This is a genomic window from Pseudomonas sp. P135, assembly GCF_020312125.1.
Classification (GTDB): domain Bacteria; phylum Pseudomonadota; class Gammaproteobacteria; order Pseudomonadales; family Pseudomonadaceae; genus Aquipseudomonas; species Aquipseudomonas fragariae.
In genome coordinates this window covers 1-107132 of record NZ_JAGPYR010000020.1, presented here as the reverse complement: position 1 = coordinate 107132, position 107132 = coordinate 1, and the positions used below count along the sequence as shown (strand labels likewise).

The following is a 107132-nucleotide window of genomic DNA, read 5'->3' as shown; positions in this document are numbered from 1 at the left end:
ACTATTGATCTACAAGGCTTTTTCGTTTCCGTCTGCGCCGGAAGTGGGGCGAATTATAGACACCTCAGCGAGGGCGTCAACCGTTAATTTGAACTTTCTTCAGAAACCAGCGTAACGCGCCCAAAAGCCTTCTTGCCGGCCTGGCAAACATGGGTCGCACCCAGCTTGAATACAAAGCTGCGATCCACCACCTCACCATCTATACGTACACCGCCAGAAGCCAGCAGATCACGAGCGACTGCTGCGTTCTTTACCAGGCCAGCTTTATTAAGGACCGCAGAGATCGGCATGTCCTCGGCAGCAGCCACCGATAGCTCCGGCAGATCATCCGGCAGCTCGCCTTCCTTCATACGGTTACCCGCAGAGCGATGCGCATTGGCCGCAGCTTCCTCGCCATGGAAACGCGCGACCAGCTCTTCGGCCAGCTTGATCTTGATGTCGCGAGGGTTGGCACCCGCTTCGCAATCAGCCTTCAAGCCGTCGATCTCTTCCATCGAGCGGAAGCTCAGCAGCTCGAAGTAGCGCCACATCAGGGAATCAGGAATCGACACCAGCTTGCTATACATAATGCCCGGCGCTTCTTGAATGCCAACGTAGTTGCCCAGTGACTTGGACATCTTCTTCACGCCATCCAGACCTTCCAGCAACGGCATGGTCAGGATGCATTGCGGCTCCTGCCCATAAACGCGCTGAAGCTCGCGCCCCATCAGCAGATTGAATTTCTGATCGGTACCGCCCAGCTCGACGTCGGCCTTCAAGGCCACGGAGTCATAGCCCTGCACCAGCGGGTACAGGAATTCGTGAATGGCAATGGACTGATTGCTTTTATAGCGCTTGTCGAAATCATCACGCTCGAGCATCCGCGCGACCGTGTACTGCGAAGACAAGCGAATGAAGTCAGCCGGACTCAACTGATCTATCCAGGTCGAGTTGAACGCGACTTCGGTCTTGGCCGGATCGAGAATCTTGAAGACCTGAGACTTGTAGGTTTCGGCGTAGTCGAGAACCTGCTCACGGGTGAGCGGCGGACGCGTGGCGCTTTTACCGCTCGGGTCGCCGATCATGCCGGTGAAATCACCGATGAGGAAGATGATCTGATGCCCCAGATCCTGGAACTGCCGCAGCTTGTTAATAAGCACGGTGTGCCCAAGGTGCAGATCGGGCGCCGTCGGATCGAAACCAGCCTTGATACGCAGTGGCTGGCCACGCTTCAGCTTCTCGACCAGCTCGGCCTCGACCAGGAGTTCATCTGCACCGCGCTTGATCAGCGCCAGCTGCTCTTCAACCGACTTCATTACAGCCCCTAATTCAAAGGGAACCAACCTTACAAGATCAGAGCCCAATTACAAGTTTTGCCCAGCGTTTGCCTGCGAATCAGTGACTGATACGCGGGAAGGGTTGCTTCGAGCAGGTTTTGGTTATATTTTATACAGTTATTTAATCTTCATCATGTCATTCATCTTTTCCATTTCACCTTTTTCAAAGTCAAATTACCTATGAAAGACACACCGCCTAAAGCGCCCCCGCTTTATCCGAAGAGTCACCTGCTCGCTGCAAGCGGCATCGCCGCGTTGTTGAGCCTGGCTCTCCTGGTTTTTCCATCCAGCGATGTCGAAGCCAAACGAACGAACATTCCCCTCGATCTGGAGGCACCGGATCAGGACGTACAAGACCAAGACGCTCAACAAGCCACTCAAGCCACACCTGAAACCACCGAATCGCCATTTGCCCAGATCGACAACGCCGACGATCAGGCTCAGGACACCGCCAACGCACAGCCTCAGGCAGAGACTACCGCGCCAGCCGCTGCGAAAGATCCTGCCCACAGGGAGGTCACCGTCAGCAAGGGCGACACGCTGTCGACCCTGTTCGAAAAAGTCGGGCTACCCGCCGCCACCGTTCATGAAGTACTGGCCAGCGACAAGCAGGCCAAGCAGTTCAGCAAGCTGCAGAACGGACAGACCCTGCAGTTCGAGCTGACGCCGGATGGCCAGCTCAAGCAATTGCACACAAAACTCAGCGAAGTCGAGTCCATCAGCCTGTCGAAGACAGCAACTGGTGGTTACGCATTCAATCGCGAGATCAGCAAGCCCAACGTGCGTAACGCCTACGTACACGGGGTGATCAACAGCTCCCTGTCGCAGTCCGCGCAACGTGCCGGCCTGACTCATAGCATGACGATGGACATGGCCAACATCTTTGGCTACGACATCGACTTCGCGCAGGACATCCGCAAGGGTGACGAATTCGATGTGGTATACGAACAGAAAGTGGTCAACGGCAAGAGCGTAGGCACAGGGAATATCCTGTCCGCCCGCTTCACTAACCGGGGCAAGACCTACACCGCCGTTCGCTACACCAACAAGCAGGGCAATACCAATTACTACACGGCTGACGGCAACAGCATGCGCAAGGCCTTCATCCGTACCCCGGTCGACTTCGCCCGCATCAGCTCGATGTTCTCGATGGGCCGCAAGCACCCGATCCTCAACAAGATCCGCGCCCACAAAGGTGTGGACTATGCAGCGCCACGCGGTACGCCGATCAAGGCCACCGGCGACGGCAAGGTCCTGCTCGCCGGCCGCCGTGGCGGATACGGCAATACCGTCATCATTCAGCACGGCGACACCTACCGTACGCTGTATGGTCACATGCAGGGCTTCGCCAAAGGCATACAGACCGGCGGCACTGTCAAGCAAGGTCAGGTTATCGGCTATATTGGAACTACCGGGCTGTCCACAGGCCCGCACTTGCACTACGAGTTCCAGGTCAATGGCGTTCACGTAGACCCATTGGGCCAAAAGCTTCCGATGGCGGATCCGATCGCCAAATCCGAAAAACAGCGGTTCATGCAGCAAAGCCAGCCGTTGATGGCCCGCATGGATCAGGAAAAAGCCACCACGCTGGCCTCGAATAAAAGGTAATCCATGGACTTCTTCTATATAGGTGTGATGTCCGGCAGCAGTCTCGATGGGATTGATATCGCCCTTTTGAAGCAGGATGACCGATCAAGGCTTCTGGCTACTCACTACATCCCCATGCCGGAAGACCTGCATGCCGAGCTGCTGGGGCTTTGCTCCAGCGGCGCGGATGAGCTTGCGCGTGCGGCCATTGCGGAGCAAAAGTGGTGCAGGCTGGTCGCACAGGGCGTACAGACCTTGCTGCAAGATCAAAACATGGTGCCCGCTCAGATTCGCGCCATTGGCAGCCACGGCCAGACTATTCGTCATGAGCCATCGCGCGGCTACAGCATTCAGATCGGCAACCCTGCGCTGCTGGCAGAGCTGACTGAAATTACCGTGGTCAGCGACTTCCGCCGCCGCGACATCGCAGCAGGCGGCCAGGGCGCCCCCCTGGTGCCGGCTTTCCACGAAGCGTTGTTCGACGACAACAAGGATCATCGCGCCGTGTTGAACATCGGCGGGTTCAGTAACCTGAGCCTGATCGAGTCGGATCGTCCGGTCGAAGGCTTCGACTGCGGCCCCGGTAACGTACTGCTCGATGCGTGGATATCTTCACAGCTCCATGAAAGCTACGACAAGGATGGCGCATGGTCGGCGAGCGGCAAGGTTGATTCTGCGCTGCTCGAGAAACTGCTCAGCGATCAGTTTTTCCTCACCAAGGGCCCCAAGAGTACAGGCCGGGAAGTGTTCAACCTGGGCTGGGTTAAACACCATCTGTTCCAGTCGAAAACACTGGCTCCAGAAGATGTGCAGGCCACTCTGCTGGAACTGACAGCATTGACGATCACCGATTCCCTGAAATCTGCACAACCGATTACCCGGGAGCTTCTGGTCTGTGGTGGCGGTGCGCATAACAAGGCGCTGATGAAACGCCTTGCAGAGCTGTTGCCCGATACAGAGGTCAGCAGTACCGAGAAGTTCGGCGTAAACCCTGACTGGGTTGAGGCAATGGCGTTTGCCTGGCTGGCCCATTGCTGCCTCGAAGGCGTTCCGGCCAATCGTCCGACGGTGACCGGCGCCAAAGGCAGGCGCGTTCTGGGCGCGATCTACCCCGCCTGACGCGATGCCGCAATGCAAAACGCCGCTCAATGAGCGGCGTTTTTGTTTACAGCAAGCTTCGATCAGATCGAGAACGAGGAGCCACAGCCACAGGTTGTGGAGGCATTCGGGTTCTTGATCACGAATCGCGACCCTTCAAGCCCTTCCTGATAATCGACTTCTGCGCCGGCCAGGTACTGAAAGCTCATCGGATCGACAACCAGGCTTACGCCCTCGCGCTCGACGATGGTGTCATCGTCTGCCACATCTTCATCGAAAGTAAAACCGTACTGAAAACCTGAGCAACCGCCACCTGTAACGAATACACGCAGTTTGAGACGATCATTGCCCTCTTCGTCGACCAGGGTTTTCACCTTGTGCGCAGCATTTGGAGTGAACTCCAAAGCGGTAGGCGTGAAGGATTCGACACTCATGTCTGATATCTCCCGGCGTTAGCCGTCGTAATGCGTAATGACGGCATTATCCGCTTCTCCTAGAAAATCGGTCAACTATTTGATCGGGAGCGGCTACAAGCTACAAGCTACAAGCTACAAGCTACAAGCTACAAGCTACAAGCTACAAGCTACAAGCTACAAGCTACAAGCTACAAGAGCGTGGTCGGCCCGCCTTTGCCTTGCAACTTGAAGCTTGCCGCTTGAAGCTCAAAGCTGCCTCCCTCAGGGCATCATCCCCGCATGAGACAACCCGGCGCGCTCATCGAGGCCAAACAGGATGTTCATGTTCTGCACCGCCTGACCCGACGCACCTTTGACCAGGTTGTCGATCACCGAAAGCACGACGACCAGATCGCCGCCCTGCGGACGATGCACCGCGATGCGGCACACGTTGGCGCCACGCACACTGCGGGTTTCGGGATGGCTGCCCGCTGGCATCACATCCACGAATGGCTCGTCGGCGTAGCGTTTCTCGAACAGTGCCTGCAGGTCCACCGAGCGATCAGCGACCGTTGCATAGAGCGTGGAGTGAATGCCACGAATCATCGGCACCAGGTGTGGCACGAACGTCAGGCCGATGTCGCCACCGGCAGCGCGACGCAGCCCCTGGGTGATTTCAGGCAGGTGGCGGTGGCCCTTCACAGCGTAGGCCTTGAAGCTTTCATTGGCTTCCGAGTACAGCGAACCGATATTCAGACCACGGCCCGCACCGCTCACGCCGGATTTGCAGTCGGCAATCAGACGAGTGTTATCGGCAATACCGGCTTCAAGCAGCGGCAGGAAACCCAACTGGGTAGCGGTGGGATAGCAACCCGGTACGGCGATGAGTCGCGCGTTCCTGATCTGTTCGCGGTTGACTTCCGGCAGCCCGTACACCGCATCCTCCAACAACTGAGGAGCACCATGAGGCTGGCCGTACCACTTGGCCCACTCGACCGGATCCTGCAGACGGAAGTCGGCAGACAGGTCGATCACTTTGGTGCCTGCCGCGAGCAATTCACCAGCCAGGGCATGGGCTACACCGTGCGGCGTGGCGAAGAACACCACATCACAGGCGCCCAGGGTTTTCACGTCAGGCACGCTGAACGCGAGGCCGTCGTAGTGCCCGCGCAGGTTCGGATACATGTCGGCGACTGGCATGCCGGCCTCCGAGCGCGAGGTAATGACCACTACTTCTGCCTGCGGATGCTGTGCCAACAGACGCAGCAGCTCGACCCCGGTGTAACCCGTGCCGCCGACGATACCGACCTTGACCATAACCTGCCCTCAACGAAACAACTGGAAAGCGGTCGATAATAGGAGCCTATCGCCTCTGCGACAACCGACAACGTGACGTATGGGCGCACAAGACACTACTATTCGGCCACCGTGAACCTGGGAATAATCAAAAATGCTCTATCTATGGATAAAGGCGCTTCATGTCATTTCAATGGTCTGCTGGTTTGCAGCCCTGTTCTATCTGCCAAGACTGTTCGTCTATCACTCGATGAGTGAGGACACGGTCAGCCGCGAGCGTTTCATCGTCATGGAGCGCAAGCTGTACCGTGGCATCATGACCCCGGCAATGATCGCAACGCTGGTCTTCGGCGGCTGGCTGATCAGCTTCGACCCCAGCGGTTATTTCAGTCAGGGCTGGATGCACGCCAAGCTCGCACTGGTTGTCCTGCTGATCGGCTATCACCACGTCTGCGGTGCACAGGTCAAACGCTTTGCCCGTGGCGAAAATGGCCGCAGCCACGTGTTTTATCGATGGTTCAATGAAATCCCGGTACTGATCCTGATCGCTATCGTCATTCTGGTTATCGTCAAACCCTTCTGACTTCAATCATCAGTAACGCGACAGGGCGCCCTGTCTCAGACAGGCGCCCGGCATTGTTTTCCATTTAAAGACAAGGAAGCCCCGTATGGCCGATTCACACTTCAAGATTGTATTTGAAGGGCAGGTGCGTGAAGGCGTCGAGCTCGACACCGCAAAGGCCAACCTGGCGGGGCTGTTCAAAAGCGAACCGTCTGCAGTGCAGAAGCTGTTCAGCGGTCAACCCGTCGCGCTCAAGCGCGGGATCACTTATCAGGATGCGGAACGCTACCTGAAGGCGCTGGACGATGCGGGCGTCGAAGCACGTATCGAACCTGACGTTGAAATCAGCCTGAGTCTGGATGAAGTCGTCAGCCAGCCCTCCCCCAAACCCGCGCATCTGGAAATATCGCCCTACGCACCGCCCAAGGCACAGGTCGGCGCTGATCAGCCCGGTCATTCGACGCTGAAGGTCTTGAGTATCCATGGGCGTATCGGGCGCTTGCGCTATCTGGCGTGGAGCATGGTCCTGAGTGCCGCGACGCTGGTGCTGGTAGGTGTGTGCCTGCTGGTCATGAACGGTTCGCTGGTCGCCGGCGGCCTGCTGATGGCGGTGGTGCTCGTCGTGTTCGCTGTCATAGGTGCGCAGATCGGCGTTCAGCGGCTGCACGATCTGGGTTGGTCGGGCTGGCTTCTGCTGCTGACCATGGTGCCGTTCGTAGGCAGCGTCTTCCCGTTTCTGATGATCCTGCTGCCTGGAACGAAAGGCCCCAACGCTTTCGGCCCGCCGCCGCCACCGAATTCCCGAGGCGTGAAGACCCTGGCCATTCTGTGGGTGTTACTGATCCCGATTGTCCTGATCGGACTCACCGCCGGCGGCGCAGGCATGCTGCGTGATGAGCTGGAATTGCAGACCGACGAATACGAGCAATCGCTCCCTTACGACGACGAAGAAAGCCGTGACAGTGCCTTGACCGCGCCAGCGGATGTCAACATAGAGCCCGAAGAACAAAGCGACAAGTAATAGACTGCTCACGGTTCGGCAGACTGCCGGTCGCAACACGCTCAATGGAGAAATGCATGACCCGTTACGCCCTGATCACCGGCGCGTCCAGCGGCATAGGCCTGGCGATGGCCGAAGCGCTGGCACGTCGCGGTCGCAACCTGATCCTGGTCGCCCGCCAGCGCGACCTGCTGGAAACAATTGCACTGGAATTGACTCAGCGTTTTGGCGTGGAAGTGCTGTTTCGAGCCTGCGATCTGGGCGAGCCGCTGAGACTCTCGGGCTTTCTGCTGGAACTGGAAGACGGCGCCCATCAGATCGATCTGCTGGTCAACGCTGCGGGCATCGGCACCTGCGGACCTTTTCTGGCTCAGGACTGGAGTGCAGAGCAGGACCTGATCGATCTGAACATTCTGGCCCTCACGCGCCTGTGCCACACGGTCGGCAACCTGATGGCCATTCAGGGCGGCGGCCAGATACTCAACATCGCCTCGGTGGCGGCATTCCAGCCCGGGCCATGGATGAGCACCTACTATGCAAGCAAGGCGTATGTGCTGCATTTTTCCGAAGGGCTGCGCGAGGAAGTGAAGAAAGCCGGCGTAAAGGTCTCGGTGCTGTGCCCCGGCCCGACCAGGACGGCTTTTTTTCGCACCGCGCAGTTGCAGGTCAATGTGGATAACCTGATGAGCCCCGAAGAAGTGGCGCTGTATACCGTTCGCGCGCTGACAAAAAACCGCGCAGTGATCACTCCCGGTTTCGGTAACCGGCTGTGGACGCTTAGCCCGCGCCTGGTTTCACGCTGGCTGGCCCGCCAGATCAGCGGCTACATCAACAAGAAATACTGCCCGCGCTGACCGACAAACGGCTGGGCGAGCCGCGTCTTGCTCAGTACACTCGGACGCGCTGAAGCACAGCGATACCCTGTGACGACCATCAACCGACAAGGAGCAAACGGCTGTGGACACTTTGTTTACCAAGATCATCAATCGGGAAATCCCGGCGAAGATCATCTATGAAGATGATCAGGTACTGGCCTTTCACGACATCGCCCCACAGGCACCCGTGCATTTTCTGGTTATCCCGAAAAAGCCCATTCGCACCCTGAACGATCTGACCGAGGAAGACAAAGGCCTGGCCGGACATATTCTGTTCACGGCGCAGCGTCTGGCCCTCGAGCTGGGCTGCGAAGAAGGCTTCCGCGTGGTGATGAACTGCAATGAGCTGGGCGGGCAGACCGTCTACCACATTCACATGCATGTACTTGGTCAGCGCCAGATGAACTGGCCACCGGGCTGAGCCAGCGTTTTCGGGCTTCCCGGCCGACCAGCGTGTGTGATCAGCGCTGGTCGGACGACACAAGCCCTGCCCGCTCCGGCCGATTGGGGTAAACTGCCCGCATGATCTTCCGGAGGTGCCCATGGCTACCGAACGTCAATACTCCCCCCTCGACCGTCTGTTACTGCAAGCCGACAGCGCGATGCGCACATTGCTACCGTCCAGCGCGCACTCGCAGCGCCCTTCCCCCGCCGTTGTTCAGCCCGAGCACAAGATGAGCGAAGCCGACACGCGCCACGTCGCGGGCCTGATGCGCATCAACCATACCGGCGAAGTCTGCGCCCAGGCGCTTTATCAGGGCCAGGCGCTGACGGCAAAGCTGCCCAAGGTGCGCAAGGCGATGGAGCGTGCGGCTGAAGAAGAAATCGATCATCTGGTCTGGTGCGAACAGCGCATTCATCAGCTTGGCAGCCATACCAGTGTGCTGAACCCGCTGTTCTACAGCCTGTCCTTCGGGATGGGCGCAGTAGCCGGCGTTATCAGCGACCGGGTCAGCCTGGGGTTCGTCGCGGCGACCGAAGATCAGGTCTGCAAGCACCTGGCTGAACATCTGGAGCAACTGCCGACCGAAGACGGCAAGTCCCGGGCTATCCTGCAACAGATGCTCAGCGATGAAGAGCACCACGCTGAATCCGCACTGGAGGCAGGCGGTTTTCGCTTCCCGGCACCGGTCAAGTTCGGCATGAGTGTGCTGGCCAAGGTCATGACCAAGTCGACTTATCGCATCTGACAACACGTATACAACACCCATAAAAAAGGCGCCTGCATCAGGCGCCTTTTTAATGTCCGGAATCCGGGTTTATACGGCGACGTTGCGGCCGTAGAAGATTTCCAGCATTTCGTGTTTGACCTTGGCGGTCACTTGCTCGCGCTGCTCGGGAGACAAGTTGCTGGTGGCGTCGCCAAACAGGTAGTTGTCCAGTTCGAACTGCTTGAGCAGCATCTTGGTGTGGAACAGGTTTTCCTGATACACGTTCACGTCGGTCATCTGGTAACCGTTGCGCGTGTCTTCGGACAGGTAGTTCTGGATCGAGTTGATCTCGTGGTCGATGAAGTGCTTCTTGCCTTCCACGTCACGGGTAAAGCCGCGCACGCGATAATCGACGGTCACGATATCCGACTCGAATTTATGAATCAGGTAGTTCAACGCCTTGAGCGGTGAAATAACGCCACAGGTCGACACATCGATATCCACGCGGAACGTGGCAATACCGTCAACCGGGTGAATTTCCGGGTAGGTGTGGACCGTGATATGGCTCTTGTCCAGGTGCGCCAGGATGGTTTCCGGCAGTGGACCTGGCGACTCTTCGATCTGGCTTTCGGTAGGCGTCACCGGCTGCTCCGAGATCAGAATGGTCACACTGGCACCTTGTGGATCGTAATCCTGACGCGCAATGTTCAGGATGTTGGCACCAATGATATCGACAACATCAGTCAGAATCCGCGTCAGGCGTTCTGCGTCGTACACACTGTTGATGTACTCGACATACGCCTGCTGGTCCTGCGGGGTTTCCGCATAGCAGATGTCATAAATGTTGAAGCTCAAGGTCTTTGTCAGGTTATTGAACCCGTGGAGCTTGAGTTTGCTTTTCACCGTTAAAAACTCTCTATATGGGTGCGGCGCCAGCCGCGTGATCAAGCATGCCCGTCAGGTGAGCCCGGCTCATCTGCGTAGGACGGTTAACACCTCTTCGCGTTGGCGATTTTGGTTGTCTGTTCGGACCGGCAGCAGAAAACCAATACATGCTGCGCCCGTAAAAAGTGGCGCATTATGCAGACGTCCGAAGCCGTCTGCCAGAGTGTGCGCCGTTTTTATGATCGTTGGATGTCTGGCGTTCAGCCCAGTTCGACAATTTCATAATCGTGAGTGATCTTCACACCCGCGTTGCCGAGCATGATCGAGGCCGAGCAATACTTCTCTGCGGACAGTTCGATCGCCCGCTTGACCTGCGCCTCTTTCAACCCTCGTCCCTTGACGACGAAGTGCAGATGGATCTTGGTGAACACTTTCGGGTCTTCATCGGCACGTTCGGCTTCCAGAAACGCCTCGCAGCTTTCCACGGGTTGGCGCGACTTCTTCAAAATGCTCACAACGTCAAAGTTGCTGCAGCCACCCAGCCCGATCAAGACCATTTCCATCGGGCGTACACCCAGGTTGCGACCACCGCTTTCCGGCGGACCATCCATTACCACCACATGACCACTGCCGGATTCGCCGAGGAACATGGCTTCGCCAGCCCATTGGATGCGTGCCTTCATCGCCAAGACTCCACTGTAAAAAAGGGGTCGCCAGCTTAGCACAGGGCCAAAAGCCGCCCGGAAGAAATGCCTTTTGTAGGAAATGCGTAGGAATGTTCGCAAATAGCTTCCTACACGTCTGGAAAAGCTGGCGAGAATAAAGGCGCAGCCGATACCTATAGGTATGCCATTTGGCCATACACCTTATTTCGGAAGCCTCGCATGGTCGCAATAACCTTTACGCCCAAAGCAAACAGTCTGGACAAGCTGCTGCCCCATGCAGAACGCCGCCGCTGCCCCGCGAAAACCAACATCATCAATGCTGGTGAGCGTTCCGAGTCGTTGTTTCTGATCCTCAAGGGATCAGTCACGGTTTTGATCGAAGACGACGAGCGCCGGGAGATGATCGTCGCCTATCTCAACAGCGGGGACTTCTTCGGCGAACTGGGTCTGTTCGAGCAAGCGGGAAAGGAGTCCGTACGCAGCGCCTGGGTGCGGGCCAAGACCGAATGCGAAGTGGCCGAGATTTCATATGACTCGTTCCGCGAGCTGACCAGGCAAGAGCCGGAAATTCTGTATGCGCTCGGCAGCCAGATGGCCGAGCGCCTGCGCAATACAACGCGCAAGGTCGGTGATCTGGCGTTTCTCGATGTCACCGGGCGAGTGGCTCGCACGTTGCTCGAGTTGTGCAAGCAGCCGGATGCAATGACTCACCCGGACGGCATGCAGATCAAGATTACCCGCCAGGAAATCGGACGCATCGTCGGCTGTTCGAGGGAAATGGTCGGACGCGTGCTCAAGGCCCTTGAAGAACAGAGCCTGGTCAACGTCAAAGGCAAGACCATGGTGGTCTTCGGGACACGCTGAGCCCTTGGTATTCAGAGCCCGGCGAGCAGCTTGCGGTAAGCCTGCGCCAGACGCTCCAGGACGTCAGCACCCGGAAACGCTTCGTACAAGGCAATGTGGCTGCCTGCCTGGACACGCGGCTCAAGCTCGCACAGCTCATTGAAACGGTTTACCGCGGCCGCCATCTGAACGCGCTCGTTATCCAGCAGCAAGGCACCATGCGCCAGCACTACGGGACGCCTTCCGCCCTGGCTCTGACGCCAGCGCTGAGCCGTTCCAACCATTTTGCGACCATTGAGGTTGACGTTGAAGCGACCGTCGCAGAATGCGCCTGCCACCTCACCCAGTGAGGCTTGGCCACCCAGGTCGGTCATCAGATCGAGAATCGGCTGACATAATCGCAGGTAGGCGGTTTCTATACGGTCACGATCCACGTCAGTGGGCGGTTGCGCGTAGACCAGTGCGATGTTCAGCGTGGCAGAGGACTGCGGCACTGGCTCGCCGCCGGTTTCACGCAAGAGGACGGGCCATGCGTTGTCCGACAGGGTCTCGCTGGCTTCGGCAAAACCCGCTAACCGGCTCATCCGCCGTGGCATGACCAGCGCGCGATCATTGGGCCGCCAGAACAGCAGCCCGTGATCTGCAGCACCTGCACATACCGACGCCAGAAGATCCTGCTCGGCCTGCAGGCCTTGTTCGACACATATGTCGATGATCGAGTCTTGCATGCCGGCCCTCGCAAAGATGTTCAGCTCAATACGCTCAGTCGCTGGACGAAGCGCTTACTGCAATCTTGCGCTCCGGGAAGAACAACCGCTGCAACTCGGCGCCCGGGTGTTCGGCACGCATGAAGGCCTCACCCACCAGAAACGAGTAGACATCGCTGATTTCCATCAGCTCGACATCCGCACGATTGAGAATGCCGCTTTCGGTAACGACCAGGCGATCACGCGGGATGCGCGGGAGCAAGTCCAGCGTGGTTTCCAGGCTCACCTCAAAGGTATGAAGGTTGCGGTTGTTGATGCCCACCAGCGGTGTATCGAGCGTTTTGAGTGCGCGCTCCAGTTCGTCGCCGTCGTGCACCTCGACCAGTACATCCAGCTTCAGGCCCTTGGCAACGGCAGCCAGTTCAGCCATTTGCACGTCATCCAGTGCCGACACGATCAACAGAATGCAGTCAGCGCCCAAAGCACGTGCTTCGACCACCTGATAAGGGTCGATCATGAAATCCTTGCGGATCACTGGCAGGTTGCACGCCGCACGTGCCTCCTGCAGATAGGCATCGGCGCCCTGAAAGAAGTCCACATCGGTCAGCACTGACAGACAGGTCGCGCCACCGGCCTGATAACTTCTGGCGATCTCGCCCGGCAGGAAGTGTTCGCGGATGACGCCCTTGCTCGGCGATGCCTTCTTGATCTCGGCGATAACGGCAGGCTGCTTTGCCTTGGCCTGAGTGATCAACGCCTTGGCAAAGCCACGTGGCGCGTCGGCCCGGGCGGCCTGTTGTTCAAGCTCGGTCAGGCCCACAATCGCACGACGAGCCGCAACTTCCTCGGCCTTTCGGGCAAGGATCTTTTCCAGTACGGTTGGCACACTCATGCTTCGTTCTCCTGCTTGAATACCGCCGTGAAGGCACCCAGTTCTTCCAGTTTTTCCCGCGCCAGGCCAGTGTGCAGCGCATCGTGCGCCAGGGCCACGCCTTCTTTCAGGCTTGTCGCGTGATCAGCAGCATAAAGCGCGGCGCCGGCATTGAGCACGATCATCTCCGCAGCTTTCTGCCCGTTCTCGGTTTTGCGGCGTCCCAGCGCATCGCGGATCAGCTCCAGCGAAGCCGCCGGGCTTTCCACGGCAAGGCCGTACAGGCTCTGACTTTTGATGCCCAGGTCTTCGGGCTGTACCCAGTATTCGGTGACTTCGCCGTTTTTCAGCTCGGCCACGAAGGTCGGTGCGGCCAGACTGAATTCGTCCAGGCCGTCCTGCGAGTGGACCACCAGCACATGCTTGCTGCCCAGACGCAGCAGCACCTCGGCCAGCGGGCGGCACAGCGCCTGGTTGAACACGCCGACGATCTGATGACGAACGCCGGCCGGATTGGTCAGCGGGCCGAGCATATTGAACAGTGTGCGCAGACCCAGTTCGCGGCGCGGCCCGGCCGTGTGCTTCATGGCGGTGTGATGAGACTGGGCGAACATGAAGCCGATACCCACGCTGTCGATGCAACGCGCTACCTGAACAGGCGTGAGGTTCAGATAAACCCCGGCAGCCTCGAGCAGATCGGCACTGCCGCTTTTGCCCGAGACGGCACGATTACCATGCTTGGCCACGGTGCAACCCGCGGCGGCGATGACGAAAGCGGAAGCTGTCGACACGTTGAAAATATTCGCGCCATCGCCGCCCGTGCCAACGATGTCGACCACGCCGTCCAGGGTTTTCAGTTCGACCTTGCCAGCCAGCTCGCGCATGACCGACACCGCACCGACGATTTCATCGATGGTTTCGCTCTTCATGCGCATACCCATCAGAAACGAACCGATCTGCGCTTCAGTGCATTGGCCGGTCATGATTTCGCGCATGACATCGCTCATCTCTTCAGTGGTCAGGTCCAGCTGGTTGACCACGCGATTGAGCGCGCTTTTGATATCCATGGGGGTACTCATAAAAAATCCTTAGCCCTGACGATGACCGCCACTCTGCTTGAGAAAATTGGCGAACAGCTCGTGGCCCTGCTCGGTCAGGATCGACTCGGGGTGAAACTGCACCCCTTCGACGTTCAATGTCTTGTGGCGCAGGCCCATGATCTCATCGACCGAACCGTCTTCCAGCGCAGTCCAGGCCGTCACTTCCAGGCAATCGGGCAGCGTATCCTGTTTGACCACCAGCGAGTGGTAGCGGGTGACCACCAACGGATGATTCAAGCCATCGAACACCCCGCCGTCCTCGTGAATGACCGGGCTGGTTTTGCCATGCATGACCTGACGCGCGCGGACCACGTCGCCGCCAAAGGCCTGACCGATGGACTGATGCCCGAGACAGACGCCCAGAATCGGCAGTTTGCCCGCGAAGTGCTTGATCACATCCAGCGAGACACCGGCTTCATTGGGCGTGCACGGGCCAGGCGAAACGACGATGTGCTCCGGGTTCAGGGCTTCGATCTCGGCGATGCTCAGTTCGTCATTGCGAATGACTTTGACGTCTGCCCCCAGCTCACCGAGGTACTGCACGACGTTGTAGGTAAACGAATCGTAGTTATCGATCATCAGCAGCATTTTGCTATCAACCTTTTGATTTACTGACTTGATTCAGGCCTTCCGGATTCTGCTTCACTCATGCATCCCCTCGTCAGCCACAAGGCCGGGGGACGGAGAAAAACATCACAAAATCGAAGGCATACAGGTACGGGACCGGCAGGGCCGGCAAGGAAATAGTCAGGCGCGCCAACGCCAACGGGCGTGAGCCTTGATAACGCGCATCAAAAGCTTGCTGACTGTCGTCACGGAAGGGGTCTCATCGGTACGTTTCAGGACATTAGCGTACCGAATCGGCCGGTGCAATATGAATGTACCGGGCCGCGCCGATTGAAAAGCAGTTAAAGGCTGAAAAGAGGGCCGCGCCTCCTTGCGGAGGCGGGATTGAGGCAGGGGCACGATGGCCTGGGAGGTGGGGAGCCGAGAGGAACATCAGTGCGCAATCTCGCGCACATAGGCTTGGCAGGCCTTCAAAGCGATCAATCCCTGATCGCCGTAGTCGGTGATGGCGACAATTCGTCCAGCAGCCGCTGGGTCAAGTTCGCCTCGCGGGCTTCCATGAACCACGCCGCCGGTGTCGGTGCCGGCTGGCATGCCATCGCGCTTGGCGGGGCTGTTGGCGAGGAGGACTGACAAGCGCAAATCAGCGGTAGCCAGGCGATCACGCAAACGAGCCTGAGCAGTCTGTGCATCGCTCAACTCCTTGTGGATGGTTGTATCGTTGGTGTGCAAACGGACTTCCAGCGCCCGTCGTTGTGCCTGCTCGGCGTTCTGCCAGTCGACGACCGCCAGCGCCGCCTGCTCGCGCTCGCGCTGCCACGTCAGCGCTTGCGTGGACAGTTGCAGGCCATAGCGGGCCGCCTGCCATTTCCAGGCGGCCCAGGTACCCAGCCCTGACCCCAGCACGAATGCGAGGATCAGGCATCGCAGATCCGGCATTTTCACGGCAGCACCTCCAATGCCCGCTGGTAAAGCGCCTGCCGGTCCGCCAGGCCGTTGGTACCGCCATTGATGCGGCGGGTGATCATCAGAAAATCACCCTGGTCTGCCAGCACGTTGAGGTTGGCCCGGTCCCAGAACCACGCCGCCGACATGGCGGCGTGGTCGGGTTGTTCGAGCAGTTGTGGCTGGGCAAGCAAGTCCAGCCCGAGCGCCTCCCCGCACGCCTCATAGTTGGTCCGCCCCGTCACCTGAATCAGCCCACGGCCCCGATACAACTGACCGTCGCCATCTGCTTCTGGCGTGTTGCCCAAACGCAGCGCCAACTGGCCCGTGTCGTACTTGGCCAGATAGCTGTCGCTACCCAGCTCGCGCACATAACGAAGCTGCCCGGACTCATGCCCTATCTGAGCGATGAACGCGGCGATACGCAGGCGAGTGTTGATGGCGTAGCGGGCCATGGCGATGTTGAGAGCAGGAACGAAAACGCCGGCTTTAGAGCCGGCGTTGGGGAGGATTTGCAGTAGTTGTTGCTGGTTGATAGGCATTTAACCTCCTGAGGCTTATGCCGTCAGATATCCCATTTGGTCGTGCTGAGCCAAAAATTGGCACAGCCTATATCGCCTCGAAGTCAGTGATTCGAGTTATAGACACAACGTTAAAAATGAAGCGCTATTAAGTGCCCGTATTTTGAACAGTCGAGTCCGAAGGAACCGAGTAGATGAAAGGTTCCGCAGGCGGCTCAGGCCACTCGACCGAGAGCGGAAAACCGGATTGCGACTCGATCTGAGCAAGACGCACTCGGTAAGTCCTCCACGCCTTGAACTCTGCCTTCAGTGCTGGAATTCTGTCAGTTTTCTCACTGGTCGCTCCTTCCAACTCCGCTGTATCCTCGATAATTTCCAAAGACGTTTGCAGCGAATTTATTTTCGCCGTTGCCAGCGACGATGCTGCGTCACGCTTAAGCATGACTGATGCAAGCACCTCTATTTCTACCGGCTCTGCAATATCGCCAAACTCCCCGGCATACGCTCTCTCATAGATATCACGCCCATAAGCAGCGCTGTCGTTTGGAGAAGAGGAAAACGGGATCTCGCCCAATGTCTCCTGTGTTTCAACAAAAACCACATCCAGTGTGATCATCGTGTGTTCAGTATTCCAACGCGGATTACGCGCACTCTTCAAAGTGGCCATCAAGAAACCCTCAGGCAAATAGTAACGGAATTGGTTGCGTCCAGATTTCTGTCCTGGACATATCCCATAAGACGCCATGTACCAGTGGGTGCACCAGCCGCATGGGAAGAAGCGGCAGAAAACAAACAAGAACTGCCTTGTACAATATCTCCAGGATTTGAAGGAACATTCGTTGCACCTCCTCCTACTAAAAGAAGTGCATATGTACCTACCCCTCCCGCCGGTTGAGTACCCAGAACCGGCATAAGGTTCCTTTCATGCATAATCCAGCCGAAGTCAGTCGCGTCTACCGTGATTCGGGGATTAGTACCGTCATAGCCGATTTTTATGAGGTTATTACCCTGACCGGCACCTGTGCCCTGCTGCACGGGAGCAAAGCCTAGTCTCGGTTGGAGATAGTAAACTGTGTTGTCGCTGGCCCGTCGCATGTATGGCAGATCGGGATTATTGGAAGACATCCCAACGGTACTAACCCAGTCAGCGAGCGGGCGCTGAGAATCGCGCAGATCTATCTCAGCCTTTGTATAGCCATCCGTGATTCCATAGCCAGATAATGTAGAAGCCTTATCAGCCTTGTCAGAGGGTTTAAAATTAGACGACGCCCATAGCGTGCCAAGATCTGTTTCATCAACGGTTGCTTTCAGCCCCGATGAAGACCAACCAATTTTTACAGGGTTGCCCAACTGCCCTATACCAGTACCTTGCTGAATCGGGGTATAGCTCAACTTGGTTTGCAGATAATACACCACGCCATCCGACTCACGACGCATATACGGTGCATCGGGCTGGTTGGACGCCAGGCCAACTGCCGTAATGGAGTCCCTTGTGGGGTAACGGGCATCTCGTAGATCAACCTCTGCCTTAGTATAAGCATCGGCAATTCTATACGCAGCGAGCGTTGTGCCCCAATCGGCCTTGTCAGTGGGCTTGAAGTTATTGGAATACCAAAGATTGCCAAGGTCAGTATTATCGACCATCGCCTTGAGGCCGTTATTCGACCAGCCGATCTTCACCTTGTTGTCGAGCTGACCGGTACCCCCTCCTTGTTGTACCGGGGTAAACCCCAGGCTTGGTTGCAGGGCAACCAGAGCGCCATCGGACTCACGGCGCATATAAGGCGCATCAGGCTTGTTATTGGCCAGACCCACATAGGTAATGGAATCGCGCAGCGGCCGCTGAAGATCGCGCAGATCGGCCTCGGCCTTGGTATACGCATCCGAAATACCATTACCGCTAAGTGTTGTCGGATTACTCCCCTCTTCCACCTGCCCATATTTATTGACCTTGACCCGAGTGTAATCACCCGCGGCCACACCACTGCGTCCCAGCAAACGCTCGAACGCAAGGTCAGTTGTACCCAGCACCGGCACCGTCGTATTGACCAGTTGCCATACGGTGCCCGCGTTTTTCGTGCCGGCCTGCACCGGCACCATATGACCCGGCGTGCATTCGGTGCTTTCGTTCGCATCCTGCGCACGTGCCCAGGCGCCTGCCGCGGCGACATAAATCCAGTTCTGCGACGCGGTGTCCTGATTCTTGACCAGCACCCGATCGCCAGCCGCCAGCGTGACGTCATCAATGGTCTGCAAACCGCTCAGCCCAATGGAGACTGTCGTGGCGCAACGCACCGATTTTTTGTAATCGGATGCTGCCAGGCCAAGAATGGCTCGATGCAACTGGGTGACATCCTCCTCGTTGGGCACCAGACCGGCGCCCAGGATCACGTTCAAGATCTCCTGCGTGACCGAGTTGCCCCACTGCGCCGGGATCAGCGAACCAGGGGTGCCGGTCGCCGGGTTTTCATCTACAAACTTGCCGCTTGCCAAGCCTACGCCCGGCACACTCTTGGGATAATCCACATTGTGTTCCTCAGTTGAAGTTTACGAATTCGACGCTGTGCGCCGGTGCTGCTCGACGGATCAAACATTCGATTGCGAGCCCGGGGTTGACCCCGAACCGCTCGCCCCAGTAGCTGGCCCCGAAGCGTCTGCCCAGGCGCTGGCGCCCGCCGGTGTTCAGGGTCCACATGAATTGCGCGTTCCAGGTGCCGAAGTGCGCCTGGCCAAAACGCGAACGCCCCATACGGGGCGCTCGGTGTTCGGTCACGGTGGCATCGGGGTAGCCCTGGCTGATGGCAATGTCGATGTAGAACGCCGCGTTTTGCCCTCCTGTTGCCACGAGCCGCTGGCGCACCGACAGACGCCGGTCAGCGAACAACGGTTTGAGCCCCAGGCACGGGTCGGGCAGATTCATCACCCGCTCCCAGTCCGGGACCAGCTCACTGACGGTGGCGGGGTCCATCTCGTTGAGCAGGTCGAACGCGCGGCCATCGATGCGCGCGAACTCGCGGGACAGCCCGGTAATCACCTGCTGCAATTCCGGCACCCGCTCCGGATCCCACGCTGGGCCGGGGGGCAACAGCGCCTGCAGTTGCCCGGCGTAGTGTTCGGCAGTTCTTATGACGACCATTGAATACCCCCGAACGTGAGCAGCTGGTTGGCCGCCGCAGTAACATTGGCCACTGGCGAAATCAGCACATGATCGGTTTCGCCCGTCGCGCGACTGATGGCCTCGGCGATGTGCGTGAGCAACAGCGTTTCGCCCAGTCCGCCCTCACGGTTGTGCAGGTCCAGCAGCTGCGCCTCGACCGCCGCCCGCACGGCGGAGGTGTCCGGTGTGAGCCGGATCGTGTAGACCACCGGTTTCTGCACCGGCGCCAGCACATACACATCCGCCGTAACCGGACGCAGCGGCTCGATATACGCCGCGACCGCAGCGAGCTGCTCGGCGTCAGGAATGGGATCGGCCTGGTCGTCACGCATGAAGAACACCGCCACCGTCCCTGGCCCCATGAACCGGCGCACACACCAGGCGCGCGTCACGCCCGGCACTTCCAGCGCCCAGGTCACGTAATCATCCTGATTGCCGCCATGCGGGATGACCCGGTAGGAGCGCACGACACGCGCACGCAACGACTCGATACTTTCCTGCGAGATGCCGCCGGACAGACCGTCGGCAATGACGGTGAAGGTGCTGTCGATGCCTTCGACCGGTTGCACGGCAGTCATCACCAGACCGGCGTCCGCATTACCCAGAACACCGGCATCCACCGCTTCGACCGTGGTTGTGTTATTGCCCGCAACCGTGGTGACGCCTTTGGTGACGCGGTAGAAGCGTCCATCACTGAACTGCAGCACAGTGTCCGCATCCAGCACCGCGCCGGCTGCAGCGCTGAAGCGCACCGTGCCAGTAGCGGCCTGTGCCACCTTGCGCGGTTGCCTCAGGCGCAGGATGGCTTGCCGCTCGAGGGTCTCCTCGTCGGCGGTGTCCGGCAGAATCTGGTCGGCGATCCAGTCCTGATAGCCGTACAGCCCGTAGGCCGCACCGCTGTGCGCGCGGGACAATACCCGGGCATCGGACTGACGCAGCGCTTCGTCGGCAAGGTCGACCTGGGTTCGGTTGATCAGCGCCGGTAACGTAGGTGTTTCAAACGGCATAAATCACCTGCCACTGTTCAGAAGGGTTGAAACGCACGATCTGACCGTCAGAGACGACCAGCTCGACGCCCAGGTTCAGGCGGTTGCTCTGAACCTGTTCGGTAAGGATGTTGATGTGCGTGACCTGGCCATCTTCGATCAGCCAGTCGAGCGCTTCGCGGGCATAGAACTCGGCATCGCGCTGGGTCTGGGCAGTCAGCCTGACCCGGCGCAGCAGCCACAGCCTGGAACCGATGCGGTCATTGGCCTGTGCCGGGTAGGTGTCGCCCCACCAGCCATAGCGCTCGGCATCGTCGAACGGGTCGTCCGCTTCGGCACGTCGCCAAGTGAACAGGCTGATGACCACCGAGCGCAGCAGAGACGCCTGCAGAGAGCCTTCGATGATCATCCGGCACCTCCAACGGGCGGCCCGCTCTGGCCATTCCCGCCCTGCACGTTGCCGTGCAGATGGCTGATCTGGCTGATACCCGCGGCGAGCTGGTCGCCCTGGGAGACGATCTTTCCGGTCTGGGTGATCTGCGGTGTGTCGAAGTTCACGGCCACCGTCGCCTTGATGTTCAAGGTGTCGGTTTCAATGTCGATGACCTTGCCGCGCTTGAGGTGAATCTTGTCGCCCTCGTCGGTGTAGATCGCCACTTCGCCCGACTCCAGCCCTTTGAGCCGATAGCGCCGGTCGGCCACCACCAGCAGCAGACCGTGCGACCGGTCGCCACCAATGAACGCGGCGATACCTTCAGCGCCGGCCAGTGGATTGCTGGTGAAACCGTAGGGTTCGAAGTGCTCCATGTCGTCCTTGACCTCTCCGGCGGTGAGGCGCATTTGCAGCGCCTGCATTTTGCTGCTGGCCCTGGCGAGCACCACGGTGCCGCGCACCAGCATGCGATTGAGTAAGCTCATGAGGTTGTTTCCTCGTCGATGGGCAGCAGCCAGGAGTAAGCATCCTGATTGACCTGCACCTTGCTGCGCTTGTTGGGGTCACCCGGCTCGGCCTGGAAACCTTCAGGCGGACCGACCACCAGTGTGGTGATCGTGCCTTGGTCACTCAGCGAATAGGTCACGGCTGAAATCAGCATGTTGCGGCTCGTAAAACCGATGACCGGATCGATCACCCGGACCATGGTGTTATGCCGCCAGAGCGCCCCGTTGGACTGCCGCCAGCCCTGGACCTTGTAGGTGGTGAGCAGCGCCTTGCCAGCCCGCTGACCACGCTCCCAATTGGCGCGACTCAGGGCGAGTTTGGGTGTGATCGGCGCATCCTCATGAACGACCAGTACGCGAAGCCGCTTTTTATGCGCGGGATCGTCATGCCGGTTATCCGTGACCTCGGCCGAGACCTCCGACGACTCCTTGCCGAACGTCTGGTCATTACCGGTTTGTTGACCGATGACCCGGTACTCGGAAAAAAGCCCGGAAAAGTCCCGCGCGATGACGGCGCTCAACACGTTCTTGCCAAGTTCGAGCGCGTCTGCGCTCTGCCCGCGACTACCCGGCCTGGCCAGCACCACATTGCCGTATTCGTCATCGGTGGAAAAAATCCGGAACAGGGTCAGCAGCCGGTCAATGGACTTGAACACGGTTTCGGCAGGCTCGATGGTGTGATCGGCCATCTTCGAGGTTTCCGGTATTTCGCTGATCACCGACAAACCATAGGGAGCAGCCAGCGCTTCAACGATCTTCAGCACCCCCACCTCCTTCCACTGACTCGGCTTGTTGATGGCCGAGCAGTCGATGAGGTCGGCGGTTTTCGAGCGTCCGGAAATCTTTAGCGTGACTTGCTTGCCGTCATAGCTGATCGGCGCGGCAAACACCCAACCGGTCAGAATCAACTCGCCGCCGATACGCACTTCGCACGCGGCGCCAGGCGTGATCGGATGCGAGATTTCAGTGCCCGGCCACTGCCAGGTAATGCTCACGTCAAAGCTGCGCGCCTGACGCTCGATCCCGGCAGAGATTTCCACCGACTTCCAGCCGGCGTAGTCGTGCTCGTCAACCGTCAGGGTGACAACGTTAGGGTCGATCATGGGTCACTCCTGAGCGATCTTCAGCGTGCCGGGCGGCACGAAACCCGGATGGGCCAGCCGATTGCGCTGCACCATTTCCTGCGCCCGGCTGGCGTCACCGAATCGGCGATAGGCCAGCACCAGCGCGGGCAACGGCTCGGACACCTTCAGGTCCACCAGACGCACGCCAGAGGCCGCCACCGCGTTGAGGTGCCGGATCAACGCCTGACGCAACGTGTTGAGCGCCAGGTAATGTTCAGGGTCGGCTTTCAACGACGCTTCCCAGATGGCTGAACTCAGCGTGTCGCGCAGTTCGATGACGTCATCGGCAACCGGCACATCCACGCGTTGCAGCGCTTGCGTCACTTGCTGATCCAGCGACGGCACCACCGTGAGCGGCGTGACGGTCGTCGCAACCGGCATGCTCGCGACGATTTTCGCCACCTTGACCAACAAGGCATCCTGGACCAGATTGGCCGCGGCCTGCGCCGTCACGCCGGTATCCAGCCCGCTGCTCTGGCTGACCAGATTGATGCCGGACACTGCCTCCGCCTGTTGCGTGGCCTCGGAAATCACCGACCGGTAATCGACCGTTTCAACAGAGGACACCCCGCCATTGCTGCCGGACCTAGCTGCCGCGCTGCTCGCAGCGGTGCCGTTACTGCCACTCGCGGAACCATTGCCTGAACCGCCCCCTGTCGAGCTGCCGGAACCTGCTCCCGTACTCGCCCCGCCAATACTGCTGGTGCCATTCGCTCTTCTGGCTCGACGGCTGTCACCGTCGAAACTGGCGAAGAACGTGCTAAACAGCGTGCTGACCGTCAACGGCGCATTGACCAGCGAATGCACCAGCGCGGTGACATCCGAATAAATCGTCATGAACGGTGTGAACTGCCGCTGAATGGTCGCGAATACACCCGACAGGGCGCTGCGCAGCGCCTGAATATTGATACGCACCGCGTCCACTGTGGCCATCACCGAGCGGTAGCGCCTGAGCGCCGAGTCCAGCAGGCTCTCGGATGCGCCCAGCAACTGCCGTCGCGTATTGAGCGTCGACACGGGAAACTTGAGCGGGTTGGCCGGATAGAATTTCAGGTCCAGCCGGACGAGTCCGCCTTCGCTCAGGTTGTGTGTAACACCACATTCGCCAACCTGGACCTGCACGCGACCCAGCCAGGGATGCACCAGCTCGCCGGCACCTTCCTGCTCCAGTGCCTGCAGCAATTTGTCTCGCTGTTCGAAACAGTCGGGACCGACAATGAACCCCGTCAGCGTATGCACTTTCGACTGTTTGCCCAGCGACTCGAAATAAGGCTCGTCGCGTTGTGGAAACTCATGCAACTGCCCCTTGCGGCCTGCCGGGACGACGGCTTTTTCAATGAAAAAACCGACGCCCCGGAAAGACGCTGGCAGCAGGCTGTCACGCCATGTACTCATGATCCGGCTCCTGCGCCGAGGGTTCGATAACCGACGTTTGGCGATATCGTCAAACCCGGCTGGTTGGTTTGCACTTGCCCGGCACGCATGCCCGGCGGCGCGTTTTCAAAGCGAATGTTGAGCTCGCCTTCAAGTCGCGGGCCGGCCCCGGCTGCGCCCTGTTGCAACAACAGGCTGCCGGGGGCCAGCGGGATGGGTACGCCGAGCAATTGGCTGGTCGGCGGCACGCCAGTGGCCTGATTGAGCAACTGTTGATTTGTGCGAACGTTCTCGACGGCACCGGCCGCCAGAAACGCTCCAGTCCCGCCGCCTGGCCCTGCGTTGCGTATCCGCTGTTCTTCCGCGAACTGATTGGCCTTCTCGGTCGCCCGCTGCAGGACGGTCTTATTCGTGTCGCCACCAAACCAGCTCATGATCGGCTCGATGAATGGCTTGATGTCCGCCCACAGACCTGCGAACCAGGTTTTGATCGGCTGCCAGTTCTCGATGACCATGCCCAGCGGCGAAAAACTGAACAGCGTTGCCAGCACATCGGTAAACGGTTGTGCCTCGGCCTTGATGGTTTCCCACAGGCCGGCCAGGTACTCGGACAGCGGCTGCCAGTTGGCCACGACCATGCCCAATGGCGACCATGCAAACAGCGTCTGCAGAAAATCGAAGACCGGCGTGGCCAGCGCTTTGATCACGTCCGACAGCGCAGCAAAGAATTCGCTCAGTGGCTGCCAGTTGGCTGCGATCATGCCCAGCGGCGTCCAGGCGAACACCGCCTTGAGCACGTCCCACAGCGCCATCACCGGTCCGCGAATCGCCTCCCAGACCGCTTGGAAATAAGGTGCGACGGTAGACCAGTTGGCGATCAGAAAACCTGCCGCCAGCGCGAGGCCGCGCACGATCAGGCCCAACGGTGACATGCCCATGACCGCAGCCAGCAGCCCGGCGGCACTCGTCGCAGCGAGAACGGCGACTTGCAGTACGCCGAAAGCAATCGCGGCGCCCACGACGCCCTTGATCACCTCTGGATGTTCGGCCGCCAGCGCGGCGACCTGAGAAATCATCGGCCCGATCACGGCCATCGCTTCGTTCATCGCCGGCAGAAACATACTGCCGATATTGATGCCCAGACGATCGACACGGTTGGTCATCTCTTTGATGGCAGTGGCCGTGGTCTGGGAGTTGTCTGCGAACTCCTTCTCGATGGAGCCGCTGTTTTGCACGCCCTCCCCGACCTTGGCCAGGTTGGACCTGAGCACATCGAGGTGGGCCAGCAGCGGCGTGATCGCGCCCAGCGATTCGGCACCGAACAGCTGCGTGATGACGTCCGACTGTTTGCCGGGATCAACACTGGAAACCGCCGTCAGGACCTTTTCAATGGTCCCGGACGGGTCACTCTGCATGCCTTGGGTCAGCTGGTTGACGTCGAGCTGCAACGCCTCGAACGCCCCGGCTTTCGCCGCGCCCCCTTCGGTCAACGACTGCATGAACCGCTTCATGCCGCTGGCGGCCACATCGGCCGGCACATCGACGCTGGCCAGGGTCGCGCCCATTGCCGCCAGTTGCCCGGAGGCCATCCCCGCAACCGGCCCGAGCGGGCCCATTGCAGTCACCATGGTGGCGACTTTCTTTTCCAGGTTGTTGCCGCCGAGCACGTTGATCTTCTCGGACAACGCCGCGACCTGCGGCTGAGTCATCTGAAACGATGACCGCCACGAGGCCATCATGTCGCCCGACTCGGCCGCCGTCTGATCGAATGCGACGCCCATTTTCACGGCGTCGCTGGCAAACCCGGTCAGTTCTTCGCGCGGTACGTTGGCCTTGGCACCTGCGGCGACAATCGCCGCGATACCGTTGGCGCTTTCCGGCAGTCGTTCACTGAGGTCCAGAATGTCGGAACTCATCTGCTGGAACTGTTGCGGTGTTTCAAAGGTGACCGATCGTTTCACGCCGGCCATGCTGGTCTCGAAACCGATCGCTGCCTTTACCCCGGCAATCAAGGGCTCTGCCAAAGCATTGCTCTTGATCATCTCGCCCACTTCGACGTTCCCAAGACCAGAGCCTTTAAGCCTGGTCTCGAAGCCTTCAACGTTGTTGCGGATGGTTGCCAGCGTTGGAGACAGCTTGTCGACGCCGGTAATCAGCGTCTTGATAGTGTCTGCCATCACTCCCCCTGCAGGATCTGGTTGATGCGTTGCGTCTGCAAGATCGACTCGGTGATGATGTCCAGCTCCCTGGACATCATCAGTTCGGGATCGGTCTTCCAGAAGTACGCGAGGTCGTAAACGACGGCGATCAGTCCTTCGAGGTCGCTGATGCCGCTGCCATGAAAAAACTCGCAACCTTCCAGCTCAGCGTGTTGATGTCGCACAGGTCCATCTGATTGACCGACGAGGGCGGGATGCCAGCGCAGACGGCGATGTATTTCGCCGCCACGTCCAGATCCAGGGAGACTTCCTCGTTCTTGTCAATTCTGTACGGCAGGGCCTTGATGGCCCGCGCTTCCTGCGCTGTAGGGCGCCGGAAGGTCAGTTGCCAAAGGGTTTCGCCGTGCGCTTCGATCGGGCTGGCCAGGTCGATGACTTCACTCATTGCCAGCTCCCCTGATTGCCGTCGAATTGCAGTTCGATGGTGCCGTCGTCAGCCTTGCTGCTCGGCTCATCGACCAGGTAGGCGCCGGACAGGACGTAGGTCTTGCCGTTCTTGAACTCACAGGTGATAGTCATGTCCACACCGGTGGTGAGCAGCTTGAGCGGCAGATCCGCGGTATGCACGGCGGTGAATTTCAACCAGGCAGCCTTTTCGGTTTCCTTGTAGTAACCAGGCACGACCGTCTCGCGCTTGATGTTCATCAGAGGCGCTTCGCCGCCGCCGCTGATGGTCAATTGGGTGCCATCCACTTTGATGTAGCAGGTACCCGCAACTTTCTGACCCATGTTGTTTATCTCCAGAATGAAAAAACCCGCACGAGGCGGGCTTGAAAGGGTTGGTTAGGCTTATGCCGCTTCGTCGTACTGCAAGCGGAACTGGTTGAGCAGCGCGAACACGCGCAGGCCGTTGATGTAGTCAGGCGGGAACATCACGTTCACGCGGCTTGGGTCATTGCCGTCACGCTCGACGATCAGGTGCTGGGCGAACGTTTCGGCGTTCTCCACATGACCCTCTTCCTCAAGACGTGCGTATTGCGCAATCAACTCGCCACGGATGGTGCTCGGCGTGATGATCGGCTGGCCGGCACCGAAGCGCGTGCCATCGTTGGCCAGCTTGTGGCGGCCGTACTTGCTGGTGATGATGCCTTGCAGGCGACGGATGATGAACGCCGACTGGTGCATGGTTTCGCTGTCCAGGTACGAGTTGTCAGCCTGGCCATAAGCGTTCTTCTGATAGGTGGTGATCGAACGCTGAATGCGCACGTAACCGCCTTCGTAGTACGCCGTGGCGATGCCGTAACGCAGCAGCGACTCACGCTCGGTCAGGGTGAAACGCTGACTGGCCGGAGCCGGATCGATGCCAGGCATGGTGCCGCTCTGGGTCGGACGGCTGGCGTCGGCAGAGATGAACACCGCCGTGCGCGCAGCCAGTGCAGCGGCTTGCAGCCAGACCGGTTGCGGAACACCGTTTTCCACACCCTGCAGGGTGATGTGCTGATCGTTGCGCAGTTGACCTGCGGCCACCAGCGTACCGACCGTGCCGCGCTTGGCGCTGTAAACGTGACCGTACAACTGACGCGCCCAGCTCCAGCGACCGGTGCTGTCGTCCATTGCCGCTTTCCAGGCATCCAGCGTAGCGGTGTCGGTCCAGGGCATGCAGATGAACTCGAACGGCTCATCGCCCAGCGCAGCCAGTGCCTTGAGCTGATCAGGCGTACCCACGCCGCCGGTCATGGCTGATACTGCCGCCGTCAGGCCAGCCGGAATGACTTCGCCATTGGTCTTGCCCTGGCGATTGAATTCCAGCTGGATGTCATTGCCGCTTGCCCCGCTCCATTTGCAGGAAAGGGTCAGCACACCCGCTTCGACAGCCGCGGTGATCGGCAGGTCAGGCGTGGCATTGATCTTCACCGACAGTGCCGTGGCCGCCTGGGCAGCGGTTGCACCGTTAACGACAGTGGCCTGCACTCGCATGCCGCCGACATACAGGTTCAGCAGACCGGCTTCGGTCGCCGCCCCGGTGAGGGTAACTTTCGCACCGGCCTTGGCGCCTTCGGTATTGAGCAGCGGCAGGCACCAGACTTCGCCGGTGGGGTCCGCCTTGCGCCAGGTTTCATACATGGAGGCCAGCATGGAACCCTGACCGCCGATGTTTTTCGCCAGCGCCACACTCGGCACCAGCACCAGAGAACCCAGTTCGGGGCCGGACACGTCGTCGTTGACCTGCGCAACGATCAGGCGACGCATGCTAGCCGACGCGCTGTTGGCGGCAGAGTTGTCCATCTCCGCATAAAACAGCGGCACGCGGACATCGGATGGAATGTTGTTAAAGCTGATAGCCATTGTTTGGCTTCCTCTTGGTTAAGCCGTGAAGGCTTGATGGGTGGTGGTGGATTGCTCGGTTTTAAGGGTGATGTCGCCGTCGTTCTGACGACGCTGCCACCAGGCGTTGAAGGTCACCTGCCGGCCTTCGACGGGCAGCAAATCGCCCGCCTCCGGATCCGGCACAGTGCGGCCCTCGGCCGGTATTACAGTGATGCGTTGAGTCATGGGGTTACCTCTGCTGTGAACTTCGCTTCGATACGGCCATCAGGGCCGGGGGATTTCAGATTCGGATCTGCGGGGTCAACGCAGTCCATCTCGAGGGTGGCGCCGGTAAAACCGGGCAAACCATCCAGATACGCTTCGTGCCAGGTCTCGGCAGGCTGATCGGCGGTGTTGCGGCCCAACTGGAACTGCGCGGCAAAGCCGAAGCGATACGTCACCCGGTCGCCGCTGATCTGCACCAGCGCACCACCGGTGTATTGCATCGCGTCGTAATCGTGATCCGGGTTCCAGCCCACCAGTGCACGCCACAGTTCGGCGCGCAGGGCATGCAGTTGCTCACTGGCTTCCTGCCCGCGCTTGTCACCGCCATCGAGCACCACCACGACATCGATCGTGTCGGTGATGTTCTGGCGAATGACGTTCTGCAAATCGTTGGCCGTGGACTGATCGCCAGTGGCAATCACGTACGCCGACGGGTGAGCGAGCTGATCGCCGAGGGCGACCGCAGCCCAGTCGATACCGGCACTGATTCGCCCGGCAAAGCTCGGGCAGGTCGCCTGCAAATGGGCAACTATCGGGGTTATCTTCATAAGGGGTTCCGCGTGTGTTGGAGTGATCTGACGTGATGAATGCGCCTACTGGCTTACCTTGCCCAGCGCCTCATCCGCCTTGTCCGCCGCGCGACTGGCCGCATGCGCAGCCTGGCTGGCGATGGAGGCAGCCGTCTCGACCTTGTCCGCCGCCTGCGTTGTGGTTTCGGCCAGCCTGTCCAGGCGCCGGTCACGTTTGCCCAGAGCTGCGTCATAGGCATTGCGAACCTCGGCCAGCTGCTGCGTATGCTCGGCATTGGCCGACCACTGCCCGGCCTGAAAACCGAGCATCAGGCAGCCAGCGATCAGCAGCATGGAAATCAGCCAGACCTCCAGGCGCCGCCACCAATGGCGAGCGATGAAATCAATTGCGCATCTGTGCATCGTTTGCACCTCCGAGTTGGGATCGCAGCCGGGCTATTTCGGCGCTTTGCGTAGTGACCTTGTCGGTAAGCTGAACGATGTGGCTGGTGAGGGCTTCGATCTTGCCCTCCATCCGGCCAACCGCTGCGGCGAGTTCGTTGCGCTCCTTGGCGAACTGATCAGCCCGCGCTTCAGCCTCTTTGCGCGCCTGGCGCTCGGAGTCGAGCAGTTCATTGAGGCGGCGAACCGTGCCGATGTCCGCGTTGTCCATCGCCCGGTCTGTTGCGTCTCTGGAAAGAAACTTGCGCAGCCATAAAAAGCCGCCAAGCAGAATTGTGCCCGTGCCGCCCAGCCAGGTAGCTGTGCCTGGGCCTAGGTCGGTTGGGTCCATGGGTACTCCGTAACAGGCTGGTGGACTCTCAAGGCCCTCGTTGATCGAAAGCCTGAACAAACTGGAAAGAGCCCCTTGATACGGGGCTCCGTTGTCGGGTCAGAACGGAATGACTTGCACCGTCATGCCTGTGCATAACCCCACAGGGCAACGCGCTCGGCAAAGTACGGTGTGACCAGTGCGACGGTCTGCGCCTGGTTGCTGGCTTCCAGGCTCATCTTTTCGCCATCGGTGCCTGGTCCTGTAACCCACAGCGTCACTGGCACCATTTCTGCCTTCGCTTTATCGAGCAGGTTTTTCAGCGCGGTGCGACCGGCAGCCGTTGGCGGAATCCCTGTTTCACCGATAAATGCGGCCATCTTGTTAGTCTTGGCATAGGTCAGAAACGGACCCACGATTTCATCGCGCAGAACGGTCGGCGAGATCAAATCGTTGTTATTGGCGTAGGCACCGCTGGAGCTTTTATCGTAATCGCCGTAAGCGTGGGCTTCCCAGACGATTGCATTGGCCGGATCGACAATCTTCGACTGAAGGTTGGCGGAGACGGTGGCCCAGTTTCTGGCGCTTGCAAACTCCAGCCCACAAATGAACACCGGCTTTTTCGAGCTATTGCGCAACGCCTGCAGCACGGTATTCATCGTGCTGATGTACAGCGCTTCAAGATCAGGCAACGTAATGTAGTCTTTGGCACCTACCGTGGTATTCGAATACGGCTCGTTACCCAACCCCCAGCCCAGCACCATCGGATCGTCGCATTCAGTGACCAGCTTCTGGTGGAAGTTGGCCAGGTGAACGGCGCTCCAGAAAGTGCCGTTGACACCGTTCCCGTCCTTGATCAATACCGATTCGGTTGCCTTCCAGCCATTCTGATTACCGGCCTCTGCGGCAGGAAGAATGCGTCCGGTCAGCGTCCCGTTTGCATCTGTTTCGTAGCGATGCAACCGCATGTAGTGGTGCGGATCAGGAATGATTCTGGCCTCGCCGTTGGAGTCATCGCGAATCCAGCCAAGCATTTCTTTCCAGCGCTTCACAAAATCGGTGTTCAGGTTCGCCCCTTGGCCTGGCAGACCGTCCAGAGTCGACAGCTGAATGGCGCGCTGAAGTTCGAACGGAAACCGGATCAGACGCACGCCCCGGTTCTTGACCCAGGTCGTGATGGTTCCACGATTGGGCCACTGGTAATGAGTCCCGGCCTCGCCCGGCACGATCTGTCCGGCGTTCGCCACCGAACCCAGGTTGATACCTACCAGCGGAATATTCTTCAGCTGGCTGACAGCAGAACTGCTATTGGACATGATTGATACCTCTAGTTGGCACCGCGAGGCAGCAGCGACGCTGCTGTACCTCTTTCGCTCAACGGCGATAACTCGAGGCTCGCGGCCTTCACATGATTCAACGTCCCGCAGCGGGAACATTTGATCTGGAGCTCTGTGTATTCACCCATGCGGGCCAGCAGTTTCTTGCACTGCCCGCATCTAAAGTTTTTCAACATCTACATTGGCCTCCATGCGCCTGGCCCAATGAAAAACCCCGCCGGAGCGGGGTTTGAGGTGGGTCGCCAGTGACCGGTTGTGGCTGTTGATCAGCCTGTTTCCGGCTGCTGCCCTGAGGCGCAAATCGCATATCGTGGGACCTTTTTACCTCCCTCCGGAAAGCCTGGGAAGGGGCAGTTTCGGGGTGGGTCGAGTTTGACCGGAGTTCAACACGAGTTCGGCCACAGCTGTGCAATCGACCCGGATAAACGGCGTGAAACCGTGGCTTTATTTACCCTTGGGCAGCCTTGTCGGCGACCGCATTGTTGCTTCTGGAAGCGCTGCGCTCAGCGAGAATCGCCAGCACTTGCTGGTGCAGCTTGTTGAGCCAGTTGCGATAGGTGCGGTCTGCGCCTTCATTGATGCCCACCAGGCGCATCTGCTCGCGCACCGGCAACGACTCGACATAACGCAATGTCGCCAGTTGCGCCAGTTCAGGCCCGCGGCTCTTTGCCGGGCTACGCGAAAGCTGCGCCACGGCCGCCTCGACTTCGCTGCTTATATAGTCCAGGCCGCTGCCATTACCCACCAGCGCGCGCGAGCCGGGTGTGCGACGCGGAATGTACGCGCCCCATTCCATGATCCCGGCCATCGGACTGCTCAGCCCGCCGCCCAGACCAATGCGCATGCGCTGTTCACCCCAATGCTGCATCACGGCTTCTACTTTCTCGATCATTGTGTCTCTCCTGTAGGACCTTTCTGAAAAGCTGCGCAGCGTCTTTCGCTACACAGAACCAAGGCCTTACAATACATTTTGTATTTTTATGACACAACGAAGCATTACATTATGTATATTGCTCAACACCCTACAGCCTGTATGATTCGACGCATGAACAGAAAATGGTATGAAGTCGCAAGACAGGTCATGGAAACCCAGGAAATCAGCCAGGAAGAAATGGCTGAGCGGATGGGCGTGACGCCCGGCGCGGTAGGGCATTGGCTGAACGGCAAGCGTGAACCGAAGATCGAGGTCATCAATCGATTTCTGACCGAGCTCGGCCTGCCGATTCTCACCACCTCCATCCCGGCCAGCGAACCCGGCATGCACAACGTGGAGTCCACGGTGCAGCCTTCGCGTTTCTATCGCTATCCGGTCATCAGCTGGGTCGAGGCCGGTGGCTGGAGTGAGGCCGTCGAGCCCTACCCTGCCGGCTATTCGGACACTTTCGAGATCAGCGACTATAAAGCCAAGGGCAGAGCTTTCTGGCTGGTAGTGCGTGGCGACTCGATGACCGCGCCCGCAGGGCAGAGCATTCCCGAAGGCATGTTGATTCTGGTCGACACCGGAATCGAGCCCACTGCCGGCAAGCTGGTCATCGCCAAGCTGCCGGAAAGCAACGAGGCTACCTTCAAAAAACTGGTCGAAGACGCCGGACGCTACTTTCTCAAGCCGCTGAACCCCGCCTACCCGACCCTTGCGGTGACCGAGGAGTGCAAACTGATCGGCGTCATCAGGCAGATGACCATGCGTCTCTGAAGCGCGGCACGCCCCGCCCAAGCCCCGATAATCGGGGCTTTTTCATGCGCCACTGTTTCAGTCCGGGCAGGTGTCCGTGTAGGAAACATTTGTAGCTTGCGTGAGAAACACCCCTCAATTACTGTATGCACATACAGTAAAAAGGAGTTCACTCATGCTCAAGCAGTTCCCCGACACCTCGCAACATGACGCTTATCTGGCATTGGCACAGCGGATTCAGGACGCTATCACCAGTGACAAGGCCCAGATCGAGCATCAGGTCCTGCTGATCAGGGAGCCTGGCGAGTCGGTGGCCCACTGGGAGCGCATCATGGATCAGATCAGCGAGGCCGACGGCATCAACGTAACCCGCAACTCTGAAAACGGCACTGCCCACGTGTCCTGGTACATCGATTCCCTGTGATGCGAACTATACAGATCGTATTTAAAATACAAACTGTATTGTCACGACGCGCTACATATCGTATTGTTTGTCTGCACCCCATTTCGGGAGTACTCACATGCAAACCACAGGGAGTCATGGAATGAACGAAATACTGGATCAACTCCGCAAAGAATTCGCCACGCCGTGCCCTTCGCTGAGCGCCGTCAGAGAGCGTTATTTTTCGCACCTGTCGAACGACAGGAATCTGCTGCGCAAGATCAACGCAGGGCGCATCGACTTGAAGGTCAGCCGTACAGGCGGCAGTCGTCAGGGCCACCCCTTCGTATACCTGCACGACCTGGCCAACTACCTGAGCGCCATCGTGACCAACAGGGCCGCCTGAGGTCAAAAAAGCACCGCCGCAGCGCGATAATGTTCATCGAACTTTGCAGTCATGAAAAATCTTGCTACGTTTCCGGTACAAAACAAAAACAATCGGGATCCGTTCATGACCAAGACATCGAGGCGCTGGCCCTTCGCGGCCTGCCTGTTATCGCTTGCCTGCGGCACCGCTGCTGCCGCGCCCTATTCGACCATGGTGGTGTTCGGTGACAGCCTGGCCGATGCCGGGCAGTTTCCCGACACCGCCGGGCCCAGGGGCTCTACGCTTCGGTTCACCAATCGGGTCGGCCCCACTTATCAGGACGGCAGTGGAGAGGTGTTCAATCTGAACTCGTCGACGCTGATCGGCAGGATGCTCGGTGTGCCGGCAGGAGATCTGGCGGCTTCCACGTCGCCGGTCAATGCTGCGCTGGGCGCACCCGATGGCAATAACTGGGCAGTCGGCGGCTATCGGACCGACCAGATTCTTGACTCGATCAACTCGCAATCCACCGTCGTCGACCCGAACACCGGCACATTGCTGCGCAGCAGGACCGGTTATCTGCCCGCCAACGGTTTTCGCGCCGACCCCAACGCGCTTTATTACCTGACCGGAGGCGGCAACGACTTCCTGCAGGGTCGTGTGTTGAGTGCCAGCAGCGCCGCGCAAGCTGCCAACCAGCTGGCTGACAGCGCGCAAGCCCTGCAACAGGCCGGTGCGCGCTACATCATGGTCTGGTTGCTGCCGGATATCGGTAAAACGCCAGCCTTGAGCGGTTCGCCACTGGCTTCGGCAACTTCCGCACTCAGCGCGGGCTTCAATCAGCAGTTAGTCAGCCGACTGGCGCAGATCAATGCCCAGATCATTCCGCTGAATGTTCCATTGCTGATCAATGAAGTCCTCGCCGAACCGGCACGCTTCGGGTTCGATCCCAACGAGAATCTGGTCAGTACCTGTTTCAGCGGCAATAGCTGCCGGGAAAGCACCACCAACGGCCGGTCCAGTGCGACGCCGAATCCAAACCGGCTGTTCTTCAACGATCGCGTGCACCCGACCGAGGCCGGGCAGAGGTTGCTGGCCGACTACGCCTACTCGCTGCTTTCGGCCCCCTGGGAAATCTCCCTGCTGCCGGAAATGGCCAATGGCACGCTGCGCATGCATCAGGACGAAATTCGCGCCCAGTGGCTCAGCGACTGGGGCAACTGGCAAGGCATAGGACAGTGGCAGAGCATGCTTTCGGCAGGCGGTCAGAAAATGGACTTCGACGCGCAGGACAGCTCGGCTGATGCTGACGGAAGAGGCTATAACCTGACCATCGGCGGCAGCTACCGATTTGCCGAAAACTGGCGCACTGGGGTTGTCGCCGGGGCGTATCGCCAGAATCTTGAGGCAGGGCCAAGGGATTCGGACTACACACTCAACAGCTACATCGCCACTGCGTTCCTGCAGTATCAGGCCAACCACTGGTGGGGTGATCTGGCGGTGTCAGGCGGCAAACTGGACTACGAAAATGCCGAGCGCAAGTTCGCGCTGGGCGTCAGCGAAGGTCAGGAAAAAGGCGATACCGACGGCGAAATGTTGGCTGTCAGCGGGCGGGTCGGTTTCGACATCGCGGGCCCGACCAGTCGCTGGCATCTGTCGCCTTTCGTCAGCGCCGATTACGCGCACATCGATGTCGACGGCTACTCGGAAAAAGGCGACCGTTCAACGGCGCTGACCTTCAGCGACCAGACGCGCAAGTCTCGACGTGCAGGCGCGGGTGTGCAGGGCAAATTCCAGGTGACACCGAGCACACAGGTATGGGGCGAAGTGGCCCATGAAAGGGAGTTCGAGACCGATCAGCAGGAAGTGACCATGGCGCTCAACAGCGTTCAGTCGGTGGGCTTCACGCTGCAAGGCTACACGCCGCAACGCGATTTGAACCGGGCCACGCTGGGCGTCAGCCAGAAGCTGACTCAGGACCTGACACTGCGCGGCAATTACAACTGGCGCAAGAACGACGACGTGACCCAGCAAGGGGTGAATGTCGCGTTGAGTCTGAGTTTCTAGACTGCCCGCAGGAGGGAGCGTGAGGAACGATAATCTGACTATCGTGCCCATGCTCCGCGTGGGCATGCCGTTCTGGACGCTCCGCGTCCTGTCCTGAGAACTGCGGCGCGGCGCAAATCTGTGACGCGGAGCGTCACCCACGGCATTCCCACGCTGGAGCGTGAGGAACGATAGCTCTCCAACTACCGTTCATTACCAGAGCAGCAAGCCTGACTATCGTGCGACGGTCCGCGTCGCATGCCGTTCTGGACGCTCCGCGTCCTGTCCTGACTCTGCGGCGCGGCGCAGATCTGTGACGCGGAGCGTCACCCACGGCATTCCCACGCTGGAGCGTGAGGAACGATAATCTCAAGTATCGCGGGATGCTCTGCGTCCGCTTTGAGACGCAGAGCATCCAGCCTGCTCAACCCTCGGCAGGCTGCGAGGCCAGGGCTACGGCGCGGAACATGGCGCGGCGTTTGTTCAGGGTTTCTTCCCATTCCAGCACTGGCACGGAGTCGGCGACAATGCCGCCACCGGCCTGTACATGCAGCTCACCATCCTTGATCACTGCGGTCCGAATCGCAATCGCCGTGTCCATGTTGCCGTTCCAGGCCAGGTAACCGACTGCGCCGCCGTAGACGCCGCGTTTGACCGGCTCCAACTCGTCGATGATTTCCATGGCGCGGATCTTCGGCGCCCCGGACAGGGTGCCCGCCGGCAGAATCGCGCGCAGCGCGTCCATCGCGCTCAACCCGCTTTTCAACTGGCCTGTGACGTTGGATACGATGTGCATGACGTTGGAATAACGCTCGATGACCATTTTCTCGGTCAGTTTGACCGTGCCAATCTCGGACACCCGACCGGTATCGTTGCGGCCGAGATCGATGAGCATCAAGTGCTCGGCGATTTCCTTGTGATCGGAGAGCAGGTCTTCTTCCAGCGCGCGATCCGCCTCTTCGGTGGCGCCGCGAGGACGAGTACCGGCGATCGGACGCACAGTGATCAGATTGTCCTCGACCCGCACCAGCACTTCCGGCGAACTGCCGACGACATGGAAGTCGCCGAAGTTGAAGAAATACATATAAGGCGTCGGGTTGAAGCAGCGCAGCGCCCGATACAGATCGATCGGCGCGGCGCTGAAATCGATGGACATGCGCTGCGACGGTACAACCTGCATCACGTCGCCGGCGAGGATGTACTGCTTGATCGTATCGACCGCCGCCTCGTAATCGTCTTGGGTAAAGCTGGAACGAAACACCGGGTCGGCCGCCGGCGGCCGGTCCAGATCAAGGCCGCGGCGCGGCGTGATCGGCTGACGCAGCTTGTGCATCAGTTCATCGAGCTGCGCCATACCACTTGCGTAGGCGTCCTGCTGCGCTGGATCGATCAGCACGATGGCGTGCATCTTGCCCGCCAGGTTGTCGAACACCACGACCGCGTCAGACACCATCAACAGGATATCCGGCACGCCCAGCGGGTCGGGATTCGGGCAGTTGGCCAGACGCTTCTCGACATAGCGCACACAGTCATAGCCAAAGTAGCCCACCAGCCCGCCGTTGAAACGTGGCAGCCCGGCGATGGTCGGCACGTTGTAACGCGCCTTGAAGGTTTCGACGAAGTCCAGCGGGTCTTCGACATCCAGGCTTTCGATCTCGACGCCATCATGGGTCACGCTGACGTGATGACCATGCACGCGCATCACGGTGCGGCACGGCAGGCCGATGATCGAATAACGCCCCCACTTCTCGCCGCCCTGCACCGACTCCAGCAGATAGGAGTTGGGCTGATCGGCAAGCTTGAGGTAGATCGACAGCGGCGTGTCGAAGTCGGCCAGGGTTTCGCGGGCAAGCGGGATGCGGTTGTAGCCTTCGGCGGCCAAACGCAGGAATTCTTCACGGTTCATGAGCAACCTCGTGGTTTGAGGACAAAACGGTCAGTAAGGCAAACGTGCCGGCAGGCCGGCCAGAATCAGGTCAGGCGCGCCAACGCCAGCGGGCCAGGGCCTTGATGACTTTCATCCAGAGTTTGCGAGTGACCACCACGATGGATTCTCTTGAGGAGGGACGTTTGATGTCGGGCAACAGTATCTCAGCGTCCATGTCCAGGCAACCGGGAATCAGTCTGCGCAGATCATCGATGACCATCGCCGGGTTTTCCTCGGCAATCGGTCGCCCGTGGTTGTAGCCATAGCTCAACGCGACGCAGGCCACACCGGCAGCCTTGGCAGCCTGCACGTCACTGCGCGAGTCGCCGACGAACAGCGATTGCGAGGCAGGTGCACCAGCCATTTTCATCACGAAGAACAGTGCAGCAGGATCAGGCTTTTTCTGCGGCATGGTGTCACCGCCGACAATCCAGCGAAAGAAACGCCCCAGCTTCATCTCGTCCAGCAGCGGCGCGACGAAGCGCTCCGGCTTGTTGGTGATGAGCGCCATTTCGACACCCATTTTCTGCAGCCACTTGAGGGTTTCGCGCACGCCGGGGTAGACCACGGTGAACTCATGCTTTTGTGCATAAGCGCGCATGAAGATTTCCAGGCCCTGCTCGGCCAGGGCGTCATCGACTCCACTGTGGTCGAGGTTGTTGGCCAGCGCGCGGCGTACCAGCACCGGCGCACCGTTGCCCACCCAGGCCCGCACCGATTCCAGCCCGGCGATCGGACGCCCCAGTTCAGAGAGCATGGTGTCCACCGCCACGGCCAGATCGGGCACCGAGTCCACCAGGGTGCCGTCCAGGTCGAACATGATCAGCTTGGGAAGCTTGCCTGCAAACAACTGCTCGAAGCCGCTCATGCGCGGGATGACGCCAGTTCTGTGCGCATCTTTTCGATCACTTCGCGGTAGTCCGGCGCATTGAAAATGGCTGAACCGGCGACGAAGGTATCAGCACCTGCCGCTGCGATTTCGCGGATATTGTTGACGTTCACGCCGCCGTCGATTTCCAGGCGGATGTCGCGTCCGGAAGCATCGATCAGGGCGCGCGCTTCACGCAGCTTGTTGAGCGTACCGGGAATGAACTTCTGCCCGCCGAAACCGGGGTTGACGCTCATGAGCAGGATCATGTCGACCTTGTCCATGACGTATTCGAGCAGGTTCAACGGCGTGGCCGGGTTGAACACCAGGCCCGCCTTGCAGCCACCCTCGCGGATCAACTGCAGCGAACGGTCGATGTGCTGGGTCGCTTCCGGGTGAAAGGTGATGTAGGTGGCACCGGCCTCGATGAAGTCGCCGATGATGCGATCCACCGGGCTGACCATCAGGTGCACGTCAATCGGTGCAGTGACGCCATATTTGCGCAGCGCGCTGCACACCATCGGACCAATGGTCAGGTTCGGGACGTAGTGATTGTCCATGACATCGAAGTGGACAAAGTCGGCGCCGCTGGACAGCACGTTGTCGACTTCCTCACCCAGACGGGCGAAGTCAGCGGAAAGAATCGATGGGGCAATAACGAAGGGCTGCATGACGCACCTGTTTGAGCAGAATCACGGTGCGCGGATTGTACGCCAAGCTTCGCCCGGAGCGGTAAGCTTCGAGCCTCGAGCCTCGAGCCTCAAGCTTCAAGCTTCAAGCCTCAAGCCTCAAGCATTTTGATTTGCTTCTGCTTTTAGCTTGTAGCTTGCAGCTTGTAGCTTGCAGCTTGCAGCTTGCATTCACTGCGCCGTTCGCAGTTTTTCGCTGCGCCCCCTCAGCCACTCCAGCACCAGCAGCAAGACCACCGAGAAGCCGATCAGCAGGGTCGCAGCGGCGGCGATGGTCGGGCTGAGGTTTTCGCGAATGCCGCTGAACATCTGCCGAGGCAGGGTCGCCTGTTCCGGCCCGGCGAGGAACAGCGTGACCACCACTTCGTCGAACGAGGTCGCGAAGGCGAACAGCGCGCCGGAAATCACCCCCGGCGCAATCAGCGGCAGCGTCACGCGCCGGAACGCGGTCAGCGGCGATGCACCGAGGCTGGCAGCAGCGCGCACCAGGTTGTGATTGAAGCCCTGCAAAGTAGCCGACACCGTGATGATCACGAACGGCACGCCCAGCACCGCATGGACCAGAATCAGCGAGGTGTAGCTATTGCCCAGGCCCAGTGGCGCGAAGAACAGGTAGCTGGCGACGCCGACGATCACCACCGGCACCACCATCGGCGAAATCACCAGGGCCATGACCAGCGCCTTGCCGGGGAAGTTGCCGCGGGTCAGGCCGATCGCTGCCAGCGTGCCGAAACCCATCGCCAGCAGGGTCGCGGCCGGGGCGACGATCATGCTGTTCTTCAGCGCGCGCATCCACTCGGCAGAGTTGAAGAAGTCCTGATACCACTGCAACGAGAAGCCTTGCAGCGGATAGACCAGAAAGCTGCCGGAGTTGAATGACAGCGGCACGATGACCAGTACCGGCAGCACAAGAAACAGCAGCACCAGCGTGCAGATGATGCGCAAGGTGTAATACCAGAGGCGCTCGATCGGCGATGTGTATGGGTTCAGCATGGTCACGCTCCTTAGCTCAGACGCAGGCGGCTGGCGCCGACCAGCCAGCTATAAATCAGGTACAGCACGATGGTCGCCAACAGCAGCAGCCCGCCGAGCGCGGTGGCCATGCCCCAGTTGATGCTGGTGTTGGTGTAGAACGCGACGAAATAGCTGACCATCTGATCGTTCGGGCTGCCCAGCAACGCCGGGGTGATGTAGTAGCCGATCGACAGAATGAACACCAGCAGACAGCCGGCCCCGATCCCGGCGTAGGTCTGCGGGAAGTACACGCGCCAGAAGCTCGCAAACGGATGGCAGCCCAGCGAAATCGCCGCGCGCATGTAGGTCGGGGAAATGTTCTTCATCACGCTGTAGATCGGCAAGATCATGAACGGCAGCATGATGTGCACCATCGAGATGTACACCCCTACCCGGTTGAAAACCAGTTCGAGCGGCTTGTCGATGATGCCCATCGCCAGCAAGGCACTGTTGATCAGACCGCTGGACTGCAACAAAACGATCCAGGCAGCCACGCGCACCAGAATCGAGGTCCAGAACGGCAGCAGCACCAGAATCATCAGCAGGTTGCTCTGCCGCGCAGGCAGGCTGGCCAGCAGATAGGCCAGCGGATAAGCCAGCACCAGACAGATCGCGGTAATCACCAGGCCCATCCAGAACGTGCGGGCGAAGATGTCCAGATAGATCGCCTGGTCCGGGGTCGCCGGGGCGATTTCGCCGAGGTCGTCGATGCGATGGTCGACCGCCGCCAGCAGGTAATACGGGGTGATGCTGCTGGTATTGCGGCGCACCGCCTGCCAATAGGCCGGGTCGCCCCAACGCTCGTCCAGCGCTTCGAGTGCTTCTTTATAAGAGGCCGGCTCAGTCTTGAACGGCAGCGCGCGTGCGGTTTTGCTCAGCAGGCTGCGGTATCCGGCCAGTTCGATGTTCAGACGCTTGGACAGGTCGCCCAGCGTGGAATTCTTGCGCGTTTCGGCCAGGTCCAGGCTCATTGCCTTGTAGACCGACTCGGGCGGCAGCCCTTTACCATCCCACTTTTGCACTTCGACCACGGTGGTCGGCAGCGCAGTCACGACTTCGGGGTTGCCGACGCTCTTGTACAGCAGCGCAGCGATGGGCACGAGAAACACCAACAACAGGAAAATCACCAGCGGAGCGATCAATGCCTGAGCCTTCCAGCGGTTGACCCGCTCGGCGCGAGCGAGACGTTGCTTCAAGTTAGGGCTGGCGCCTTCAGTCAAGGGCACGGCGATGGCCATAGCGAACTCCGGAATCTTTCAACGAGGGGGCGCTCCCCGCTTCAGGGAGCGCCCGGTTCTGACTCAACGCAAACGGATTACTTGGCAGCCCAGGCAGTGAAACGCTGCTCGAGGGATTCGCCGTTGTCGGTCCAGAACGCCACGTCCATCTGCACCTGATCCTTGATGTTCTCAGGCGTGGTCGGCATGTTCTGCAGGGTTTCCTTGTCCAGCAGCTTGACCGCCTGGGTGTTGGCCGGGCCGTAGGCGATGTTCTGCGAGTAGGTCTTCTGCTGCTCGGGGCTCAGCATGTAGGCGATGAACTTCTTCGCGGCATCGGCGTTTTTCGAACCCTTCGGGATGGCCCAGGCATCGAAGTCATAAACGCCACCGGTCCACACGACTTTGAGATTGCTTTCCTTCTGCACGGCGGCGATCCGGCCGTTGTAGGCCGAGCTCATCACCACGTCACCGGAAGCGAGGTACTGCGGCGGCTGTGCGCCAGCTTCCCACCACTGAATGTTTGGCTTGAGCTCATCCAGCTTTTTGAACGCGCGGTCCTGGCCGTCTTTGCTGGCCAATACCTTGTAGACGTCTTTCGGCGCAACGCCGTCGGCCATCAGGGCGAATTCCAGGGTGTACTTGGCGCCTTTGCGCAGGCCGCGCTTGCCCGGGAATTTCTTGGTGTCCCAGAAATCGGCCCAGCCGCTGGGTGCAGTGCTGACCTTGTCAGCGTTGTAGGCCAGCACGGTGGACCAGACGAAGAAGCCGGCACCGCAGGTGGTGATGGCGCCAGGCACGAAGTCAGCGGCATTGCCCAGCTGTTTCGGGTCCAGCTCTTCGAACATGTCTTCGTCGCAACCACGCGCCAGTTCCGGCGATTCGACTTCTACCAGGTCCCAGGAAACGCTTTTGGTGTCGACCATGGTTTTGACCTTGGCCATCTCCCCGTTGTACTCACCGGCGATGATCTTGCCGTTGCCAGCCTTTTCCCAAGGCGCGTAGAAGGCCTTTTCCTGAGCGGCCTTGTTGGCACCGCCAAAGGAGATGACGGTCAGGTCGGTGGCTGCCATGGCTTGCGCCGCGCACATCATGCCCAACGTGATGGCGGTGAACTTCAAAGATTTCAACATGTGTTCTTTTCTCCACGAGCAGTGTTGGTAAGCGATTGGGATGGGCGATCAGGTCGCCTCTGTTATTGCTTTTGTCGGTAGATCAATGCACTGGCTGCAAGGGGTCGAGCGCTCGGACGTGCTCGACTTGCCAGCCGATGGGCACCACGTCGCCCACGCTCAGGCCGGGGTCCAGTTCGGCAATCGGCTGTTTGACGAAGAAGTCGTGCTTGCCTGCCACTTCCAGACGCACGCGAACGTGGTCGCCCAGATAGATGAACTCGGCCACACGACCGGAAAAACGGTTGGCGCAGCTCTCGCTGCGGCCATTGAGGTTGATGCGCTCGGGACGGATCGACAGGGTGACCGGGCCACCTGGCTGACCGACATTGATTGCCAGCGCGTGGACTTTTTCGCCACGCTCCAGCTCGACCACACAGCGGTCGCCGTCCTGACTGACCAGACGTCCGTTGAGGCGGTTGTTCTCGCCGATGAAGTTGGCGACGAAGGTGTTCTTCGGTTCTTCGTACAAGCTGCGGGGCGGCGCGATCTGCTGGATCTCGCCCTGATGGAAGACCGCGACCCGGTCCGACATGGTCAGCGCTTCGCCCTGGTCGTGAGTCACATAGACCACGGTCACACCCAGGCGCTGGTGCAAGTGCTTGATCTCCATCTGCATGTGTTCGCGCAGCTGCTTGTCGAGGGCGCCGAGCGGCTCATCCATCAGCACCAGTTGCGGTTCGAAGACCAGCGCACGCGCCAGCGCAACGCGCTGCTGCTGGCCACCGGACAGCTGCGCCGGATAGCGATGCGCAAAGGTATCGAGCTGGACCATGCCCAGTGCCTTTTTGACCTTCTCGCCGACGTCTGTCTTGCTCATGCCACGCACCGATAACGGGAACGCCAGGTTCTCGGCCACGGTCATGTGCGGAAACAAGGCGTAGTTCTGGAACACCATGCCGATGTCGCGTTTATGCGGTGGCACGTTGTTGATGGCGCGGCCACCGAGGAGGATTTCACCGGCCGTCGGGGTCTCGAAACCGGCCAGCATCATCAGGCTGGTGGTCTTGCCGGAGCCGGAAGGACCGAGCAGGGTCAGGAACTCGCCCTTGCGAATGTCCAGGTTGAGGTCTTTGACGATCAGTGCTTCGCCGTCGTAGCTCTTCTGCACACCACGAAAGCTGACCAGAACATCATTTGCTCCAGCGCTTGTATCGACGTCGCTCATTACCCACACCCTTGTTTTGTCTGCGTGGGCTCCAGCCTAGAGCAGCCCGAAGCCCCCGCAAATCGGTGGCCGGGAGAGAATCGCCTAGGCCGGCTGGAAGGCCAGGGGTAGGGATTGCCCTACAGAGATGGCGCGATTGGATAAGTCGGCTCAGGCATCCTTCTCGACGCACTGCGTTGCAAGAGGACGCAGAGCGTCCCGAACGGTATGCCCACGCGGAGCATGGGCACAATAGTGTTCTCACGGACGCCTATCGTGTCGGGTGTCGCTTTCAGCCTCAGAGCAGCTTGTGCTCCATCGCGTACTTGACCAGATCGGCCAGCGAGTTGAGTTTCATTTTTTGCATCAGCCGGGCCTTGTGGGTGCTGATGGTCTTGCTGCTCAAGGCCAGTTGCTGAGCGATGTCGTTGACGTTGGCGCCCTGGGCAAGGCGCTCGAACACCGAAAACTCGCGCTCCGACAGCAGCGAGTGCAGAGGCCGGCTGTCGGTGAGACCCACTTCAAAGACCATGCGGTCAGCCAGGTCCGGATCGATATAACGCCCACCGGCCGCCACCCGGCGAATGGCCGTCAGCAGCAGCGCCGGGTCGCTGTCCTTGGTGGCATAACCTGCTGCGCCGACCTTCAGGGCACGCGCGGCCATCTGCGCCTCATTGTGCATCGACAACACCAGAATGGCCGGCGGGTTGGTCAGTGCGAGAATCCTCGGTATCGCCTCGAGGCCATTGACGCCGGGCATGGAGATATCCAGCAGCACCACTTCGCAGGCCACATGACGCAGGGTTTCGAGCAACTGTTCGCCGTTGCTGGCCTCGCCCACCACCTGCAGATCCCTGGCCAGACCAATCAATTGCTTGATCCCTTCACGCACGATGGTGTGGTCTTCGGCTACCAAAACACGAATCACTGTCTTCGCTCCTGTGCGAGGGTGTCCAGCGGGATATAGGCGCGCAAGGTTGTGCCCTCACCCACCTCGCTGTCCAGCTCCAGTCTGCCGCCGAGCATCAGCACCCGCTCGCGCATCCCGACCAGACCGAACGAAACCGCCCTGCCCGACTCGATGACAAAGCCCTGCCCGTCATCGGCGATGCTCATGCACATCATGCCGTCCTGCAGCGTCAGGCTGATCTCTACCGTATGTGCCTGGGCATGGCGCATCACGTTGGTCAGCGCCTCCTGAAGGATGCGAAACATGCCCGTAGCCCTGGCATCGCTGAGCGCCGGGAGATTGTCCGGCACCTGCACCAGACACGGGATCTGCGTACGCGCCTCGAAACGGCGCGCCTGCCATTCGATGGCCGAAGCGATACCAGCGTCGAGAATCGGTGGCCGCAAGGCCGTGGCAACATCGCGCACCAGTTGAAACAACTGAGCGATCAGGCGCTTCATGCTGTCCAGCCGCTCGCTCAGGCCAGGGTCGAGGTCGGCATAGGCCAGCTCGCACATCGACGTCTCGAGCTTCAATACCGTCAGCATCTGACCCAGCTCGTCGTGAACCTCGCGGGCAATATGCGCCTTCTCTTCTTCACGCACGCTTTCCAGATGCGCTGACAACTCACGTAACAGATCATGCGCGCGGCGCCGCTCGCTGACGTCAGTGAGAAACACCACCAAGTATTCAGCGTCACGAAAGCGCAGGAAGCTCAACGAGACATCGACAGGCAGCAGGCTGCCATCGGCGCGCAGGCAATGGGTCTCGAACACTTGCGGGCTGTCTTCGCTGGAGCGTGCGTTCTTCCACAGGTTGAGCCAGCGATCCATGTGCAGACCGGGCTCGAAATCGATCAGCGGGCGCTCGACCACCTGCCCCGGCGCATAGCCCAGCATGGATTCCGCCGCCCGGTTGGCGTAACGCACGCGGCTGTCCCAGTTGACCCAGAGGATGCCGACGGTGCTTTGATCAATGGAAAACTGCGCCAGGCGCAGCGCCGCCTCCTCTTCGACACGGCGGGCGAGTTCTTCACGCGCAGCCAGCAGCTCCTGCTCAAGCGCCTGCTGCTGGCGACGCTGCCAGATCACGATGGCGAAACACGCCAGCAACATCACCAGCAGCAGAATGCACAGGTTCTTCCAGAGTTTGGTCGACTCGATGAAATGGGATGGGGTCAGCGGCATCCAGCGCGCGTGCAACTGCTCCAGCTCCTTGGCAGGGATCGCTCGCAACGCTTCGCTGACGATGGCGGCCAGCTCCGGCATGTCGCGTCGTGAAGCCACACGCAACAATTGCGGCAGCCCGATATCCCCCACCACCGCCAACCCGGCGAACTCCGGCTCGCGCAGCAGACGACTGAGTTGCGCTTCGTCCACCACGGCATAACGAGCTTGCTGGCTGAGCAACAGCTGCAAGGCCTGGCGCTCCAGCGGCACGCCTTGCAGGTTGAGGTGCGCAAAGTTGCTGCGCAGGTAGTCGGCCGTGGTACTGGGCATGCGTACCGCGACGCGCGAAAGGCTGTCGAGTTTCTCCAAGTCCACGGCAGTGCTGCCATCACGTTCGCCGATCAACAGCTGCGAAACACGCAGATACGGGTCGGAAAACAACCACAGACGCAGGCCTGCGGGGGTTTGCATCAAGCCGGGCGCAACGTCGATTTCCCCCTTGGCCAGCGCGTTCTCCAACGCGCTCTGGTCAGGAAAATTCCGCCACAGCAAGTCGACCGGCAGCGTCGCCGCCAGCGCATTCATCAGGTCGACGTTGGCACCGGACAACTGCTGCAAGCGTTGATCGAACTGCGCGTAAGGCGCGCGCAGTACCAGCCCTACGCGCAAGGGTCCGTGCTGGTCGAGCCAGTTGCGTTGCGCTGCGCTCAACTGCGCAACGGCAGGTGTTTGAGGTTCGTCAGCCTGCGTATTCGCCATCTGAGCCATCAAGAGCAAGGCCAGGCAGCCGATAAAACCGGTACGCAGAAGACGAATCATCAGTATGTCGCTCTCGTGTGTGCGTATCACGGCCGTGTGCCGCGCAGGCTCAGGCCTGACAAAAGCCGATCAACCCATTAGGCTGCCGGGATAGTTTCTGGCTTGGAATATCCGATGTCCTACACCTTTCGCGCAACGTTTCCTGCATTGTTTCTGTCATTGATACTGCCTTGCGCCTTGCCTGCCCTCGCAGCCGACCCGGCGCCTGCCCCGGCCAAGGACGCGGCTGCAGAAGCGCCCGTCGAAAGAGCCCCGCTGCTCAGCCGCTCGCAGGAAGACGCAATAGCGCTGGAACGTCAATTGCCGCACGAAGATCAGCAACAACTTCAGGCTGGAGACGACAGCTTTCTCGCGCTCTGGAAACCCGCCAACACTGAGGCCCCTGAAGGCGCGGTCATCATTGTGCCTGGCGACGCCGAGTCACCGGACTGGCCCGACGCTGTCGGCCCGCTGCGACGCAAGTTTCCGGATGTGGGCTGGTCGAGCCTGAGCATCACCCTGCCGGACCCGCTCGACAACACGCCAGGAGCACGCGAGCCCGATGCTGCTCCAGCAGATGCAAACACCGCCAAAGCCACTGACGCACCGAAGGAAACCCCCAAGGACGCCACCGCGACGGCAAAAGACCCGGCCGCAGAAGCCGAGGCCCTGGCTGCGGCTGAAACGGCCAAGGCTGCTGCCGACGAAGAACTCGACAAGGCTCAGGCCGAGCGCATCTTCGCGCGGATCGAAAGTGCGATCAGCTTTGCGCAGCAGAACAAGGCACGCAGTATCGTGCTGATCGGCCACAGCAGCGGCGCGTACTGGGCGGCCAGGTTCCTCAATGAGCGGACATCGCCTGTGGTGCAGAAACTGGTGATGCTGGCGGCGCGTGAGCCTATGAATGCCAAGCCTTCGCTGCTGGACATGGTGCCTCAGCTGAAAGTAAAAGCCGTCGACTTCATCTACAAAAACTCACCTGACGAGGCCGCAAAGGCCCGCCTGCAGGCCAGTAAACGCACCAAGGGGCCAGGCTTTACCCAGATCGGCCTGATCAACATCGCCGGCAGCGGAGATACCGAACAAGAGCAGCTATTCCGCCGTGTTCGTGGCTGGATAGACGCCAAAGAGGAAAAATAAGCGCCACACGCACCAGCAGGTTCAGTTGAACCCGCGTCGGGCTTTGACCACCCGATAGGCATTGTGCAACTCGCTGGTCTTCTCGGTCGCCACCCGCACTTGCTGAGGATTGGCGCCCGAACCGGCAATCTTGTCAGGATGATGGCGGCTGAGCAGACGCCGATAGGCGCGCTTGATGCTCAAAGGATCGGTGTCCGACCTTACCCCCAGCAGCGTCATCGCACTTTTGTAGTCGTCGCCGCTGCTGATCGGCGAGCGCTTCATGGGGTCGTGGTCAGCAGCCAGCGCCTCGACTTGCGGCCCTGTCCAGCCAAGCCACATCCCCCATACCCCGATCAGCTCGCGCTCGACCCGAGAAGCCTTGCCGTCCGCCCAGGCCATCCGCCAGCAGGCACGCAACATATCTTCGGCAATGTCCGGCTGCCCTTGCAGACCACGCAGATAACTGCGCAGGCCATCGCTGCCATCGCGGCCGCGCTTGAAGGCGTTGATGGCGCGCAACTGATCCGTCTCGTTCAGATTCAAACGGCGCATCTCGATACGTGCCTGGTGGATATGACTGGCCAGAACCCGTCCGCCACTTTTGGCCAGACGGCCCAGCAACACAAACAGCAGGTCATTCTGGGGGATCGTTGCACGTCCACCCAGGCGCTCACGCAGATGCGCCCAACTCTGCAGTTTCAGGCGCCGATCCAGCGCCTGACCCAATAGAGCGCCGAGCATCGCGCCTGGAATGCTGGCAATTGCATAACCGACTCCAGCGCCGATCAATGTGCCGGGCCAGAGCATTCAGCGAGTCTCCGCAAGCATCTGCTCGACTTCAGCCAGACGCTCGTGGGTGCCGACATCGACCCAGCGCCCTCTGTAGTGCTCACCCGTGACCAGCCCCTTATGCATCGCCTCGCGCAACAGCGGCGCGAGCTTGAACGCGCCGGGCTCGCAGTTGGCAAACAGCTGTGGATGGAGGATGGCGATACCGCTGTAGGTCAGCCGCTGCCCCGCCGAATCGTCGTCGCGCACCTGACCATCGACCAGCGAGAAATCACCTGTCGGATGATGCGCGGGGTTATCGACCAGTACCAGGTGCGCAAGGCCTTCAAGCGGCACGCGCAATGCGCCGAAGTCGTAATCGGTCCAGATATCCCCGTTGATCACCACGAACGGCTCCAGGCCAAGCAATGGCAACGCCCGCTGTATGCCGCCTCCCGTTTCCAGCGGCAGACCTTCGGGCGAGTAACGGATGCTCAGGTCGAAACGCTGACCGTCGCCCAGGTAATCCTCGATCTGCTGGCCCAGCCACGCATGGTTGATGACCAACTGGTGAAACCCTGCATCGCGCAAGGCGTTCAGGTGGTATTCGATCAACGGTACATCCCCGACACGCACCAACGGTTTGGGCGTGTGCAGGGTCAACGGGCGCATTCGCTCGCCTTTACCGGCAGCGAGAATCATCGCTTTCATGCAGTCCTCTTCGACACAATCAAGATCTTTTCCAAAATGGCCATCTTTCAAAACCCCTGTATAAACCGGCTCTTTCTCGTTGGCCGTCTCTGTCATTTCAGACAGCGGCGTCTACCGGCTGCAGACTGGTAAGCAATTGCCCGAGCTGCGCCAGCTCTGGGCGACGTGACAGTACCGCCTCTATATAAGCGAAAAAGCGCGGAACGTCTTCCAGGTAGCGAGGCTTTCCATCGCGATGGCAAATGCGCGCAAAAATGCCGATCACCTTCAAATGTCGCTGTACGCCCATCAGATCACTGGCGCGCTCGAAAGCGGCAAAGTCTTCCTGTACCGGAATGCCGATGGCCCGCGCCTGATCCCAGTAGGTGCGCAGCCAGTCACTCACGCGCTCCTGTGGCCAGCTCAGGAATGCGTCCTTGAACAGGCATGTCACGTCATAGGTAACCGGGCCGTAGACCGCGTCCTGGAAATCCAGCACGCCCGGGTTGGGCTCGCTGATCATCAGGTTGCGCGGCATATAGTCACGATGCACCAGCACTTTGGGCTGTGCCAGGGCGCTGTTGATCAGCAGCTCGCTGACCTGCTGCCAGTCGCTCAGTTGCGCCTCGTCCATCTCGACACCCAGGTGCCGCTTCACGTACCACTCGGGAAACAGCTCCAGTTCACGGCGCAGCAACGCGACGTCATAGCTGGGCAACGGCGCGTCCATAGGCAGTTGCTGGTAAGCCAGCAACGCCTGGATAGCATCAGCGAACAAGGCATCGGCATTGTCGTCGTCAATGACATCCAGATAAGTCTGACGGCCCAGATCGTTGAGCAGCAAAAAGCCTTGTGTCAGGTCTTCGGCATAAATTTTTGGAACATTAATGCCCGACTTTTCCAATAAATGAGCGATATCCACGAACGGTTTGCAGTTTTCCTGCGGTGGAGGGGCGTCCATGACAATAAAAGTTCGGCCCGCACCCTCCCAGCGAAAATAACGGCGAAAACTTGCGTCACTACTGGCCGCAGTCAATGTAGCCGGGGGCACGGCGCCCCAACCGTGCGCCGAAAACAGCGCCGGCAACTGCTCATCGAGCCAAACTTTCAGGGATTGCAGGCGTATATCTTGATCTGACATTACAAGGGTCTCCGACGGCGCTAGCCGTCAAGCGGGTCATGCTTTATTATCCGGAATCTTTTTCAGCCCATCGAGAGGCGTGCGGCCCCCCCGCGGGCAGATGGCGCGCAGGAAGCCCGGACTAATAAGATGGCATTGAAATCCCCCGCGTTTCGTAAAAAATTTCCGTTGCTCGTAACCGGCAGTCTGCTGGCGATGCAACCTCTGGCCACTCAGTTCGTGGTCGCCGCGGAACAGTATGACTGCTCAGTCTCTGCTTCGGGTGCCTGGAACTGTGCGCCGAAATCCAATGCTGCTGCAGTGGATCTGCCTCCGCGCCCCGTGCATGACACGACGTCGGTCAGCTCCAACGGCACGGTCACCTCACAAGGCACCTCTTCGGGTGAACAGTCTGCGGGTACGCAACTGGTCACTGAAGCCAAGGGCAAAGGTCTGAAGTCGCGTAGTGCTGACTACAGCCACCTCGATTGGGTTCCTCGCGAAAAGCTTACCGCAGCGCAACTGGCCGAGACCGGCCCGTATTGCTCGGGTGCCTACGTCGAACCGATCCGTCCTGGCATGGACGACAAGACGCCGATGAAAGACGCGCCGATGTTCGTGGGAGCCAAGGCTTCGCGTTACGAACAGGACGCGCAGGTCGCGACGCTGGCCGGTGATGTGGTGATGCGCCAGGGCAGCATGCAGGTGCAGGCCCAGGAGGCTGCACTGCATCAGGCCGAGAACCGTGGCGAGCTGAACGGCGATGTCCGTCTGCGCGACAACGGTGCGCTGATCGTCGGTGACAAGGCCGAACTGCAACTCGACACCGGCGAAGCCCGTGTCGACAACGCCGAGTACGTCCTGCACAAGTCGAACATTCGCGGTAACGCCCTGTACGCCAAGCGTGCAGAGAACGCGATCATCCGGCTCAAGGACGGTACCTACACGACGTGCGAGCCGAACAGCAACGCCTGGACGCTCAAGGGCAACAACATCACGCTGAACCCGGCCACCGGCTTCGGTACAGCGACCAACGTTACCCTGCGGGTCAAGGACATACCGGTTCTGTACACGCCGTATATCTACTTCCCGATCGACGACCGTCGTCAGTCCGGTTTCCTGCCGCCGACTATTGCAGCAGGTGGCGACAACGGCTTCACGCTGGTCACCCCGTACTACTTCAACCTGGCACCGAACTACGACGCCACGTTGTACCCGCGTTACATGGCTGATCGTGGCTTGCTGATGGAAGGCGAGTTCCGCTACCTGACCAAGGGCAGCGAAGGTCAGTTTGGCGGCGCGTACCTGAACGACGAGAATGACGACCGCAAACAGCAGTCCGATTACGACAAGACCCGCTGGATGATCAACTGGCAGCACAAGGGCGGGCTTGATACGCGCTGGCTGACCCAGGTCGATTACACCGATATCAGTGATCCGTATTACTTCCAGGATCTGGAAACCGATCAGATCGGCGTGAAAAGAACAGACTTCCTCAACCAGCAGGGCTCCCTGACCTACCGTGGCGACAGCTTCTCGGCAGTGCTCAATGCTCAGGCCTACAAGCTGGCGACGGTTGCCAACGTTACGCCGTACAACCGCCTGCCTCAGCTGACGCTCAACGGTACGTTGCCCTACAACCCCGGCGGCCTGAAGTTCGATTATCAGACTGAAGCGGTGCGCTTCGAGCGTGACCTGCGCAGCGGCGCGTTCATCGATGAAGATGGCAACTCCGAAACACGTCTGGACAACAACATCTCCGGCCTGGCTCGCGCCAACGGTGATCGCCTGAACCTGGCACCGTCGGTCAGCCTGCCGATGAACTGGACCTATGGCTTCCTGACGCCGAAGCTGAAGTATGTCTACACGCAATACGATCTGGATCTGGACAGCCAGGGCAAAAACACCCTGCTAGCCGGCGAAGAGTACAGCAGCAGCCAAAGCCGCAGCGTACCGATCTTCAGCGTCGACAGCGGCCTGTACTTCGACCGCAATACCAACTGGTTCGGCAAGGATTACCGCCAGACCCTGGAGCCGCGCCTGTTCTATCTCTATGTTCCCGAGAAAGACCAGACCGACATCCCGGTATTCGACACCAGCGAAAGCACGTTCAACTTCGCCTCGCTGTTCCGTGACAATCGCTTCACCGGTTCCGACCGCATCGGCGACGAGAACAAACTGTCGCTGGGCGTCACCAACCGCTGGATCGAGGACAACGGTTTTGAACGCCAACGCTTCAGCATCGGTCAGGCGTTGTATTTCGAAGACCGCAAGGTGCAGTTGCCGGGTGTCGCGTTCGCTGACCGTGACGATGCGCGCTCCAACGTTTCGCCTTATGCACTGGAATACGAATACCGCTTCAACCGCGACTGGCGCTTCAACTCCGATTTCAACTGGGATCCGGACAGCCGAAGCACCCGTTCGGGCAGCGCAATGTTCCACTACCAGCCTGAAGACAACCCGAACAAGGTCGTCAACCTCGGCTATCGCTATCGTAACGACCAGATTCGTTACGACGAAAGCACCGGCCGTTGGGTCGTGGGCGGTGGCGACTACGGCACTCCGGGTTCGCCAAACTACGTGAAGGACTACTACAAGATTCAGCAGCACGATTTCTCGGTCATCTGGCCGATCGTGCCGCAGTGGAGCCTGATCAGCCGTTGGCAGTATGACTACAACCGTGAACGCACCATCGAAGCTTTCGGCGGGTTCGAGTACGACAACTGCTGCTGGAAAATGCGCCTGGTCAATCGTTACTGGATCGACTACGACGAATTCAGCCAGGCAGCACCTCAGAACGAGAAAGGCGACCGCGGCATATTCCTACAAATCGTGTTGAAGGGGCTCGGCGGTGTAACTGGCGCCAAGGTAGACAGCTTCCTCGACAAAGGCATCCAAGGTTATCGTGAACGTGAAGACCAAGCTTTCTGATTGTCTGCGCCCGCTGATGCTGGGCGCGTTACTCCTGAGCGGTGCAGTGCATGCTGCGGTTCAACCTCTGGACAGTGTCGTGGCCATCGTCGACAACGACGTGATCATGAAAAGCCAGATGGACCAGCGTGTACGTGAAGTTCAGCAGACCATTGCCAAGCGTGGCTCTGGTGTACCGCCTGCCGAAGCCCTGCAACCACAGGTTCTGGATCGTCTGATCCTGGAAAACCTGCAGTTGCAGATGGGCGAACGGTCTGGCATTCGAGTCTCCGACGAAGAGCTGAACCAGGCCATCGGCACCATTGCCCAGCGCAACAACATGAGCGTGGAGCAGTTCCGCGCCGCGCTGGCGCATGACGGCCTGTCCTATAACGATGCGCGCGAACAGGTGCGCCGGGAAATGATCATCAGCCGCGTGCGTCAGCGCCGGGTGGCCGAACGTATCCAGGTGTCCCAGCAGGAAGTGAAGAACTTCCTCGCCTCCGATATGGGCAAGGCTCAGCTGTCTGAAGAGTTTCACCTGGCCAACATTCTGATCGCCACACCTGACAGCGCTTCTTCGGACGCCATCCAGGCCGCAGCGGTCAAGGCCAAGGGTATCTACGACCAGCTGAAGAAAGGTGCTGACTTCACCCGTCTTGCAGCCACCTCCTCGTCCAGCGAAAACGCACTGGAAGGCGGCGACATGGGCTGGCGCAAGGCTGCACAGTTGCCACCACCCTTCGGCGACATGCTCAGCTCGATGCCGGTCGGTGACGTGACGCCTCCTGCGCGTACGCCGGGTGGTTTCATCATTCTCAAGCTGCTGGAAAAGCGTGGCGGTCAGGGTCAGGCGCAAATGCGTGATGAAGTGCATGTGCGTCATATCCTGATCAAGCCAAGCGAAATCCGTAATGAGGAAGAGACCAAGCGTCTTGCCCAGAAGATCTACGACCGCATCGAGAACGGCGAAGATTTCGCCGAGCTGGCAAAAAGCTTTTCGGAAGATCCGGGTTCTGCACTCAATGGCGGCGATCTGAACTGGGTTGATCCCAACTCTCTGGTTCCGGAATTCCGTCAGGTCATGAGCGAAACGCCACAAGGCGTCTTGTCCAAACCGTTCCAGACCCAGTACGGCTGGCATGTTCTCGAAGTGCTCGGTCGTCGCTCCACGGACGCTACCGATCAGGCTCGCGAACAGCAGGCGCTGAACGTACTGCGTAACCGCAAGTACGACGAAGAGCTGCAAACCTGGCTGCGTCAGATCCGCGACGAAGCCTACGTTGAAATCAAACTCCCTGGCGCGACCCAGGCTGCACAGTGAAACCCAAGCGTTTCGCACTGACACCCGGCGAGCCGGCCGGCATAGGTCCTGACCTTTGCCTGCTGCTCGCCACGCAGCCTCAGCCATACCCCCTGATTGCCATTACCAGCCGTGACCTGCTCCTGGAGCGGGCCGCGCAACTGGGTGTAGCGGTCAGTCTGATCGATGTCACCCCCGAAGCGTTTCCCGACCTGCCTGCACCTGCCGGCAGTCTGTACGTCTGGGATACGCCACTGGCTGCTCCGGTGGAAACCGGCGTACTGAACAAGGCCAACGCGGCGTTCGTCCTGCAAACCCTGACCCGCGCCGGCCAGGGCTGCCTGGATGGGCTGTTCAGCGGCATGGTCACCGCCCCGGTGCACAAAGGCGTCATCAACGACGGCGGTATCGCGTTTTCCGGACACACCGAATTTCTCGCTGAACTGACTCACACCGAACAGGTGGTGATGATGCTGGCAACCGGCGACCTGCGCGTGGCACTGGTGACCACTCACCTGCCGTTGCGCGATGTGGCCGACGCTATCACAGCGGATCGTCTGGAGCGAGTGACACGCATCCTGCACGCTGATCTGGTCACCAAGTTCGGCATTGCCCACCCACGCATTCTGGTCTGCGGCCTCAACCCTCATGCCGGCGAAAGCGGGCATCTGGGTCGTGAGGAAATCGACATCATCGAACCTGCTCTGGAGCGCCTGCGCAGCGAAGGCCTGGACTTGCGCGGCCCGCTGCCTGCAGACACTCTGTTTACCCCCAAATATCTGGAGCACTGCGATGCAGTGCTGGCGATGTACCACGATCAGGGCCTGCCCGTGCTGAAATACAAAGGTTTCGGCGCAGCGGTCAATGTGACGCTCGGCCTGCCAATCATCCGCACCTCTGTCGATCACGGCACGGCGCTGGACCTGGCTGGCACCGCGAACATCGACACCGGCAGCCTGCACGTCGCACTGCAAACCGCCTACCAGATGGCCGAGACCCATTCATGACCGAGCAATACCAACACCGGGCGCGCAAGCGCTTCGGGCAGAACTTCCTGCACGACGCAGGCGTTATCGACAAGATCCTGCGTGCCATCCGTGCCAGACCTGAAGACCGGCTGCTGGAAATCGGGCCGGGCCAGGGTGCACTGACCGAGGGCCTGCTCGACAGCGGCGCTCAGCTGGACGTGGTCGAGCTGGACAAGGACCTGATTCCGATCCTGAACGGTCAGTTCGCCAGCAAGCCGAACTTCAACCTGCATCAGGGCGATGCACTGAAGTTCGACTTCAACACCCTCGGCGCCGAACCGCGCAGCCTGCGGGTGGTGGGCAACCTGCCGTACAACATCTCGACACCGCTGATTTTTCACCTGCTGCAGAACGCCAGCCTGATCCGCGACATGCACTTCATGCTGCAAAAGGAAGTGGTCGAGCGCATGGCTGCCGGACCCGGCGGCGGTGACTGGGGTCGTCTGTCGATCATGGTCCAGTACCATTGCCGCGTGGAGCACCTGTTCAACGTCGGACCGGGTGCGTTCAACCCGCCGCCGAAAGTGGACTCGGCCATTGTGCGCCTCGTCCCATACGAAACACTGCCGCACCCTGCCAAGGATCACCGTGTGCTGGAGCGCATCGTGCGTGAAGCGTTCAACCAGCGTCGCAAGACCTTGCGCAACACGCTCAAGCTGCTGTTGACCAGCGATGAGATCACCGCTTCCGGAGTAGACGGCAGCTTGCGTCCCGAGCAGCTCGATCTGGCTGCATTCGTTCGTCTGGCGGACACTCTCAGCGAAAAAGTTGTGACAGAGTGAACCCTGGGGACAAGTAAACGGCAGGCTCAGTCGTCATTTTCCGCTTACTTGTCCTAGACTGATCTACCTGCCGCACACGCCCTTTTTTCGCAGCTATGGATTTCAAGGCCTATTGCATGCCCGATTCTCGTTACAAGGTCGACGTCAGCGTCGTCACACGCTTCCTCTCGGAACAATCACAACCCGAGCAGAACCGCTTCGCTTTCGCCTACACCATCACCGTGCACAACAACGGCGAGTTACCTGCCCGGCTCCTGTCGCGGCACTGGGTCATAACCGACGGTGATGGCAATGTCGAGGAAGTGCGTGGCGAAGGCGTGGTTGGCCAGCAGCCACTGATCAAGAACGGCCACAGCCATACCTACAGCAGTGGTACGGTCATGACCACCAAGGTCGGCAACATGCAGGGCACCTATCAGATGCTGGCCGAAGACGGCAAACGCTTCGATGCCGTCATCGAGCCATTCCGGCTGGCCGTTCCGGGCTCGCTGCACTGATGGCGGTGTACGCCGTGGGTGACCTGCAAGGCTGCCTCGAACCTCTGCAATGCCTGCTCGAGCACGTTCACTTCAACCCGGAGCAGGATCGCCTCTGGCTGGTAGGTGACCTCGTCAACCGTGGTCCGCAATCGCTGGAAACGCTTCGCTACCTGTACGGCCTTCGCGAATCGCTGGTGTGCGTGCTGGGGAATCATGACCTGCACCTGCTGGCAGTGGCGCGCAAAAAAGAGCTGCTGAAAAAAGGCGACACGCTGCTTGAAATCCTTGAAGCGCCTGACCGTGACGACCTGCTCGGCTGGGTGCGTCGGCAAAAACTCATGCATTACGATGCTCAACGCAATGTCGCCATGGCGCATGCCGGTATCGCACCACAGTGGACGCTGAAAAAGGCTTTGAAGCACGCTGCCGAAGTCGAGCACGCGCTGCAGGACGAGCAGTTGTACGGCGCCTTTCTTGACGGCATGTACGGCAATGAACCGACCAGGTGGGACAACGACCTGCAAGGCGTGACGCGTCTGCGGGTCATCACCAACTACTTCACGCGTATGCGCTTCTGCACCAGCGACGGCAAGCTCGATCTGAAGAGCAAGGAAGGGGTCGGCACCGCGATACCTGGCTACGCGCCCTGGTTCAGCCACCAGAGCCGCAAGACCCGCGACGTGAAAATCATTTTCGGCCACTGGGCTGCGCTTGAAGGTCGCTGCGACGAACCGGACGTCTTTGCCCTGGACAGCGGATGTGTCTGGGGCGGTTCGATGACGCTGCTCAATGTCGATACGCTTGAACGCCATCAGTGCAATTGCGATGCTATGGGCAATGCCGCAGACGGGCTTGTTACCCGAGTGCAACCCGGCGCTACTCCCCTTCCGTAACCTCAGGCTCAGGAGCCCAGGCAATGACTGAATTCAAACGTATCCCACCCGAACAGGCCCAGGCTCTGCGCGAGCAAGGCGCCGTGCTGGTCGATGTCCGGGATCCGCAGGCTTTCGAGAGCAATCACATTCCCGATTCCGTGCATCTGGACAACCACTCGATCGCCGACTTCATCCGCGAAGCCGACCTGGACAAGCCGCTGGTGGTCGTCTGCTACCACGGCAACTCCAGCCAGAGCGCTGCAGCCTATCTGGTCAGCCAGGGTTTCTCCGATGTGTACAGCGTGGACGGTGGTTTCGAGCTGTGGCGCGCCACTTACCCACAAGAAACCGTGCAAGGCTGATAGAAAATATTTTTATGACAGCTGATCCCGCGTTCTACGCGGGCTCGCGAGCCATCTGACGAACGGTCAGCCCGTCTTCTCGCGCATCCCTTCTTTATCTTTCCGAATCCGAACTATCCTTAGCCTAGGCCATCCGTATTCAGGGGAGAGCCGGTACACCGGCGCGTGGGTCATCGGTAGTTACTTTTAGGGTGTTCTGGGGGGAAACAGTGGCCGTTAAGCGGCTGCTGCCAGCATCGACTGACGATCCGCCGCCGGCTCCACGTATCGAGCGAGGTGACGTCATGAGTATATTCAGCCACTTCCAACAACGCTTCGAAAGCACGAGGCAAGAAGAGCTCTCGCTACAGGAGTACCTTGAGCTCTGCAAACAGGACCGCAGCGCCTATGCCTCTGCCGCAGAACGTCTTCTGCTGGCTATCGGCGAACCTGAACTGGTGGATACCTCCACCAACTCCAGGCTGTCGCGCATTTTCTCCAACAAGGTCATACGCCGCTATCCGGCCTTTGCCGACTTCCACGGAATGGAAGAATGCATCGACCAGATCGTTTCGTATTTCCGCCATGCCGCCCAAGGCCTGGAAGAGAAGAAGCAAATCCTGTATCTGCTCGGCCCGGTGGGTGGCGGTAAATCGTCCCTGGCGGAAAAACTCAAGCAACTGATCGAAAAAGTCCCGTTCTACGCCATCAAGGGCTCGCCAGTCTTCGAGTCGCCCTTGGGCCTGTTCAACGCCACGGAGGACGGCGCGATTCTCGAAGAAGACTTCGGGATTCCGCGACGCTACCTGAGCACCATCATGTCGCCCTGGGCGACCAAACGCCTGGCCGAGTTCGGCGGCGACATCAGCCAGTTCAAGGTGGTGAAGCTCTATCCGTCGATTCTCAACCAGATTGCCGTGGCGAAAACCGAGCCTGGCGACGAAAACAACCAGGACATCTCTGCGCTGGTCGGCAAGGTGGATATCCGCAAACTGGAAGAATTCCCGCAGAACGACGCCGACGCCTACAGCTACTCGGGCGCGCTGTGCCGGGCCAACCAGGGCCTGATGGAATTCGTCGAGATGTTCAAGGCACCGATCAAGGTCCTTCATCCGCTGCTTACCGCAACCCAGGAAGGCAACTACAACAGTACCGAAGGGCTGGGCGCGATCCCGTTCACCGGTATCCTGCTGGCGCACTCCAACGAGTCGGAATGGCACAGCTTCCGCAACAACAAGAACAACGAAGCCTTCATCGACCGTATCTACATCGTGAAGGTGCCGTATTGCCTGCGTGTCAGCGACGAGATCAAGATCTACGACAAGCTGCTGTTCAACAGCTCGCTGTCCAAGGCGCACTGCGCGCCGGACACCCTGAAAATGCTTGCGCAGTTCACCACGCTGTCGCGCCTCAAAGAGCCGGACAACTCCAACATCTACTCCAAGATGCGCGTGTATGACGGCGAGAACCTGAAAGACACCGACCCGAAAGCCAAGTCGATCCAGGAATACCGCGACAGCGCGGGCGTCGACGAAGGCATGAATGGTCTGTCTACCCGCTTCGCGTTCAAGATTCTGTCCAAGGTCTTCAACTTCGATCCGCACGAAATCGCCGCCAACCCGGTGCATCTGCTTTACGTGCTGGAACAGCAGATCGAACAGGAGCAGTTCCCCGCCGAAACGCGCGAGCGTTATCTGCGCTTTATCAAGGAATACCTGGCACCGCGCTATATCGAGTTCATCGGCAAGGAAATCCAGACGGCGTACCTGGAATCCTACAGCGAGTACGGTCAGAACATTTTCGACCGTTACGTGCTGTATGCAGACTTCTGGATTCAGGATCAGGAATACCGCGATCCGGAAACCGGCGAGATTCTCAACCGTGTGGCCTTGAACGAGGAACTGGAAAAGATCGAGAAACCGGCTGGCATCAGCAACCCGAAAGATTTCCGCAACGAAATCGTCAATTTCGTGCTGCGTGCCCGCGCCAACAACAACGGCAAGAACCCGACCTGGCTCAGCTACGAGAAGCTGCGGGTGGTGATCGAGAAGAAAATGTTCTCCAACACCGAGGACCTCCTGCCCGTTATCAGCTTCAATGCCAAGGCCAGCAAAGAGGATCAGCAGAAGCACAACGACTTCGTGACACGAATGGTCGAGAGGGGCTACACGGACAAGCAGGTACGTCTGCTTTCCGAATGGTATCTGCGCGTGCGGAAATCGCAGTAAAGCAGCTGCAAGCTTCAAGCTATCAGCTGCAGGCGAAAAGCGATCACCCCCCGGGCTCGGGATTCATCGCGGCTCGCCTGCAGCTTGAGGCTTACAACTTGAAGCTCCCCGGAGGAGCCTATGAGCTATGTGATCGACCGACGTCTCAACGGCAAGAACAAGAGCACGGTAAACCGCCAGCGGTTTCTGCGGCGTTACCGTGACCACATCAAGAAGGCAGTGGAGGAAGCGGTCAGCCGACGCTCCATCACTGACATGGAACACGGCGAGCAGATCAGCATTCCCGGACGTGACATCGACGAACCGGTCCTGCATCACGGTCGCGGCGGCAAGCAGACCGTTGTTCATCCTGGCAACAAGGAGTTCACCACAGGTGAGCACATCGCCCGCCCTCAAGGCGGCGGTGGCGGCAAAGGCCCCGGCAAGGCAGGCAACTCCGGCGAAGGGATGGATGAGTTTTCGTTTCAGATTACTCAGGAAGAATTTCTCGAATTCATGTTCGAAGACCTGGAGCTGCCGAATCTGGTCAAGCGCAACCTGACCGGCACCGACACCTTCAAGACTGTGCGCGCCGGGATCAGCAACGAGGGCAACCCGTCGCGGATCAACATCATCCGTACGCTGCGCTCGGCACATGCACGCCGCATTGCACTGTCCGGCAGCAGCCGGGCGAAACTCAGGGAAGCGACCGCCGAGCTTGAACGCATGAAGCGCGAAGAGCCGGATAACTTTGGTGACATTCAGGAACTGGAAGTAGAGATCGACCGACTGAAGGCACGCATTCGTCGTGTGCCCTACCTCGACACCTTCGACCTCAAGTACAACCTGCTGGTCAAGCAACCCAACCCCAGCTCCAAAGCGGTCATGTTCTGCCTGATGGACGTCTCCGGTTCCATGACCCAGGCGACCAAGGACATCGCCAAGCGCTTCTTCATCCTGCTGTACCTGTTCCTCAAACGTAACTACGACAAGATCGACGTGGTCTTCATTCGTCACCACACCAGCGCCCGCGAAGTGGACGAGGAAGAGTTTTTCTATTCCCGGGAAACCGGCGGCACCATCGTTTCCAGCGCCTTGAAACTGATGCAGGAAATCATGGCCGCACGCTACCCGAGCAGTGACTGGAATATCTACGCGGCACAAGCGTCGGATGGCGACAACTGGAACGATGATTCGCCCATCTGCCGGGAAATCCTCACCAAACAGATCATGCCCTTCGTGCAGTACTACACGTACGTGGAAATCACGCCGCGTGAGCATCAGGCCTTGTGGTATGAGTACGAACGCATCGGTGAAGATTTTGCCGACACGTTTGCCCAGCAACAGCTGGTCTCTGCCGGTGATATCTACCCGGTATTCCGCGAACTCTTTCAGCGAAGGTTAGTGTCATGACCGCCAGAGAGCAGAAGCGCCAACCCCTCTCCACGGGGTCAGAGTGGACATTCGAACTGATCCGCGCCTACGACCGCGAAATCGGCAGGATTGCCGAGCGGTATGCGCTGGACACCTACCCCAACCAGATCGAAGTGATCACGGCCGAGCAGATGATGGATGCCTATGCCTCGGTGGGTATGCCTTTGGGCTATCACCACTGGTCCTACGGCAAACACTTCCTCAGCACGGAAAAATCCTATTCGCGAGGCCAGATGGGCCTGGCCTACGAGATCGTCATCAACTCCGACCCGTGCATCGCCTACCTGATGGAAGAGAACACCATCTGCATGCAGGCGCTGGTCGTGGCTCATGCGTGCTATGGCCATAACAGCTTCTTCAAGGGCAACTACCTGTTTCGCACCTGGACCGACGCCAGCTCGATCATCGATTACCTGGTGTTTGCCAAGCAGTACATCATGCAATGTGAGGAACGGCATGGCATCGATGCCGTGGAGGACTTGCTCGACTCCTGCCATGCACTGATGAACTACGGGGTGGATCGCTACAAGCGCCCCTACCCGATTTCCGCCGAAGAGGAGCGGCGTCGGCAGAAGGACCGGGAGGAGCACCTTCAGCGGCAAATCAACGACCTGTGGCGCACCATCCCGAAAAGTGCCGACAAGAGCAGCAAGGAAGACAACGCGCGCTTTCCGGCAGAGCCGCAGGAAAACATTCTCTACTTCATCGAGAAACACGCCCCGCTGCTGGAGCCATGGCAGCGTGAAGTGGTGCGCATCGTGCGCAAGATCGCGCAGTATTTCTATCCACAGCGCCAGACCCAGGTGATGAACGAAGGCTGGGCGACGTTCTGGCATTACACGCTGATGAATGATCTGTACGACGAAGGCCTGGTCACCGACGGCTTCATGATGGAGTTCCTGCAGTCGCACACCAGCGTGATTTTCCAGCCCGGTTTCGACAGTCCGTATTACAGCGGTATCAATCCCTACGCGCTGGGCTTTGCCATGTATCAGGACATCCGCCGGATGTGCGAAAACCCTACTGACGAAGACCGCCAGTGGTTTCCGGAAATTGCCGGCAGCGACTGGCTCACGGCGATCAAATTCGCAATGACCAGCTTCAAGGACGAGAGCTTCATCCTCCAGTACCTGTCGCCCAAGGTGATTCGCGACCTCAAGCTGTTTAGCATCATGGACGACGACCAGCAGGAGGACCTGCTGGTGCCCGCCATTCATGATGAAAACGGCTATCGGACCATTCGCGAAATACTCGCTGCGCAGTACAACCTGGGCAATCGGGAGCCCAATGTGCAGATCTACAGCATCGACCGCCGAGGCGATCGCTCGCTGACCCTGCGCCATCAACAGCACAATCGCAAACCACTCGGTGACTCGACAGACGAGGTGCTCAAGCACCTGCACCGGCTGTGGGGCTTTGACATCCACCTGGAAACCCTGCAGGGCGATCAGGTGGTCAAGACTCATCACGTCCCCCCGAAAGGCGAGCATGCCGACAGTGAATATCCCCGGCTTGATATGGCGGTCGTTCACCTTTAAGCACTAGGGGAATAGGGTTTTAAACGCTTGTTCATGCAGCTTTAGCCTCCGCAAGTACGACACAAGGTTTATCCTGTCGCGCTTACGGAGGCTTTTTATGCAGATTTATAAAGTGGGCGGTGCTGTACGCGACCGTCTTCTGGGTCAACCTGTCACGGACATCGACTGGGTCGTGGTCGGCGCAAGCACCGAGGACATGCTGATCAAGGGCTATCGCCCGGTTGGTACAGATTTCCCGGTGTTTCTGCATCCGCTGACCAATGAGGAATACGCGCTGGCGCGCACCGAGCGCAAGAGCGGCGTGGGCTACGGGGGCTTTGTTTTCCACGCCAGCCCCGAGGTAACGCTTGAGCAGGATTTGATTCGGCGTGACCTGACGATCAACGCCATGGCTGAAGACAAGGACGGTAATTTAACCGATCCCTACAACGGCCAGAAGGACTTGGAAGCGCGGATATTACGTCACGTTTCCCCCGCTTTCGCCGAAGATCCGCTCCGGGTCTTGCGTGTGGCGCGATTCGCCGCACGCTACGCCGGTTACGGTTTTACCATCGCGCCCGAGACCCTTGGGCTGATGCGACAGCTCAGTGAATCGGGCGAACTCAAGGCGCTGACTGCCGAGCGAAGCTGGAAGGAAATCTCGCGCGCGCTCATGGAAGAACAGCCTCAGGTGTTCATTCAGGTGCTGCACGACTGCGGCGCGCTCAAAGAGCTGATGCCCGAAGTCGAAGCGTTGTTCGGTGTACCGCAGCCGGCGGCGCATCACCCGGAAATAGACACTGGCGTACACGTGCTAAGTGTTCTTGAGCAATCCGCACGCCACAAACACCCGCTGACGGTGCGCTGGGCCTGCTTGCTGCACGACCTTGGCAAAGGGCTGACGCCGGAAGCCGAATGGCCAAGGCACATCGCTCATGAACACACCGGCCTGCGCCTGATAAAAGCGGTCAACGAGCGTTTTCGTGTGCCGAGGGACTGCCAGGAACTGGCGCTGCTGGTCGGCCAGTACCATACCCACGGCCACCGCGCGCTGGAGTTGAAACCTTCGACCCTGCTGGAGTTGCTGCAAAGCTTCGACGTCTACCGCCGCCCGCAGCGCTTTGAAGAGTTCATTGCGGCGTGCGAGATGGACGCCCGAGGACGTCACGGCTTCGAACAACGCAGTTATCCACAGGCCGACTACCTGCGCGGCGCCGCCGAGGCCGCACGCGCGGTATCAGTACAGCCGTTGCTGGAACAGGGTCTGAAGGGCAAGGAACTGGGTGACGCGCTGAAGAACGAGCGCTTGAAGGCACTGAAAACCTACAAGACCAGCACTGTGTGACGCGGAGCGTGAGGAACGAGAGGTGTCCGGGAGAGCACTTTTCGTACCTATGCGCAGCCATGGACGCTCTGCACTCGGGCTGAAAGACGAGGATGACCTCAGCTACGCAGCAAAACCTCAGGCGTCAGCGCCAACCCACGCCACTCAAACGCCACCGGCCAAAGCTGCTGATCAATCTGCGCGTCAGCCCAGAGTTTGCTGAAGGCAATGCCCACACCGGGATGCAGACGTTCAGGGGCAATCAACGCCAATGGCCGCAACACAAAGGCATTCTTCAGAATTTCCGCCCTAGGCAAGATCAGCCCGTCGAAATTACCGACCTGCTCGCCGTACAGCAGCACATCGATATCCAGCGGCAACCCTTTGCGATCCGGGGCGTAGCGGCCATTGTCCGCTTCGATGAATTTCAGGCGACGATCCAGCTCCATCAGGGGCAAATCAGTCAGCGCCGATACGACGAGATTGAAGAACGGCCCGCTCTTGATACCCACGGCATGGCTTTCAAAAACCGGCGAACAGCTCAGATCGGTCAGGAAGCCATCCAGCGCATCGAGCCCCGCAATCAGGTGGCGCTCACGCTCGATGTTGCTCCCCAGGCCGAGGAAAATCCGCGTCAGCGACATCCGCGCTCGATCTCCACGCCCACACCGGCAGCGGCCGCTACAGCACCGGGCTTGGTCAGTTTCAGGCGCAGCCAGGGAATATTGAATTCACCCATCAGCACTTCAGCCAGTCGCTCGGCGAAGGTCTCCACCAACTGGAACTGTGCCTGCTCGGCGAACGCCTGAATACGTGTCGAGACACTGGCGTAGTCGAGGGCCTTGCTCAGATCGTCGCCTGCGGCTGCGGGGCGATTGTCCCAGGCAAAGCTGAGGTCCAGACGCAGGCACTGACGAATGCCACGCTCCCAGTCATAAGCGCCAATGACCGTATCGACCTCAAGGCCCTCGATGAAAACTCTGTCCAAGCACTACTCTCCACTGCACGACAAGGGCGCGATGCGCCGTTAGAATCAGGGCATCCTCGCCCGGAATGGTTCGCATGTTTTGGTTACTGGCCACCTTCGCCTACCTGCTTGGCTCGCTGTCCTTCGCCATCCTGCTCAGCCGCCTGAGCGGCAGGCCGGACCCGCGCGCCAGTGGCTCCGGCAATGCCGGCGCGACCAACATGCTGCGTCTGGCCGGGAAAAAACTCGCCATCCTGACCCTGCTCGGCGACCTCTGCAAAGGCCTGGTACCGATCCTGATCGCCAGCACCTTGAGCATGGACATCGCACAACAGGGCTGGATCGGCGTCTGCGCAGTGCTGGGCCATCTGTTCCCGGTGTACTTCCGCTTCCGCGGTGGCAAAGGCGTAGCGACCGCCGCCGGTGTGCTGCTGGGCCTGTATCCGCCCGCCGCTGCCCTGGCGATAGTCGCCTGGCTGCTGACGCTCTACCTGACCCGCACCAGCTCGCTTGCCGCCCTGATCGCCACACCCCTGACCCTGCCATTGCTGGCGTGGCAGGAGCCTCATGCGCTGCTGCCGATGAGCGTGTTGACCCTGCTCATCGTCTGGCGCCATCGCGGCAATCTACGCGACCTGCTCGCCGGGCGCGAACGACATTTCTGAGGCGTACCCCGCCTGGTCTGCCGTCACAGCCCCGACAACTGCTCCATGGGCCAGCGTGCCTGCACGCTGATGCTCAAATCTTCCTTCTGCCCGACCTGCAAACGCTGGCACCCGGCAAACGCGATCATCGCGCCGTTATCGGTACAAAACTCGGGCCGTGCGTAATAGACATGGCCGCGCAGGTCGCCAAGCATGCTTTCCAGCGAAGCGCGCAGTGCCTTGTTGGCGCTGACGCCACCGGCAATCACCAGGCTCTTGAGGCCGGTCTGCTTGAGCGCGCGCTTGCATTTGATGGTCAAAGTCTCCACTACCGCCTGCTGGAAGGCCAGAGCGATGTCGCAGCGGGTTTGCTCACTGTCGTCTCCAGCATTCCGGCATTGCTGCCAGGTATTGAGCGCAGAGGTTTTCAGGCCGCTGAAGCTGAATTCCAGCCCGGGACGATCGGTCATCGGCCGAGGGAAGACAAACCGCCCCGCCACACCCTGCATGGCCGCCTTTGAAATCTCCGGGCCGCCGGGGTACTGCATGCCCATCATCTTGGCGGTCTTGTCGAAGGCCTCGCCTGCGGCATCATCCAGCGTCTCGCCCAGCAGTTCGTACTGACCGATGCCGTCGACGCGCACCAGTTGCGTATGGCCGCCCGACACCAGCAAGGCGACGAACGGGAACTGTGGCGGGTTTTCTTCCAGCATCGGGGCCAGCAGATGACCTTCCATGTGATGCACGCCCAGCGCCGGGATATCCCAGGCGAACGCCAGCGCCTGAGCGCACGAAGCGCCGACCAGCAAGGCGCCGACCAAGCCAGGGCCGGCCGTGTAGGCAATGGCGTCGATATCAGTGGCCACGCAGTCCGCCTCGGCCAGTGTCTGGCGAATCAGAGGCAGCATGCGCTTGACGTGATCGCGCGAAGCCAGCTCCGGCACCACACCGCCATAGGCACGGTGCAGGTCGATCTGGCTGAATAATGCGTCCGCAAGCAAACCGCGTTCGCTGTCGTATAACGCGACGCCGGTTTCGTCGCAGGAGGTTTCTAATCCCAGTACTAGCATGGGGTTGCGCCTTGTAGGGGGCAGATTTGAAGGCGCGCATAATAGTCGCCGACCGAGGTGCCGACCAGCGGTTTTCGATCAGAGGCTTTGCATTCCTCTCAATGAGGGGTTAACATCCGCAACCCTTAAAAACCGACGTACTTTTGTGCAGTGTTTGCACTGAGCGTTGACCCCGGTAATGAATGAAGGTAGCTCTGGATGCCAGCCGTCAAAGTTAAAGAGAACGAACCCTTCGACGTAGCTCTGCGTCGTTTCAAGCGCTCCTGCGAAAAAGCCGGTGTTCTGGCTGAAGTTCGTAGCCGCGAATTTTACGAGAAGCCGACTTCGGAGCGTAAGCGCAAGGCAGCAGCTGCTGTCAAACGCCACGCCAAGAAAGTCCAGCGCGAACAGCGCCGCGCCGTTCGTCTGTATTAATTTACAGACCTTCGTCGCAAGCTTCTGCCTTGCCCGGCCAACCAGCCGGGCTGTCGGCAGTTACAGCTTCGCTGTTTTGCGTTCGCTTTATTGATTGACCCTGTCCAGGCCGCCGATGCGACTCAGACATTCATTCAAGCACGTCCAGCCTGTTCACAGGCTACATCGGTCATGCCCACTCGGGCAGCACATCGACCGATGACAAGACGAGTATGCCTTGATGACTTCGCAAGAAGCTCAGCCAAGGCAGCGTCTTCCGTGTCCCCAGGCTCTGACCACTCGCGTGGGCAGCGAAGTTTGTGGCCTTTCCGATCCTCTCGCAGGATCAAGCTTTATTCCTTTCAGGCCAACACCGTCCTTCGGATGCAAAGACGTGCCCGTTTATTGCCGACGTCTTCAAAAAAGACGGCTGACAGGCTGACGGAACGCTCGTAGAGTCGTCCGATACTTTTGCACCACGCTTGAATGATGAGAACGCCATGGCCGGGCTGATTCCCCAGAGCTTTATCGACGACCTTCTGAACCGCACCGATATTGTCGATGTTGTCAGTTCGCGCGTGCAGCTCAAGAAAGCCGGGAAGAATTACACCGCGTGCTGCCCGTTCCACAAAGAGAAAACCCCCTCTTTCAGCGTCAGCCCGGACAAGCAATTCTATTACTGCTTCGGTTGCGGCGCAGGTGGCAACGCGCTCGGCTTCATCATGGACCACGACAACCTGGACTTCCCCCAGGCTGTCGAAGACCTGGCCAAGGCCGCCGGCATGGAAGTGCCTCGCGAACAAAGCGTAAAAGGCCAGAAGCCTCGGCAACCGACCGATTCCCCGCTCTACCCGCTGCTGACCGCCGCCGCCGAGTTCTATCGGCAGGCCCTGAAAAGCCACCCGTCACGCAAGGCAGCGGTGGATTACCTCAAGGGCCGCGGGCTGTCCGGCGAAATCGCCAGAGACTTTGGCCTGGGCTTCGCCCCTCCCGGCTGGGACAACCTGTACAAGCACCTGAGCAGCGACTCCTTGCAGCAAAAGGTGATGATCGATGCCGGGCTGCTGATCGAGAACGCCGAAACCGGCAAACGCTACGACCGCTTCCGCGACCGGGTGATGTTTCCGATCCGTGATTCGCGCGGGCGAGTCATCGCCTTTGGCGGCCGCGTACTGGGTGATGACAAACCCAAGTACCTGAACTCCCCGGAAACACCGGTGTTCCACAAGGGTCAGGAGCTGTACGGGCTGTTCGAGGCGCGCAAATTCAATCGCAACCTCGATGAAATCATCGTCGTTGAAGGCTACATGGACGTCATCGCCCTGGCCCAGCAAGGCTTGCGCAATGCCGTGGCGACTCTGGGCACAGCAACCAGCGAAGAGCATTTGAAGCGCCTGTTCAGGGTGGTGCCCAACGTGCTGTTCTGCTTCGACGGCGATCAGGCCGGACGCAACGCTGCATGGCGTGCGCTGGAAGCGACCCTGTCGAACCTGCAGGATGGACGCCGGGCGCGCTTTCTGTTTCTTCCCGAAGGCGAAGACCCGGACACGCTGGTGCGCTCCGAAGGCACCGACGCGTTCAAGGCACGCATCAATCAGCACGCGCAGCCGCTGGCCGATTATTTTTTCGAGCAACTGACCAAAGAGTCCGACCCGCGTTCGCTGGAGGGCAAGGCGCACATGGCCACCCTCGCGGCGCCATTGATCGACAAGGTGCCCGGCGCGAACCTGCGTATTCTGATGCGTCAGCGCCTGACCGAAATTACCGGGCTGACCGGCGAGGCCGTCAGCCAGCTGGTACAGAGCGCGCCGGCAGAGGCGCCACCGAGTTACGACCCGTACGTCGACTACGACGCCATGCCTGATTTTGCCGATTACCAGCCACAAGGCGGTTACGAGCCTCAGCAGGAATGGACGCAAAAGAAAACCGGCGGTCAGAATCAAAAAAAATGGGACAACAAATCCTGGGGCAAAAAAGGCAAGCGCCAGGACTTCGAACCTCGAACGCCGCGTGTACCCACCGCCGTCGAGCCGCCCATGCAGGCCGCACTGAGAACCTTGCTGCATCACCCCGAATTGGCGGAAAAGGTCGAAAATGCCAGCCATTTCGCTGCAGAAGACCAATCCAACGCACAACTGCTGGTCGCTCTTATCGAAGCCCGGCAAAAGAATCCGAACCTTCGGTCGTTACAGTTGATAGCGCGATGGCACGGGACTGAACAGGGCCGCTTGCTGCGTGCTCTGGCAGAAAAGGAATGGCTGATTGAGGCCGATAACCTTGAACAACAGTTTTTCGACACTATAACTAGCTTATCCGCTCGCCAGCGCGAGCGCAGTCTGGAACATCTGATCAGCAAGGCTCGGCAGACCGAGCTGAGCGCAGAAGAGAAAATTCAGCTTAGGGAACTGCTAAATCGCAATGTTCCCGCACAAACCCCGACCTCAACTGGCGCGTGAGGTCATAGCTCGGGTATAATCCTCGGCTTGTTTTTTGCCCGCCAAGACCTTCAGTGGATAGGGTGTTATGTCCGGAAAAGCGCAACAGCAATCTCGTATCAAAGAGTTGATCACCCTGGGTCGTGAGCAGAAGTATCTGACTTACGCAGAGGTCAACGACCACTTGCCCGAGGATATTTCAGATCCCGAGCAGGTGGAAGACATCATCCGCATGATCAACGACATGGGGATCCCGGTACACGAGAGTGCTCCGGATGCGGACGCCTTGATGCTGGCCGACGCCGATACCGACGAGGCAGCCGCAGAAGAAGCGGCTGCAGCGTTGGCAGCGGTCGAGACCGACATCGGTCGTACCACCGATCCTGTTCGTATGTACATGCGGGAAATGGGCACCGTTGAACTTCTGACCCGTGAAGGCGAAATCGAAATCGCCAAACGTATCGAAGAAGGCATCCGTGAAGTGATGGGCGCAATTGCGCACTTCCCAGGCACGGTTGACCACATTCTCTCCGAATACACACGCGTCACCAGTGAAGGCGGTCGCCTTTCCGATGTTCTGAGCGGCTATATCGACCCGGACGACGGCATTGCGCCGCCTGCCGAAGTCCCGCCGCCTGTCGACCCCAAAGCAGTCAAAGCCGAAGGTGCCGATGACGACGAGGAAGAGTCGGCAGACGCCAGCGACGAAGAAGACGAGGTCGAGAGCGGTCCTGATCCGGTCATCGCCCAGCAGCGCTTCGGTGCGGTTTCCGATCAAATGGAAATCACCCGCAAGGCCCTGAAGAAATTTGGTCGCGACGACAAGCACGCCATTGCCGAAATGGTTGCACTGGCCGAACTGTTCATGCCGATCAAACTGGTTCCAAAACAGTTTGAAGGCCTGGTAGAGCGTGTACGCGGTGCCCTCGAGCGTCTTCGCGCCCAGGAACGCGCCATCATGCAGCTGTGTGTACGTGATGCACGTATGCCGCGCGCCGACTTCCTGCGCCAGTTCCCGGGCAACGAAGTCGACGAAAGCTGGACTGACGCACTGGCCAAGGGCAAGAGCAAATACGCCGAAGCCATCGGTCGCCTGCAGCCTGACATCCAGCGTTGCCAGCAGAAGCTGTCTGCACTGGAAGAAGAGACCGGCCTGAAAATCGCCGAGATCAAGGACATCAACCGTCGCATGTCGATCGGTGAGGCCAAGGCCCGCCGCGCGAAGAAAGAGATGGTTGAAGCGAACTTGCGTCTGGTGATCTCCATCGCCAAGAAGTACACCAACCGTGGTCTGCAATTCCTCGATCTGATCCAGGAAGGCAACATCGGCTTGATGAAGGCTGTGGACAAGTTCGAATACCGTCGTGGCTACAAGTTCTCGACTTATGCCACCTGGTGGATCCGTCAGGCGATCACTCGCTCGATTGCCGACCAGGCACGCACCATTCGTATTCCGGTGCACATGATCGAGACGATCAACAAGCTCAACCGTATTTCCCGGCAGATGTTGCAGGAAATGGGTCGCGAACCGACCCCGGAAGAGCTGGGCGAACGCATGGAAATGCCTGAGGATAAAATCCGCAAGGTATTGAAGATCGCGAAAGAGCCGATCTCCATGGAAACCCCGATCGGTGACGACGAAGATTCGCACCTGGGTGACTTCATCGAAGACTCGACCATGCAGTCGCCAATCGATGTCGCCACTGTTGAAAGCCTCAAAGAAGCGACACGCGAAGTGCTGTCGGGCCTTACCGCCCGTGAAGCCAAGGTTCTGCGCATGCGCTTCGGCATCGACATGAATACCGACCACACGCTTGAAGAGGTTGGTAAGCAGTTTGACGTGACCCGCGAGCGGATTCGTCAGATCGAAGCCAAGGCACTGCGCAAGCTGCGTCACCCGACAAGAAGCGAGCACCTGCGCTCGTTCCTCGACGAGTAATCGCACCCGCGAGTCAACAAAACCCCCGGCATGCCGGGGGTTTTGCGTTTCCGGGCAGAAGAAAATTCAAAATTTGCAGGCCCAGTTGTCAATTCACCGAATCAATAAGAGGTCAGACATCAGTCTAATTGCAGCGCCTGAAAAATTGACCTACAACTATGTATCACACCAGACACCAGCGCTCTTCTAATCAAGCCTTGGATCATTGTAGTTACAAGGTTACGCCACACCATCATCAGCGATAGTCAGACACGGACGTAAGCCGCATATGCGTGGAGTAATCAACACCAGTGACCGGGAAGCGTCATGCCTGTCCGAGGGGAAATTCGCCTCGATCTTCGCTCAATGCCCGGATGCCATGCTTATCGTCAGCCTTGCTGACGGGCACATCATGGATGCTAACGAAGCGTTCGTAGAGCGAACCGGTATCCCCCTTGATGAAGTGATTGGCAAGACACCCACAGAACTGAATCTGTGGGCAGTGCCAGGCATCGGCCCAAAAGTCTTGCTGCAATTGCAGACCGGCGATATCCATAATCTGGAGATACCCTTTCGGCGCAAAAACGGCGAAACCTTTTCAGGACTCATGTCCGCCCAGCCGTTCGAGCATAGCCCGATACCCGCCGTGCTGGTGATAGTGCGTGACATCACCCAGCTCAAACTGGCCCGACAACAATTACAGCTTTCCGAAGAGAAGTTCGCCAAAGCCTTTCATGCCTCGCCTGAGGGGATGGCGATTACCCGGCAGCAGGACGGCATGCTTCTGGAGGTCAACGAGGGGTTCTGCCGCTTGACCGGGTATAGCGAAAAGTACTGCCTTGACCACTCGACATTCGAGCTGGGCATCTGGGTCGACCTGAGCGAGCGTTCAAAGCTCATCGAACGTATGAAAAAGCATGGCTTCGTCAAGGACTTGCGGGTCCGGATTCGTCACAACAATGGTGATATTCGACTGTGCGAACTGTCCTCTCAACCCCTCATCATTTCGGGTGAAGACTGTCTGCTGACGATTACCCGGGATATCACCGAAAGCAGGCAAATGCAGGAGAAGCTCCATCTGGCGGCGACAGTTTTCGAGAGCACTGCCGAAGGTGTGCTCATCACCAATACCGACCAGAGCATCAGCGCCGTCAACCGCGCGTTCACGGAAATCACTGGCTACAGCGAAAGTGAAGCCATCGGCCAGACCCCTCGCCTGCTTGCCTCTGGCCAACACGACAGCGCGTTCTATGCCGCGATGTGGCATCAACTGGCAGCCGAGGGCCACTGGCAGGGCGAAATCAGCAACCGTCGAAAGAACGGCGAGCTTTACCCGAGTTGGCTGACCATCAGCGCCGTGCGCAACAAAGACAACCTCTTGACCCACTTCGTCGCCGTGTTCGCCGATATCTCCAGCCTCAAACAAGCACAGGCGCGGCTCGACTACCAGGCGCATCATGACCCGCTCACCGGCCTGCCCAACCGAATACTGTTCGAGAGCAGGCTTCAAGCCGCTCTGCTGCACAGCGAAGAATCCGGCAGCCTCGGTGCAGTTCTGTTTCTCGATCTGGACCGCTTCAAGCACATCAATGACAGCCTGGGCCACCCGGTCGGCGATCTGCTGCTCAAAGGCATCGCACACCGGCTCAAGGAGACCCTGCGCGACATCGACACCGTTGCACGCCTGGGTGGCGACGAGTTCATCGTCCTGCTGCCCGGCCTGCTGCAAACCAGCGACGCACAGGCCATCGCCAATAAATTACTGGCCTGCTTCAGCACGCCCTTTGAAGCTGGCGAACATGAGCTCTACATCAGCCCCAGCATCGGCAGTTGCGTGTTCCCCACCGACGGCACCGACGTGGCCACGCTGGTCAAAAATGCCGATGCGGCGATGTACCGCTCCAAGGCAAAAGGCCGCAACCGGGTCGAAAGCTATACCTGCGACCTCAGTGACCAGGCCAGCGAGCGCATCGCCCTCGAGCAGGAACTGAGAAGAGCTCTGGAGCGCAATCAACTGACACTGGCCTACCAGCCCAAAATCGACCTGCTGACCCACACAATGGCAGGCGCAGAAGCCCTGATCCGCTGGAACCACCCAACCTTTGGCGAAGTGCCGCCCGAGCACTTCATTCCCCTGGCTGAAGAAAACGGCATGATCCTGCAGATCGGCGACTGGGTGCTGGAGCAGGCCTGCCGCCAGATGGGTGTATGGCGCAAGACCTGTCAGCCGTTCGGCCCGCTGTCGGTGAACCTGGCAGGCGCGCAACTGCGCCAGACCAACCTGCTCGAACGCATCGAACAGCTGCTCACGGACAACGGCCTGGAACCCGGTTGCCTGCAACTGGAGATCACCGAAAACTTCATCATGAGCCAGACCCAGGAAGCACTGGCCGTGCTGCACCAATTGAAAACACTCGGCGTGCAACTGGCGATCGACGACTTCGGCACCGGCTACTCCTCACTGAGCTACCTCAAACGCCTGCCACTGGACATCCTCAAGATCGACCAGTCCTTCGTCCGCGGCCTGCCGGAAGACACCCACGACGCCGCTATCGTCCGCGCCATCATCGCCCTTGGGCGCAGCCTGCAACTGACCGTGATCGCCGAGGGCGTGGAGAACAGCGAACAGCAGCAATTCCTGACCAGCGAAGGCTGCGAACAGATCCAGGGCTACATCATCAGCCTGCCCCTCGACGCCGAAGAATTCCGCGCAAGATTTCTTCTGATGAATCTTTCGGACTTTTCGGATAGCACAGCCGCGAAACCGCCGTTATAATCCGCGACCTACTGAGGGCCCATAGCTCAGTTGGTTAGAGCAGAGGACTCATAATCCTTTGGTCCACGGTTCGAGTCCGTGTGGGCCCACCATCTTTGAAAGCCGCGCATTGCGCGGCTTTTTTGTTTTTGGGTGGAACGCCGCGAATACAGGCTTCTTGGGCATAGGCTTCTGTGCCATAGAACGGACTTTCGCCATCAAGCACCGTAGAGAACGGCTTGAGTATCCTCACCACAGTCAGCAAACCAGCCTCATCGCTATACCCGGTCAGCACCTTGATACTCCTAACAGCTATCGCAGTGCCGGTGATCCTTGCACTGATCGCGCTGAACATGCTTCTGCTGCTCATCTCGGCATGGTTGCTGGCCTACGCCGGGATCTTCCTTCTAGGGTTTGGCGGTAGCCAATGGACCTCGGATATAGCGATCAACTACTACAAAACTGTACTTGGCGTCGGCATCCAACTTTTCACCATGACGTTTCTGATCGGTGTAGGAAATCTTTTTTGGACCAGTACTACCAGGCCTTTTCAGTTGGGACGCCTGACCTGAATAGCCTATGCGTACTCCTGGTCGCATCCGTGGTATTGCTCACCTTGGTCAATAAGCTACCTCCAATGCTTGCCGGCATCATCAGCTCTGGAGGGCAGACTTCAGACATCGGTAGTTTCGGCGCTGGAGCTACGATAGGAGCAGCGACCATGGCTGCTTCTACCGTATCTTCGGCAGCGAGCACCGCGTTGGCGGTAGCCAACGAGATAGCTGGAGGCACTTCAGCACTCAAGGCTGCCTTTAAAGCTGCCGAAGCTCACATGGACAGCGGCTCCACTGACACAGGTAACTTTGAATATGGTTCCGGCAGCGAGCAGGACACAGCGAGTGGTTCGGGACAATCGGCTTTTGGGCAAGCCATGGGCAATGGACAGAATACAGGCTATGCTTCGAGAGTGGCCCAGACTGGAAGGTTGGCAGCAAGTGCCGGGGCGCTCATCGCTGAACAAGTGGGCCAGAGCATAAGCAGTCGAGCCAGTGCAGCGGTAGCAGATACGGCGGGCGGCAGGGTCGCGGCTTCGATCAATGAGAACAGCAAAGCGTCCCTTTCCGACAAGACCGAAAGGTTCGACGGTGATAGTGTGAGCGGATCCGATGAGTTTGCAGATTTCATTAACAGAGATCCTACTCCGGATTAAATATTACGGAAACCGCCGCAACGGAGCTGCGGCGGATATCTGCCTCATTTAGACTCGAGAGCAAATCATGGAAAAGCCGACACCTAGTGCAGAGCCACGATTCTTAGATGATCAAAGCGGTCTCACTGATCCTCTGCCGATATTCGTTACACGCACGACCCTTCGAGCAATTCTCAACAAACATGAAGCGAAGACATCCTCAGACCTTGGAAAAGCGGGTGGACGGACGCCTTCCAGAGCGGTCATGGATGAGTAACTGTCGCTCGGATCGTCAGGTTAAAGCTCCACGGTCAAGAAGCAGCTCCATCGGACCACCAACAGCCAGATATCCAAGAAGTACTCGCTGGGCCGAGAGGTCTGTCATGTCCGGATGCGACTATTTGAATTGCTACAGATCAGCGGTCCAGTTCGTCGAAAGACAACATCGAGCGAGCACTTTCAAGAAACTCATTTGAGTCATCAAATTTTTCACGTAAATACTCACCCTCACGATTCCGGTAACCGAGGGCGAGGTATTTCAGATGTTTTCGATGAATCATATATGCGGCGGTCACCCTAGCCTCGCTAGCGTATTCTGAACCCTGAAACAGTGCGCCAAAGCCTCCTATAGAGCGATCCATGATTTCGTTTTGCTCTCGCAGAAAGTCGACAAAGTCTTGTTGTCGCTCAGCTAATTCGGCTCTGACACCTATGGGGCGGCCGTCCTCATTCTCGACTCCAAAGATATATGCTGCTCCCTGAGCCTCAACAAACATCACATTTCTGAAAACCTGACATATGCCGCCCGGCACACATGCCTTGATATCCGCTACCCATAGCTCCTCTGAGTCATTGTCAGGAAACTTGCCGACAAAACGCGGCGTCGAGGCAGCAAAGACAGTCGCTGCTTTAGGAAATTCACTCATATGCTAATAATCCTCACGTGACAATCCGTGACAATCCGATGGATCGATCAATCATAGCCTCAATTGGGTAGCACGCATCAACGCCACCTCAAATGCTAAAGCATTGGGAAGAGGTCACAGCTCGAATGTGGGCCGCCGTATTCAGCTCGCAAGCCTCACGTGTTGCTTTGTTCGCCAGATAATCTCAAATTTCAATTTAAACTCCCAAGGGGTTCCGCCTATCGCCGCTCCGCATGTGCGCTGGCATGCCCACAGCACAAGCGAAATGCAGACACGCCGCTCGTTTCCGATTTCACACCGTCCCACCTCGTAAGGTGACTGCGAGTCGTTGTGCGGGATAGATTTGCCCCCTCGCTGGCCAAAGTAATCCGCCTGGGAGATGCCTACCGATCAACGCAGCTCCCACGGCCTTGGATGAAGCATACCCTAGTGATCAAATCGGAATTGTGGCTCCGAATGCAGCAAAATCAGGAGACATTGAGATACATTCTCGAGACAGCAGCATAGCTCACATAGTTCGACCTGTAGCCTGAGACAATTGCTCATGAAGAAATAAAAGCAATAGCCAATTGACATATCCCAAAGGTTCGTCACATGATCCATTCGTCTGAGCCTCACAAGCCTAGCCTGTTGTTTGCCAACTTCTCGATATTGAATTTTACGAAACGGAGTGCGTAGAGCAGTGTTGAATCATATTTATGGAGTTATTGGCATCGGAGGGACTTTAATAACTATTTTAACTAGCTTCTTAAAGGACAGCACGCTTTCAGAGTGGCTTCTAACATGCTCAGGCTGGGCAGCCGCATTTTTGGTGGGTAGTACAACCCACTTAGTTATAAAACGCCAGATGTCTTTCTTTAACCAACAGCTTTCTACAATCAGCAATGCATTTGAAAAAACTTCTGATCGTCTAATCAATGAAGGCCAACAAAAAAATGTTGAAATCAAAAAGCTGGTTAACGAACTATCTTCAGCCGAAAACGAAAGAGATAGTCTGAGAAGTATTGCAGCCTATTTAGCCTCTACAAAGATAGAGGCTCAGGCTATACCAAGGGCAAGGTCAAGCCCCGACTTTAGTGTTGAACAAGGAGAGTAAGGATGTACGTAGATTTTGAGCGCTATGGCTATTATCCCGCTTTGCGTACAAGGGCGGCAGAACTGGGCGGACTGAAACAGCTTACCCGTCACGAAAAGGAAAAGATCGTACCGTTAATCACTCTAGGTAAGTGGCCACGATCGGAAGATATACAGGTCTCATTAGATAAGGTCGTGGATGCAATGGGTGATCTGCCATTCATTCTTGATGTTACTCGAGAGAGCAAGCATCATTGTGAAAACAGCGCAAGCCTACTTTCTCCGGAAAACAATTTTTCAGCGTGGAGAAATTTTGTTTCACAAAAAGATAATATCGTTCCTGTCGTGCAAATTACTGACAGTGCAAGAATACGCGATATTACAATGCAAGCTCGTGAATTTGAAACCACTAAGAACTCCTTGGCATTTCGAATCACCAACCCCCAGCGAGACATCCAAAAGGTTATTAGTTCACTTGCAACTTTGGACAGTCCAGAAAAGGCAATCGTATTCATTGACTTAGGCTATATCCGGGGCAATATCCCTATCGTAACAACTGCAGCCGTCAGCGCGATCAATCAGCTCAGACAAGAAATTCCTGAAACTATTATCAGTGTTTTATCGACAAGCTTCCCTAGCACTGTGACGACATTCTGCCGAGAAGATGGTCGAAGTGGAGAGATTGATATCATCGAACGTGAACTATTTCAGACAATAGGTGGACGTGACATCTGTATATATGGCGATCATGGGTCTATCCATGCGGTTGTTTATGATGAGACTGGCGGTCGATATGTACCACGCATTGACTTGCCATTCGATGACTCTTGGTACTTTGAACGTAGATCAGGAGAAGACTCAAGCGGTTATATCGACGCCGCGCGTGCCATCCTTAAAGAGTACCCTGACTTGGCTGAAGACGACAGCTGGGGCGCTGGAATGATAAAAAATGCAGCAAATGGTGAAATTGAGGGCATGGGTAGCCCTGCGAAATGGATCGCTGTAAGGGTTAACATGCATATATCGAGGCAAATACTGCTATCTGATACTATAGCTGAAAATCCAGTTGAAGAAGATGACGATTTCTACTAGCAGAGCGTCAGGCTACAGATAATACTGTAGCCTGTTTTTCAAAGGAAAAGCACATAACTGACGTGAGCAGGCGACAGTCAAATCACCTCAGACACTTTATTCTTTACTAGCCTCTTAATCGCGAAACTAGGTGCCGTAACTAGTACCTCGCCGTACTTCATTTTAAGCTGTGAAAAATCCAGCTTAATAATGCCAGCCGAACCTAAGAAACTATCAAAATCTCGAAACTTCAATTCTTTGAATTCAGAGCTTCTTGCTAATTTTTTTTTGCTTAACAAATGCAAATCGGCATTCAATAAAACCGACGGACCGTCAAGTTTTTCAATCAAACGATTTGAAGTTTCACGATATCTAGACTTGACAGTACAAAGTACAAAGTTTCTAATCACACTGACGGGCAGCTTCAGGCACTCAACCTCCATCAGTTCACGATTCAAATCAACCACATCTGAAACGGTTCTGCCCTTAAGAAGAGCTCGAATCTCCTTTTTAAGCAAAAAACTCAGAAGAATTTTCTTATCTTTTAAATTACGAGTTTTTCCTCGCTGAACAATTTTAAAAGAAACAGAGTCATCGTTTTTTGATACCTCTAAAACCTCTACCTCACGGGGCACTTTATTTAGAACTTCAATTGTAAACTTGGAAGCGCATACAACGGTGACTTTTTCAAAACGGCTATTAAAAGTCGCGAGCTGTCCGTCCAACCGCTTGAGCGAGTCGTAATCGCTCTTGATCTCGAACGCTTGAAGGGTCTCATTGACTAAAGCCAGGTCGGCTCTTCTGCTCCATTTCGCTACAACCATTTCGTTAATCAGCACAGCATTATCAAGCATGCCTTTCTGATGCAGCCGAACAATTAGCGCCATTTTAATATCATGCTCTCTGAGCATCTTAAACTCACTAAAAGTTAACGTAAATTCTTATCATAGATCTGTTTTTATTGTTTGTCGAGACCTATTCGTCCGACACCTCAACGTCCTCGTTTTTAAAGAGCGGTCCAAAACCGTATACCTAAATAAAAAATTGCAGACGATTTTACTCCTTGCAACGTAATTCGTAGATAAGTGGATAGTATACGCGCCACGAACCCCACCTAGCAAAAAATGAGATCTGGTTTAGTTAGAGAGGTATCTCTGGCGAGCAGCTCCACGGCAGCAGGGCTTCGTAATCTTCTACCGATGCAGCATGTGGCAAACGCTCGAGTACGTGGCGCAGCCACGTATAAGGCTGTTGGCCGTTGAGTTTGGCGGTCTCGACCAGGCTGTAGATCTGGGCGCTGGCTATGCCGCCTTTGGCGTGTCGCTGAACAGCCACGCTTTTCTTCCTATGGCAAACGCTCTGATTGCTCGTTCGGCAGCGTTATTGTCGATGGGTAAAAACCAGCTTCGATATGACGCTCTAGCCGGGTCCAGTTGTTGGCCAGATAATTCACCGCTTTACCCAAGGCACTTTGTGCCGTGACCTCCGGCTGCGTTTTATCCATCCATGCTTTCAGCTTCGCCAGCTCAGGCAAGCTTTTTTCCTGAAGGCCGATGTAGCGCTGCTCATCGCAGACACCGTTGGGTTCACGCTCGGCCACCTTCTCCTTTTGGATAATACAGCTCATCACCGGGGGCGAAGGCGTTCTAATTTCTCGTAGTGACAAAGCCTTAGAGGGCGACGCAATGCTCGCCCAGCTGATTGTTGATACGAAATCGGCCAGAAGCGATCCTTCAGATCTGCCTATGATTTTGAGCGAGACACACCTAAATCGGCCCATTATATTAGATCGTCTAAGCGGTCTATGTTTCACGCTTCAAACTGAGTTTAGCCAGATTGGTCTGCCGTTTGATCTGAGTTACTAGATTCACATCCTCCATTTCCAGAAATGCAGGATTATTCATCAGCTCCGGCAACTGACCATAATGCAACGAAATATAATCCACGGTTTCCTGCTCGACCTTCTCTAGAATTTTCGAGGAGAGCTTTCCTGCCACGCCATACTCACAACGGCCTGAAATGTCGGCGATGGCTAGGTTGATCAGGCGCCACAAGGCCGGATGCAATTTTATGGCATCTGTCCCACGATCCTGGCCGAGAGTCAAACACGAAAGATCATTTAGGCCGAACACCAGATTGCTGGCGCCGCTGCTGATGAGCTGTTCGACCTCAAGTAAGGCGGAAGGCACTTCCAGCATCGCCCCATATCTATTAGGCCACTGCATTTTTCTGAGCAGCGACGCGAAATAGTCGAACTCTGCATGATCCTGGATGAACGGGAAAATGATATGCAGGTTATCAAACCGTTCGCCTAGCGCCCCGAGTATCTCCAGCTCAAGCCGGAATGCTTCCTGATCCACTCTGGCACGCCGTAGCCCCCTAATGCCGAGCATCGGATTCTGCTCCACGCTATAGGTCTTATCGTTGGTTAGCGTAGCAGCCTCATCGGCCCACAGGTCCGCGAAGCGATACCAGACGGGCTTACCTGCAAACCTTTCGCATACCGCAGCGACGTACTGCGTGAGCGCCTCCTGCACGTAAAGTTGTTGAAGGCTGGCACCGTGTCTACGAAGAACGAACTCGCTGCGAAGAAGCCCTACTCCCGTAAAAAGGGCTGCCACCGATGGTTTTGGCAGCTCACCACTTAATGACAATCTGAAATTCATTTAACCCTCGTCGAATATCCGTCGCAGTACAAAAAGCAGAAATGATCAGCGGCCATAAATCCGAACCGCGCATAGAATTCAATGATGAATTCTTTCTCCAGCATTATGAAACCAGTGCGGCTTTTCGAGACTTCCGGTAAACCAAGCAGTTGACTGAGCAACCGCTTGCCAAATCCTCGACCACGATGAGCAGCAACCACAAACATACCAAACAACAGAAAATCCCAGGTCCCCACAACGTTTCGGAAAAAAACCACCGTCGCCCCACCCGCAATTTTTCCTTCCGAATCGCGTAATATTAATGTCTTTCCCTCGTGACAATCTCTCAACACCCACAAGGGGACTGGCGTAAGATCGCATTGTTGCTGTAGGCACTGGTAAATTTTCAGTGATGCCAATGTACTAGAGCTGTTCGCCACTTCACAGTACCAACCGTTAGCCCACTCTGCTGCAGGATTCAAGGCTAGTGAAGACTCAACAGACAAAGACGCCCCCGAGATCGAAACCACTTTTTTAAAACCGCCGCTGAGCAGAAAATCCGAAGTGGAGCTAGCAATCCTTAAAGGCACCTTAACCAACAATCTGGCACCATCCCGGTGCCACAGCTCACGCTTTCGCTTGAGTACTGCCAGTGAATCGAAATACAACGTACGCCCTTGGGAACAGAGGCCGCGTTGGGAACGTGTCTGGTGACGGATGCGATACAGCCATTCTGTCCATCCTGCGTAGTGGCACCGGCCTAGATGAAGGACCGGACCGGTGTTACGAATAATCACCGGGCTGTATCCGTGTGATAGGCCGCGACAATATGCAGCGACTGTTCCTCCCAGTGGTCGAGGACGATGCCCGCCGAGCTAAATGTATTGCATAATTCCTCTGATACATCGACCTTGAACATGACGGGATCACACGCCGCAATCATCGTATTAGTCATGCATACCAATCGATACCGGTAAAGCGATTGCTTGATTGATACATTATCCATCAAACCCTGCTTGCAGCATTCATGTAGTGCAACGAAGTCTTTTTTGAATGACTCCAGAGCTGACCAAAAGAAAGAAACTTGCTCATGGGCCGCTTGCCGAGAGACATTCTTTGATAATCGCCGCAAGCGATCAATCAGATTAAGCAGTTGGTCCTTTTTTGTAAAAATGGGGCTTCCGTATAGACACGCGCATCCTCTGGCCAGAATATTCGGCATCCCGCTGAAGATCGATGAAGCAACATCCTCTCTGGCGTGCAGCGCTAACAAACGTAGCACATCGCGCTCCAAAGCTAAGCCTTCCAGTTGGTTGATCCGTATTAGAAGCTCCGGGCCAAACAAAAGTGTCAGCTCATGGTCGACGCCCTCTTCGTCGTCAGGACTATGCACCAACGACAAACTGCGCTCACACCATGCAGTAATTGCCCTCAGCTTTCCGACTTTCGGCTCAGCCATGCGGCTGCTGCCTTTAAGGGCCGCAATGAAGGGCTGAAGCCCCTGTGGGTGGGCTTTTCGGGATCGAACTGCCAACACGACCGAACCACCAGCTGTAAATGACCGTGGAGAGAGCCAGTTTGATAATGTACGGCTTTCTTTCCGATCGTGCGTAATTCTGTCCTGATAGAGCAAAAGCACCTCCGGCATCGAAAACCGATGAGGGATAGCGGCGACGATATAGATATCCGCATTGTTCAAGGCGTCAAGTAGAGGCTTGAGCAACCCTTGTGCCATGGCATCAGGTGTTACCGTGATTAAGCCTAGTTCAGTATTAGGCATAGTAAAAATCCCTCTTACTATAAATTTCGGCGGATGTGCTGGGAAATAGATCGGCACAACTCAAACGCCTCTTGCGGATCGATGTCATCGACGATCGAGTATAAAAACCTACGCGCCTGAGTCAACGCATCGTGGGTCATGTTCAAGCCATATTTTTTTGCAAAGCCATATATCGGAATATCCGCAGCACGGTCTGCTAGACGCACCGCGTCTAGGGTTTCCTGAAAAGATTTTCGCCATATTTTAAAATCTCTATCTGAGTTGAATCCCATATCGGTCAGAGTAGCTAGCAAGGTATGGAACTGCTTCTCGTCATCCAGAGGGACCTCTACTGAGAAAAAGTCCTGCAAGGCCTTAAAGTGAGAAATACTTGAAAAATGGTCTGCAATGATGATATCCAATGCGTATTCAACAGCACTATGGTGGAAATCAAGCAGCTTCTTCTTATTCCAGCTCTCAGGGAGAGCCGCACTATCTAAAAGTAGATTAGAGGATTTAAGTTCAGCATAAAACCCTAAATAATTTCGTGCTGAAAGCCCCATCTTGCTATAGGCCCAACCACATTTTCTTTTTTCCAGGCTAGACCAATCATACCCGTAATGAATAATCCAGTCAGCAATCAAATGGGTTTTTATTTGCCGAAACAGCGGATCCGCTTTCAGTGCACTCATACCCTCAGAGCTTGGATTTAAAATAAGTTGATAGGCCCAGTCATGGCAGTGAAAAATGTTCGGAATGAGCATCGTCAAAAATTTTTGGGTATAAATATCCGTCGATGAAAACTCTCCACTGAGTTCTGCAACATAACAATGTCCTAGCGTATCCATGGGCGTTCCTATATACGATTGGCCAATGTACGAGAGTGGACAAACTCGATGCACTCACCCAGCATAGATGTCATATCTTGATCAGATATCTGCTCCAATCCACGATCGATACAATCTCCAAGAAGCATTAATGAATGAGGGCAATGAGTCAGTCCAAACTTCTTCAGGCCTGCGAATAAAACCCAATCAGCGGTACAGTCAGCGCGGTCAACTCGCTCCTTAAAGCTTTTTAGGTCACTGCAAAATATATCGCTGGTCATATCAAATTCGTCAGCAATAAACCCTAGATGTTTAGACAGTTGTTCTGTATCTATCGCATTGACCCCTTCCTTAGTCAAGTGAAAATAATGTTCCACCGATTGCGTCCGGGAAATCCAAGTATCAATCGAATACTCGACCATCGTATGGGAAAAGCCCCGATAGGAGTCCCTCTCGAGAGCCGGATTCCGCAACCCATTACTTTCGGCACTCGAGAAGAAATCGTCATACATCTTGGCAAAGATGCCCATTTTTCTGTAAGCCCAGCCTTTTCGGGTCCGCTCTTGTCTTGGGCCATAATGAACCCACCAATCGGCTAATAGATGCGAGACTACAAGTTCTTGGCTTTCAGATCTTCGACGTGGAATAAAACATTGTTGATAACCGACGTCATGGCCACGCGCGTAATCCGGGAACGTAATATAGCCAACAGCATCGCCGTATATTTTTCGACTTTCCCAGAGCCCGCAGGCATCTGAAATAAAGCAATGTCCGGTTATGTACATAGTCTACTCCTGAACGAGCTCAAGGCTGCCAAATTCAGAGCCGATAGCCAAGCCCTTGTCTGCACGCCATCGTGGATTATAAATAGTACTTAAATAAGAGCGACCACCATCTGGGAGCAATACGAGAATACGGCTTTTAGTCCCTTTATTATTGGCGAGGTATTTTCTGGCAGCGGCCAGAATCGTCCCGGACGAGCCGCCTACAAATAGCCCTTCTTTCTGAAAGAAATCGACGGCTGACTCTACGGACTCAGCATCTGAAACCAGTATTGTTTCATCGATCAGGGATAAGTCCGCTATATCGGGTCGGAAATCCCCACCGACTCCCTCGATCCAGTAGGGTGCTGCGTCCACCTGCTCTTGCTGGAAGTGATTGACATGCGTGCTGCCTAGCGGGTCGGCAAGCACCACCCGCAGTCCCCTATTGCGCTCTTTTAGGTACGTAGCAACCCCGGTCAATGTACCTCCGGTTCCCAATCCACAAATCAGCACGTCGAGTTGGTCGCCGAAAGCATCCCAGATTTCGGGCCCCGTCGAACGATAGTGTGCTTCGACATTCGCCTGATTGCTGAACTGATCGCAAAACCATCCGTTAGATAGACTTTGAGCAATTTGTTTGGCGACATTCATAAAGTGGTGGGGAGAGGAAGGGGCTACCGCATACGGACAGATCACAACCTTCGCGCCGTAAGTGCGTAACAAATTGATCTTCTCGGCACTCATCTTGCTGCTCATGACGGCAATCAACGGATGGTTGTAGTGTGAGGCCGCCATTGCGAGGCCCATTGCGGTATTACCAGCAGTCGCCTCGACAATGACACCTCCTTTCGGCAAGGCACCGCTAGCACGTGCACACTCAACCATGTGAAACCCGATGCGGTCCTTGATTGATCCGCCAGGGTTGAGGAACTCACATTTGGCGTACAAGTTGGAATCCTTCGAACCGCTAAATTTTTTAAGCTTAAGAATTGGCGTGCGCCCCACCATACTCTTCAGATCCGAAAAGATATCCATGTTTACTCTCCGATGATCGCTGCCATTTCTTTTATCGTAATTGTCGACTTGTAATCTTCATTTATAATGCCTAAGTCATGAAGTCGATCAATCGCTTCAACCCGTGCTACCTCCTGCACCTTGTCGAATGAGGTACATTGCCAAAGCGCTATTCGTTTTAGCCATTCTCGACCTACTTTGACATGCATCAGCTCATCGGCATTGGTAAAATCGAGAGCATTAGCGGAGAGCTCGTCTCCCGACGCCTTTGCCTCGAGCGCAAAACGACGCAGGCTAGCGACTTGCTGAAGCTCTCCGAAAATGTTTATCTGGGCAAACGCTGTATAGGGTTGCATGGTTGTTCGCACATCGATACCAATCGTGCTGCAAGGAACGCAGAAAGGATCATAACCAACGCCGCTCAACCACTGATGGCCCATTTCAGAGTGACGTGCCTCGTCGGAAACCAACCGAGCCAGAAAAAGTTCGAACTCAAAGTTGCTACCTCGTAAATCGAATAGCACATTGGCAAATGTTTCGATGGCGTCAAGCTCGTCCCGTTGCGTGCGAAATGTATCCATGAATTTCATCTTTCTCTGGCTCTTCGCGGATTCCAAGCTAGGAAGATCTTCTGTTGAATAGTTTCGGCTGTTTGCAAACACTTTAAGCCTAGGGTCGCGCTGCGCCTTACGTTGGCGTACCGTTGACACGCCTTCAGTCTCCGCATCCTTCGATTGGGGGCCATCGCGCAACTCGCAAATTATCAAGTCTCTAATTTGCGAGGAAAACTTTTTAATCCAAGCGAAAGATGCACCGTTGTCTGCATAACGACATGAACCTTGAAACCATGTGCGCGCGTCGTCGAGAAAGCTGTTCGTTTCTGTCAACAAGCGGCGGGATGGCATGTCAAGAATAGGATCGCTAAAGCTAAGGTATTCGCTGATCTTGCACTGAATTAGCTGAAAATAGCCGAGATAGATTACACTGACAAACACCAGATCTGAATCTGCTTCAAGGGTAGCAGTGCACGAAGCAAAACCAGAGATATCCTGCCAGTCTTCAATCTTGGACTTCTCGACCCTAAGCTCGGTTAATCTTGTACGAATTTTATCAACCGCCAAGGAGCAACTATAAAGATGATGAGCCGTTTCAATTTCCAACTCGTAGGAACGAATTGCCACTAGCGAGCCGGCAATAATATGACTAGCTCGCCTGAGTAGCGTTAAAATATTAAGGAGATTTTCCGTAGCTTGAGCGACGCTGTATTCAGCATGCATACAACGTCCGGATTTCTCGAAGGCAATCTGAAAAGATTCAGAAGATAACTCCGCGAGCATCTCATTTATAGTTATTGCGTTAACTTCGTGACGCACATTATATGATTTCACAAGACACCTCTCTTATTGATTCCACGAGTCGTCCGGCGAGACACATTGCAGCATTCCGTGATTCCAGTCCGACCGAGATCCTAATGTATAAGGGTGCATCGGGCTGGTTCAGTTGACTCCCCTCGTAACAACGAATTGAAGTTCTCCTCCAGCCGAAGCCAGAGCGAATATCAACACTCCCTCCTCGGCGTAGGCTGAAATCCCTCCAGCTATTGACCACCGCACGATGGCGCTCAACTAACTCGGGCGCGAAATTATCTCGGCCGGCACTCGACCTGAGCGCTAAGAAAATCAGACAACCATTAATGTCTGACTCATGGGAGGAGTCATCAAGATAATCACGGCCTAAAACTCGAAATAGTGAGAGCGACGACTTCACCTGAGCTAACTCATTTGCAAACAATCGCACGTTTCTCCTGTGAATCTCCATTCGGTAACCTACGCAAGCTATATCTGAATGACGGATAAAATTGAACGCTCGCTCCTGTAGATTTTGACCTGAAAACCTAGCGATCTTGCGACAGACATTGATGTTTGAGGCCTGACCAAAAATCAACCCAGCGCTAATGCTATTAGTCACAAACTTTGAAAGACTTGCCAAGTAAATCACGTCGCCAGGGTATTTTAGTGAAATAGCCTCACTAGGAAAACCAACAATAGTTTGATCGCAAATCATAATCGGCACGTTCGCGCCGAAGTCCACTTGAGAGAAATCAGGAAGTAACGCTGGTGTCGGGCAGTTTGTCGCAACTTCCACCATTAATAACTTTGGCGATAAGTCTTTTAACGCATCTTCAAAGGCAGATATATTCAAGAAGTCAATGCTATGAACCTGACAGCCGGTCACACCTGAAAAGTGCTCCAGCACCTCATTGGTTTCAAAGTAGGAGCTTTTACCTACTAGCACGTGATCTGAAGACTTCAATCCAATAGCGCTCATGGCCACTGATATAGCCGACATCCCGCTATTGAGTAGGAGGGCAGATTGCACATTTAATTCATCTGCGAAAGTTGATTCGAGGCGCCGTCGCGAACCATGCTCGTATATGTCCCAGATAGTATTTTCGCTTTTACCGCACTCCTGGTCCCGGACGTCTTGCCAGTATTCCGCCATGGAGGAATAACAAGTCGCAATGGTTGCCTGCGCATTTAGGGCATTGGCATAGGCAGCTGCAGCTTTTTCGTACTCTGCCCAAAGCATTTCCTCGTCAGAAAGATCGACGACAGTGGCTTGCCTTTGTTCACCCCAATATTTATCGTAAATGCTGCGCATGTGCTCATTCAATGCGAGCAATAATGATGAGTTCTGCGCGAGGCATACACGGGGTTCTCGTAGCTCTGCAATCATCAGACGATAAAGTTCCGACAAATAAGTTATGCTAATATCCTTGCTCATGCATACATCCGGCGATTAGTTAACGAATGGAAGGGTCGCCCAATTTGGCACGAATCTCGTTCTTAATTTTTTTGTAGTCCATCTCACCGACCAGTGGATCGAAATCATAAGGAAATACTTTATTCAAATGGCTATAGTGCACCACTACTGCCTCGACATTTTCTACTTCTAATTTCTTGAATATATCAGCGCTAATATACCCCGCCACATGGAGTGGAATATTTTTGCTGGCGGCAATCTTGATGCAATGCCTCAACAAAGTCATGACCGAACCCGGAACTTCATCAGCTGACAATCTATCTCGGGCAACGCCCAAACAAAGGCTACGCAAGTCGTTCAGGCCTACAACAAATAATTGGGCAGAAGTAAATTCTGCTAGATCAAGTGCCATTGCGGGTGTTTCGATCATTGCACCTATTTTGTTGGGAAATCCTAACTCTCGTATGCGCGCGGCAAGCGCTTCGAACTGAGCGACCGATGTGACATAAGAAATAATCACATGTACATTAGGATTCTGTTTTGCGCATTCGATCAGCATAGTCACTTCAAGGTCGAACGTTTGCGGTATCTCCAAGGCCCGCCCTGCTCCGCGTAGCCCCATCATCGGACTCTTTTCGTATAGCGCGATATCGCATCCTTCAAAAGTATTCACTTCACTGCTTTCCATATCGATAATTCGATACCAAATCTCTTTATCTTTTGTATGCTCACCCAGAGCAGAAATGTAGCTTCGAATTTTTTCTCGCACCCTTTGACAAGTAATATAATCACCAAATAATCGACACAGGTATTCTCCACGAATAAGCCCAATGCCTGCCATCTGTGAAATAACGTGCTGATCGACCAATTCGCCGTTCAATCCTAAATAGCGCTCAGTCATTTACTCGCAACCATGACCGTGTGTGAAAGAGGAATGCCTGGGACTTGAGTGGATCGCTCAACGACGTCTACGCGGCTGAACCCGAACTCGTAAAAAATTACGGTCCATTCCTCTTCGCGTAAATGCGCACCCGGCGAACCGAGGCTTGTTTGATTTAGGCATGTATTGAAAAACAGATCAACAAAGACCTGGTACTCGGCGTCGTATACCTCGTCAATGCAGTTCTCAATGATTACTAACTTTTTTTGCGTCTTATCTGCGGCTGCGCGAATTAAGTCTCGCGGGAACAGCTCATGATGCAGTACAGTGGACAGCACGATCGTATCGGGATCGAGACCTTCGAGGCTAGCGTCCGCTGAGCCAAAAGGGAGAATTCTATTAAACCAAGGCCGCCATGGGTTGAGCACGTCCTTCTGGCGCTCCACCAAATATGTTGGTTGCCCTGTCCTCTTTTCTAACTCGATCGCCAATGCGCCATCACCACAAAGCAGATCCATCGTCACCCCTTCTACGTAAGGAGCAATCAGTCTGGCGAGATACGTAGAGCGAGCATTATTCAGGACCTCGTTCCAACTATCACGTAGCCCGGTTTTATGAAGTTCGTCGCGAAGGTGCGACAACGCAACTTGCGGAGATTGCGCAAAGCGGAAAAAAAACTCGTTCTCGACTCTGTTCAGAACACAGTCAGGAGCGCCCAAGGTTTTCAATATGGGAAAAAACCGCTCGCTAATTTTCGCCTCTAGACTTGAACAGACACTTTTCCTGAGACAATTATCCATCGAGTTCACCTATCATACTTTGGGCTAAGGAAACTCCTTTGAGCAGCTTTTTTTCGACAAAAACTTTCAAGCTTTCAGATGAAACGTCTTCAGGTATCTGTACAGACAAGTAGAACGATAGAAACTCCGGAACGTCCATTGCTCTCAACTTGGGCAAACGCCATTTCCATCTGTCACAGCTAGCTTTGCCGAGAAAAATCTGTGCATCTGCCAAACTGTTCAGGAAATAACATAATTTTAAGTACGCACTTTCGTTGTCATTAGCCTTTAGGCTTCGTTTAGTACCCTTAACAAAGTCCTCGCTCTCCATGAGATGAAAGAGAGCATTCCATGAGAAGAATGCGTTCTCATCAAAACGAGCTTTTATCGAGACGAAACCCGACTCATTAAAAAAGGGCTCGCCGATTCTGAATCGGTGTAATATCTCAACGGCCTTGTCGCGAGGCACATGGCCTAATGAGCGATAATTCTCATGAAGAGATTGACGGTTGATTGGCTTGAGGCAATCCAGAGAGTCAAACAGCTTTAGTAAATTATCCTTATCATGGAATTCAACATCAAATGACACACCCTCGACGCTGATGTATTGAATGCCAAAATTATAATTATACTGGTCATTTTTCCTTTCACTATCAAAATCCGCAGCTCGTCGCCTCAGTGAATCTGCAGTTGTTAATATATAGATATCAAAGTCGGAATCCTGGTCACCGAGCCCGTCGAATAGAGATCCGCTGGCATAACCAATATCATCCGGCGCCAATTCGAGCACGTGGCTCAATTGCTCGATAGCATGTTTTATTTTTGGATTTTGAAAAAGTTCATGGATCATGCTGAACTTCCTTCTCTGGGCTTATTCAAGCCTGTGGCCGATTTCATCAGGCTCAGTTGTTGGCGATTTTTCTCGGACACGTCTTTCCCCTTTCCCGCCCGATGTAGCGTTCCAAAAAAACCGGCCCAATCGCTCTCGGAAAACGAACCGAAGGCATCAATGGCGTTCGATTGGCAAGCGGAAGCTTCATATAGGCGGGCATCCACCGGCACGCATTGAATTAGCGGAGTATGAGTGCGAAAAATTATAGGCTCATTCTCTTTACGCAGCTTTATGACGGTAATAAGCGGGCCATGCCACTTTTCACTTTCGATGACTCCCTCTATAACCTCATACGTGTTTTTTTGGAGGTGGTTTATCGGACCTCTTATTTGCAACGCAATATTCTTTGGGCTCCTCACTGAATAACCCAGCCAGATCTGAATGCAGCGTTCTTCTGGTAACGCTGTTAAAAATGGAGGCGAAGCGCCTTGATGTTCAGGCACTCTGGAATCAACAAGATTAGCCATGCCGGGAAGTTGCGCACTTTCCAGGATATACCACTCAGCTAAAGCACCATAGCTCCAAAGAATTCTATCGTCCTTAAGAAGGACCGCAAAATCCATAGGGGGATAAAACAACCATCCTATTTTGGATGCCATTTTTACGGGACGGCAGTACCGCAGCGCTCTTGCACTAAGGGCATGCTCGGCGAATCCAGCCTTAAGAGGATCTGGGGCATCGGGATAAATCCTACAAAGATCAAATTGTGGCATTTCATCTCCCCGCAGGCGTTAAGATACAGGCAATGTGTCTCCCTTTCCGAAGAAAGGGAGACACCCCGATTTTATTTAACTTTGTCGGCAATGCCGCCGCCGCCACCTACGGAAACATAGCGCTTGTCCGCTACATCCGATGGTACGACGAGGTTAGTTACAACACTCTCGCCAAATGGGGTTTTGACGAGTTCATGGGCTTCAGCTTTCGCATTTTCAACACGGTTTCCAGCTGTATTCTCAGTCATGATTTTACTCCTGAATGTTACTTGATTTGGTTTCCGACAGGCATATTGCTTGCTGCCGATCTGAAATCTAGCCAAGTTAAAAGAGATGTCAAATAAAAATTTACTTGTGGAACACAACTGCTGATCTTGCTCACTCGCCTGGGTTTACAAGTTCTTGATTTTTGCTCTTTTTTTCAAGGTGACGGTATATATAGCGTCAGAGTGCCAGCACATGAAATTCCAGAGTGCTATTACTACTGACTTCAGAGTGCCAGTACGTATGATTTCAGATTGCTAGTACATTGCTAGTACATGTAATTTAGGACTGAATACATAAAAAATTTGACCACGATCTTTTCCTCGTCTACCTTTTTTAGCGAAGGAAGAGTGGGCCAATTGGGTTAGTTTTTATAACGGCCTGCGATGCACCTTTCAGATCGGTCAGATCAATTGTTGTGGCGCGCTTCGTAGGTATCTCAGGTATCAAGCACTACTTGGAGCAACGAACATGAGGTCTAGATGTGACTGCCCACGCACCTTCCATCAATGGCGGCATGACGCTCTTCTGCAGCCTCTAATGAGCTTTGCGACTGCCTTTGATGACACGGATACACTTCCAATGCATCCTATCATTCGAGAATTTCAAACTCGTCGGCTTGCAGCTGAACTCCGACCCCATCAGATGCTTTTTTCAAGGTCTTACCACTCAGAGCACTCTCCATCATCACGATCATCAATCTCACTCGAACGATCAGCCAGCTGGCTGGGGATGGATACAAATTATTGTGGATGTCATGTGCTTTAACCAGATTTCTTATCCCCCCGGTGTAAATATTTATTAAGTGAGCTTGAAATGTGCGCTCTGAGAACAGGCCTACTAGGTAAAGAGCAATTCGCTGCGATGAGTGTGTATGCATACCCGGGCTTACCAGGTGTTTAGTATCCGGAAAGATAAGATATATGATTTCCCAGCAGGGGTTATACACTTATGAACAAAAAGAACCACCTCTACGCCTATGCTTTTTTTTCTCGTGCCAGTGGACAAATCATTGGCGCGTATTTCGTACTTTATCTCTCCCATGTCACGCAGAGTAGCCTGGTCATTTCACTGCTGCTGGCCCTGCCCATCTTGGTTCAGTTAACGGTGGGCAATCTGCTCGGCGCGCTGACAAAACGATTAGGCGCAGCACACACATGTAGTTCCGGAATGTTTTTCCATGCGTTGAGTTATTTGGTTCTGGTGTCGACACCCTCGCTTTTTCTGACGACTACAAGTCGCCTGTTGACTGGCGCCGGTAGCTCATTAGGCCGGACTGTAGATTTATTGATTACCAGCATCAGCCGTAATCTCGACTTGGCAGTAGAGATGTCCAAGTATAATGCAGCACGGTCTTTTGGTGCTTGCCTTGCACCAGTATTGGGTTCTGCAATCACTTTGGCGCTTCCCATAGAACCTCTTGGCTACCGTGTTATTTTTGCATGTTCTACTCTATTCTGTCTTGTTTCGCTATTTTTTTTGATCTCCTTCATTTCCGCGAACAGTTATCAGATTGCCCTAGATGCTGGGGAAAATAGTCATGAAGATGTTCGTAAATGGCGGCTTTCCGAACGAATTTTCTTCAGTAATAGTTCCTTTTACCTGATTCTTGTGTTAATGCTTATAATTATTGTTAATGAAGGTTTTTATCGGACTTTTCCGTTATGGCTGAAGGATATACCTGGGTGGAAGGATGAGTATTTCGGCGCCTTTGGCGCAGCACGCGCGCTATTGAGTATAGGGTTTCTCTTCTGGATTTCGCCAGCGATTAACGCACGCTACAAGCAGTACCTCAACCAACTAAACATCGCCGCAATCGTGTTACTTCTACTAACGTTTTTCATGATGCAAGGCTCAAGCGCCGTTGTAATTACTATATCGATTACTCTAAACTCCCTTCTCTTTGCTTTCGTAACCAACAACCTTTACTCGTCGTTTCTGACCTCAATTCCCAGCAGTGGGCGTGGGCCTGTGTTCTCAACCTATCTAAGCCTAAGCATGCTTGCCCAAGCGTCAGGCCCGTTTTTTGTCAGCGGGCTTGTGCCCGATAAAAGTCTGATTCCCTTGGTCTCCTCTCTGATCACTATGTTGACATTGATCTGTTCGTTCAGATTAATGTATGTACGGAAGTCGGAGGATGATTATGGACGGTAATCTTAGCTCGATGCTCGTTCGTCACCTTGAGTGCACCCCTAAGGCGGACCTTCTGATCAGATCGTCGCCATTGACAGGAAAAACCGAAGCCGTAGATGCAGCGCGTAACTGGGCTACTTCAAATCCACAAATCGACGTGGTTAGCCTGTCGGCACACCATAAATCATTTGCCCTGATACACAGCCAAATACGGCGCACTGCTGAGCGCGTCAAAAAACGACATACAATTTTCGTGATCGATGACGTTCATTTGCTGAACGCGAGTCAGCTTGGACGCATATCGCTGATTTCTAAAAAGGCTTTTCATGTCAGCATCATCGGGCTCGGCCTGCCCATCGAGCCTCTTACCGATATTTCTAGATCTTGCATCCTTTTCGATTTGATTAATGAGTATAGGTCATCGTGCGGATTAATGACTCAACAAAGGCTGCCCTCACTCGATCAGTTAGCTCTACGTCATACTCACTATATGGCTCGCCAGCTGGAAATGACTCATTGTGGAGAGCATGGTCTGACTCCGGTCGATCGAGTTTTGCAGGTCTTGCCCGAGGCGAAACATGTCCGAGAATGTATCGCCAGAGGACTGGGTGCGCCTTGCGAGATATTGGAGCGTTGGCTGGGTAGCCTTAATCATTACAACAATATCCGTGTGGCCGAGACCAATGCTTGTGGTCTGGCTCAGGTTTGGCGTTGGACAGTTTCTTTCGAGAGCGGGTCACCGAAAGTCACTGCCCATGTATTCGTTACTTACATCACATGTTCAATAGGAGAATGAGTCAATGCATCAGCAGACCGATGTGACAGGGATGACTATGTTGCGTGCATACATTGAGATGGAGCCCTTCAGTGGTTCACTTGCCGAGCCGGATGAGACTTACTTTCACCGCACACGTGTGGAAGGGGTACACGCACTTCTGACAGGCAACACCACAAGTGCCTCCGAACTGGCGGACAGTATTTGGGCTAGGCAGAAACAGGCGACGGAGTTATTGTCCCGCATCTCCGAAGAAAAGGGGCTGCCACTCATCTTGACCAAGGGCGCCTATTACACCCTTGGCGTACATCAAAATCATGTTATGGGCCGACGTGGAGACATTGACGTTTACATCGATCGAGAGCACTGGCCGGTTTGGCAGTCAGCTTTGGCTGAGTTCGGTTATGAAGAAAGTAAAATGGATACGCACACTGGCCAGTTAATCGCTCTGACCGACGCAGAACGCGCGATGGCGTACGCCCGAGACACTGTCCAAATTGCGAAAGTAGCGAAAGCGTTTTCGTTCACGCCGGACCAAGCACTTCTGAATTACAGGAATCAGCATACCAACGCATATATTCACCCGACGTTTGTAAGTCCGACTTACTCTAATATAATCGTGGCCATAAACTTTCACCACTCTTTAGTCGCCGGTCTACCCGCCCAACGTTTTTTCAGTGAGTCGAAGGTGCCGCACAGCAATCTCCATTGTTTAAGACCTGCCGATGCACTTTGGCATAGCATATTACTATACTATCTGGACGTATCGTTGAAACTTTCTACCAAGCTCACCCCCCTATTTGATATCGCGAAACTAGCCAAAGAGTCGAATATCGACTGGGATGCTTTTCAGGCAATGATTAGGGAACTCGATATCTACAAACCATTCTTCTACACGATGGCCAGCATTAATCTGATATGTAGCACTCAAGTTTTCCCACAGTTCATAATACGCTCACTCGGCGACCAAGCTTCTCGCCGTTTCGATTATGGCTATCAAATCCATAAGTTGTTTTACGTTCCTGAATCCGAGCCGCAGTTTACGACTAGGACGTGACCTTGAATTATTCTGCGGTTCCTTTCGGAAAATCAGGTCCGGCTCGCGAGTCGCTCGTTCAACTTATAAAAGGCCGCGGCTTTTTCAACGTGCGCTGGGTTTTTGACCGGAGTTGCAGGGTCGTTATGCAATACATCGGCAACCGAGTCAGCACATCCTTTAGATAAGCGTACGGATCATTAGATTTCATGGTAAGTGTCTGCACAACACACCTTTGGGTTAGCATACGGGATGCTTCATCGTGTATCACCTAATCCAGCACCGTTTGAATAAGATTGCGAGGCGTCATGGCAGCACACCATTTCCCCTTTGCAGTTGCTTAGGCTCTGTCGCTTGGGACGTAAGCGTCCAGCAAAATACCTTCCCAACGCCTGCGTAGCGGACATGAGTGCATAGCTAAATAAAGGCGTCATCTGTCGACCGAAGGCGACTGGACTACCAATCGCCGAGGGTAGATTTTTCGCATATGCAGCTAGCGAAGCGCACGACATTCAAGATCCTTGAGGTCGGTATGATCTACCAACTGCTTGCGCATAGGCACGCATGCCAATTGGTGCTCGTAGGGAGAGTTGTAAATAGCTTGGGCGCTTGCGGTGAAGCCACAGCGCTGATAACAATTTTTAGCATTCAGCGTGGCTTCAAGGTGGATCTTAGCAACACCCGCCTTTCGTGCTAGATGCTCAAGATGAGTGACCATCTTTTTACCTATGCCTTGCCCCATGAACTTTGGTAACACGAAGACTGCCTCCAGCTCCCCGCTCTGGAGATTTAGAAGTCACGATATTTCCTGACTCTAACTTCCAATACTCTTCGCTATCGGTCTCAATTACATCCAAGACCTGCCCTTCAACCACGTCAATTAGAATAATACCTGATTGCTGAGACACAACGATAAATGAGGGCACATCAGCATCACTAGCCGGACCAAGCGTGGTGAGTTCATACCCCAAATATCCGGTATGATTCACGAGGGCCTTTTTTATTACATCTGCGACCTGAAAGTGGAATGGCCGGTTCTCAATCGCTAATGAGCCAGATAAGAAAGAGAATTTTTTCCATGATTTCCTACTCATCTCGAGATTTTCTGTTTGCCAGCAACGGCCACGAGAGGTTGTCGGCAGTTCGTAGTAGCCTACGTGGACTAAGCGTAGGACGATTTCATGCGTGATGATAGGCCTTTGACGTCCAAAGGGGTCTTAGGACTAAGGAATCGATCGTAGAACACGCTTTGATGTCAGGTTGCTCTTATAGGCCACTGTGGCTGTGGCCATCGATGGTGATTGCTTCCTGACCACTCGCTAACTGAACAGCTCCAATGACTTGAATGAATCATCAAAACTATAGCTGTTCGACGCGACACACTCGGTACATCTACGGTACGCTGACCAGCTACTGCATATTTAGCTAAACTATGCTAGACACCACGTACGACAGGGCCTCCAGCTATGCCAACCTACGTTCAGCTACGAACGATTTATCTAGGTATACACGGTCGCTCAGCAACTCATAATCCTTTGGTCCACGGTTCGAGTCCGTGTGGGCCCACCATACTCAGAGCCGCGCATTGCGCGGCTTTGGTGTTTCTGGTGAGGCCCTCTCAGATACAGCCCTGTAGTGGTCTAGTGATTCCGGACACTCAATCAGGCGAGAATATCGCCAGATAGAAGTGTCTGATTACCACTACAGTCGCCTGCATGACAGGGGCAGGTCCGCTTTTGCGCTCTCCCCTATCGCGGCCTCTCCCGGTGCGGTTCAGGTTCAAGCCCGCTTGGGCAACTTCCAGTTAGGCCGGATGAAGTGGCAGGTATAACCGTTCGGTATCCGCTCCAGATAATCCTGATGCTCCGGCTCCGCCTCCCAGAACTCTCTGGCGGGCTCGATTTGCGTGACCACACGCCCCGGCCACAGCTTGGAGGCGTCCACGTCAGCTGCGGTATCTTCGGCAATATCCCTTTGCTGTTCACTCAGGTAGTAAATCGCCGAACGATAGCTTGGCCCAAGATCATTGCCCTGCCGGTTAGGCGTGCTCGGATCATGGATCTGGAAAAAGAACTCAAGAATCTGCCGGTAGCTGATCACCGCCGGGTCAAACACGATCTCAATCGCTTCGGCATGATTGCCGTGGTTGCGGTAGGTGGCGTTCGGTACGTCACCACCGGTGTAGCCGACTCGCGTATGCAGCACGCCGGGGTAGCGTCGCAACAAATCTTGCATGCCCCAGAAGCAGCCGCCGGCAAGGATGGCGGTTTCGGTTGGGTTGGTCATGGTCTGTCCTTGCGGTTTATGGAGACAGGGATAGTTATGGGGTGATGCCGGGCAATACCAAGCCGGATGCAGTAAAAAACAGGATCGTGTTGCGGAACGAGTAAACGTCCTACAGAAGCCTTGGCGCCTTGCTCCGTTGCCTGCAGTTGCGTCAGAATCCGCTGGCTTGAGCGCTTGAGTCAGCGTTTCCAAGGTGGCTCGGTCGCTGACAACTCAGTGATCGGGTTTAGTTGACCCACTGCACACCTGCCAACCAAACAACTATAAGCCCACCCCCGCGAAACCTCCCCACTCATCGACCCTCTCAATCACCCGATCAAAACATCCGATTAGCCATCTTCCGAAACATTCCGTAACGTTGTTTCCCGGTGCGACAGATGCGCGCACCGCTTGAGCTTTTATTCCCCATGCTCAGCCCACGACCACGCACGAGCCCACCATGTCTTTGAACACCCCGCAGCAAATCGCTGAAATCGCCGTCGAAAGCGGCGTCAAGAAGGCCCACTTGGGCCTGTCGTCGTTGATGATCCTGGGCTTTCTGGCAGGGGCTTTCATTGCCCTCGGGTTTCTTCTCGATATTCATGTCAGCACCATGATCCCTCACGAGTGGGCGTCGCTGGGCAATCTGCTTGGCGCTGTGGTGTTCCCGGTCGGGCTGATTCTGGTGGTGCTGGCTGGCGGTGAGTTGCTCACCGGCAACATGATGAGCCTGCCCATGGCGCTGTTCGCCGGGCGTATCGGTCTGGGTCAGTTGGTGCGTAACTGGGTGCTGGTGACGCTGGCCAACCTGATCGGTGCGCTGTTCGTCGCCTATTGTTTCGGCCATGTGGTGGGGCTGACTGAAGGCGCCTTCATGGCCAAGACTGTGGCCATCGCCAATGCCAAGGTCGGGGCCAGCTTCGAACAGGCCTTCATCTCGGGTATTGGCTGCAATTGGCTGGTGTGCCTGGCGGTGTGGCTCAGCTACGCGAGCAAGGACGTGATCGGTAAAGTGGTCGGCATGTGGTTTCCGGTGATGGCATTCGTCGCGATCGGCTTTCAGCACATTGTCGCCAACATGTTCGTCATTCCTGCAGCGATCTTCGCTGGCGCCTTGAGTTGGGCGCAGTTCGGCGAGAATTTCGTTCCGGTATTTTTGGGTAACGCAGTGGGCGGCGCGGTGTTCGTCGGCCTGGCCTATCATTTGGCCTTTTCCAATGCGGCAACCCGACCGGCTGAGCTGTCCAGGACCAGCGGCGCGCAAACACCGGAATAATCCGGTCCAACGCCATACAGACGATGCGGCGATAAGAGATGACGACCGCAGAGCGAAAAGCTCTGCGGGGGTGAGTGTCAATACGGCTCAACAGCCACAAACCCTAATAGCGGAGAGCACCGCCTGAGCTCAGAGTACGATCAATCAAGGTGCCGTGCGCCGCTGAGTCGATTGCGCGTATCGGATTACACGCGCGTCAAAGCACACGCCACAATGTCTCCCGCGTTGCAGGACTGAACGTCATCGATTGACGATCCACGACACGCCTCAGCCCTTCGCCAATTTCAATGTCCGGCATAAGACCAAAGCCGTGTTTCCTGAACCACGGCCCGTTCCACAGCGGCTCGCGGAAGGTCGTCAGGCTCACGGCCTGAACCCGAAGGGCCTGCGCATGCGTCACAACGGAGGACAGCAGAGTCTTACCCACGCCACTGCCTGAAGCACGAGGAACGACGGAGATATTGTCCAGATACAACAAACCATCGAGTGGCCGCATGGCGGCGTACCCGATGACCTCATGAGTGTTCTGGTCAACAGCAACGACAACGCGGCAGGCTTCGAATCTGTCTGCACTCAGCGGAGGGAGGTCGGCGACATGTGCCAGAGAGGAAATGGTTTTATAGCGATCACGGGCCAGCGCCGAGAGGCGCCTCAAGTCCGGTAGATCGCTATCTTTCGACAGGCGCAGGTCGAACGCCACCGAGCCTCTCATGCTAATTACCGTAACGGCTCAGGAAAATAGCCGCCCGTTTTGTTACCACGGGCAAAGAGCTCAGATCGATGGTTTCGTTTTCACTGTGCGCACCTTCACCCCAGGCACCTAGCCCGTCCAGGCTTGCGGTTACATAGTTGTTCACATAGGAAATGTCAGCTCCGCCTCTTTCCGCTGACGGTGCCGATTTCAGAACAGGCCCGTCGAGATCCTGGCTGACCTGGCTGTAGGCTTCCAGTAGCTTGTGATTGCTCTCACGATCAGCCATGACCGGCATGATGGCTTTGATTTTCACATCGCTGTTGGTCAGAGGCAGCGGGTAACTGGCTATTTCTTTCAGCTGGTTTTCCGCGGAGACTCTCTGAGCCTCACTGCTGAACCGCAAATCGCCATGCACAGAAGAAATCCGGGCAACCGTTGTCTTTCTTCCAGAAGCAGTACCTTGTCCACTGGCGACATCTTCGACCGCTGTAGAGCCACCCAGAATGAGTCCCGGATTGATGGTCAGGCCTTGCTCATTCGAAAGCTTCCGACGAATCTCATCAAGCACTCGAGCCGACTCATACACTGCCCCGAAACCGGTTTCAGGCTGAAAAATAGTCGCTGAATGTTTGTCTACGCCGGTGCTGGTCAAAAACCACTCGCTCAATCCCCTGCGCTCGGTGATCAACTGGTTGGGCGACAAGGCGAATTCGAAACCCAGCGCAATGTCGCTTCTTTTGGCTTCGGCGATCAGCCATTCTCTGGAGATCTCCGTCGGTTTGGCCGCCAGCTCTTCATCACCGATCAGGACCACCGAGATATTCATGTTCTCCAGCGCGCCGGTGTGTTTCAGCGCCTGCAAGGCGTAGAGCATCGTGACCATGCCGCCTTTGTCATCGATGACGCCAGGGCCCTTGGCTTTTTTACCGCCCTCAAGGTAGGTGAATTTCTGGAAACTGCTTGTTTCAGGAAAAACCGTGTCCAGATGGCCTATCAGTAGAATTCGTTTCGCAGACTTATTGCCATCGTGGATCGCAACAAGGCTACCCGCATGATTCATTCCTGCAGGCAGGTCGTGCCAGGTTGTCTCGAAGCCAAGCGCCTCCAGCTCCGGCTTCATCAAATTACCCACTTTGACGACGCCCTCAACATTATCAGTACCACTGTTGATGTTGACGAGTTTTTCAAGCAAAGCGATCTGCTCGGCGCTGTGGCTATCGACATAGGACGCCATGCTTTGCTCATCATGTGCCGTTCCTGCAGATACACCAGTGCAGAAAAACAGAATCAGGAGCGAGGGGAGAAGACTTTTCATGCTGGATAGCGTCCGCTTTTGTGGTGTCGAGCCAGTGTGCCCAAGAACCCGTCAGATTATCCATGACGGGCGCTATTGTGGCGTCCTGAGTGGCAGGAAGCCGGGCAAGGTTCCTTGAGCGACGCCAAAAAAGAGGGATATCAGAAGCTGAGACTTTCCAGTCTCTGAAAGCAAGTCTGGAAGATAAGTCGACGATGCTGCTCGTGCTGATCGGCAACAATCCCCACCCATCTCCCGTCAAATGTGGCTTACTGGGAAATACCACCATCCAATCAGGGATCTCTTCCCTACCCTCGCGGTCTCTTTACGCATGACGAATTCGCGCTCTGCTTTCATACCCTCCTGGCTTCGCCCTGTTCTGCGTCCTTTGCTGGACCCGTATCGCCGTTATCGGCATGCGCGGCTGATCCACGCGGCGCGGATTGCGGTGGGCTTGCTGGTGACTATCCTGTTGACCACCGGCCTCAACCTGCCCCATGGCGAGTGGGCGTCGGTGACCATGCTGATCGTGATCGGCGGTTTGCAGCATCACGGCAATATCGGCAAGAAGTCGGTCGAACGTGCCTATGGAACGTTGATCGGTGCCGGCCTCGGTCTGATCGTGGTGGTCCAGCAGGGCTATCTGGAAATGCCGTTGCTGACCTACGCAATGATGTCGGTGATGTGCGGCTTCTTCGCCTATCACGCCATCGGCAAAGGCGGTTACACCGCGCTGCTGTCGGCGATCACGCTGTTCATCGTTGCCGGTCATGGTTACAACCCGATCAGTGACGGGCTGTGGCGTACCGTCGATATTCTGATTGGTATCGCGCTGGCCCTGGCGTTCTCCTTCGCCCTGCCGCTGTATGCGGTGTTTTCCTGGCGCTACAACCTGGCCAGCGGCTTGCGTGACTGCGCCAAGGTGTACGGGCGCATCGTCCAGGGCCAGCCGGTTACCGCCGATGAGCATTTGAAACTGACCGCCAGGCTCAACGGCACGATGCTGCAATTGCGCTCGCTGCTGCCGTCGGTGTCCAAGGAAGTGAAGATGTCCATGGTCGAGCTGGACGCCATTCAGGGCCACTTCCGCATGTGCCTGAGCACCCTGGAGATTCTCGCCAATATTCGCCCTGCGAATCTGAATCAACTTGCCGACGAGACGCTCAAGGCATCGCTGGACGCTGACTACCGCCAGATTCGCCGGCAACTGATCGGCATGGCCCGCGCCCTGCAAACCGGGGCCACCGAACGTCTGGCACGCACGACCGAAACACCTGAGACACCTGCAGTGAAGGCCGTGATTCCTACCGAGTTGAAGGGCTACCACTTGATGACCCAGCAGTTGGCGCTCAACCTCGACGGCCTGCAGGCGCGTCTGGCCAAGACCGCCAAACGCTGGAAGTTTTAAGGAACCGCCCGTGCCCGATACCCGCCCGCCTGTGCTGGATGAAATCGATCGCCAGCTGATTGCCGCGCTGCAAATCAACGCGCGCGAAAGCGTCGCCATGCTCGCCCGGCAACTGGGCATCGCCCGCACCACCGTCACCTCGCGGCTCGCGCGCCTGGAAAGCAGCAAAGTGATTACCGGTTACGGCGTGCGCCTTGGCCAGCGCGTGGTCAGTGGCGGGTTGCAGGCGTATGTCGGCATCACCGTGCAACCCCGCTCGGGCAAGGAAGTGGTGCGGCGCCTCAGTGCCATGGCGCAGGTTCAGCAACTCTGTGCGGTGAGCGGCGAGTTCGATTATGTCGCCTGGCTGCGCACGGATTCTCCCGAGCAACTGGACCAGTTACTCGACCTGATCGGCAGCGTGGAGGGTGTCGAGAAGACCACCACATCGATCATCCTCAGCAGCAAGATCGATCGCGGCCAGCCGGTGTAACTGGTTACTCGATCAAACAGCCATACAAACCGACCAGCAGATTCGTCACTTAGCCCAAACAAACAGCATATCGACGACACTTTGCGTCTTATTAACGTGCCCGCCCTTCTCTAGACTGTTGTTTTTCGCCGTTGCCCATCAAGGTCCGTCATGAAGAACAACCGTCACCCCGCCAACGGCAAAAAGCCGATCACCATGTTCGGCCCCGACTTCCCCTTCGCCTTCGATGACTGGATCGAGCACCCGAAAGGCCTGGGCAGCATTCCCGTGGAGAACCACGGCGCTGAAGTGGCAATTATCGGTGCCGGGATAGCCGGTCTGGTGGCGGCCTACGAATTGATGAAGATGGGCCTCAAGCCGGTGGTGTACGAAGCCTCGAAAATGGGTGGCCGCCTGCGCTCGCAGGAGTTCGAAGGCGCCAAAGGCATCGTGGCCGAACTGGGCGGCATGCGCTTTCCGGTGTCCTCGACGGCGTTCTTTCATTACGTCGACAAGCTGGGCCTTGAGTCCAGGCCGTTCCCCAACCCGCTGACCGCGGCGTCTGGCAGCACCGTTATCGACCTGGAAGGCACCACCTACTACGCACAGATGCTCTCGGACCTGCCGGCGCTGTTTCAGGAAGTCGCCGACGCCTGGGCCGACGCACTGGAAAGCGGCTCGCAATTCGGCGACATCCAGCAGGCCATCCGCGACCGCGATGTGCCGCGTCTTAAGGAGCTGTGGAACAAGCTGGTGCCGTTATGGGACGACCGCACGTTCTATGATTTTGTCGCGACTTCCAAGGCCTTCGCCAAGCTGTCTTTCTTTCACCGCGAAGTATTCGGCCAGGTGGGCTTCGGCACGGGCGGCTGGGATTCGGACTTCCCCAACTCGATGCTGGAAATCTTCCGTGTGGTGATGACCAACTGCGATGAACACCAGCACCTGATCGTCGGCGGCGTGCAGCAAGTGCCGGTCGGCTTGTGGAGCCATGTACCCGAACATTGCGCGCACTGGCCCAAGGGCACCAGCCTGTCGTCGTTGCACCGCGGTGCACCACGTCCCGGCGTGAAGCGCATTGCGCGCGCCGAGGATGGCAGTTTTGCGGTGACCGACAATTGGGGCGACACCCGGCAGTACGCCGCTGTGCTGACCACCTGCCAGAGCTGGCTGCTGACCACGCAGATCGAGTGCGAAGAGTCGCTGTTCTCGCAGAAGATGTGGATGGCCCTGGACCGCACCCGCTACATGCAGTCGTCAAAGACCTTCGTGATGGTCGACCGCCCGTTCTGGAAGGACAAAGACCCGGAAACCGGCCGCGACCTGATGAGCATGACCCTCACCGACCGGCTGACCCGTGGCACGTACCTGTTCGATAACGGCGACGACAAGCCAGGCGTGATCTGCCTGTCCTACTCGTGGATGAGCGATGCACTGAAGATGCTCCCGCAGCCCATCGAGAAGCGGGTGAAGCTGGCGCTGGATGCCTTGAAGAAGATCTACCCGAAAGTGGACATCGCAGCGCGGATCATCGGTGATCCGATTACCGTGTCATGGGAAGCTGATCCGCACTTCCTGGGTGCGTTCAAGGGTGCGCTGCCGGGCCATTACCGCTATAACCAGCGCATGTACGCGCACTTCATGCAGCAGGATATGCCCAGCGAACAGCGCGGCATGTTCATCGCCGGCGACGATGTCTCCTGGACACCGGCGTGGGTCGAAGGCGCTGTGCAGACCTCACTGAACGCCGTGTGGGGGATCATGAACCACTTCGGCGGCAAGACTCACGCCGAGAACCCCGGCCCCGGTGATGTGTTCCACGAAATCGGCCCGATTGCACTGGGCGACTGACAGAAGGAAAACCCCATGCGCGTTGCGCTGTATCAATGCCCACCATTGCCGCTGGATGTCAGCGGCAACCTGACTCGCCTGGAACAGCAGGCTCAGGCCGCCGCCAAGCAAGGGGCACAGGTGCTGATCTGTCCGGAAATGTTCCTCAGCGGCTACAACATCGGCGCTCAGGCTGTCGGTGAGCTGGCGCAGGCGCAGGACGGTCCGGCAGCGACGCGCATTGCCGCCATCGCGCAGGCCAGCGGCATTGCGATCCTCTACGGCTATCCGGAGCGCGCGGGCGATGGGCAGATCTACAACGCCGTGCAGTTGATCGACAGCCAGGGCACGCGCCTGTGCAACTACCGCAAAACGCACCTGTTCAGCGAGCTGGACAAGTCGATGTTCGTCGCAGGCGACGATCATTACCCGGTGGTCGAATTGAATGGCTGGCGCCTGGGCCTGCTGATTTGCTACGACGTGGAATTCCCCGAAAATACCCGTCGGCTGGCCCTGGCCGGGGCCGAATTGATTCTGGTCCCCACCGCGAACATGCTGCCTTACGATTTCGTCTGCGACGTGACGGTTCGGGCGCGGGCTTTCGAGAATCACTGCTACGTGGTGTACGCCAACTACTGCGGCAGCGAGGGCGCGATTCGTTACTGCGGGCTCAGCAGCATCTGCGCACCGGACGGCAGCCGCCCGTTGCTGGCAGGTCAGGACGAAGCACTGCTGGTCGGCACGCTGGACAAGATACTGCTGGCCCAGGCCAGAACCGCGAACGACTACTTCGTGGATCGCCGCCCGGCGCTTTATACGTCGCTGACTTGATCAGATTAGCCGGATGGATAATTCCCACGCAGGAGCGTGCGGAATAATCCTATAACTATCGTGCCCACGCTCCGCGACCATCGTCATACACAAGCCCGCTTTTGATTCTGGCCGGAGCCCGTAGCGAACTTGTTCGCGAAGACGGTCGCATCAGGCGATGCATTTTCGGAAAGCTTGACGGCCCCTTCGCGGACAAGTCCGCTCCTACGCCCGTTGGGCAGAATCAAAAACGGCCTTCTGCCCGAGGAGTAGGAGCGAACTTGTTCGCGAAGACGGTCGTTCTGGCGATGCATGTTCGAAGGCTTGGCGACCCCTTCGCGGACAAGTCCGCTCCTACGCCCGTTGGGCAGAATCAAAAGCGGCCTCCTGCCCGAGGGGTAGGAGCGAACTTGTTCGCGAAGACGGTCGCTCAGGCGATGCATGTCCGGAAAGCTTGGCGACCCCTTCGCGGACAAGTCCGCTCCTACGCCCGTTGGGCAGAATCAAAACGGTCTCCTGCCCGAGGGGTAGGGGCGAACTTGTTCGCGAAGACGGTCGCTCAGGCGATGCGTTGTCGGAAAGCTTGGCGGCCCCTTCGCGGACAAGTCCGCTCCTACGCCCGTTGGGCAGAATCAAAAACGGCCTTCTGCCCGAGGAGTAGGAGCGAACTTGTTCGCGAAGACGGTCGCTCAGGCGATGCGTTGTCGGAAAGCTTGGCGGCCCCTTCGCGGACAAGTCCGCTCCTACGCCCGTTGGGCAGAATCAAAA

The 107132-nt window shown here is 56.8% G+C and carries 106 protein-coding genes, 1 tRNA gene and 1 pseudogene; 42 read left to right on the top strand and 66 right to left on the bottom strand.

The annotated features are described in order from the left end of the window. Positions 1-83: 83 nt before the first annotated feature. Positions 84-1295, bottom strand: a complete 1212-nt coding sequence (gene tyrS / locus KBY08_RS22975) for a tyrosine--tRNA ligase (protein WP_225651267.1) — start codon at positions 1293-1295, stop codon at positions 84-86. Between the two features lie 201 nt (positions 1296-1496). Between tyrS and KBY08_RS22970 the strand changes: the two genes are divergently transcribed. Both KBY08_RS22970 and KBY08_RS22965 read left to right on the top strand, forming a co-directional pair. Then, the gene (locus tag KBY08_RS22970) at positions 1497-2924 is read left to right on the top strand and encodes a peptidoglycan DD-metalloendopeptidase family protein (RefSeq protein WP_003401947.1); all 1428 of its coding nucleotides are present in this window, start codon (positions 1497-1499) and stop codon (positions 2922-2924) included. Between the two features lie 3 nt (positions 2925-2927). After that, complete coding sequence (locus KBY08_RS22965) at positions 2928-4022, top strand: anhydro-N-acetylmuramic acid kinase (protein WP_003401948.1); 1095 nt, start codon at positions 2928-2930, stop codon at positions 4020-4022. Between the two features lie 62 nt (positions 4023-4084). On the opposite strand, the gene erpA is transcribed toward KBY08_RS22965, so the two are convergent. Together erpA and argC are read right to left on the bottom strand one after the other, a co-directional pair. Next, entirely contained in the window at positions 4085-4435 is a 351-nt protein-coding gene (gene erpA, locus KBY08_RS22960; protein WP_002551953.1) for an iron-sulfur cluster insertion protein ErpA, read from the bottom strand. Positions 4436-4678: 243 nt separating this feature from the next. Further along, a complete protein-coding gene (gene argC, locus KBY08_RS22955; RefSeq protein WP_011269099.1) occupies positions 4679-5713 on the bottom strand; it encodes an N-acetyl-gamma-glutamyl-phosphate reductase in 1035 nt (344 codons plus the stop codon). A gap of 133 nt (positions 5714-5846) precedes the next feature. Here argC and hemJ point away from each other — a divergent pair, with 133 nt between their 5' ends. The 5 genes from hemJ (at position 5847) to coq7 (ending at position 9319) form a co-directional block, all read left to right on the top strand. Continuing rightward, positions 5847-6275 carry a protoporphyrinogen oxidase HemJ gene (gene hemJ / locus KBY08_RS22950; RefSeq protein WP_003401951.1) on the top strand — a complete coding sequence of 143 codons (429 nt, stop codon included), beginning with the start codon at positions 5847-5849 and terminating at the stop codon, positions 6273-6275. A gap of 85 nt (positions 6276-6360) precedes the next feature. Beyond that, positions 6361-7275, top strand: coding sequence for a DUF805 domain-containing protein (locus KBY08_RS22945; RefSeq protein ID WP_003401952.1), 915 nt, complete (start codon positions 6361-6363; stop codon positions 7273-7275). 56 nt (positions 7276-7331) lie between these two features. Beyond that, on the top strand, positions 7332-8108 hold the full coding sequence (locus KBY08_RS22940; protein ID WP_024659392.1) for an SDR family NAD(P)-dependent oxidoreductase: 777 nt from the start codon (positions 7332-7334) through the stop codon (positions 8106-8108). Positions 8109-8211: 103 nt separating this feature from the next. Further along, positions 8212-8550: a histidine triad nucleotide-binding protein gene (locus KBY08_RS22935; protein WP_003316306.1), complete on the top strand. Its 339-nt coding sequence runs from the start codon at positions 8212-8214 to the stop codon at positions 8548-8550. A gap of 121 nt (positions 8551-8671) precedes the next feature. Then, positions 8672-9319: a 2-polyprenyl-3-methyl-6-methoxy-1,4-benzoquinone monooxygenase gene (gene coq7, locus KBY08_RS22930; protein ID WP_011269103.1), complete on the top strand. Its 648-nt coding sequence runs from the start codon at positions 8672-8674 to the stop codon at positions 9317-9319. A gap of 69 nt (positions 9320-9388) precedes the next feature. Here coq7 and speD read toward each other — a convergent pair whose 3' ends face one another. Together speD and KBY08_RS22920 are read right to left on the bottom strand one after the other, a co-directional pair. After that, positions 9389-10183: an adenosylmethionine decarboxylase gene (speD, locus tag KBY08_RS22925; protein ID WP_003316303.1), complete on the bottom strand. Its 795-nt coding sequence runs from the start codon at positions 10181-10183 to the stop codon at positions 9389-9391. Between the two features lie 242 nt (positions 10184-10425). Continuing rightward, entirely contained in the window at positions 10426-10848 is a 423-nt protein-coding gene (locus KBY08_RS22920) for an OsmC family protein (protein ID WP_003401957.1), read from the bottom strand. Between the two features lie 201 nt (positions 10849-11049). On the opposite strand from KBY08_RS22920, the gene crp reads away from it, so the two are divergent. Next, the gene (crp, locus tag KBY08_RS22915) at positions 11050-11694 is read left to right on the top strand and encodes a cAMP-activated global transcriptional regulator CRP (RefSeq protein ID WP_003401959.1); all 645 of its coding nucleotides are present in this window, start codon (positions 11050-11052) and stop codon (positions 11692-11694) included. A gap of 11 nt (positions 11695-11705) precedes the next feature. On the opposite strand, the gene KBY08_RS22910 is transcribed toward crp, so the two are convergent. The 25 genes from KBY08_RS22910 to KBY08_RS22790 all read right to left on the bottom strand — a co-directional run bounded on the left by KBY08_RS22910 (position 11706) and on the right by KBY08_RS22790 (position 32225). Next, a complete protein-coding gene (locus KBY08_RS22910; protein ID WP_024640874.1) occupies positions 11706-12401 on the bottom strand; it encodes a biotin/lipoate A/B protein ligase family protein in 696 nt (231 codons plus the stop codon). A gap of 34 nt (positions 12402-12435) precedes the next feature. Then, positions 12436-13272: an indole-3-glycerol phosphate synthase TrpC gene (gene trpC, locus KBY08_RS22905; protein WP_011269105.1), complete on the bottom strand. Its 837-nt coding sequence runs from the start codon at positions 13270-13272 to the stop codon at positions 12436-12438. Beyond that, positions 13269-14318, bottom strand: a complete 1050-nt coding sequence (gene trpD / locus KBY08_RS22900) for an anthranilate phosphoribosyltransferase (RefSeq protein WP_024640873.1) — start codon at positions 14316-14318, stop codon at positions 13269-13271. Before trpD ends, trpC begins: the two co-directional genes overlap by 4 nt. Before the next feature lie 21 nt (positions 14319-14339). Then, positions 14340-14939, bottom strand: a complete 600-nt coding sequence (locus tag KBY08_RS22895; RefSeq protein ID WP_003394873.1) for an aminodeoxychorismate/anthranilate synthase component II — start codon at positions 14937-14939, stop codon at positions 14340-14342. 411 nt (positions 14940-15350) lie between these two features. Next, positions 15351-15863: a lysis system i-spanin subunit Rz gene (locus tag KBY08_RS22890; protein WP_058822376.1), complete on the bottom strand. Its 513-nt coding sequence runs from the start codon at positions 15861-15863 to the stop codon at positions 15351-15353. Beyond that, entirely contained in the window at positions 15860-16405 is a 546-nt protein-coding gene (locus KBY08_RS22885) for a glycoside hydrolase family 19 protein (protein WP_024639972.1), read from the bottom strand. Before KBY08_RS22885 ends, KBY08_RS22890 begins: the two co-directional genes overlap by 4 nt. A 127-nt stretch (positions 16406-16532) precedes the next feature. Further along, positions 16533-17051 (bottom strand): phage tail assembly chaperone, encoded by a 519-nt coding sequence (locus tag KBY08_RS22880; RefSeq protein ID WP_103360402.1) that lies wholly within the window; start codon positions 17049-17051, stop codon positions 16533-16535. Beyond that, a complete protein-coding gene (locus tag KBY08_RS22875; protein WP_103360401.1) occupies positions 17051-18910 on the bottom strand; it encodes a phage tail protein in 1860 nt (619 codons plus the stop codon). The genes KBY08_RS22880 and KBY08_RS22875 overlap by 1 nt, the downstream gene beginning before the upstream one ends. A gap of 10 nt (positions 18911-18920) precedes the next feature. Further along, positions 18921-19520, bottom strand: a complete 600-nt coding sequence (locus tag KBY08_RS22870) for a YmfQ family protein (RefSeq protein ID WP_010439013.1) — start codon at positions 19518-19520, stop codon at positions 18921-18923. Continuing rightward, on the bottom strand, positions 19508-20548 hold the full coding sequence (locus tag KBY08_RS22865; RefSeq protein ID WP_111522363.1) for a baseplate J/gp47 family protein: 1041 nt from the start codon (positions 20546-20548) through the stop codon (positions 19508-19510). The genes KBY08_RS22870 and KBY08_RS22865 overlap by 13 nt, the downstream gene beginning before the upstream one ends. Then, the gene (locus KBY08_RS22860) at positions 20538-20936 is read right to left on the bottom strand and encodes a phage GP46 family protein (RefSeq protein WP_024643159.1); all 399 of its coding nucleotides are present in this window, start codon (positions 20934-20936) and stop codon (positions 20538-20540) included. Before KBY08_RS22860 ends, KBY08_RS22865 begins: the two co-directional genes overlap by 11 nt. Further along, the gene (locus KBY08_RS22855; protein WP_003372720.1) at positions 20933-21445 is read right to left on the bottom strand and encodes a phage baseplate assembly protein V; all 513 of its coding nucleotides are present in this window, start codon (positions 21443-21445) and stop codon (positions 20933-20935) included. Before KBY08_RS22855 ends, KBY08_RS22860 begins: the two co-directional genes overlap by 4 nt. Continuing rightward, entirely contained in the window at positions 21442-22569 is a 1128-nt protein-coding gene (locus KBY08_RS22850) for a phage baseplate assembly protein (RefSeq protein ID WP_003401994.1), read from the bottom strand. Before KBY08_RS22850 ends, KBY08_RS22855 begins: the two co-directional genes overlap by 4 nt. A 3-nt stretch (positions 22570-22572) precedes the next feature. Then, positions 22573-23985, bottom strand: coding sequence for a DNA circularization protein (locus KBY08_RS22845; protein WP_111522364.1), 1413 nt, complete (start codon positions 23983-23985; stop codon positions 22573-22575). Then, positions 23982-26141: a phage tail tape measure protein gene (locus KBY08_RS22840; protein ID WP_111522365.1), complete on the bottom strand. Its 2160-nt coding sequence runs from the start codon at positions 26139-26141 to the stop codon at positions 23982-23984. The genes KBY08_RS22845 and KBY08_RS22840 overlap by 4 nt, the downstream gene beginning before the upstream one ends. 130 nt (positions 26142-26271) lie before the next feature. After that, positions 26272-26568: a phage tail assembly protein gene (locus KBY08_RS22835; protein ID WP_111522366.1), complete on the bottom strand. Its 297-nt coding sequence runs from the start codon at positions 26566-26568 to the stop codon at positions 26272-26274. Further along, positions 26565-26912: a phage tail tube protein gene (locus KBY08_RS22830; protein WP_003316279.1), complete on the bottom strand. Its 348-nt coding sequence runs from the start codon at positions 26910-26912 to the stop codon at positions 26565-26567. The genes KBY08_RS22835 and KBY08_RS22830 overlap by 4 nt, the downstream gene beginning before the upstream one ends. Before the next feature lie 60 nt (positions 26913-26972). Further along, on the bottom strand, positions 26973-28469 hold the full coding sequence (locus tag KBY08_RS22825) for a phage tail sheath subtilisin-like domain-containing protein (RefSeq protein WP_003401998.1): 1497 nt from the start codon (positions 28467-28469) through the stop codon (positions 26973-26975). 18 nt (positions 28470-28487) lie between these two features. Then, positions 28488-28676 (bottom strand): DUF2635 domain-containing protein, encoded by a 189-nt coding sequence (locus tag KBY08_RS22820; protein WP_003401999.1) that lies wholly within the window; start codon positions 28674-28676, stop codon positions 28488-28490. Then, a complete protein-coding gene (locus KBY08_RS22815) occupies positions 28673-29263 on the bottom strand; it encodes a hypothetical protein (RefSeq protein WP_011269116.1) in 591 nt (196 codons plus the stop codon). Before KBY08_RS22815 ends, KBY08_RS22820 begins: the two co-directional genes overlap by 4 nt. Before the next feature lie 45 nt (positions 29264-29308). Further along, positions 29309-29647, bottom strand: coding sequence for a lipoprotein (locus KBY08_RS22810; protein WP_011269117.1), 339 nt, complete (start codon positions 29645-29647; stop codon positions 29309-29311). Beyond that, the gene (locus KBY08_RS22805) at positions 29628-30017 is read right to left on the bottom strand and encodes a hypothetical protein (protein WP_003411734.1); all 390 of its coding nucleotides are present in this window, start codon (positions 30015-30017) and stop codon (positions 29628-29630) included. The genes KBY08_RS22810 and KBY08_RS22805 overlap by 20 nt, the downstream gene beginning before the upstream one ends. A gap of 122 nt (positions 30018-30139) precedes the next feature. Further along, positions 30140-31312, bottom strand: coding sequence for a cellulase family glycosylhydrolase (locus KBY08_RS22800; RefSeq protein ID WP_024661077.1), 1173 nt, complete (start codon positions 31310-31312; stop codon positions 30140-30142). An 11-nt stretch (positions 31313-31323) separates the two neighbouring features. Continuing rightward, a complete protein-coding gene (locus KBY08_RS22795) occupies positions 31324-31509 on the bottom strand; it encodes a Com family DNA-binding transcriptional regulator (protein WP_011269119.1) in 186 nt (61 codons plus the stop codon). Between the two features lie 272 nt (positions 31510-31781). Further along, positions 31782-32225 (bottom strand): hypothetical protein, encoded by a 444-nt coding sequence (locus KBY08_RS22790; RefSeq protein WP_024661078.1) that lies wholly within the window; start codon positions 32223-32225, stop codon positions 31782-31784. A gap of 189 nt (positions 32226-32414) precedes the next feature. On the opposite strand from KBY08_RS22790, the gene KBY08_RS22785 reads away from it, so the two are divergent. The 4 genes from KBY08_RS22785 (at position 32415) to estP (ending at position 35821) form a co-directional block, all read left to right on the top strand. Continuing rightward, complete coding sequence (locus KBY08_RS22785) at positions 32415-33026, top strand: LexA family protein (protein WP_003402010.1); 612 nt, start codon at positions 32415-32417, stop codon at positions 33024-33026. A 154-nt stretch (positions 33027-33180) separates the two neighbouring features. Next, entirely contained in the window at positions 33181-33429 is a 249-nt protein-coding gene (locus KBY08_RS22780; RefSeq protein ID WP_024639985.1) for a DUF1654 domain-containing protein, read from the top strand. Positions 33430-33550: 121 nt separating this feature from the next. Then, positions 33551-33793 carry a pyocin activator PrtN family protein gene (locus tag KBY08_RS22775; protein WP_003316268.1) on the top strand — a complete coding sequence of 81 codons (243 nt, stop codon included), beginning with the start codon at positions 33551-33553 and terminating at the stop codon, positions 33791-33793. Between the two features lie 105 nt (positions 33794-33898). Then, complete coding sequence (gene estP / locus KBY08_RS22770; protein WP_111522401.1) at positions 33899-35821, top strand: esterase EstP; 1923 nt, start codon at positions 33899-33901, stop codon at positions 35819-35821. A 403-nt stretch (positions 35822-36224) separates the two neighbouring features. Here estP and trpE read toward each other — a convergent pair whose 3' ends face one another. The 9 genes from trpE to KBY08_RS22725 form a co-directional block, all read right to left on the bottom strand. After that, entirely contained in the window at positions 36225-37706 is a 1482-nt protein-coding gene (trpE, locus tag KBY08_RS22765) for an anthranilate synthase component I (protein ID WP_111522367.1), read from the bottom strand. A gap of 70 nt (positions 37707-37776) precedes the next feature. Beyond that, a complete protein-coding gene (locus KBY08_RS22760) occupies positions 37777-38595 on the bottom strand; it encodes a phosphoglycolate phosphatase (RefSeq protein ID WP_024642331.1) in 819 nt (272 codons plus the stop codon). Further along, positions 38592-39266 (bottom strand): ribulose-phosphate 3-epimerase, encoded by a 675-nt coding sequence (gene rpe, locus KBY08_RS22755; RefSeq protein ID WP_003304938.1) that lies wholly within the window; start codon positions 39264-39266, stop codon positions 38592-38594. Before rpe ends, KBY08_RS22760 begins: the two co-directional genes overlap by 4 nt. Positions 39267-39455: 189 nt before the next feature. Further along, entirely contained in the window at positions 39456-40277 is an 822-nt protein-coding gene (locus KBY08_RS22750) for an ABC transporter permease (protein ID WP_024638077.1), read from the bottom strand. 11 nt (positions 40278-40288) lie between these two features. Next, positions 40289-41536, bottom strand: a complete 1248-nt coding sequence (locus KBY08_RS22745) for an ABC transporter permease (RefSeq protein ID WP_003419732.1) — start codon at positions 41534-41536, stop codon at positions 40289-40291. A 77-nt stretch (positions 41537-41613) separates the two neighbouring features. After that, entirely contained in the window at positions 41614-42648 is a 1035-nt protein-coding gene (locus tag KBY08_RS22740; RefSeq protein WP_003394920.1) for a polyamine ABC transporter substrate-binding protein, read from the bottom strand. An 82-nt stretch (positions 42649-42730) separates the two neighbouring features. Further along, a complete protein-coding gene (locus KBY08_RS22735; RefSeq protein WP_096104450.1) occupies positions 42731-43855 on the bottom strand; it encodes an ABC transporter ATP-binding protein in 1125 nt (374 codons plus the stop codon). Between the two features lie 277 nt (positions 43856-44132). Next, positions 44133-44762 carry a response regulator transcription factor gene (locus KBY08_RS22730; protein WP_003341145.1) on the bottom strand — a complete coding sequence of 210 codons (630 nt, stop codon included), beginning with the start codon at positions 44760-44762 and terminating at the stop codon, positions 44133-44135. Next, positions 44759-46771 (bottom strand): transporter substrate-binding domain-containing protein, encoded by a 2013-nt coding sequence (locus KBY08_RS22725; protein WP_111522368.1) that lies wholly within the window; start codon positions 46769-46771, stop codon positions 44759-44761. Before KBY08_RS22725 ends, KBY08_RS22730 begins: the two co-directional genes overlap by 4 nt. A gap of 114 nt (positions 46772-46885) precedes the next feature. Between KBY08_RS22725 and KBY08_RS22720 the strand changes: the two genes are divergently transcribed. Then, complete coding sequence (locus tag KBY08_RS22720; RefSeq protein ID WP_111522369.1) at positions 46886-47890, top strand: alpha/beta hydrolase family protein; 1005 nt, start codon at positions 46886-46888, stop codon at positions 47888-47890. Between the two features lie 21 nt (positions 47891-47911). On the opposite strand, the gene KBY08_RS22715 is transcribed toward KBY08_RS22720, so the two are convergent. From KBY08_RS22715 to KBY08_RS22705, 3 genes are all read right to left on the bottom strand, one after another. Then, positions 47912-48679, bottom strand: coding sequence for a DnaJ domain-containing protein (locus KBY08_RS22715; protein WP_024639774.1), 768 nt, complete (start codon positions 48677-48679; stop codon positions 47912-47914). Next, on the bottom strand, positions 48680-49351 hold the full coding sequence (gene murU, locus KBY08_RS22710; RefSeq protein WP_162884961.1) for an N-acetylmuramate alpha-1-phosphate uridylyltransferase MurU: 672 nt from the start codon (positions 49349-49351) through the stop codon (positions 48680-48682). Between the two features lie 97 nt (positions 49352-49448). Further along, entirely contained in the window at positions 49449-50471 is a 1023-nt protein-coding gene (locus KBY08_RS22705) for an aminoglycoside phosphotransferase family protein (protein WP_003402036.1), read from the bottom strand. 129 nt (positions 50472-50600) lie between these two features. Between KBY08_RS22705 and KBY08_RS22700 the strand changes: the two genes are divergently transcribed. From KBY08_RS22700 to KBY08_RS22650, 11 genes are all read left to right on the top strand, one after another. Beyond that, a complete protein-coding gene (locus KBY08_RS22700) occupies positions 50601-53381 on the top strand; it encodes an LPS-assembly protein LptD (protein ID WP_024639776.1) in 2781 nt (926 codons plus the stop codon). Then, complete coding sequence (locus KBY08_RS22695; RefSeq protein WP_024639777.1) at positions 53362-54684, top strand: peptidylprolyl isomerase; 1323 nt, start codon at positions 53362-53364, stop codon at positions 54682-54684. Before KBY08_RS22700 ends, KBY08_RS22695 begins: the two co-directional genes overlap by 20 nt. Next, positions 54681-55670, top strand: a complete 990-nt coding sequence (gene pdxA, locus KBY08_RS22690) for a 4-hydroxythreonine-4-phosphate dehydrogenase PdxA (protein ID WP_003402040.1) — start codon at positions 54681-54683, stop codon at positions 55668-55670. The genes KBY08_RS22695 and pdxA overlap by 4 nt, the downstream gene beginning before the upstream one ends. Next, on the top strand, positions 55667-56473 hold the full coding sequence (gene rsmA, locus KBY08_RS22685) for a 16S rRNA (adenine(1518)-N(6)/adenine(1519)-N(6))-dimethyltransferase RsmA (RefSeq protein WP_003402042.1): 807 nt from the start codon (positions 55667-55669) through the stop codon (positions 56471-56473). The genes pdxA and rsmA overlap by 4 nt, the downstream gene beginning before the upstream one ends. A 116-nt stretch (positions 56474-56589) precedes the next feature. Further along, the gene (apaG, locus tag KBY08_RS22680) at positions 56590-56970 is read left to right on the top strand and encodes a Co2+/Mg2+ efflux protein ApaG (protein ID WP_024639778.1); all 381 of its coding nucleotides are present in this window, start codon (positions 56590-56592) and stop codon (positions 56968-56970) included. After that, the gene (locus KBY08_RS22675; RefSeq protein WP_225651266.1) at positions 56970-57845 is read left to right on the top strand and encodes a symmetrical bis(5'-nucleosyl)-tetraphosphatase; all 876 of its coding nucleotides are present in this window, start codon (positions 56970-56972) and stop codon (positions 57843-57845) included. Before apaG ends, KBY08_RS22675 begins: the two co-directional genes overlap by 1 nt. A gap of 23 nt (positions 57846-57868) precedes the next feature. Then, positions 57869-58189, top strand: coding sequence for a thiosulfate sulfurtransferase GlpE (glpE, locus tag KBY08_RS22670; protein ID WP_003402047.1), 321 nt, complete (start codon positions 57869-57871; stop codon positions 58187-58189). 284 nt (positions 58190-58473) lie between these two features. After that, positions 58474-60396, top strand: a complete 1923-nt coding sequence (locus KBY08_RS22665; RefSeq protein ID WP_003316247.1) for a PrkA family serine protein kinase — start codon at positions 58474-58476, stop codon at positions 60394-60396. 120 nt (positions 60397-60516) lie between these two features. Beyond that, positions 60517-61788 (top strand): YeaH/YhbH family protein, encoded by a 1272-nt coding sequence (locus tag KBY08_RS22660; RefSeq protein ID WP_011269137.1) that lies wholly within the window; start codon positions 60517-60519, stop codon positions 61786-61788. Beyond that, a complete protein-coding gene (locus tag KBY08_RS22655; protein ID WP_003402050.1) occupies positions 61785-63347 on the top strand; it encodes a SpoVR family protein in 1563 nt (520 codons plus the stop codon). The genes KBY08_RS22660 and KBY08_RS22655 overlap by 4 nt, the downstream gene beginning before the upstream one ends. A 97-nt stretch (positions 63348-63444) precedes the next feature. After that, on the top strand, positions 63445-64671 hold the full coding sequence (locus tag KBY08_RS22650; protein WP_003402052.1) for a multifunctional CCA addition/repair protein: 1227 nt from the start codon (positions 63445-63447) through the stop codon (positions 64669-64671). A 98-nt stretch (positions 64672-64769) separates the two neighbouring features. Here KBY08_RS22650 and folK read toward each other — a convergent pair whose 3' ends face one another. Further along, positions 64770-65294, bottom strand: a complete 525-nt coding sequence (gene folK, locus KBY08_RS22645) for a 2-amino-4-hydroxy-6-hydroxymethyldihydropteridine diphosphokinase (RefSeq protein ID WP_024642767.1) — start codon at positions 65292-65294, stop codon at positions 64770-64772. Further along, positions 65285-65638, bottom strand: coding sequence for a dihydroneopterin aldolase (folB, locus tag KBY08_RS22640; protein ID WP_003316242.1), 354 nt, complete (start codon positions 65636-65638; stop codon positions 65285-65287). Before folB ends, folK begins: the two co-directional genes overlap by 10 nt. Before the next feature lie 74 nt (positions 65639-65712). Here folB and plsY point away from each other — a divergent pair, with 74 nt between their 5' ends. Next, on the top strand, positions 65713-66282 hold the full coding sequence (gene plsY, locus KBY08_RS22635; protein ID WP_003402056.1) for a glycerol-3-phosphate 1-O-acyltransferase PlsY: 570 nt from the start codon (positions 65713-65715) through the stop codon (positions 66280-66282). 23 nt (positions 66283-66305) lie between these two features. Here the strand turns inward: plsY and tsaD are convergent, their stop codons facing one another. Then, positions 66306-67331: a tRNA (adenosine(37)-N6)-threonylcarbamoyltransferase complex transferase subunit TsaD gene (gene tsaD / locus KBY08_RS22630; RefSeq protein WP_003394970.1), complete on the bottom strand. Its 1026-nt coding sequence runs from the start codon at positions 67329-67331 to the stop codon at positions 66306-66308. 198 nt (positions 67332-67529) lie between these two features. On the opposite strand from tsaD, the gene rpsU reads away from it, so the two are divergent. The 7 genes from rpsU to KBY08_RS22595 all read left to right on the top strand — a co-directional run bounded on the left by rpsU (position 67530) and on the right by KBY08_RS22595 (position 76042). After that, positions 67530-67745 (top strand): 30S ribosomal protein S21, encoded by a 216-nt coding sequence (rpsU, locus tag KBY08_RS22625; protein ID WP_002551877.1) that lies wholly within the window; start codon positions 67530-67532, stop codon positions 67743-67745. A 479-nt stretch (positions 67746-68224) separates the two neighbouring features. Then, positions 68225-70180 (top strand): DNA primase, encoded by a 1956-nt coding sequence (gene dnaG, locus KBY08_RS22620; RefSeq protein ID WP_032655936.1) that lies wholly within the window; start codon positions 68225-68227, stop codon positions 70178-70180. 67 nt (positions 70181-70247) lie between these two features. Next, positions 70248-72098, top strand: coding sequence for an RNA polymerase sigma factor RpoD (gene rpoD / locus KBY08_RS22615; protein ID WP_003411788.1), 1851 nt, complete (start codon positions 70248-70250; stop codon positions 72096-72098). A gap of 268 nt (positions 72099-72366) precedes the next feature. After that, complete coding sequence (locus KBY08_RS22610; protein ID WP_024642071.1) at positions 72367-74853, top strand: bifunctional diguanylate cyclase/phosphodiesterase; 2487 nt, start codon at positions 72367-72369, stop codon at positions 74851-74853. A 15-nt stretch (positions 74854-74868) separates the two neighbouring features. Beyond that, positions 74869-74945 (top strand) — tRNA-Ile (locus tag KBY08_RS22605). 126 nt (positions 74946-75071) lie between these two features. Then, entirely contained in the window at positions 75072-75404 is a 333-nt protein-coding gene (locus KBY08_RS22600; protein ID WP_225651265.1) for a type IV secretion system protein, read from the top strand. A gap of 149 nt (positions 75405-75553) precedes the next feature. Continuing rightward, positions 75554-76042, top strand: a complete 489-nt coding sequence (locus tag KBY08_RS22595; RefSeq protein ID WP_225651264.1) for a hypothetical protein — start codon at positions 75554-75556, stop codon at positions 76040-76042. A gap of 395 nt (positions 76043-76437) precedes the next feature. On the opposite strand, the gene KBY08_RS22590 is transcribed toward KBY08_RS22595, so the two are convergent. Further along, a complete protein-coding gene (locus tag KBY08_RS22590) occupies positions 76438-76947 on the bottom strand; it encodes a hypothetical protein (protein ID WP_103696482.1) in 510 nt (169 codons plus the stop codon). 682 nt (positions 76948-77629) lie between these two features. Between KBY08_RS22590 and KBY08_RS22585 the strand changes: the two genes are divergently transcribed. Both KBY08_RS22585 and KBY08_RS22580 read left to right on the top strand, forming a co-directional pair. Further along, a complete protein-coding gene (locus KBY08_RS22585) occupies positions 77630-78043 on the top strand; it encodes a protein gop (RefSeq protein ID WP_146258848.1) in 414 nt (137 codons plus the stop codon). Between the two features lie 2 nt (positions 78044-78045). Continuing rightward, positions 78046-79113 (top strand): beta family protein, encoded by a 1068-nt coding sequence (locus KBY08_RS22580; protein ID WP_111522375.1) that lies wholly within the window; start codon positions 78046-78048, stop codon positions 79111-79113. A 77-nt stretch (positions 79114-79190) separates the two neighbouring features. On the opposite strand, the gene KBY08_RS22575 is transcribed toward KBY08_RS22580, so the two are convergent. From KBY08_RS22575 to KBY08_RS22505, 15 genes and pseudogenes are all read right to left on the bottom strand, one after another. After that, a complete protein-coding gene (locus tag KBY08_RS22575; RefSeq protein ID WP_111522376.1) occupies positions 79191-80003 on the bottom strand; it encodes a sce7726 family protein in 813 nt (270 codons plus the stop codon). 229 nt (positions 80004-80232) lie between these two features. Beyond that, a pseudogene (locus tag KBY08_RS22570) lies at positions 80233-80665 on the bottom strand (IS66 family transposase); the annotation flags it as partial. 229 nt (positions 80666-80894) lie between these two features. Beyond that, positions 80895-81758: a putative PEP-binding protein gene (locus tag KBY08_RS22565; protein WP_111522377.1), complete on the bottom strand. Its 864-nt coding sequence runs from the start codon at positions 81756-81758 to the stop codon at positions 80895-80897. Next, positions 81755-82405, bottom strand: a complete 651-nt coding sequence (locus KBY08_RS22560; RefSeq protein WP_225651263.1) for a GNAT family N-acetyltransferase — start codon at positions 82403-82405, stop codon at positions 81755-81757. The genes KBY08_RS22565 and KBY08_RS22560 overlap by 4 nt, the downstream gene beginning before the upstream one ends. Before the next feature lie 125 nt (positions 82406-82530). Further along, positions 82531-83517 carry a hypothetical protein gene (locus KBY08_RS22555; RefSeq protein ID WP_111522379.1) on the bottom strand — a complete coding sequence of 329 codons (987 nt, stop codon included), beginning with the start codon at positions 83515-83517 and terminating at the stop codon, positions 82531-82533. Positions 83518-83534: 17 nt separating this feature from the next. After that, positions 83535-84344: a hypothetical protein gene (locus KBY08_RS22550; RefSeq protein WP_111522380.1), complete on the bottom strand. Its 810-nt coding sequence runs from the start codon at positions 84342-84344 to the stop codon at positions 83535-83537. A gap of 8 nt (positions 84345-84352) precedes the next feature. Continuing rightward, on the bottom strand, positions 84353-85108 hold the full coding sequence (locus KBY08_RS22545) for a hypothetical protein (RefSeq protein WP_146258849.1): 756 nt from the start codon (positions 85106-85108) through the stop codon (positions 84353-84355). Positions 85109-85111: 3 nt separating this feature from the next. After that, a complete protein-coding gene (locus tag KBY08_RS22540; protein WP_111522382.1) occupies positions 85112-86122 on the bottom strand; it encodes a PLP-dependent cysteine synthase family protein in 1011 nt (336 codons plus the stop codon). A 2-nt stretch (positions 86123-86124) separates the two neighbouring features. Further along, a complete protein-coding gene (locus KBY08_RS22535) occupies positions 86125-87378 on the bottom strand; it encodes a hypothetical protein (RefSeq protein ID WP_146258850.1) in 1254 nt (417 codons plus the stop codon). 97 nt (positions 87379-87475) lie between these two features. Further along, positions 87476-88885: a PLP-dependent transferase gene (locus KBY08_RS22530; RefSeq protein ID WP_111522384.1), complete on the bottom strand. Its 1410-nt coding sequence runs from the start codon at positions 88883-88885 to the stop codon at positions 87476-87478. 19 nt (positions 88886-88904) lie between these two features. Then, positions 88905-89765 (bottom strand): putative PEP-binding protein, encoded by an 861-nt coding sequence (locus tag KBY08_RS22525; protein ID WP_055006130.1) that lies wholly within the window; start codon positions 89763-89765, stop codon positions 88905-88907. After that, entirely contained in the window at positions 89762-90544 is a 783-nt protein-coding gene (locus KBY08_RS22520) for a hypothetical protein (protein ID WP_111522385.1), read from the bottom strand. Before KBY08_RS22520 ends, KBY08_RS22525 begins: the two co-directional genes overlap by 4 nt. Continuing rightward, a complete protein-coding gene (locus KBY08_RS22515) occupies positions 90537-91373 on the bottom strand; it encodes a hypothetical protein (RefSeq protein ID WP_111522386.1) in 837 nt (278 codons plus the stop codon). The genes KBY08_RS22520 and KBY08_RS22515 overlap by 8 nt, the downstream gene beginning before the upstream one ends. Then, complete coding sequence (locus KBY08_RS22510) at positions 91370-92128, bottom strand: hypothetical protein (RefSeq protein WP_146258851.1); 759 nt, start codon at positions 92126-92128, stop codon at positions 91370-91372. The genes KBY08_RS22515 and KBY08_RS22510 overlap by 4 nt, the downstream gene beginning before the upstream one ends. A gap of 71 nt (positions 92129-92199) precedes the next feature. Beyond that, a complete protein-coding gene (locus KBY08_RS22505) occupies positions 92200-92376 on the bottom strand; it encodes a hypothetical protein (RefSeq protein ID WP_158506061.1) in 177 nt (58 codons plus the stop codon). Positions 92377-93343: 967 nt separating this feature from the next. Here KBY08_RS22505 and KBY08_RS22500 point away from each other — a divergent pair. From KBY08_RS22500 to KBY08_RS22490, 3 genes are read left to right on the top strand one after another with little or no spacing between them, the layout of a single operon-like run. After that, complete coding sequence (locus KBY08_RS22500; RefSeq protein WP_111522389.1) at positions 93344-94546, top strand: MFS transporter; 1203 nt, start codon at positions 93344-93346, stop codon at positions 94544-94546. Then, a complete protein-coding gene (locus KBY08_RS22495; RefSeq protein WP_158527653.1) occupies positions 94536-95321 on the top strand; it encodes a CAP domain-containing protein in 786 nt (261 codons plus the stop codon). The genes KBY08_RS22500 and KBY08_RS22495 overlap by 11 nt, the downstream gene beginning before the upstream one ends. Before the next feature lie 4 nt (positions 95322-95325). Continuing rightward, on the top strand, positions 95326-96357 hold the full coding sequence (locus KBY08_RS22490) for a nucleotidyltransferase family protein (protein ID WP_111522391.1): 1032 nt from the start codon (positions 95326-95328) through the stop codon (positions 96355-96357). Positions 96358-96829: 472 nt separating this feature from the next. On the opposite strand, the gene KBY08_RS22485 is transcribed toward KBY08_RS22490, so the two are convergent. From KBY08_RS22485 to msrA, 3 genes are all read right to left on the bottom strand, one after another. Beyond that, the gene (locus tag KBY08_RS22485) at positions 96830-97078 is read right to left on the bottom strand and encodes a GNAT family N-acetyltransferase (RefSeq protein ID WP_240875734.1); all 249 of its coding nucleotides are present in this window, start codon (positions 97076-97078) and stop codon (positions 96830-96832) included. Next, positions 97059-97430, bottom strand: coding sequence for a hypothetical protein (locus KBY08_RS22480; protein WP_146258852.1), 372 nt, complete (start codon positions 97428-97430; stop codon positions 97059-97061). The genes KBY08_RS22485 and KBY08_RS22480 overlap by 20 nt, the downstream gene beginning before the upstream one ends. Before the next feature lie 685 nt (positions 97431-98115). Next, positions 98116-98622: a peptide-methionine (S)-S-oxide reductase MsrA gene (msrA, locus tag KBY08_RS22475; RefSeq protein WP_024693084.1), complete on the bottom strand. Its 507-nt coding sequence runs from the start codon at positions 98620-98622 to the stop codon at positions 98116-98118. 439 nt (positions 98623-99061) lie between these two features. Here msrA and KBY08_RS22470 point away from each other — a divergent pair, with 439 nt between their 5' ends. After that, positions 99062-99877, top strand: coding sequence for a formate/nitrite transporter family protein (locus KBY08_RS22470; RefSeq protein ID WP_032657883.1), 816 nt, complete (start codon positions 99062-99064; stop codon positions 99875-99877). A 196-nt stretch (positions 99878-100073) separates the two neighbouring features. Here the strand turns inward: KBY08_RS22470 and KBY08_RS22465 are convergent, their stop codons facing one another. Together KBY08_RS22465 and KBY08_RS22460 are read right to left on the bottom strand one after the other, a co-directional pair. After that, positions 100074-100577, bottom strand: a complete 504-nt coding sequence (locus KBY08_RS22465) for a GNAT family N-acetyltransferase (RefSeq protein ID WP_032619925.1) — start codon at positions 100575-100577, stop codon at positions 100074-100076. A 13-nt stretch (positions 100578-100590) separates the two neighbouring features. Beyond that, positions 100591-101886, bottom strand: a complete 1296-nt coding sequence (locus KBY08_RS22460) for a M20 family metallopeptidase (RefSeq protein WP_111522392.1) — start codon at positions 101884-101886, stop codon at positions 100591-100593. A 310-nt stretch (positions 101887-102196) separates the two neighbouring features. Here KBY08_RS22460 and KBY08_RS22455 point away from each other — a divergent pair, with 310 nt between their 5' ends. From KBY08_RS22455 to KBY08_RS22440, 4 genes are all read left to right on the top strand, one after another. Further along, positions 102197-103273, top strand: a complete 1077-nt coding sequence (locus KBY08_RS22455) for an FUSC family protein (protein ID WP_011269160.1) — start codon at positions 102197-102199, stop codon at positions 103271-103273. A gap of 10 nt (positions 103274-103283) precedes the next feature. Further along, a complete protein-coding gene (locus KBY08_RS22450) occupies positions 103284-103745 on the top strand; it encodes an Lrp/AsnC family transcriptional regulator (RefSeq protein ID WP_003402109.1) in 462 nt (153 codons plus the stop codon). 150 nt (positions 103746-103895) lie between these two features. Then, on the top strand, positions 103896-105575 hold the full coding sequence (locus tag KBY08_RS22445) for a flavin monoamine oxidase family protein (RefSeq protein WP_003341224.1): 1680 nt from the start codon (positions 103896-103898) through the stop codon (positions 105573-105575). 15 nt (positions 105576-105590) lie between these two features. After that, on the top strand, positions 105591-106385 hold the full coding sequence (locus KBY08_RS22440) for a carbon-nitrogen hydrolase family protein (protein ID WP_111522393.1): 795 nt from the start codon (positions 105591-105593) through the stop codon (positions 106383-106385). Positions 106386-107132: the final 747 nt, after the last annotated feature.

Bases quoted from the DNA above. Each gene is read 5' to 3' on its own strand.
- KBY08_RS22490 (WP_111522391.1), top strand. From the start codon at position 95,326: ATGCATCAGCAGACCGATGTGACAGGGATGACTATGTTGCGTGCATAC.
- KBY08_RS22440 (WP_111522393.1), top strand. From the start codon at position 105,591: ATGCGCGTTGCGCTGTATCAATGCCCACCATTGCCGCTGGATGTCAGC.
- KBY08_RS22815 (WP_011269116.1), bottom strand. From the start codon at position 29,263: ATGAAGATAACCCCGATAGTTGCCCATTTGCAGGCGACCTGCCCGAGC.
- KBY08_RS22445 (WP_003341224.1), top strand. From the start codon at position 103,896: ATGAAGAACAACCGTCACCCCGCCAACGGCAAAAAGCCGATCACCATG.
- KBY08_RS22590 (WP_103696482.1), bottom strand. From the start codon at position 76,947: ATGAGTGAATTTCCTAAAGCAGCGACTGTCTTTGCTGCCTCGACGCCG.
- KBY08_RS22565 (WP_111522377.1), bottom strand. From the start codon at position 81,758: ATGAATTTCAGATTGTCATTAAGTGGTGAGCTGCCAAAACCATCGGTG.
- dnaG (WP_032655936.1), top strand. From the start codon at position 68,225: ATGGCCGGGCTGATTCCCCAGAGCTTTATCGACGACCTTCTGAACCGC.
- KBY08_RS22750 (WP_024638077.1), bottom strand. From the start codon at position 40,277: ATGCTGAACCCATACACATCGCCGATCGAGCGCCTCTGGTATTACACC.
- KBY08_RS22460 (WP_111522392.1), bottom strand. From the start codon at position 101,886: ATGAAAAGTCTTCTCCCCTCGCTCCTGATTCTGTTTTTCTGCACTGGT.
- KBY08_RS22910 (WP_024640874.1), bottom strand. From the start codon at position 12,401: ATGCAAGACTCGATCATCGACATATGTGTCGAACAAGGCCTGCAGGCC.
- KBY08_RS22705 (WP_003402036.1), bottom strand. From the start codon at position 50,471: ATGTCAGATCAAGATATACGCCTGCAATCCCTGAAAGTTTGGCTCGAT.
- KBY08_RS22885 (WP_024639972.1), bottom strand. From the start codon at position 16,405: ATGCCTATCAACCAGCAACAACTACTGCAAATCCTCCCCAACGCCGGC.
- KBY08_RS22805 (WP_003411734.1), bottom strand. From the start codon at position 30,017: ATGGACCCAACCGACCTAGGCCCAGGCACAGCTACCTGGCTGGGCGGC.
- KBY08_RS22760 (WP_024642331.1), bottom strand. From the start codon at position 38,595: ATGAGCGGCTTCGAGCAGTTGTTTGCAGGCAAGCTTCCCAAGCTGATC.
- tsaD (WP_003394970.1), bottom strand. From the start codon at position 67,331: ATGCTAGTACTGGGATTAGAAACCTCCTGCGACGAAACCGGCGTCGCG.
- KBY08_RS22855 (WP_003372720.1), bottom strand. From the start codon at position 21,445: ATGAGCTTACTCAATCGCATGCTGGTGCGCGGCACCGTGGTGCTCGCC.
- KBY08_RS22800 (WP_024661077.1), bottom strand. From the start codon at position 31,312: ATGTCCAATAGCAGTTCTGCTGTCAGCCAGCTGAAGAATATTCCGCTG.
- KBY08_RS22775 (WP_003316268.1), top strand. From the start codon at position 33,551: ATGAACGAAATACTGGATCAACTCCGCAAAGAATTCGCCACGCCGTGC.
- KBY08_RS22850 (WP_003401994.1), bottom strand. From the start codon at position 22,569: ATGATCGACCCTAACGTTGTCACCCTGACGGTTGACGAGCACGACTAC.
- KBY08_RS22555 (WP_111522379.1), bottom strand. From the start codon at position 83,517: ATGCCTAATACTGAACTAGGCTTAATCACGGTAACACCTGATGCCATG.
- KBY08_RS22455 (WP_011269160.1), top strand. From the start codon at position 102,197: ATGACGAATTCGCGCTCTGCTTTCATACCCTCCTGGCTTCGCCCTGTT.
- KBY08_RS22860 (WP_024643159.1), bottom strand. From the start codon at position 20,936: ATGATCATCGAAGGCTCTCTGCAGGCGTCTCTGCTGCGCTCGGTGGTC.
- folK (WP_024642767.1), bottom strand. From the start codon at position 65,294: ATGTCGCTGACGCGGATTTTCCTCGGCCTGGGGAGCAACATCGAGCGT.
- KBY08_RS22880 (WP_103360402.1), bottom strand. From the start codon at position 17,051: ATGGCCACTTTGAAGAGTGCGCGTAATCCGCGTTGGAATACTGAACAC.
- KBY08_RS22500 (WP_111522389.1), top strand. From the start codon at position 93,344: ATGAACAAAAAGAACCACCTCTACGCCTATGCTTTTTTTTCTCGTGCC.
- KBY08_RS22810 (WP_011269117.1), bottom strand. From the start codon at position 29,647: ATGCACAGATGCGCAATTGATTTCATCGCTCGCCATTGGTGGCGGCGC.
- KBY08_RS22795 (WP_011269119.1), bottom strand. From the start codon at position 31,509: ATGTTGAAAAACTTTAGATGCGGGCAGTGCAAGAAACTGCTGGCCCGC.
- tyrS (WP_225651267.1), bottom strand. From the start codon at position 1,295: ATGAAGTCGGTTGAAGAGCAGCTGGCGCTGATCAAGCGCGGTGCAGAT.
- KBY08_RS22480 (WP_146258852.1), bottom strand. From the start codon at position 97,430: ATGAGTAGGAAATCATGGAAAAAATTCTCTTTCTTATCTGGCTCATTA.
- KBY08_RS22610 (WP_024642071.1), top strand. From the start codon at position 72,367: ATGCGTGGAGTAATCAACACCAGTGACCGGGAAGCGTCATGCCTGTCC.
- KBY08_RS22720 (WP_111522369.1), top strand. From the start codon at position 46,886: ATGTCCTACACCTTTCGCGCAACGTTTCCTGCATTGTTTCTGTCATTG.
- trpE (WP_111522367.1), bottom strand. From the start codon at position 37,706: ATGAACCGTGAAGAATTCCTGCGTTTGGCCGCCGAAGGCTACAACCGC.
- KBY08_RS22785 (WP_003402010.1), top strand. From the start codon at position 32,415: ATGGAAACCCAGGAAATCAGCCAGGAAGAAATGGCTGAGCGGATGGGC.
- erpA (WP_002551953.1), bottom strand. From the start codon at position 4,435: ATGAGTGTCGAATCCTTCACGCCTACCGCTTTGGAGTTCACTCCAAAT.
- KBY08_RS22535 (WP_146258850.1), bottom strand. From the start codon at position 87,378: ATGCATGCTGAATACAGCGTCGCTCAAGCTACGGAAAATCTCCTTAAT.
- estP (WP_111522401.1), top strand. From the start codon at position 33,899: ATGACCAAGACATCGAGGCGCTGGCCCTTCGCGGCCTGCCTGTTATCG.
- KBY08_RS22715 (WP_024639774.1), bottom strand. From the start codon at position 48,679: ATGCTCTGGCCCGGCACATTGATCGGCGCTGGAGTCGGTTATGCAATT.
- KBY08_RS22725 (WP_111522368.1), bottom strand. From the start codon at position 46,771: ATGATTCGTCTTCTGCGTACCGGTTTTATCGGCTGCCTGGCCTTGCTC.
- KBY08_RS22530 (WP_111522384.1), bottom strand. From the start codon at position 88,885: ATGAGCAAGGATATTAGCATAACTTATTTGTCGGAACTTTATCGTCTG.
- apaG (WP_024639778.1), top strand. From the start codon at position 56,590: ATGCCCGATTCTCGTTACAAGGTCGACGTCAGCGTCGTCACACGCTTC.
- KBY08_RS22840 (WP_111522365.1), bottom strand. From the start codon at position 26,141: ATGGCAGACACTATCAAGACGCTGATTACCGGCGTCGACAAGCTGTCT.
- trpC (WP_011269105.1), bottom strand. From the start codon at position 13,272: ATGAGTGTGCCAACCGTACTGGAAAAGATCCTTGCCCGAAAGGCCGAG.
- KBY08_RS22780 (WP_024639985.1), top strand. From the start codon at position 33,181: ATGCTCAAGCAGTTCCCCGACACCTCGCAACATGACGCTTATCTGGCA.
- KBY08_RS22595 (WP_225651264.1), top strand. From the start codon at position 75,554: ATGGCTGCTTCTACCGTATCTTCGGCAGCGAGCACCGCGTTGGCGGTA.
- KBY08_RS22745 (WP_003419732.1), bottom strand. From the start codon at position 41,536: ATGGCCATCGCCGTGCCCTTGACTGAAGGCGCCAGCCCTAACTTGAAG.
- KBY08_RS22870 (WP_010439013.1), bottom strand. From the start codon at position 19,520: ATGGTCGTCATAAGAACTGCCGAACACTACGCCGGGCAACTGCAGGCG.
- KBY08_RS22505 (WP_158506061.1), bottom strand. From the start codon at position 92,376: ATGACTGAGAATACAGCTGGAAACCGTGTTGAAAATGCGAAAGCTGAA.
- crp (WP_003401959.1), top strand. From the start codon at position 11,050: ATGGTCGCAATAACCTTTACGCCCAAAGCAAACAGTCTGGACAAGCTG.
- KBY08_RS22520 (WP_111522385.1), bottom strand. From the start codon at position 90,544: ATGGATAATTGTCTCAGGAAAAGTGTCTGTTCAAGTCTAGAGGCGAAA.
- KBY08_RS22835 (WP_111522366.1), bottom strand. From the start codon at position 26,568: ATGAGTGAAGTCATCGACCTGGCCAGCCCGATCGAAGCGCACGGCGAA.
- argC (WP_011269099.1), bottom strand. From the start codon at position 5,713: ATGGTCAAGGTCGGTATCGTCGGCGGCACGGGTTACACCGGGGTCGAG.
- KBY08_RS22940 (WP_024659392.1), top strand. From the start codon at position 7,332: ATGACCCGTTACGCCCTGATCACCGGCGCGTCCAGCGGCATAGGCCTG.
- KBY08_RS22965 (WP_003401948.1), top strand. From the start codon at position 2,928: ATGGACTTCTTCTATATAGGTGTGATGTCCGGCAGCAGTCTCGATGGG.
- KBY08_RS22665 (WP_003316247.1), top strand. From the start codon at position 58,474: ATGAGTATATTCAGCCACTTCCAACAACGCTTCGAAAGCACGAGGCAA.
- rpe (WP_003304938.1), bottom strand. From the start codon at position 39,266: ATGCAGCCCTTCGTTATTGCCCCATCGATTCTTTCCGCTGACTTCGCC.
- plsY (WP_003402056.1), top strand. From the start codon at position 65,713: ATGTTTTGGTTACTGGCCACCTTCGCCTACCTGCTTGGCTCGCTGTCC.
- glpE (WP_003402047.1), top strand. From the start codon at position 57,869: ATGACTGAATTCAAACGTATCCCACCCGAACAGGCCCAGGCTCTGCGC.
- murU (WP_162884961.1), bottom strand. From the start codon at position 49,351: ATGAAAGCGATGATTCTCGCTGCCGGTAAAGGCGAGCGAATGCGCCCG.
- KBY08_RS22920 (WP_003401957.1), bottom strand. From the start codon at position 10,848: ATGAAGGCACGCATCCAATGGGCTGGCGAAGCCATGTTCCTCGGCGAA.
- KBY08_RS22675 (WP_225651266.1), top strand. From the start codon at position 56,970: ATGGCGGTGTACGCCGTGGGTGACCTGCAAGGCTGCCTCGAACCTCTG.
- rsmA (WP_003402042.1), top strand. From the start codon at position 55,667: ATGACCGAGCAATACCAACACCGGGCGCGCAAGCGCTTCGGGCAGAAC.
- KBY08_RS22650 (WP_003402052.1), top strand. From the start codon at position 63,445: ATGCAGATTTATAAAGTGGGCGGTGCTGTACGCGACCGTCTTCTGGGT.
- KBY08_RS22895 (WP_003394873.1), bottom strand. From the start codon at position 14,939: ATGCTGCTGATGATCGATAACTACGATTCGTTTACCTACAACGTCGTG.
- KBY08_RS22865 (WP_111522363.1), bottom strand. From the start codon at position 20,548: ATGCCGTTTGAAACACCTACGTTACCGGCGCTGATCAACCGAACCCAG.
- KBY08_RS22830 (WP_003316279.1), bottom strand. From the start codon at position 26,912: ATGGGTCAGAAAGTTGCGGGTACCTGCTACATCAAAGTGGATGGCACC.
- KBY08_RS22700 (WP_024639776.1), top strand. From the start codon at position 50,601: ATGGCATTGAAATCCCCCGCGTTTCGTAAAAAATTTCCGTTGCTCGTA.
- KBY08_RS22580 (WP_111522375.1), top strand. From the start codon at position 78,046: ATGTACGTAGATTTTGAGCGCTATGGCTATTATCCCGCTTTGCGTACA.
- KBY08_RS22970 (WP_003401947.1), top strand. From the start codon at position 1,497: ATGAAAGACACACCGCCTAAAGCGCCCCCGCTTTATCCGAAGAGTCAC.
- KBY08_RS22790 (WP_024661078.1), bottom strand. From the start codon at position 32,225: ATGATCGAGAAAGTAGAAGCCGTGATGCAGCATTGGGGTGAACAGCGC.
- KBY08_RS22510 (WP_146258851.1), bottom strand. From the start codon at position 92,128: ATGCCACAATTTGATCTTTGTAGGATTTATCCCGATGCCCCAGATCCT.
- rpoD (WP_003411788.1), top strand. From the start codon at position 70,248: ATGTCCGGAAAAGCGCAACAGCAATCTCGTATCAAAGAGTTGATCACC.
- KBY08_RS22945 (WP_003401952.1), top strand. From the start codon at position 6,361: ATGGCCGATTCACACTTCAAGATTGTATTTGAAGGGCAGGTGCGTGAA.
- KBY08_RS22845 (WP_111522364.1), bottom strand. From the start codon at position 23,985: ATGAGTACATGGCGTGACAGCCTGCTGCCAGCGTCTTTCCGGGGCGTC.
- KBY08_RS22740 (WP_003394920.1), bottom strand. From the start codon at position 42,648: ATGTTGAAATCTTTGAAGTTCACCGCCATCACGTTGGGCATGATGTGC.
- KBY08_RS22540 (WP_111522382.1), bottom strand. From the start codon at position 86,122: ATGGATATCTTTTCGGATCTGAAGAGTATGGTGGGGCGCACGCCAATT.
- KBY08_RS22545 (WP_146258849.1), bottom strand. From the start codon at position 85,108: ATGTACATAACCGGACATTGCTTTATTTCAGATGCCTGCGGGCTCTGG.
- hemJ (WP_003401951.1), top strand. From the start codon at position 5,847: ATGCTCTATCTATGGATAAAGGCGCTTCATGTCATTTCAATGGTCTGC.
- trpD (WP_024640873.1), bottom strand. From the start codon at position 14,318: ATGGATATCAAAAGCGCGCTCAATCGCGTGGTCAACCAGCTGGACCTG.
- KBY08_RS22515 (WP_111522386.1), bottom strand. From the start codon at position 91,373: ATGATCCATGAACTTTTTCAAAATCCAAAAATAAAACATGCTATCGAG.
- KBY08_RS22655 (WP_003402050.1), top strand. From the start codon at position 61,785: ATGACCGCCAGAGAGCAGAAGCGCCAACCCCTCTCCACGGGGTCAGAG.
- KBY08_RS22735 (WP_096104450.1), bottom strand. From the start codon at position 43,855: ATGAGCGACGTCGATACAAGCGCTGGAGCAAATGATGTTCTGGTCAGC.
- KBY08_RS22660 (WP_011269137.1), top strand. From the start codon at position 60,517: ATGAGCTATGTGATCGACCGACGTCTCAACGGCAAGAACAAGAGCACG.
- msrA (WP_024693084.1), bottom strand. From the start codon at position 98,622: ATGACCAACCCAACCGAAACCGCCATCCTTGCCGGCGGCTGCTTCTGG.
- KBY08_RS22550 (WP_111522380.1), bottom strand. From the start codon at position 84,344: ATGGATACGCTAGGACATTGTTATGTTGCAGAACTCAGTGGAGAGTTT.
- KBY08_RS22525 (WP_055006130.1), bottom strand. From the start codon at position 89,765: ATGACTGAGCGCTATTTAGGATTGAACGGCGAATTGGTCGATCAGCAC.
- KBY08_RS22495 (WP_158527653.1), top strand. From the start codon at position 94,536: ATGGACGGTAATCTTAGCTCGATGCTCGTTCGTCACCTTGAGTGCACC.
- KBY08_RS22575 (WP_111522376.1), bottom strand. From the start codon at position 80,003: ATGCTCAGAGAGCATGATATTAAAATGGCGCTAATTGTTCGGCTGCAT.
- rpsU (WP_002551877.1), top strand. From the start codon at position 67,530: ATGCCAGCCGTCAAAGTTAAAGAGAACGAACCCTTCGACGTAGCTCTG.
- KBY08_RS22820 (WP_003401999.1), bottom strand. From the start codon at position 28,676: ATGACTCAACGCATCACTGTAATACCGGCCGAGGGCCGCACTGTGCCG.
- KBY08_RS22485 (WP_240875734.1), bottom strand. From the start codon at position 97,078: ATGGGGCAAGGCATAGGTAAAAAGATGGTCACTCATCTTGAGCATCTA.
- KBY08_RS22825 (WP_003401998.1), bottom strand. From the start codon at position 28,469: ATGGCTATCAGCTTTAACAACATTCCATCCGATGTCCGCGTGCCGCTG.
- KBY08_RS22470 (WP_032657883.1), top strand. From the start codon at position 99,062: ATGTCTTTGAACACCCCGCAGCAAATCGCTGAAATCGCCGTCGAAAGC.
- coq7 (WP_011269103.1), top strand. From the start codon at position 8,672: ATGGCTACCGAACGTCAATACTCCCCCCTCGACCGTCTGTTACTGCAA.